Source organism: Variovorax atrisoli (assembly GCF_014195185.1).
GTDB classification, from domain to species: Bacteria; Pseudomonadota; Gammaproteobacteria; order Burkholderiales; family Burkholderiaceae_C; genus Variovorax; species Variovorax atrisoli.
Genome location: NZ_JACIBG010000006.1, coordinates 220,233 through 333,453 on the forward strand (window position 1 = coordinate 220,233; position 113,221 = coordinate 333,453).

A 113,221-nucleotide genomic window follows, 5' to 3' on the forward strand; every position below is an offset into this window, starting at 1 on the left:
GCGGCGCGCAGGCCGCGGCGCAATGCGGGTCGGGTCATGGGGCGGGATGTTGCTGCTGCTGGCGCGGCGGCTGCGCCTTGCCGGTGAGCGATTCGCGCAGCTTGCGGGCGAAGAGTTCGACGGGCGTCGCGATGCCCGCGGGCAACGAGGCCGTCGCGCTGCCTTGGGGCTGCGCCTGTGCCTGGGCCGGCAGCGTGTGCAGGGTGTTGACCTGGTGCGGCGTGACGCCCAGCACCAGCCAGGTGTCGGCCACCTCGACCACCACCACGCGCTCGCGCTGGCCCACGGCCGCGCTCGACACCACCTTCACGAGGTGGCCGCCGCCCAGCCGCTGCAGGCCGAAGCGGCGCGCGAGCCAGGCGCACAGGAAGATCAGGCCCACCACCATCGCCATGCCGAAGCCCGCCTGCAGCAGGCCCGAGGCGCCGACGGCGGCCGGCGCCACCTCGTGGACCGGCGTGGACACGGTGGGAAGGCTCATGCGCGTGCGAGCTTCTGCATGCGCTCGGAGGGGGTGACGATGTCGGTCAGGCGGATGCCGTACTTCTCGTTCACCACCACCACCTCGCCCTGCGCGATGAGATAGCCGTTGATCAGCACGTCCAGCGGCTGTCCGGCCAGCCCGTCGAGCTCCACCACCGAGCCCTGCGAGAGCTGCAGCAGGTTCTTGATGGTGATGCGCGTGCGGCCGATCTCGGCGGTGAGCTGCACCGGCACGTCGAGCACGCGCGCGATGTCCACCGCGTTGGCGCCGCTGCCGGCCGCGAGAGGCGCCGCGGCGGGCGCGTCCTGGATCGGCTGGAAGACCTGCGCGGCGGCGGGGGCCACGGCAGGGGCTGCTGCTGCGGTGGCGGCCGTCTGCTCGGCCAGCGCGCTGGCCCAGTCGTCCGCGTCGCTGCCGGCGGAGGAGGTGTTGTCAGTCATGTTCGTTCTTCAGGTCGCTGTCTTGATGGGTGATCATGTTCTGCACGCGCAGTGCATAGCGTTCGTTGGAGATGCCGTAGCCGCACTCCATCACCGGCACGCCGCCCACCTTGGCGACGACCGTCTCCGGCAGCTCGATGGGGATCACGTCGCCGGCGCGCAGCTTCATCACCTCGCCGATGGTCGAGGGCATGCTCACGAAGTCGGCCACCAGCTCCACGTCGGCGGCCTGCATCTGGCGCGACATCTGCGTGACCCAGCGCTTGTCGACCTCGACTTCGTCCTGGATCGGGTTGGACAGCAGGTCGCGGATCGGCTCGATCATCGAGTAGGGCAGGCACACGTGCAGGAATCCGCCCACGGGGCCGAACTCGATCTGCAGCGTGGTGTTGATCACTACCTCGTTGGGCGCCACGATGTTGGCGAGCTTACCGTGCATCTCGGCGCGCACGTAGTCGAAGTTCAGCGGGAACACCGGCTGCCAGGCGTCGCCGTAGCACTGCAGCGACAGGTCGAGCAGCCGCTTGATGATGCGCTGCTCGGTGCGGGTGAAGTCGCGGCCTTCCACGCGCACGTGGTAGCGTCCGTCGCTGCCGAAGAGGTTGTCCACCACGAGGAACACCAGCTTCGGGTCGAACACGAAGAGGGCCGTGCCGCGCAGCGGCTTCATGTGGATCATGTTGATGTTCGCCGGCACCGGCAGGTGCCGCACGAACTCGCCGAACTGCTGGATCTGCACCGGCCCCACCGAGATATCGGGGCTGCGCCGCATGAAGTTCAGCAGCGCGCTGCGCAGGCCGCGCGCGAAGCGGTCGTTGATGACCTCCAGCGTGTGCATGCGGTTGCGCACCACGCGGTCGGGCGCGCCGAGGTCGTAGGCGGGCAGCCCGTCCTTCGGCGGTGGAGGAGGGGGCGCCTGGTCGACGTCGCCGGTGACGCCTTGCAGAAGCGCATCGACCTCGTCCTGCGAGAGCACCTGTTCATACGCCATGGATCGCTTGCCGTCCGGAGGATGGTGTCGTGGTGCTCACTGCACGACGAAGATGTTGAACGAGACGCTGGAGACGCCCAGCTCGGGCGTCTGGGGCGTCAGCGGGGCGTTCAGCGCGCTGCGGATCTCCTCCGCCAGCTTGGCTTTCTGCTCCGGGGTGACCAGCGACTCGGGCGCGCGGTTCGACAGCTGCACCAGCAGCCGGCTGCGCAGCTCGGGCATGAACTCGACGATCCGCGCCTTCGCCTGCTCGTCGCGCACGCGCAGCGCCATGCCGATCTGCAGGAAGCGGCTGCGGCCCTCGGACTGCAGGTTCACCGTCAGCGGGTCCAGCATGACGAAGATGGGTTTCTCGGGAACCGGCGGCTTGGCCGTTTCCGTGGCGGCGGCGCCGGTGAAGCGTGGCAGCAGGAAATACGCGGCGGCGCCGGCCGCTGCGAGAACGCCGACGGCCAGCACGAGTCCGATCAGCAGCTTCGACGAGCGGCGCGGGGCCGGCAGCGTGGCGGTGGCCGGTGCGGCATTTGCGACAGATGTTGGGGGAGCCATGGTGAAACGGTTTTTCTTGTCCGGTCTATTCTTTTCGAAGTCCCTCGCTGACGAACGGCCGAACAAGCGCACAAAGGCGTTTCATATCCGTTCATTGCGATGCGCCGTTCGAGGCGGCGGCATCGCCGGGCGGGGCGTAGATGTGTTGCTGCGTGCCTTGCTGCCTCAGGCGAAGGTGTCCACGCCGGAGCGTGAGGCGGCAGCGGCGGTGGCGCGCGCGGCGGCGATGGGGGCGGCCTGCGCATCGGCTGCAGGGCGGCCGGCGCCGGGGTAGGTGGAGCCGGCCTGCTGCCGCGCCGCGTTCTGCTGCTGGCCTTGCTGCTGCGCGAAGGCGGCGTCGTTGCCGTTGGGCTGGCGCGCTTCCGCACCCACCGAAGCCTGGCCGAGCGTGATGCCCTGCTCCGATAGCGAATTGCGCAGCTGCGGCAGCGCGGCCTCCACGGCCTTGCGCACGCTTTCATGCGCCGAGACGAACATCGCCTGCGCCTGGTTATCGCCCATCGACAGCGTGACCTTCAGCGGGCCGAGGCCGGCCGGGTTCAGGTTGAGCTCGGCCGTGTGATGCCCGCTGGCGCTCATGTGCAGCAGCTGCTGGCCCAGGGCCGGCGCCCATTTGTCGCTGCCGACTTCGGGTGCGATGGTGTGGGTCGGGGGGCGTGCGGCTGCCGCGGCGTCGTCCGCGCGCTCCGATGAGTAGGCGGCTGCCAGCGCGACCGGCTGCTGCAACGCGACCGGATCGACGGCAGCCTGGGTGTCCACGCCATCGACCGGCGCGGCCGACGGGCTTGCGGCGACGGCGGACTGGGCGGCCTGCGCACCGGCTGCTGCCGCGGGCTGGGCCGCTGCGGCCAACTGCTCGGCGGTGGCGGAACCCGCCGGGGCGCGCGATGCGGCGCCGCGGCCGGCCGCGGCGGTGCCCACCGGCGGTCCCGCAGGAGCGGAAACCGGCTTCGCGAACCCGACCGACATCGTCTGCACGGCGATGGCGGCGCGGGCGGTCTCGTGCAGGGATGCGGCGGGCTCGGCGTCCGCCGGCATCGGCGCAGCAGCCTGCGCGGCAGCCGCGGAAGGCTTCTGCGCCGCGGCTTCCTTCGCGGCCTTGGCTGCCGCGGCTGCAGCTGCTTCGGTGGGGTCCTTTGCATCGGCGGCAGTGGCGGTGGCGGCCGTGGTCGCTCCGGCCTTGGCCGAAAGCGCCTGCAAGGCCGGGTCCAGCGCGACATCGACCGCGGCGGCGTCGGCTGCAGCTGTCTTCGCGAGCCCGTCCGCCGTACCGTCGCCTGCAGCCTGCGCCGCCGAGCGGCCCGCCAGCGTCAGCGCGTGCAGCGGCGAATTCGGCTGGCCGAGGAAGGCGAGGTTCGGGTCGGCGAGCGTGGCGTCTTCCTTCTTCGTGTCGTCGTCCGCGCCGGGTTTGCGCCCCGCCTTGCGGTCTGCGGCGGCCACGGCCGTGGAGCCGTCCTTCGCGGCCGCGTCGGCACGGGTTTCGCCGTTCGAGCGCGAGCGCTCCAGCGCCGCGCCGAAGCTGAGTCCCTGCGCATCGTCGGTGCCGCGACCGCGCGAGGCGGTCGGCGCGGCTGCCGGCTGTGCGGCGGCATTCGTCGTGACGGGGGGCATGATCATGGAAGGCATGTCGGTTCCTGCGTGCGGGCTGTTTTTCTCAAAGGGTCGGGTGCGAGGCGCGGTCGAAGAACTTGCGCGCCGCGCGTTCGTCGCTGTCGCGTTGCTCGCGCTTGGCCTCCGCCATCATTTCCTGCATGCGCACGCGCTCGGCCAGCGTGTCGAAGGAGCTCAGGCGGCGGCGCTGCTGCTGCCAGTCGTCGCGGCCGTGGTCCAGCCGGGTGCCGGTCTGGGCGGCGATGGCGCGCTGCTGCTCGATGGCGTTGTCCAGCGTGCCGAGGAAGTTGCGGTAGTTGCGCCACTGCGAGGAGGGCAGGCCGTCGCGCATCAGGGCGTCGAGCTGCTCGTGGTAGTCCTGCCGGTACTGCAGCAGCAGGTCGAGCTTCTGGCTGGCGTCGAGGTGCGCGTTCTGCAGCGCGCCGAGGCGCCGCGCGGCGTCGTCGGTCTGCGTGTGCGCCAGGTCGATCAGCATGCCGAGGGGGAGCTTGCGTGTCATCTTGTGCTTCTTTGCGGAGTGGTTGTGCGCGGCTCGCCCTCGAAGAGGCTTTCCAGGCGGGCGATGGATTCGGCGTAGTCCGTGCGCTCGTCCATCGACTGCTGCAGGAAGCCTTCGATGCGCGGGTACATCGCGATCGCCTGGTCCAGCTGCAGGTCGTGGCCCGGCGCGTAGGCGCCCACGCTGATGAGGTCGCGGTTGCGCTGGTAGCGGGAGAGCATCTGCTTGAAGCGGCGCACCGTGTCGAACTGCGACGAGGGGATCAGCGCCGTCATCGCGCGGCTGATCGAGGCCTCGATGTCGATGGCGGGGTAGTGCCCGGCCTCGGCCAGCGTGCGCGAGAGCACCACGTGGCCATCGAGGATCGCGCGCGCCGAGTCGGCGATCGGGTCCTGCTGGTCGTCGCCCTCGGAGAGCACGGTGTAGAAGGCGGTGATGGAGCCGCCGCGCCCGTTCGCGTCGCGCGCGCCGTTGCCCGCGCGCTCCACCAGCGCCGGCAGCTTGGCGAACACCGAGGGCGGATAGCCCTTGGTGGCGGGCGGCTCGCCCACGGCCAGCGCGATCTCGCGCTGCGCCATCGCATAGCGGGTGAGCGAGTCCATGATGAGCAGCACGTCCTTGCCGCGGTCGCGGAAGTACTCGGCCAGGCAGGTCGCGTAGGCCGCGCCCTGCAGGCGCAGCAGCGGCGAGTTGTCGGCCGGCGCCGCCACCACCACCGCACGGGCCAGGCCCTCTTCGCCCAGCGTGTTCTCGATGAAGTCCTTCACCTCGCGGCCGCGTTCGCCGATCAGGCCGACCACGATGACCTCCGCGCTCGTGTAGCGCGCCATCATGCCCAGCAGCACGCTCTTGCCCACGCCCGATCCGGCGAACAGGCCCATGCGCTGGCCGCGGCCCACGGTGAGCATGCCGTTGATGGCGCGCACGCCCACGTCGAGCACCGAGTCGATGGGCGCGCGCGTCAGCGGGTTCACGGGCGGCGAGCTCAGCGGCACCTTGCGGGCCATGTCGAGCGGGCCCAGCCCGTCGAGCGGCCGGCCGGCCGCATCGACCACGCGGCCGAGCATGCCCTCGCCGACGGGCAGGCGCTTGGTGTGGACGTTGCCGCCGCCGACGGTTCCGGCCGCATCGGGCTCCGGCGCGCCGGGCCGCGCGTAGACGCGCGCACCGGGCAGCAGGCCCGCTACTTCGGTCTGCGACATGAGGAAGAGCCGGTCGCCCGCGAAGCCGACCACTTCGGCTTCGGCATGGCGCTGCGGATGGCCCGGCGGCAGCTCGATCAGGCAGTCGCTGCCCACGGGCAGCTGCAGGCCCACGGCCTCGAGCACCAGGCCCACGGCGCGCGTGAGCCGGCCCGAGGCGATGGTGGTCTCGCAGCCGGCGACCTTGGCGCGCGCCTTCTCGAGCGCGGCGCGCACCGACTGCAGGTGGGGGTTGGGGGCGGCGGCCTGCATGGCGGCGTTCACCGGACTTCGGGCCTGCCGTCGGCTTCGCCGTCGAGGGCGGCCGCTACGCGCTTCCAGCGCGTCTCGAGCGTGCCGTCGAGCTCGCCGGTGGCCGATTGCACACGGCAGCCGCCGCGGGTGATGGTGTCGTCCGCGCGCACCTGCCAGCCGGCGGCCTCGATCTCTTCGCCGAGGCTGCTTCTGACCAGCGCCACGTCGTCGGGGTGCAGCAGAAGGCGCGGCTCGCCGCGCAGGGCCGGCTCGGTGTTGAGCAGGTCGCGCACCACGGGCAGCACCCATTCGGGCTCGGCCTTGAGGGTGCGATGCACCACCTGGCGCGCCACGTCGAGCGCAAGCGCGAGCACCGTCTGCGAAAGCTCCTCTTCCGCGCGGCGCAGCGCATCGGGCAGCGAGCGGGCCAGCGCGCGCAGGCGCTCGGCATGTGCAGTCGCAGCCGCGAGACCCGTGGCCAGGCCTTCGGTGTGGCCAACCTTGCGGCCTTCGGCAAGACCAGCGGCGCGGCCCTCGGCCTCGCCGTCCATGCGCGCTTCCCTGCGGATGCGCGCGAGGTCGGCCAGGTCGACCTTGGGGGCGGGCGGCGGCGACGGTGGCGGCGCGGTGTTGCGGCGCTCGGCGTTCCTGCGGGCCGCGGGCGTCGACATGGAGGCACGCGGGCTGCCGTCGATGGTGCCCATCTCCCAGCGCTCCCACGCCGACAGCGCGGGTGGAGCCGGAGGTGTGCGCCCGGTGCGCGGCCCGCCGGCTGCCTGGCGCGCGGCGGCGTGGATGGCGGCGAGCCGCTCGCGCGAGTCGCCGAACTCGGCGGAGCCGCCGAAATTGCCGTTGGAATCAGACGAACTCATCGGTGCCAGGCGTCGCTATCACGATTTCGCCGGCCTCAGCCAGGCGGCGGGCGACCTGCAGGATGGCCTTCTGCTCGGTCTCGACCTGCGACACGCGCACAGGTCCGCGCAGCTCCATGTCCTCGCGCAGCGTCTCGGCGGCGCGCTGCGACATGTTGTTGAGGAACTTGTCGCGCAGCTCCATCGGCGCGCCCTTGAGCGCGATGATGAGCGAATCGCTCTCGATGTCCTTGAGCAGGCGCTGGATGCTGCGGTCTTCCAGGCCCAGCAGGTTCTCGAACACGAACATCTCGTCGACGATGCGCTGCGCCAGCGCCTCGTCCTGCTCTCGCACGTGGGCGATGGCTTCTTCCTCCACGCTGGTGCTCATGAGGTTGACGATCTCGGCCGCGGTGCGCACGCCGCCCAGGCGGCTGCGGCGCAGGCCCTGGCCGGCGAGCATCTCGGTGAGCACGTCAGTCAGTTCGTTGAGCGCCGAAGGCTGCACGCCGCCGAAGGTGGCCACGCGCATGATCACGTCGTGGCGCAGGCGCGCGGGCAGCTTCTCGAGCACCTCGGAGGCCTTCATGCGGTCCAGGTGCACCAGCAGCGTCGCGAGGATCTGCGGGTGCTCGTCGCGGATGAGCTCGGCCACCTCGCCTGCCTCGAGCTCGTTGAGGCGCTCGATGCCGCCGCGCGGCTCGTCGGGCTGCAGGATGTCTTCGAGCAGGTTGCTTGCGCGGTCCTCGCCCAGCGCCTTGCGCAGCACCGCGCGGATGTAGCTGGTCGAGCCCAGGTGCAGCGCCGAGAGCTGCTCGGTCTCCTGGCGGAACTCGGACAGCACCTCGGCCAGCTCCTCCTTGGAGACGGAGGTGAGCTTCGACATCGCGAGGCCGAGCGCCTGCACCTCGGAGGTGGGCAGCTGGTGCAGCGCGGCCGCGGCGCGGTCCTCGCCCAGCGCCATCAGCAGGATGGCGCTCTTGCGGATTCCCTGTTCGCTACTCATCGTTGTTCATCCAGTGCTGGATCAGCGCCGCGACCACCTTCGGGTCCTTGTCGGCGATCTGGTGGGCGTATTCCATGTCGGCCTTGCGGCGGTTGGCCTCGCGTTCGCGCAGGCTCTCCTCGGCGGCCGCGGCGCTCTCGTTCGGCTCTGCCGCGGCCACCGGGGCATCGGCCAGCGGCGCGACGGGGACGGGTGCCGGCGCAGGCGCCAGGTGCTTGCGCATCAGCGGACGCAGCACCGCGAACCAGGCGAAGAGTGCGAGCAGCGCGTACAGCAGGTACTGGCCGGCGGTCTTGGCGAGCTCGATGTTCTCGCGGTCGCGCCAGTACGGCACCTCGGGCGCGGGGGCGCTGTCGGCGTCGCGGGCGAAGGCGCTGTTCACCACGTTGAGCGAGTCGCCGCGGTCCTGGCTGAAGCCCATCGCTTCCTTCGCGAGGTTGCGGATCTGCTCCAGCTCGGCCGGCGTCAATGCGCGGCTCGTCGCCTTGCCGCCCGCGTCGACGGCGTCGCGGTTGTTCACCACGACGGCGACCGACAGCCGCTTCACGCCGCCGGCAGCCTGCTGCACGTGGCGGATGGTGCGGTCGAGCTCGTAGTTGGTGGTGGTGTCCTTGCGCGTGCTGCTCGGGCCGGTGGAGGCCGTCGAGGCGGTCGAGGCGGTGGACGTACCTGGGGCTCCCGGTGCGCCGGGCGTTCCCGGCGCCGGCGGCGTGCCGGGGGCGTTGGGCGCCCTGGGGCCGGTGATCGGCGCGGTCGGGTTCACCGGCGGCTGGTTCGACAGCGCGCCGGGCACGCCGCCGGGCTGCCCGCCGCCGTTCTGTGCCGACTCGCTGCTCTGCTGGCTGCGCACGGCGGCCTGCGAGGGGTCCTGGTTGGGCTTGAATTTCTCGTCGGTGTGCTCGACCACCGAGAAGTCGATGTCCGCCGCCACCTGCGCGCGCACGTTGTTCGCGCCCACGATCGGCTGCAGGATCGCCTCGATGCGGCGGATGTAGCCCTGTTCGATCTCCTGCGCGTACTTGAGCTGGCTCACGTCCAGCCCGCGGTCGGTGCCGCGCGCGGAGGAAAGCAGGTTGCCGCGCTGGTCGACCACGGTCACGCTCTTGGCGTCGAGGTCGGGCACGCTGCTGGAGACCATGTGGACGATGGCGCTGACCTGGCCTTCGTCGATGCTGCGCCCGCGCGCCAGCGCGAGCACCACCGAGGCCGAGGGCTTCTTCTGGTCGCGCACGAAGAGAGAGGGCTTGGGCAGCGCCAGGTGGACCCGGGCCGACTCGATGGCGCCGATGGATTCGATAGAGCGCGCCAGCTCGCCCTCGAGCCCGCGCTGGTAGTTGACCTGCTCGGCGAACTGGCTGGTGCCGAACTTCTGGTTGTCCATCAGTTCGAAGCCCACGCCGCCGGCCTTGGGCAGGCCCTGGGCCGCGAGCTTCAGGCGCGTCTCGGCCACCTTGTCCCCCGCGATCAGGATCGCGCCGCCGCCGTCTGCGAACTTGTAGGGCACGTTCATCTGCTGCAGCGACGCGATGATCGCGCCGCCGTCGCGGTCCGACACGTTGGTGTAGAGCACCTTGTATTCGGGGCCGCGGCTCCACAGCATGAAGGCCGCCGCGGCGGCCACCAGGGCCGCGCCGCCGATGATCAGCGGCAGCCTCGGCTGTGCGCGAAGGCGTTCGAGCAGGGGCGGCTGGCCGTCGCCGGCCTGGGGCAGCGCACCCGCGGGCGCAGCCGTGCTCATGGATGCACCCTCGTCGCGGCCATCGCCATGGTGAGAGAGGAATTTCGGTTTAGAGATTTCATTCCGGGTGGCCGGTGATGTCGTCCGCGGCCTGTTCGTTTCGCGGACGATTGTCAGCAGTCACCCGGAATTCGAATGGCCGAACAGCCGGGGTTTTTGCCCTCAGTTGCGCGCTTGAATCGGGGTCTTCCCTTGATACGCTGCGAGCCAGCCGGAGGGCCTTGCACCCTCCATGTCAAGTCACCCGTAAGTGTTCGGGCCAAGCCCGGGCAGAGACAGATCCAGGAAGAGGGAATCCCATGTCTATCAGTGCCATCGAGTCCGTCCTGCAGCAGATGCGCGCGACCGCGATCCAGACCGGCATCGCGCCGGCCGCGAGCGCCCCCGCCGAGGCCGGCGGCTTCGCCGCCGAACTCAAGCGCTCGCTCGCGAACATCAGCGGCGCCCAGCAGCAGGCCTATGCCCAGGCCGAGTCGTTCGAGCTCGGCAAGCCCGGCGTCGCGCTGAACGACGTGATGGTCGACATGCAGAAGGCCAACGTCGCTTTCCAGACCGGTCTGCAGGTGCGCAACCGGCTCGTGACCGCCTACCAGGAAGTGATGAACCTGCAGGCTTGATCGATGAAAGGGTGATGTGGCGGGGGCCATGCAACTTTTTCGTGCATGCCCCTAAAGGTTCTCGGGGGTCCGCCGATAACCAAGTCAACGATGGCTTGAGTCTCTAAGTGGAAGCGGGTCCAGCGTTACGGCCGAAAGCCGGAGTCCACAACCTTTTTTCATCAATCAGGAGTCGAACATGGCGCAAGTCATCAATACGAACAGCCTCTCCCTGCTCACGCAGAACAACCTGAACAAGTCGCAGTCGGCGCTGAACAGCGCCATCGAGCGACTGTCTTCGGGCATGCGCATCAACAGCGCCAAGGACGATGCCGCCGGCCAGGCCATCGCCAACCGCTTCACGGCCAACATCAAGGGCCTGACGCAAGCCACCCGCAACGCCAACGACGGCATCTCGATCGCCCAGACGACGGAAGGCGCCCTGACCGAAGTCAACAACAACCTGCAGCGCATCCGCGAACTGTCGGTGCAGGCCGCCACGGGCACGAACTCGGCCAGCGACCTGGACTCGATCCAGGCTGAAATCGGCCAGCGCCTGGACGAAATCAACCGCGTGTCGGAGCAGACCCAGTTCAACGGCGTGAAGGTCCTGTCGGCCGATGCCGGCAAGCTGACCGTGCAAGTCGGCGCGAACGATGGCGAAACCATCGACATCGACCTGCAGGAAATCAGCGCCAAGACCCTGGGTCTGGACGGCTTCAACATCAACAACGCCGGCTCCAAGAACAAGACCGCCACGGCTTCCGACCTGCTGATCGCCGGTTTCGCCGCAGGCGCGACCACCAACGGCAGCACGACCTACACCCGCACGCTGACCGCTGCCGCCAACGGCGCAACGGCCAACGACGTGCTGGCCAAGATGCAGGATGGCGGCACCGTCTCCATCACCGGCGCCGCGACCTACACGTACAGCGCCGCGACGAAGAGCTACACCGCTGCCGAAGCCGCCCGCACGCAAGCCAACACGCTCGCCTCGCTGACCCCGGCCGCCGGCACCAGCGTGACCGCCACGGTTCAGCTGGGTTCGCGTTCGACGACCGTCAAGATCGACAGCAACGGCACCCTGACCGACGCTGCTGACGGCTCGGCGCTGTTCCTGGACAGCAGCAACAACCTGACCAAGACCGGCTCGGGCACGACGGTCGCCGCCACGCTGACGAACCTGCTCGACTCGACGAACGGCATGACGACCGCCGGCGACTCGATCACGATCGCCTCGACCGGTGCCAAGTACACCGTCAACGCCACCGGCGCTGCTGCTGGTGCCAACGCCTTCACGGTGGCCAACGAAGCAGCTTCGGCCGACGCCGTTGCCGCCAAGATCAACGCGGGTGCGGGTTCCATCGACATCGACGGCGCTGGCGCGACCGTTGCCTACGCAGTGGCAGCCGCCGGCGGTGCCGTGACCGGCGCATACATGGGTGCGAGCGGCCTGACGACCACGGCTCTGGAAACGGTGCGACTGAACTCCAACGGCGTCGTGACCGATTCGCAAGGCAGCACCGTCTACGCCGACTCCACCAAGCCCGGCAAGCTGACGACCAACGCCGTGAGCGACGCCAAGTCGACGGTCGATCCCCTGAAGGCGCTGGACGCCGCACTGTCGAAGGTCGACAAGCTGCGCAGCTCGCTGGGTGCGGTGCAGAACCGTTTCGACTCGGTGATCGCCAACCTCGGCACCACGGTGACCAACCTGTCCTCGTCGCGCTCGCGCATCCAGGACGCCGACTACGCGGTCGAAGTGTCGAACATGACGCGCGCCCAGATCCTGCAGCAAGCCGGTACCTCGGTGCTGTCGCAGGCCAACCAGACCACGCAAGGCGTTCTGTCGCTCCTGCGTTGATCGAAAGGAACTGAGCAGACGGAGAAAAGCCGGGCCCCTCCCCTGGGGTGGGGTCCGGCCAACGCAGGCCCCGGCGCGAGCCGGGAGCCTGCGCTGCTCCCTGCGGCCATGCCCGTGCGGGCGAGGCCGCAGAGAACAGCGAAACCAGCACAGCAAGGTGGAAATGATGTTGAACCCCGTGTCGGCGAACCCCGTGAAGGACAACCAGTGGACGCAGCTTCTCGTCGGCGGCGCCGCGGGCGCGGCCTCTGCCGTCGCCGCCACGGCCGAGAAGGACGACGCGAAGGAGGCCGCGACGCCGGTTCAGGTCGAGCAGGCGGTGCGCCAGGTGAACGAGTCGCTCGCGCTGCGCGAGGTGGGCCTGCAGTTCGAGGTCGACAAGGAGACCGACATGGTCATCGTCAAGGTGGTGGACCGCGCCAGCGGCGAGGTCATCCGCCAGATTCCCAACGAGGAAGTCGTTCGCATCGCGAAGCTGATGAACGGCGGCCACGGACTGCTCGTGGACCACGCGGCCTGAGGCCGCATCGGGCTCGAATCCAGCAACCACATCGATACGAATTCAAGAAGGCATAGAAATGGCAACGATCAGCAGCCTGGGCGTCGGCTCCAACCTGAACCTCGCGGACCTGCTCTCGAAGCTCCAGGACGCCGAGAGCCAGCCCCTGGTGGCGCTGCAGAACAAGGCCAAGAGCTACACGAGCAAACTGTCGGCGTACGGCACGATCCAGAGCGCGCTCGCGACGCTGCAGGCTGCCGCCAAGAAGCTGGGAGACCCGACGCTGTTCCAGAGCGTGACCGGCACGCCCACGGTCAGCGGCATACTTTCCGCGTCCGCCACCGACGCCAGCGCGGCCGGCAACTACACCATCGACGTGTCGCAGCTCGCGCAGGCGCAGACGGTTGTCAGCGCAGGCCAGGTCGATTCAAAGACGGCTATCGGCAACGGCAAGATCACCATCGACTTCGGCGCCGTCACGGGCGGAACCTTCGACGCCGCGACGGGCAAGTACAGCGGCTCCACCTTCACCGCGGATGCGAGCCAGCCCACCAAGTCGATCACCATCGACCCGACCAACAATACGCTGGAAGGCATCCGCAACGCGATCAATGGAGCGAACGCGGGCGTCACGGCCAGCATCGTGAACGACGGCAGCGGCACGCCCAATCGCCTGGTGCTGACTTCCACGCAGACCGGCGAGAAGTCGAGCATGCGGATCTCGGTCGATGGCGACGCGTCGCTGCAGAACCTGTTGAACAACGATCCGGCGGGCACGCAGAACCTGAAGCAGACGGCGGCGGCGCAGAACGCGAAGCTCAACGTGAACGGCATCGACATCACGAGCGCCACCAACACCGTGAAGGAAGCCATCCAGGGCGCCACGCTGACGCTGGTGAGCACCGGCAAGACGGGCCTGTCGATGAAGGAGAACACGGCCAGCGCGAAGACGGCGATCAACGATTTCGTGAAGGCCTACAACAGCCTGCAGAGCACCGCCAAGACGCTGACTGCCTACGACGCCGACACCAAGACCGCCGCCGCGCTGGTGGGGGACAACACGCTGCGTACCCTGCAGACGCGCATCCGCCAGGCGATCATCACGCCGCAGGCCGGCGGAGCGAACGACATGAAGGTGCTCACCGAGATCGGGGTGTCCTTCCAGAGGGACGGCACCCTGGCCGTGGATTCCGACAAGCTCGACAAGGCGCTCGCCAACAATCTGAAGGGCGTGGCGAACCTCTTCTCCAGCGCCACCGGCAGCACGGCCGGCTACGGCAAGCAGATCGACGCGCTGGTGGACGACGTGACCAAGGGCGCCCTGAAGGTGGCCAGCGACGGCGTGACCGCCACCATCAAGGAACTCGATACGCAGTACGACGCGATGCAGGTGCGCGTGGACGCCACGGTCGACCGCTATCGCAAGCAGTTCAACCAGCTCGACGTGCTGATCAACACACTGAACAACACCAAGACATACCTCACGCAGCAGTTCGACGCGATGTCGAAGCAGTCCAAGTAGGACGCACGACACGCAGAACCTGGAGTAGCAGCCGATGTACACCCCTCACAACATGCGCACCGGTGCCGGCGCCTATGCACGCCTCGGCGTGGAAACCAGCGTGATGAGCGCGTCGCCGCACCAGCTCATCACGATGCTGTTCGACGGCGCGAAGACGGCGATCGGCATGGCGCGCCACCACATGGCAGCCGGCGAGACGCAAGCCAAGGGCAATGCGATCTCCAAGGCCATCGGCATCGTGGACAACGGCCTGAAGGCCGCGCTCGACGCCGATGCGGCCGGCGAGGCCGGGGCCGAGCTGGTGGGCAACCTGTCGGCGCTGTACGACTACGTCGTGCAGCAGCTGTTCCGCGCCAACCTGCACAACGACGTGCGGGCCCTGGACGAGGCCGACCGGCTCCTCGAGAACATCGCTTCCGCCTGGCGGGAGATCGACGACCGGGCTCGTGGCTGAAATGCAACCACAAGAGAAACAGGACAACATGGCATTCCGGAGTGAGGTCGTTCATTGCTACGAAGAGCTGGCCAACGGCATCGCCTCGATGCTGGTGCTGGCGCGAGCCAAGGAGTGGGGCCAGCTCCCGGCGCTCGAAGAGCGCTGCTCGGCGATGGTGGAGCGCCTGCGGGCTATCGAGCCGCACGAACTGCTCGACGCGACGCAGGTGGAGCATGTTCTGCGCCTGCTGGAGCGCATCCGCAGCGACCAGGCGGAGGTGTCGGGCCTCATCAAGCCGCAGCTCGAAGAGCTGATGAGCCGAATGGGGCACCTCACGCAGCAGAAGAACCTCGGCAGGGCCTACGGACCGCCGCACTGAGCGCGTCGCCGGCCACCGACCGATCGATCGAACTCCACCCGCTGAACAAGCCCGACCATGACTGCACTCGCCGGACTGCTCGACGCGCTGCTCGCCGCAAGGCTCGCGCCGCGGCTGGACGTGCTCGGCATCAAGCCCGAGGCCACCATCGGCGCGCCCGGGCCGGCGGTGGCGGTGGGCAAGGTCGAGAACGACGTCCGGCTGCCATCCAATGCGGCGCTCGACAGGCAGATCCCGGGTGCGGCTGCCGGCGGCACCCTGCACGCAGGAACGGGTGCGCAGCCCTCGATGGCGACGCGGCTGTCGGTGGCCGCGCGGGTCATCGGCGCCGTGTTGGCCGATCTGCAGGCGCAGCCGGGACCGGTGCGCGGTGCCGTGCCCCTGCTGCCCGCGCGCGCGCAGCCGGTGAACGCCGCCGCGCTGGCAGGCACACTGGCGCAGACGGTGTCGGACAGCGGCCTCTTCTATGAATCGCACCTGGCTTCGTTCGCGGCGGGAACGCGCACGCTCGCGCAGATGAAGCAGGAGCCGCAGGCACAGTGGGCGGCGCCCGTTGCGGTGAAGGCGCCGGCGAATGCGGCGGTGTCGCTGCCGGCGGCGATCGCGGATCTGCCTGACGCGCTGCCTTCCCTCGTTGCGCAGGTGCAGGTGCCTGTGCCGCAGGGCGACGAAGCTCCCACGGCGCAGGTGACCGCGCCTCAGGCGTCGTCCGCCGAAGCGCAGCAACAGCACGCCGATGGCGCCAGCCCTCAAGGCAAACCGCAGGCTCTGGAATGGCAGCCCGCCGCGAGCGACGCGGCGCGGGTGCAGGCGGCGTACCGCCAACCCGAGAGCGCCACGACCCGCGGCGTGCTCGATTCGATGCCCGCGCACCGCGCGAGCGAATCCGCACGGCATGCCGACGCCGCCGCGGTGCAGCCCGCATCGCGCGCAGCCGAAGTGATCCATCCGCAGGCCGTCTCGCTGGTGCACCAGCAGCTCGACCTGCTGGCCAGTTCCGTCTTCCGCTGGAATGGCCATGCCTGGCCCGACGTGCCGATGAGCTGGAGCGTCGAGGAAGAACAGCAGGCACGGTCCGACGCACGCGAGGGCTCGGCGGCAGAAGAAGAGGGCGCGCGCCGCTGGTCGACAACCGTGTCGCTCGCATTTCCGAAGCTCGGCGAAGTCGACCTGCGGCTGAGCCTCGACGGCCCGGCGGTGCAGGCGCAACTTTTCGCGCGCGAGGCGTCCACCGTGGCGCGCCTGCGCGGAGACACCGCCCGGCTCGCGAAGCGCTTCGACGCTGCGGGGCTGCAGCTGCAGCAGGTGCTGGTCTCCGAGAAGGAGGCCGCATGAGCGAAGTGCTCGACAACCGCAGCAGCGCGGTCGCGCTGTCTTACGCCGACAAGACGCGTGCGCCGGTGGTCGTCGCCAAGGGTTACGGCGTGGTCGCCGAATCGATCATGCGCGAGGCGCGCGAGCACGGCCTCTACGTGCACTCGTCTGCCGACCTGGTGAAGCTGCTGATGCAGGTCGACCTGGACCGGCAGATCCCGCCGCAGCTGTACCTCGCGGTGGCCGAGGTGATGGCCTGGATCCACCAGCTGGAGGGTCGCGCAGGCGACTAATTGACCAGATGGACCAATGTGAAATCATGAGCCTCGGAATTCAGGAAAAAACCCTTCCGTCGTCTCGAAATAAATCCATAGGATTTATCAATTCATCCTTGTTCAAGAATAACTTCGGGCATTTTTTCGTTCTTCTTGCAACATTTGTTACCGAAAGGTTTGACACTTGTAAACCTGGCACCTCCATTGGAGAGTGAGGGCGTTCTTGTCAGACCCTTCCTACCTTTTTTGTCCTGCTGTCATACAAAACACTTCAACATGTAAAACTTTGTGTATATAATGTATACACGATTGTTAGGAGCACGAAGTGAGCTTTGAATCGGAAATGGGATCAGACATGGAAAACGTCAACATCACCGCCAACGGCGTGATTTCGAGGGAAATCGGCGAGATAAATCTGGCCTACATGCTGCTGGCGCAGAAGCTGGTGAAGCAGGACCGGGCCGAGGCCATGTTCCGCCTCGGCGTGGGCCGTGAGCTGGCCGATCTGCTGGCGAACATGTCGCTCAGCCAGATCGTGAAGCTGGCCGCGTCCAACTTCCTGCTGTGCAGCTTCCGGCTGGACGACCGCCCGATGTTCGCGGTGGTCGGCGAGGGCAAGGAGCCCGCGCTGCAGCAGGCACACATGTCGATACTGATGGCCGCGCGCCAGGCGCAGGGCCAGTCCGAAGCGCCGATGCGCGGAGCGGGCGCAGCGTGACCAGCAAGAGCGTCCTCGGCGAGGTCCGGCAGGTCCAGCTCGCGATCGAGCTGATCGGCCTCGGTGCGCGCCTGCAGTTCCTGGAGGCCGCAGTCACGCTCAGCCGCGAGCGGCTGATCCGCCTCTACAAGGAGCTCAAGGGCGTGTCTCCGCCCAAGGGCCTTCTGCCGTTCTCCACCGACTGGTACATGACGTGGCTGGCCAACATCCACTCGTCGATGTTCTACAACATCTACCGCTTCATGCTCGACGAGGCGGACGAGAACGAACTGCCCGCGCTCATCAAGGCGTATCGCCTCTATGCGCAGCAGGTCGAGGCCAACGGCGGCGAGGTGGTGCTCGACTTCACCCGCGCCGAGACCATGGTGCGCTTCTTCGACAGCGACATGCTGCAGCTGAGCACCTGCTGCCGCTGCGGCGGGCATTTCGTGGCCCATGCGCACGACAACAAGAACGGGTACGTGTGCGTGCTGTGCAGGCCGCCTTCGCGGGCGGGCAAGGCACGCAAGCCCAAGGCGACGGAGCGCCGGCGCGGCGGCCTGGTCGCGGTGGGGCCCGTGATGGACATCGGCGGCGCCGTCTAGGAAAAGTGCCCGCGCGCGGCCACGGCCGCCGGGGCTTTGTTGATTCGACGCCCGAGGGCGAGAGGGGAAGCGCGTGCTGGTTCTGGTTGGATACATCGTGGTGATCGGTGCCGTCTTCGGTGGCTACGGCCTCATGGGCGGGCACTTCGGCGTCCTGTTCCAGCCGGTCGAACTGCTCATGATCGGCGGCTCCGCCCTGGGCGCCTTCATCGCCGGCAACAACGGCAAGACCATCCGGGCCACCATCAAGGAACTGCCCCTGCTGCTGCGCACCTCCAAGCACAACCGCCAGCTCTACATGGACCTGCTCGCGCTGCTTTACGAGCTGCTCGCCAAGGCCCGCAAGGAAGGCATGATGAAGCTGGAGACCGACGTCGAGGACCCGTCCCAGAGCGAGGTCTTCATGCGCTATCCGGGCATCCTGGCGCACGAGGGCATCACCGTCTTCCTTTGCGACTACCTGCGCCTGGTCATCAGCGGCAACACCGACGCCCACGAGATCGAGGCGCTGATGGACCACGAGATCGAGACCATCCGCCACGAGGCCGAAGTGCCCGGCCACAGCCTCTCGCGCGTGAGCGATGCACTGCCCGCGCTGGGCATCGTCGCCGCCGTGATGGGCGTGGTGCACGCCCTCGGCTCTGCCGACCTGCCGCCTTCGGAGATGGGCGCGCTGATCGCGCACGCGATGGTGGGCACCTTCCTCGGCGTGCTGCTGGCCTACGGCTTCGTCTCGCCGCTGGCCTCGCTGATCGAGCAGAAGGTGGAAGAGGGCATGAAGATCTACCAGTGCGCCAAGGTCACGCTGCTGGCCAACCTCAACGGCTACGCGCCGCAGCTCGCGGTCGAGTTCGGCCGCAAGGTGCTGTTCTCGACCGAGCGCCCCTCCTTCACCGAGCTGGACGACCACGTCCGCGAGGTCAAGGCCCGCTGAGGCGGGCGCCTCAGGAAGCAGCGATCGATCATCATGAGCGACGACAAGCCCAGGGTCATCTTCAAGCACGTCCACAAGGGCAAGCACGGCGGTGCCCATGGCGGCGGCTGGAAGATCGCCTACGCCGACTTCATGACGGCCATGATGGCTTTCTTCCTCGTGATGTGGCTGCTCTCCATCTCCAGCACCAAGCAGCGCGAAGGCATCGCCGAGCACTTCCGCATGCCGCTGCGCGTGGCGCTGACCGGCGGCGACAAGTCCAGCCTCAGCACCAGCATGATCCCCGGCGGGGGCGCCGACCCGGTCCACGCCGAGGGCGAGGTCAGGCTCACAGAGACATCGAGCGAGGACGAGGCCGATGCGAGCCGCCTGGTCGAGATGAAGAAGAAGCTCGATGCGCTGCTCGAGAAGAGTCCGGTCTTCCAGCAGTTCCGCTCGCAGATCCTCATCGACATCACCACCGAGGGCCTGCGGCTGCAGATCGTCGACACCGAGAACCGCCCCATGTTCGAGCTGGCCAGCGCGCGCGTGGTGCCGCACATGCGCGCCATCCTGCGCGAGCTCGCTCCCGCGCTGAACGGCCTGCCCAACAAGATCACGCTGTCTGGCCACACCGACGCGATCGTCTACACCAACGACCGCTCCTACGGCAACTGGGAGCTGTCTTCCGACCGCGCCAACGCATCGCGGCGCGAGCTCGTGGCCGGCGGCATGACCGAGGGCAAGGTGCTGCGCGTGATCGGCCTGGCCGACAGCATGCACCTGGACAAGGCCGATCCGCGCAACCCGATCAACCGGCGCATCAGCATCATCCTGCTGAACCACCGCACCCAGGAACGCATCGAGCGCGAGAACAGCGCGGAGCCCGTCGGCGGGCTGCGCATCGGCAAGCCGACCGCGAAGGCGGGCTGAGCGCGCGCACGGCGGCGGACCGCAAAACAACAAGAAACACCCTCAAGACAAGCGATGGACCTCAGTCAATTCACCCAAGCCTTCTTCGTCGAAGCCATCGAACTGCTTGCCGAGATGGAGCAGCTGCTGCTCGAGCTCGACGTCGACGCACCCGACAGCGAGCAGCTCAACGCCATATTCCGCGCGGCGCATTCCATCAAGGGCGGCGCAGCGACTTTCGGTTTCACCGCCCTGACCAACACCACGCACGTACTCGAGTCGCTGCTGGACCGCGCCCGCCATGGGCAGCTGCGTCTGACGGGCCGGATGATCGATGCATTCCTGGAAACGAAGGACGCCTTGCAAGAACAACTCACCGCCTACCAGGCCGGCAATGAGCCTGATCCCGACATGGTCGCGCACATCTGCGGCGTGCTTCAGCAACTCGCGCTCGAAAGCGGTGACGCAAGCGCCGTGGCCCCGACCCCTGCGCCGGCCCCGGCCCCTGTTGCCGTGGCCCCTGCTCCCGCACCGGTGGCCGCTCCCGAGCCTGCAGCGGCCCCGGCCGATGCCGCAGCCGGCAGCGGTGCGCTGCGCGTACGCTTCGCCCGGCTGTCGGAGAGCGAATGCGAACTCCTGACAGGCGAGCTGGCCAACCTCGGCAAGGTGCTGTCGCGCACCCGCAGCAACGACCAGCTCACCGTGCTGCTCGAAACCACATGCGCGCCCGACGACATCGTGGCGGTCTGCTGCTTCGTCATCGACGAATCGCAGATCGACATCACGCAGGAAGCCGTTTCCGCGGCTGCCGTCGACGCTCCGGCGCCGGCCGCTGCACCCGCAGCCGTTGCCGCCCCCACCGCCGAAGCCTCCAGGCCGCAGGCCGCGCCTTCTCCTGCCGCGGCACCCGCCGCGCCCGCTGCACCTTCCGCGGCCGCCGCTTCCTCTGCCGCGGGCAAGGAATCGAGCTCCATCCGCGTCGACGTCGAGAAGGTCGACCAGCTCATCAACCTCGTGGGCGAGCTCGTCATCACCCAGTCGATGCTCACGCAGGCCGCGACCATGCTCGACCCGGTGGCCTACGAGCGCTTCCTCAGCGGCCTGGGCCACTTGGAACGCAATGCGCGCGACCTGCAGGAGTCGGTCATGTCCATCCGCATGATGCCGATGGACTACGTGTTCAGCCGCTTCCCGCGCGTTATCCGCGACGTGAGCGCCAAGCTGGGCAAGCAGGTGCGCCTGGACACCTACGGCAAGGAAACCGAACTCGACAAGGGCTTGATCGAGCGCATCGTCGATCCGCTCACGCACCTGGTGCGCAACAGCCTGGACCATGGCATCGAGACGCCGGACGTGCGCACCGCCAAGGGCAAGGACGCCACCGGCCAGCTGCTGCTGTCGGCGCAGCACCACGGCGGCAACATCGTGATCGAGGTGAGCGATGACGGCGCGGGCCTCAACCGCGAGCGCATCCTGGCCAAGGCCATGCAGCAGGGGCTGCCGGTGAGCGAATCGATGCCCGACGAGGAGGTGTGGCAGCTCATCTTCGCGCCGGGTTTCTCCACCGCAGAGCAGGTCACCGACATCTCGGGCCGCGGCGTGGGCATGGACGTGGTCAAGCGCAACATCCAGGAGATGGGCGGCCACGTGGAGATCCACTCGCGCGGCGGACAGGGCACCACCACCCGCATCGTGCTGCCGCTGACGCTGGCCATCCTGAACGGCATGTCGGTCAAGGTGGGCAGCGAGGCCTACATCCTGCCGCTGAGCTATGTCATCGAGTCGCTGCAGCCGCTGCCCGAGCACCTGCATTCCATCACCGCCGACGGCCACGTGATCCGCGTGCGCGGTGAATACCTGCCGCTGATCGAGCTGCACCGCGTGTTCGACGTGGCGGGTGCGCAGACGCATCCCACGCAGGGCATCCTGGTGATCGTGCAGGCCGACGACAGCCGCTTCGCGCTGCTGGTGGACGAGCTGCTCGGCCAGCACCAGGTGGTGGTGAAGAACCTCGAGACCAACTATCGCAAGGTACCCGGCATCTCCGCCGCGACCATCCTCGGCGACGGCAGCGTGGCCTTCATCATCGACGTGGGCGCCATGCCGCGCATCCAGCGCGCGCAGGCCGCGAGCGCGGCCGCGCTCGCGGGCGCGGCCCGAAGGACGGACGCCATTGCGCTGTGACACCCGACGGAGACAGCTGAATGCGCTTTGATTTCTTCCGTCGTTCTTCCGAAGGGGAAGGAGCCGGCGCCGATGCGGGCGCTTCCGCGCAGCCGGAAGCCGGCTGCGAAGGCCACCTGACCTATTCGATGCTGCTCGACGCGCAGCGTCGCGTGATCGGCTATCGCATGGCCTGGCGCGCCGCGGGCGCTGCGCCTGCCGAATCGGCTGTGTCCGGCGCGTCCGGTGCCGCGGGCGTCAAGGCGCTCATGGACACGCTCGCCATGCACCTCAATCCCGAGGGAGAAGGCTGGCTGCTGGGTTCGCAGCTGCTCTTCGTCGACGTGACGGTCGATGCGCTCTTCCAGAGCGAGCTGCAGTCGCTGCCGCCGCAGCAGGTCGTGCTGTGCATGCGCGCCGAAGAGCTGATGGATGCCGATCTGCGCTCCATCCTGCTGTTCCTGCGCGAGCAGGGCTTCGGATTCATGCAGTGCGGCGGCACCGAGCTGCCCGAGGACCCGGAGCTGCGCTCCATCGTCACGCACCTCGAGGTCGGCGCCAACGCCGCCGACACCGTCGCGCGGCTGCGTCGCGACGAGCAGCTGGGCCATCGGCCGGTCGAGCTCGTCGCCTCGCGCGTCGAGGACTGGAAGCAGTTCGACGCCTGCGCCGCGCTGCGCGTGAACGTGTTCGTCGACGGCGCCTTCCGCAACCCGCCGGTGCTCGAGACCGAAGACGCGCTGCAGCCCGAATCGCTGCTGATCGTGCAGCTGATGCAGATGCTCCAGCGCAACGAAGACCTGCGAGTCATCGAGGCCGCCCTCAAGCACGACGCCGCGCTCACCTACCGGCTGCTGCGCTACATCAACTCGCCCGCTGTGGGCATGGCGGTGGAGATCCATTCCCTGCGCCACGCGGTGGCCATGCTGGGCTACTCGCCGCTGTACCGCTGGCTATCGCTGCTACTGGCCACCAGCAATAAGGCGGGTTCGCCCTACATGATGAAGAAGGCGATCCTGCGCGGCCGCTTCGTCGAACTGGTGGGGCAGGGCATGCTGCCGGCCAGCGAGGCCGACAACCTGTTCGTGGCCGGCATGTTCTCGCTGCTCGACCAGTTGCTGGGCGTCTCGATGGAAGGCGTGCTGCGCAAGGTGCAGCTCACCGAGGCGGTGCAGCAGGCCATTCTGTCGCGCGGGGGGCTGTACGGCCCCTTCGTGGCGCTGGCCGAGAGCTGCGAGCTCGACGACGGACAGGCCGCGCGCCTGTCGGAGGCGTTGTTCCTGAGCCCGGCGCAGGTCAATGCCGCCCAGCTCTCCGCGCTCGTGTGGGCGCAGGAGGCGAGCCCGGCTGCGGCTGGACCATGACGCAAAGGCAGCCCGAAGTGCGGGGCATTCGCGCGTCTGATCGACCCATTGGAAACGGTGGGCGCTATGTACATTGAAAGCCAAGCTTCCAGGCTGGCCGTGACGACCGAGTTCCATTTCACCGACCACGATTTCTCGCGCATACGGACGCTGATCCACCGTCGCGCGGGCATCGCGCTGGGCGAACAGAAGCGGCAGATGGTCTACAGCCGGCTCTCGCGCCGGCTGAGGGAGCTGCAGGTGCCCGACTTCGCCTCATACCTCGACTGGCTCGAACAGCGCCAGGACGGCGACGAGTGGCAGCTCTTCATCAATTCGCTGACTACCAACCTCACCTCGTTCTTTCGCGAGGCGCACCACTTCCCGACGCTGGCCGAGCACGTGCGCAAGGCGAAGCAGCCCGTCACCGTGTGGTGCGCGGCGGCATCGACCGGCGAGGAGCCCTATTCGATCGCCATCACGCTGATGGAGGCCCTGGGCGACAAGGCGGCCGCCTCGCGCGTGATCGCCACCGACATCGACACCGCGGTACTGGCCAAGGCCGCCACCGGCGTCTTCACTACCGAGCAGGTGCGAAGGCTTGCGCCCGAGCGGCTGCGGCGCTTCTTCAACAAGGGCACCGGCTCGAACGCGGGCAAGGTGCGCGTGCGTCCCGAAGTGGCGGCGATCGTGAAGTTCTCGCGGCTGAACCTGCTCGACAGCGCCTGGTCGGTGAAGGAGCCTGTGGACGCGATCTTCTGCCGCAACGTGATGATCTATTTCGACAAGCCGACGCAGAAGAAGGTGCTCGACCGCTTCGCGCCGCTGCTCAAGCCCGACGGGCTGCTGTTCGCCGGACATTCGGAGAACGCCTCGCTCGTCAACCAGGCCTTCCGGCCGCTGGGGCAGACCGTGTACGAACTGGCGCGCCCGCGTGCGGCGGGTGCTTCCTCATGAGCACGGCCTCCAGCGCGGCGGCCCCGGGTTCGGTGGCCAGCCATCACTACTTCGACCGCGACGTCGGCATGATGGCCGTGAAGCTGCTGCCCTCGGAGTACTACGTGACTTCGAGCAACACCGCGCTCAGCACGGTGCTTGGCTCGTGCGTGGCGGCATGCCTGCACGACCGCGAGGCCGGCGTGGCCGGCATGAACCACTTCATGCTGCCTGACGATGGCGAGGCGGGCGCTGCCGCCGGCACGCGCGATGCGACCGAGTCGATGCGCTACGGCACCTACGCCATGGACGTGCTGATCCGGGAGCTGGTGCGCGCCGGCGCGCGCCGCGACCGGCTCAAGGCCAAGGTGTTCGGCGGCGGCGCGGTGCTGGCCAACATGACCACGCTCAACATCGGCGACCGCAATGCCGACTTCGTGCTGCGCTACCTGGGCAACGAGCGCATCGAGGTCGCCGCGCAGGACCTGCGCGGGCCGCATGCGCGCCGCGTGTGCTTCGTGCCGGCGACAGGAAAGGCCATCGTGCGCAAGCTGCGCGCGCAGACCGAGGTGAGTCAGGTGCAGCGCGAGGAGGGCGAGCTGCTGCGCAGGCTCTCCGGCCAGCGCACCGTGCACGCCCCCGAATACAACAACAAGGGCAAACAGTGAGCAGCAAGAAAATCAAGGTGCTGTGCGTCGACGACTCGGCGCTCATCCGCAGCGTGATGACGGAGATCATCAACAGCCAGTCCGACATGACGGTGGTGGGCACGGCCGCCGATCCGCTGGTGGCGCGCGACCTCATCAAGGTCACCAACCCCGACGTGCTCACGCTCGACGTGGAAATGCCGCGCATGGACGGGCTGGAGTTCCTCGAAAAACTCATGCGGCTTCGGCCCATGCCGGTGGTCATGGTGTCGTCGCTGACCGAGCGCGGCTCCGAGATCGCGCTGCGCGCGCTCGAGCTGGGCGCCATCGACTTCGTGACCAAGCCGCGCCTGGGCGTGCGCGACGGCCTGCTCAACTACACCGAGCTGATCACCGGCAAGATCCGCACCGCCGCCAGCGCGCGCCTGCTGCCCGCGAGGAGCGCCGCCGCGGCGCGGCCGGGCGGCGAGGCGCCGCAGGAGTCGCTGCTGCGCAGCCCGCTGCTGAGTACCGAGAAGCTCATCATCATCGGCGCCTCCACCGGCGGCACCGAGGCCATCCGCGAGGTGCTGCAGCCGCTGCCGCCCGATTCGCCCGCCGTGATGATCGCGCAGCACATGCCCGCGGGCTTCACGCGCTCGTTCGCGCAGCGCCTGGACGGCCTGTGCCGCATCAACGTGAAGGAAGCCGAGCACGGCGAACGCGTGCTGCCGGGCTATGCCTACATCGCGCCGGGCGGCTTCCACCTTTCGCTCGCGCGCAGCGGTGCCAACTACGTGGCGCACCTCGACCAGGAGCCGCCGGTGAACCGCCACCGTCCGTCCATCGACGTGCTGTTCGATTCGGCCGCGAAGCACGCGGGCAAGAACGCCATCGGGATCATCCTCACCGGCATGGGCAAGGACGGTGCCGAGGGCCTGCTTCGCATGCGTCGCGCCGGCGCCCACACGCTGGCGCAGGACGAAGCCAGCTGCGTGGTCTTCGGCATGCCGCGCGAGGCCATCGCGCTGGGCGCGGTGGACGACGTGTCGCCCCTGTCGGAAGTCAGCCGCCGCGTGCTGGCGCACCTTCGCACGTTCGGTGAACGTACGAACCGAGTTTGAGAGAAAAGAAAACGACCTTGGAGTTGGAAATATCGTGATCGACAAGAGCATCAAAATCCTGGTTGTGGACGACTTCCCGACCATGCGCCGCATCGTGCGCAACCTGCTGAAGGAGCTGGAGTTCCACAACGTGGACGAGGCCGAGGACGGCGCCGCCGGCATCGAGAAGCTGCGCGGAGGCAACTTCGGCTTCGTGGTTTCGGACTGGAACATGCCCAACATGGACGGCCTGACCATGCTGCAGACCATCCGCGCCGACCCCGAGCTCAAGAAGCTGCCGGTGCTGATGGTCACGGCCGAGGCCAAGAAGGAGAACATCGTCGCGGCGGCGCAGGCCGGCGCGAACGGCTACGTGGTCAAGCCCTTCACCGCCGCCACGCTCGAGGAAAAGATCACCAAGATCTTCGAAAAGCTCGCAAAGGAAGCGGCGTGACATGAGCCAGAACACTTCTTTGGCCGCAGAGCCGGTCAACAACACCACCGAAGAGATCCTGGGCCGCATCGGCCAGCTCACGCGCCAGCTGCGCGAAGGCCTGCGCGAGCTGGGCCTCGACAAGCAGGTGGCCAGGGCGGCGCAGGCCATTCCGGATGCGCGCGACCGCCTGAGCTACGTGGCCGAGACCACCGAGCGCGCGGCGCACCGCGCGCTCAACGCGATCGACGTGGCGCAGCCGCTGCAGGAGGCGCTGGCCACCGACGCCAAGGGCCTGAGCAAGCGCTGGGACGAGTGGTTCAAGAACCCCATCGAGCTCGACCATGCGCGTGAGCTCGTGCTCGACACCCGCGGCTATCTCGACGGCGTGCCCGAGCGCGCGAGTGCGATCAACACGCAGCTCATGGAGATCCTGATGGCGCAGGACTTCCAGGACCTCACCGGCCAGGTCATCAAGAAGATGATGGAAGTGGTCAACGACGTCGAGACGCAGCTGCTGCAGGTGCTGATCGACAACTCCGCTCCCGAGAAGCGCCACGAGGCCACGCAGAGCCTGCAGAACGGCCCGCAGATCAAGCCCGGCAACCCCGATGCCGTGACCAACCAGGCACAGGTCGACGACCTGCTGGAGAGCCTCGGCTTCTGATCCCGCGACCGGGGAGGGCCCGTCGGGCCCTCTGCCTCGTTCTCATCCCTCTCCCTTCCTCCTTTCCTCCTTAGTTCTATTGTCCGAACTGCAGGGCTATCAGGGTCCTGATCGACAGATTGTTCCGAGGGGCCGAATCCAATAATTTGGCCATGAGCAAGGCGTACTTCGCCAGTGCTGGTTCGGAGCATGAATGGCTGAGGAAAGCGATCTCGAAAAAACGGAACCCGCCTCCGAGCGGCGCCTCGAAAAGGCCCGCGAGGAAGGCAACGTAGCCCGTTCGCGCGAACTCACCACCTTCGTGATGCTGGGCACGGCCTGCGCCGGCCTGTGGCTCGCGTCGGAGTCGCTCGGCACGAGCATGAACGGCGCGCTGCGAATGGGCCTGCAGTTCGATCGCGCCAGCGCCTTCGATCCCCACTACATGCTGGCCCGCACCGGGCTGATGTCCATGCAGGCGCTGGGCGCCATCGGCCCGATGTTCGCGATGATGATCGTCGCCGCCGTGGTCGCGCCGATGATGCTCGGCGGATGGCTCTTCTCCACCAAGTCGGTGGCGCCGAACTTCGGCAAGCTCAATCCGCTGGCCGGCATCGGCCGCATGTTCTCCTCACAGTCGCTCGCCGAGCTGCTCAAGGCGCTGGCCAAGTCGACGCTCATCGGCGGCGTGGCCTGGTGGGTGGTGTCGCGCGACATCGGCACGCTGATGGCCCTGATGGCGCAGCCCGCCGAGTACGCGCTGCCGCATGCGCTGGTGCTGGTGGCCAAGCACTGCGTGCTGATCGCGGCCACGCTCTTCCTGGTGGCGCTGATCGACGTGCCCTTCCAGCTCTGGAGCTACTACCGCAAGCTGCGGATGTCGCGCGAGGACGTGCGCCAGGAGCACAAGGAAAGCGAAGGCGATCCGCACATCAAGGCCGCGATCCGCCGCCAGCAGCAGCAGATGGCGCGCCGCCGGATGATGTCCGAGGTGCCCAAGGCGGACATCGTGCTGACCAACCCGACGCACTTCGCCGTCGCGCTCAAGTACCAGGAAGGCGGCATGCGCGCGCCGCGCGTGGTGGCCAAGGGCACCGAACTCGTGGCCGCGCGCATCCGCGAGCTGGCCAAGGAGCACAAGGTGGTGATCCTCGAGGCGCCGCCGCTCGCGCGCTCGCTCTACAGGCACACGAAGCTGGGCGACGAGATTCCCGCCGGCCTCTACACCGCCGTGGCCGAAGTGCTGGCCTGGGTCTACCAGCTTCGGCGCTGGAAGGCCGAAGGCGGCGAAGCGCCGCGCACGCCCACCGATCTCCCGGTTCCCGCAGACCTTCAATACAGCGCCGCCGATGCGGCTGAGCAAGCCGCATGAACGCGATGACAAACCTGATGCGCTTGCCCGCGCGCTTCTTCCCGGGCTCGCAGCTCAAGGGGCTGGCGGGGCCGATCCTCATCATCATGATCCTGAGCATGATGGTGCTGCCGCTGCCGCCATTCCTGCTCGACCTGCTGTTCACCTTCAACATCGCCATGTCGGTGATGGTTCTGCTGGTGAGCATGTACACGATGAAGGCGCTGGACTTCGCGGCCTTCCCGGCGGTGCTGCTGTTCTCCACGCTGCTGCGCCTGTCGCTGAACGTGGCCTCCACGCGCGTGGTGCTGATGAACGGCCACACCGGCGCCGACGCTGCGGGCAAGGTGATCGAGGCCTTCGGGCACTTCCTCGTGGGCGGCAACTTCGCGGTGGGCGTGATGGTGTTCATCATCCTCGTGCTCATCAACTTCATGGTGATCACCAAGGGCGCGGGGCGCATCGCCGAGGTGGGCGCGCGCTTCATGCTCGACGCGATGCCGGGCAAGCAGATGGCCATCGACGCCGACCTCAACGCAGGCCTGATCGGCGAGGACGTCGCCCGCAAGCGCCGCCAGGAAGTGGCGCAGGAGGCCGACTTCTACGGCTCGATGGACGGTGCCAGCAAGTTCGTGCGCGGCGACGCCATCGCGGGCCTGCTGATCATGGTGATCAACATCATCGGCGGCCTGGTGGTGGGCATGGTGCAGCACGGGCTGGACTTCTCCACCGCGGGCAAGACCTACACGCTGCTGGCCATCGGCGACGGCCTGGTCGCGCAGATCCCGGCGCTGGTGATCTCCACCGCCGCCGGCGTGATCGTCTCGCGCGTGACCACCGACGAGGACGTGGGCAGCCAGCTCACAGGCCAGCTCTTCTCCAACCCGCAGGTGCTGTTCCTCACGGCCGGCATCGTCGGCCTGCTGGGCATGATCCCGGGCATGCCGAACCTGGCCTTCCTGCTGATCGCGGGCGGCCTGGTGTGGCTGGGCCGCGGGCTGCTGCAGCGCAAGCCGAAGCAGCAGGCCGCGCAGGAAGCCGCAGCCGCGCAGGCCGCGAACATCGCCGCGTCTTCCGCCGAGACGGCCGAGGCGACGTGGGACGACGTGGCCATGGTCGACCCGCTGGGCATGCAGGTCGGCTACCGGCTCATTCCGCTGGTGGACCAGTCGCAGCAGGGTGAGCTGCTGGGCCGCATCAAGAGCATCCGCAAGAAGATCGCGCAGGAAGTGGGCTTCCTGGTGCCGGTGGTGCACATCCGCGACAACCTGGAGATCAAGCCCAACACCTACGTCATCACGCTGAAGGACGTGGAGATCGGCCGCGGCGAGGCCTACCCCAACCAGTGGATGGCCATCAACCCGGGGCAGGTCAGCGGCACGCTGCCCGGCACGCCCACGCGCGATCCGGCCTTCGGCCTTCCCGCGACCTGGATCGACGCGAGCCTGCGGCAGCAGGCGCAGGTTTACGGCTACACGGTGGTCGATGCCTGCACCGTGATGGCCACGCACCTGAACCACCTCATCCAGACCCACGCCGCGGAGCTGCTGGGCCGCCAGGAGGTGCAGCAGCTGCTCGACCAGATCGCCAAGACCGCGCCCAAGCTCACCGAAGACCTGGTGCCGAAGGTGCTGTCGCTCAGCACGCTGCACAAGGTGCTGCAGAACCTGCTCGACGAGGAAGTGCCGATCCGCGACATGCGCACCATCCTCGACGTGATGGCCGAGCACGCGCCGACCGTCAAGGACCCCACCGAACTCACCACACTCACGCGCCTGGCCCTGGGCCGTGCGATCACGCAGCAGCTCTTCCCCGGCGACAGCGAGATGCAGGTCATCGGCCTGGACGGCTCGCTCGACGCCGTGCTCCAGCAGGCGCTGACCAACAGCAGCGGCATCGAGCCCGGCATCGCCGACAACCTGCTGCGCCAGGCACAGGCCGCCATCACCCGCCAGGAGCAGATGGGCCTCGCGCCCGTGCTGGTCGTGCAGCACTCGCTGCGGGTGCTGCTGTCGCGCTTCCTGCGGCGCAGCCTGCCGCAGCTCAAGGTGCTTTCGCACGCAGAGATTCCTGATTCCCGAACCATCAAGGTCACCACCGCCATCGGAGGACGAGGTTGAATTCCCACCAACAGACAGACGTGCGCACCACTGCGCGCAAATTCGTCGCGGCCACCAGCCGCGAAACCCTGCGACTGGTGAGGGAGGCGCTGGGCGCCGACGCCATCGTGCTCTCGCACCGCGTCACGGCGCAAGGCGTGGAGATCGTCGCGATGGTCGAGGGCGAGGTGCAGGGCGTGGTGCAGCAGGGCAGTGCGCCTGCGCAGCCCGTGGCGGCGCCTGTGGCAGCGGTTGCTGCACCAGTCCCGGCACCCGTCCCGGTACAGGCACCGGTCGCGCGTGCGATGCCGATGCCTTCGGCGCCGGCACCCGTCGCGTCCGCGGTTCCGGTCGCACCGGTCCCTCCCATCACGGCAGTCGCAGCACCCGCTGCGGCACCTGCCGACACGGTGCTCGAAGAGCTGCACTCCATGCGCGGCATGATCGAGGAGCAACTCGCCAGCGTGGTGTGGAACGACAGGCAGCGCCGCGACCCGGTGCGCGGCCGCCTGCTGCGCACGCTGCTGGGTGCGGGCTTCAGCGCGCGCCTGTCGAAGGCCATGCTCGAGAAGCTGCCCACCGGCCGCACCTATGCCGAAGGCATGGCCTACGTGCGATCGGAACTCATCCGCGCGGTGCCCGTGCATGAGGACGAGGACGCCCTGTTCGCCGAGGGCGGCGTCTATGCGCTGATGGGCCCCACCGGCGTGGGCAAGACCACCACCACCGCCAAGCTGGCCGCGCGCTGCGTGATGCGCTTCGGTGCCGACAAGCTCGCGCTGGTGACCACCGACAGCTACCGGATCGGCGCCTACGAGCAGCTGCGCATCTACGGCCAGATCCTCAATGTGCCGGTGTACGCGGTGAAGGACGCCGCGGACCTGCACCTCGTGCTGCGCGACCTGCGCGAGAAGCACATGGTGCTGATCGACACCGTCGGCATGAGCCAGCGCGACCGCGCCGTGCCCGAGCAGATCGCCATGCTGGGCCAGAGCCCGCGGCCGGTGAAGAAGCTGCTGCTGCTCAATGCCACCAGCCACGGCGACACGCTCAACGAGGTGGTGCACGCCTACCGCCACGGCAACGAACTCGCCGGCTGCATCTTCACCAAGGTGGACGAGGCCACGCACCCGGGCGCGCTGATCGACACCGTGATCCGCCACCGCCTGCCGGTGCACTACATCTCCAGCGGCCAGAAGGTGCCCGAGAACCTGATGCAGGCCGACCGCGCGCAGCTGGTGGACAGCGTCTTCCAGCCGCGCCAGCACAGCCCGCTTTTCGTGCCCGCCGAGAGCGACCTGCAGGAAGAAGCCGCTTCGGGCGCCGCCTCGCAGCACGCGGTGCAGAAGGCCCAGGGCGAGACCGACCTGCTGCGCCTGAAGTACCAGAACCTGATCCGCGCGATGGCGCACGACGCGCAGGAGCTCGCCACCACCGCGAGCGCCCTGGCCGACGCACAGATCGGCTTCGAGCGGGCGCGTTCGTTGTGGCGCCAGGCCACCGACGAGGAGGCGGGCCAGAAGGTGGTGCTGCAAGACCTGCTGGTGCACGCGCGCAGCGAGGTGGCCGCCGGCTGCGAGAACTACGTGCTCGCGCTGTGCGGGCAGGTGGGCCTGCGCTCGAACGAAGGCGGCGATGCCTACGAATGCCACGGCAGCCTGCTGCTGTCGGACCGCACCGGCCTGCCGATGGCGGCGCCCAACCAGTGGCTCTCGACGGCGGCCACGCGCGGCGCGAAGGATGCGGCGCGCAAGCCCGGCGCACGCCAGGTGCCCTGGCTGCGCCAGCAGGACCTGGGCCATCGCCCGATGGTCCACCTGCTGACGCGGCTGCCCGGCATCGAGGCCATGGTGCAGTGGCAGGCCGCGGGCCAGCGCTGGCTGGCGCGCGCGCCGGGCTCCACGGCCGTGATCGACTCGCGCACCGGCTCGCCCGACACGCTCGCGCGCATGGACTTCGAGTTCGGCGAGGGCCGGCCCGTGCACTTCCGCGGGAAGGCCGCACTGCTCGCAGAAGCGCAGGTCGACGTGGTGCTGCGCTTCAACGCCGCGGCCATGGCCGCGGGCATCGCGCGCGACGAGATGCCTGCGCTGCGCTGCATCGCCACGCGGATCGTCGATGCGCGCAGCGGCAACCTGCTGGCGCTGAGCCATGCGCTCTCGAACATCGGCACGGAGGTCCCCGCGCAGCAGCTGGCCCGATGGATGGGCTGGGCGCTGGACGCCGAGCCCTGCTTCCGCCTGTTGCGCGACGGCGTGCAGCTGGTGGGCGGCATCGGCGAGCTCGGCGACCCCGACATCATGAAGCGGCTGCTGATCGCCGGCCAGATGACCACCACCGTGTGGCGCCTGCTGCAGGCCGAAGGCGAATGGGCCGACCGTGCGCGCGCGCTCATGGGCCAGCTCACCGGCCGCCCGGCGCGCAACGGCCGCGCCATGAGCGGCAGTGCGCTCAGCGCGGGCATGGGCAAGCTCTTCCTGCTGCTGGACGCGCTCGGCACCGAATCGACCGCGCCGGTGCAGCCGCCCCGCGCGCTGGAGCAGCCGCAGAAGCTGGAGCGGCAGGATTGAGGGTGCAGCGATGAACAAGCTGGTTGCGGATCAGGCGGACGGCCTCCGGCGCCTGCTCGCGCCGACGCAGGCGCGCGTGGTCGCGGTGGCCGGCATGGGCCCCGGTGCCGGCGGCACCACCGCCGCGATGAACTTCGCGGTAGCGCTCGCGGGGCAGGGCCGCAACGTCCTGCTGCTGGACGAGCATCGCCGTGCCGACGGTTCGGCGTGCGAGGTGTGGGACATCGATCCGCCCGGCAGCCTGGCCGACGTGGCGCGCGGGCGTCTGGCGCTGGACGGCGCCGAGGTGCGCGTGGCCTGCGGCGTGCACGTGCTGACGGCGGTGCGCAGCGCGTCGCATGAAGCGGCGAATGAGGCCGGCGGCAGCGCGATCGATCCGCGCAGGTTCTGGCACGACGGCGTGGTCGTCATCGACGCCGCCTTCGATGCCGAAGGCCGGCTGTCGCCGCTCGCGCTCGGCGCCGACGACCTGCTGCTGGTGCTGCAGCCGCACCCCGCCTCGGTCACCTCGGCCTACGCAGGCATCAAGCGCCTGCACCACACCCACGGCCTGCAACAGATGCGCTTCCTGCTCAACAACGTGGTGGACGCGCAGGCCGCTCGCCAGATCATGAACAACCTCGCCCAGGCGGGCAGCCGTTACCTGGCGTTGTCGCTGCAGCCTGCGGGCTCGGTGCGTTTCGACCCGCTCGTGGCGGACGCATGGCGGCTGAAGAAGACCATCGCCGAGGCCTTTCCCGCGAGCGACGCGGCGGTCGACTTCCGCCGCGCCGCCGGCGAGATGGACCGGTGGCCGTGGCCCGAGCCGGCACCGCTGCAGGCCGCGGCATGAGCCGCCCGCGCCCCACCGAGGAATGAAGGACGCACGCACGGCCATGTACACCGCACAAGGAACCATCGAGAAATCGCACCTGCTCGCGCAGCACCAGCCGCTGGTGCGCCGCATCGCGCTGCAGATGATGGCGAAGCTGCCGGCCAGCGTGGAGCTGGACGACCTGATCCAGGCCGGCATGCTCGGCCTGCTGGACGCATCGGCGCGCTACCAGGACAACCGGGGCGCGCAGTTCGAGACTTTCGTCAGCCAGCGCATACGCGGCGCCATGCTCGACGAGCTGCGCGCCGCCGACTGGGGCTCGCGCGGCCTGCGCCAGTCGGCGCGCGGCATCGAGAAGGCGATGCAGGCGCTGGGCCACAAGCTCGGGCGAGCTCCCACCGAGGGGGAGATCGCCAAGGAGCTGAAGATGGACATCGAGGCCTACCAGTCGCTGCTGCAGGAGATCCAGGGCTGCCAGCTGCTGTACGTCGAGGACTTCTCCAAGGACGACGCCGACAACGGCTTCCTCGACAGCCACTCGCAGGACGCTCGCAAGGACCGCCGCAGCAGCGACGACCCGCTGGAGCAGCTGCTCGAAAGCGGCTTTCGCCACCAGCTGGTGGACGCCATCGCGGCGCTGCCCGAGCGCGACCAGCTGCTGCTGAACCTCTACTACGAGGAGGAGCTGAACCTGCGCGAGATCGGCGCCATTCTCGAGGTGAGCCAGTCCCGCGTGTGCCAGCTGCACAGCCAGGCGATCAGCAGGCTGCGCGCGAAGCTCAAGGACGTGCTCTAGGGCCTGCCGCACCCACCCCGTGCGGGGGCGTCGGCGCCCGCGATCAGGTTTTGTCCGTCAGCAAGGCGCGCCATCATCTGGCGAAAGCCGCTCGCGCGGGTGGGCACTCTCGCAGGCTTGGCAAAGAACCGAAAGCAACACTCTCGATCCACCTCCAGGCTGCAGGCGAGCCGCCCCATCGGCGAGTACGCGCTCATCGGCTCGACCCACAGTTCCGCGCTGGTGCACCGCGGCGGCGACATCGAATGGCTGTGCCTGCCGCGCTTCGACTCGGCAGCGATGTTCGCCAGCCTGCTGGGCGACGAGCGCAACGGCCACTGGAGCATGCGCGCACGCGACCGCAAGGCGCGGATCTCGCGGCGCTACCTGCCCGGCACCGTGGTGCTGGAGACGACGATACGCACCGCCACCGGCGTTGCGCTCGTCACCGACTTCATGCCTAGGCCTGCGATCGACGGCACCCACGAGGTGGTGCGCATCGTGCGCGGCCTGCGCGGCACGGTCGGCATGCACACCGAGTTCCGCATCCGTTTCAACTACGGCGAATGGTGTCCGTGGATGGAGCGGCGCGACGGCGCGGTGTTCGCCACCGCCGGCCCGGACTCGGTGCGCATCAGCTCCGGCGTGCCGCTGGTCAACGAGAACTTCGCGAGCTTCGCCGACTTCGATGTGTCGGCGGGACAGTCCATCGCGTTCAGCCTCGACTGGTTTCCCTCGCACCTGAAGCCGCCGGTGACGCGCGACGCCAATGCGCTGCTGGCGCGCACGGTCGCCGAATGGAGCGCCTGGACCGAGCGCTGCGGCTACTTCGGCGAGTTCCGCGAACCGGTGATGCGCTCGCTGCTCACCCTCAAGGCGCTGACCTACGAACCCACCGGCGGCATCGTCGCGGCGCCGACCACGTCGCTGCCCGAGCTGCCCGGCGGCGAGCGCAACTGGGACTACCGCTTCTGCTGGCTGCGCGATGCGGCGCTCACGCTGTATGCGCTTATCGGCTCCGGCTACGTGGAGGAGGCCAGCGCATGGCGCTGGTGGCTGATGCGCGCGGTGGGCGGCTCGCCCGAGGAACTGCAGGTGATGTACGGCCTGCACGGCGAACGCTCGCTCACAGAGCTGGAGCTGGGCTGGCTGCGCGGCTACGAGGACAGCCGCCCGGTGCGCATCGGCAACGGCGCGCACGACCAGCGCCAGCTCGACGTCTACGGATCGGTCATCGCGGCCTTCCACGCGGCGCGCAAGGCGGGGCTGGCCGACATGGACAAGCTGTGGCCGCTGGAGCGCGCGATCGCGAAGCAGCTGCTGGAGCTCTGGCGCGAGCCCGACTGCAGCCTGTGGGAGGTGCGCGGCGAGCCGCGGCACTTCGTGCATTCCAAGATCATGTGCTGGCTGGCTTTCGACCGCGTGATCGCGAGCGCGACCGAGTTCGGGCTCGAAGGCCCCATCGACCTCTGGCGCGCGGCGCGCGACGAGATCCATGCCGAGGTCTGCGCGCGCGGCTACGACGCGGCGAGCAATTCCTTCGTGCAGTTCTACGGCGCCGACACCGTCGACGCTGCGCTGCTGTGGATGCCGCTGATCGGCTTCCTGCCGATCCACGACAAGCGCGTGCAGGGTACGGTCGCGCGCGTGGAGAAGGAGCTTGTCTTCCACGGGCTGGTGTACCGCTATCGCACCGAGACGGGCGTCGATGGCCTCGGCGGCGGCGAGGGCGCGTTCCTGGCGTGCAGCTTCTGGCTGGCGAACGTCTACGTGGCCATGGGCAAGGTGCGCAAGGCGCGCGCGCTCTTTCGGCGCCTGCTCGCGCTGGGCAACGACCTGGGCCTCTTCGCCGAGGAATACGACCCGGTCGCGCAGCGGCAGCTGGGCAACTTTCCGCAGGCCTTCTCGCACATCGGGCTGATCAACAGCGCGCACGCGCTGGCGTCGGCCGCCGGCGGCGTGTGGGAGCTGGCGGACCTCGACGGCAAGGCGTCAGTGGTGAAGAAGAAGAGGAAGACAGCGCCGAAGCGCGCAGGGAAGGCCGAAGGCAGGCCCGGACCTGAGCCCGAGGAGAAGGCCCCCGTCAGGAAGCGTTCGCGAGCGCGAACTCCTGCGCGCTGAACACGGTGTGGAAGACCGTGCCGTCGAACATCTCGAAGAGCTTCTTCGAGACCTCGCGGCTTTCGTGGCGCACCGGCGATTCGAGCGCGCGGGCGATGTCCCCGCGGCTTGCATAGCGGATCGACAGCACCATTGCGAGCTCGGGGTCGCTCACGTCGCTTTCGAGCTGACGAAGCACGCGCACTTCGAGCGCGCCGGGAAAGCGGGTCCACAGCGGCACCAGCTTGTCGTGCACGTGGCGGTCGAAGGCTTCTTCCATGCCGGCCTTGACCCGGCCCCTGAAGAACGCGCAGCGGATGAACATGGCTTCTCTTCCTTCCTGTGTCGTGTCCTTGTGATGGCGAGGCGAGGGCAATTCAGCCGCGCTCGTAGCCGCTGAACTGCCGCATCATCTCGGCCGTGTCCCGCGCGCCGAGTCCGGCCGCGACGAAGGTGCGGTGCAGTTCCGAGACGGCGCCCGCCAGCGGCAGCGGCAGGCGCTGGTCCTGCGAGAAGGCCTGCACCGCCTCCAGATCCTTGAGCATGTTGTCGATGCGGCCGGTGGGCGTGTAGTCGCGCGCGGCCATCCTGGGGCCGAACTCGCGCAGGATCTGGCTGTCGGCGCGCCCGCCGGCCAGCGCGGCGGGCAGCTTCGACGCATCGACGCCGCCAGCCTCGGCCAGCCGCACCGCTTCCGCCACGGCCTGGAAGCCGATGGCGCACAGCAGCTGGTTGACCAGCTTGGTCGTCTGGCCTGCGCCGCTCGCGCCCATGTGCGTGTAGTTGGCGCACAGGCTGTCCATCACCGCGCGTGCGCGCTGCACGTCTTCGGCGCTGCCGCCGGCCATCACCGTGAGCTGGCCGAGCAGCGCCTTGGGCGCGCCGCCGGAAAGCGGCGCATCGACGAAGCCCATGCCCGTGCGCTCGCGCAGCGACTGCGCGAGCCGGCGGGTGGAAGGCGGGTCGATGGACGACATGTCGATCAGCAGCCGCTGCGGGTCCGCAGGCGTGGCGGCAGCGATGCCGTCCTCGCCGAAGATGGCGCGCTCCACCACCGCGGCCGAGTTGAGGCTGGTGATGACGAAGTCGCTCGCGGCCGCTGCCTCGCGTGCCGTGGCGGCCGCCGCCGCGCCGTGCTCGGCGAGCGCCGCGACCTTGGCGGCGTCGAGGTCGAACACGCTCACGCGATGGCCGCATTCGAGCAGCCGGCGCGAGATGGCCGAGCCCATGATGCCGACGCCGATCACGGCCACGCGCGTCGCCGGGGCGGAGGTCTTCGTCATGCGAAGGCTTTCATGGCTGGGCGGTGCGGGTGCGCGGCACGGTGCTACAGGCTCGCGGTGATGCCGCCATCCACGTACAGGATGTGGCCGTTGACGAAGCTCGATGCGTCGGAGGCGAGGAAGATGGCCGCGCCGCCCAGCTCTTCCACGTCGCCCCATCTGCCTGCGGGCGTGCGGCCCGAGAGCCATGCGGTGAAGGCCTCGTCGGCCACCAGCGCCTGCGTGAGTTCGGTCTTGAAGTAGCCCGGTCCCAGGCCGTTGACCTGGATGCCGTGCTTGCCGAGGTCGATCGCCATGCCCTTGGTGAGCATCTTCACCGCGCCCTTGGTGGCGGCGTAGGGCGCGATGCCCGGGCGGCCCAACTCGCTCTGCACCGAGCACACGTTGATGATCTTGCCGCGCCTGCGTTCGATCATGCGCTGCGCGACCGCGCGTCCCACCAGGAACACGCTGTCGATGTTGGTGGTGGTGATCTTGTGCCATGCATCCACCGGAAACTCGGCGAAGGGCCCGCGATGCTGCATGCCGGCGTTGTTGACGAGGATGTCGATCGGCCCGACCTCGGCTTCGATGCCGGCCACGCCGGCTTCCACGGCCTCGGCGTCGGTCACGTCGAAGGCCCTGGCCTCGGCCGCGATGCCCCTGGCGCGCAGCGCATCCCGCGCTGCGGCGAGCGAGGCGGCGTCACGCGCATTGAGCACGACGCGGGCGCCCGCATTGCCGAGCGCGCCGGCCAGCGCGAAGCCGATGCCCTTGCTGGAGCCGGTGACGAGGGCGGTGCGCCCGGAGAGGTCGAACAGTTTCAAGGCAATTTCCTGGTGCGTGACAGACTTTGAGGATAAGTTACCGGTATCTTTTGCTTGCGTCAACGGGTAAAACCTGAGTTCTCCCAGCTCTCTGTCATGGTTAAAGTTACCGGTATCTTCGAAGACCATGAAGGACCGCGATTGACCACCACCCCCGCATCCCCGCACGTCCTGATGCCGGGCACCTATCCTGAATGGGACATGGCGCCCATGCGCGAGGCCTACACGATCCATCGGCTCTGGGAGGCGGCCGACCGGCAGGCCTTCATCGCCGAACACGCGGCCGACATCCGCGCGATCGCCACACGCGGCGAACTGGGCGCGGGCGCCGAGCTCATCGCGGCGCTGCCGAAGCTGGAGCTGGTCGCCTGCTACGGCGTGGGCACAGACGCCATCGACCTCGCCGCCTGCCGCGCGCGCGGCATCCGCGTGACCAACACGCCCGACGTGCTCAACGGCGACGTGGCCGATCTCGCGGTGGGCCTGATGCTCGCGGTGCAGCGGCGCATATCGGAAGGCGACCGCTTCGTGCGAAGCGGCGCATGGGCCGATGCCGCCATGCCCCTGGCCACGCGCGTCTTCGGCCAGCGCATCGGCATCGCGGGTTTCGGCCGCATCGGCAGCACCATCGCGCGGCGGCTCTCGGGCTTCGACGTCGAAGTGGGCTACTTCAGCCGCACGCCGAAGGCGGATAGCCCGCACCGCCACTTCGCCAGCCTGGCCGCGATGGCCGAATGGTGCGACGTGCTCGTCGTCATCCTGCCCGGCGGCGAGGCCACGCGAGGCATCGTCGATGCCGGGGTGCTGCATGCGCTGGGGCCCAGGGGCTGGCTGGTGAACGTGTCGCGCGGCACCACTGTCGACGAAGGCGCGCTGCTGCAGGCGCTGCAGACGCGCACCATCGCTGGCGCCGGGCTCGACGTGTTCCTCAACGAGCCGCGCATCGACCCGCGCTTTGCGGCGCTCGACAACGTGGTGCTCACGCCGCACCATGGCAGCGGCACCGAGCAGACGCGCCGCGCCATGGGCGAACTGGTGCGCCGCAACCTAGAGGCCCACTTCGCGGGCCGTCCCCTGATCACCCCCGTCGCCTGACACCTGACACTGACAGAGAGAGAAGGAAGAAGAACCATGCGCCTGCGTTGCATGTGCCTCGTGATCCACGCCCCCGACGACCTGCGCCTGGACGAGCAGGACGCCGGCGAGATCGGCCCCGGCCAGGTGCTGGTGAAGGTCGCAATGGGCGGCATCTGCGGCTCAGACCTGCACTACTTCCACAACGGCGGCTTCGGCACCGTGCGCATCAAGGAGCCGATGGTGCTGGGCCACGAGGTGGCCGGCACCGTGGTGGCGGTGGCGCCCGGCGTGGAGAGCGTGCGCATCGGCGACAAGGTGGCCGTCAACCCGAGCCGACCCTGCGGCGCCTGCAAGTTCTGCCTGGAGGGCCTGCCCAACCAGTGCCTGGACATGCGCTTCTACGGCAGCGCGATGCGCACGCCGCACGTGCAGGGCGCGTTCCGCAACATGCTGCTGTGCGAGGCCACGCAATGCGTGAAGGTGGCCGACCACGTGCCGCTGCGGCTGGCCGCGCTGGCCGAGCCGTTCTCGGTGGGGCTGCATGGCGTGTCTCGCGCGGGGCCGCTGCTGGGCAGGCGCGTTCTGGTGTCGGGCTGCGGGCCGATCGGCGTGCTTGCCATCGCGGCGGCGCGCGCGCACGGCGCGGCCGAGATCACGGCCACCGACGTGGTCGACGAGCCGTTGGCCATCGCCCGCGCGATGGGCGCCGACAACGCGATCAATGTCGCGCAGGACAAGGGCTGGGTCTCGCGCTACTCGGCCGACAAGGGAACCTTCGACGTGATGCTCGAATGCTCCGGCAACGAGCGCGCGCTGCGCGACGGCCTGGAGGTGATGCGCCCGCGCGGCGTGGTCGTGCAGCTCGGCCTGGGCGGCGACGTGAGCATTCCGCAGAACATGGTGGTGGCGAAGGAGCTCAGCATCTGCGGCTCGTTCCGCTTCCATGCCGAGTTCGCGCTGGCGGTGAAGCTCATCAACGAAGGGCGCGTCGACCTTTCCCCGGTGGTGTCGCACACATTCCCGATGCTGCAGGCGCGCCAGGCCTTCGAGTTGGCGAGCGACAGGCGCAAGGCGATGAAGGTGCTGATCGACTTCGCGGGAGATGCGGCGCAGGCGGAAGCCGTTGCCTGATTCGTCGAGAAAAAGGCCTCGATCATGCTGGGCAAAGCGACCCCGCCCGGTTCATCGAATCGCCCTCAGCCTTGCACGTGCGACCGGTTGTGCGCTTCCTCGAAGATCTGATGGATCAGCTCCCTGAACCATTTGTGGCCGGGGTCGTGGTCGTTGCGAGGATGCCAGACGGCATCGATGGATAGAGCCAGCTCGGGCAGCGGGAGCGGAAAGGCGACGCAGTTCGAGCCTGAGAGCACGCTTCCCATCCAGTGAGCCGGCATGGCGGCAACCAGATCCGTGGATTCGATCACCGGCATCATGCCTTGCCAGGTAGGCACCTGGATCATGACCTGGCGGGCCAGCCCACGCTCGGCCAGCAGTTCATCGAGGATGCTGCTGCCCACGCCCGAGACCTTCAGGTGACCGAGTTCGAGGTACCTGTCCAGGGTTAGTGGAGAGGATGCCGCAGGGTGGCCCCTTCTCATCAACACCATCCATCGGTCGTCCAGTATGCGCCTGGAGGCGGAAAGAACGGAGTGCCCCCTGGAGACGGAGAGCCTGATCTCCACTCCTTCGTATTCGACGCGGTCTGAGGGCTGGCGCATCTCGAAAGACTGGACCAGGAGGCTGACACCCGGCGCCACGGTCCGAAGTTCGACGCAAAGGCGCGGCAGCAAGAGGATGCCGACATAGTCGGACACGCGCAGAAGAAAAGTTCTTCTCGCGGTGGCAGGGTCGAACTCACCTGCAACCCCTATGGCGTTCTCGATTTCGCTGAAGGCCTTTCGGAAACTCTTCGCCAGGCGAACGGCCTCTGGGGTCGGAACCATGCCTTCCGCGGTTCGCAGCATCAGGGGATCCTTGAATTGCTCCCTCAGACGGCGCAACGCGTGGCTCACTGCCGAAGAAGTCAGGTTAAGCCTGGCTGCCGCCTTGCTGACGCTTCGCTCTTCGACGAGCGCTTCGAACATCACCAGAAGGTTGAGGTCGACTCGGCGGAGGTTGATTGCTGCGCGATCCTGGTTGGCGGATGGCTGAATTTCATTCATCTCAATGATGATTGTAATGAATTTGACTGACAGCGGGTCGAGCCAAAACAATCCGGCCTGCATCTCAACCAGACAGTACGGAATCCATGGCAATCACAGGCCGCCAAGGCGCAGCCCCCCAAGCGCTTCCTGGTGAAAAGCAAAGAATCTTTCCCGAGGGCGCATGCGACACGCACCTGCATGTTTTCGGATCTTCGGAGGAATTCCCGTTCATCGCGGAGCGCTCGTATACCCCGCCGCCGGCCACCATCGAACAGTATTGGTCTGCCTATGCGCCCTTGGGCATGGATCGCTGCGTTCTCGTCCAGCCGAGCGTGTATGGCCGCGATCACTCGCTGCTGAAACGCACACTGGTCGAGGCTGTTCCCGGCAGCATGCGCGGCGTGGCCGTGATCTTCGAAGACACGCCGGATGCTGAGATAGAGGAACTCCATCGAATCGGAGTCAGGGGCGCCAGATGCAATGCGCTGTTCAGCGGAGGTGTTTCCGCCGCCGGCCTGCAATCCATTGCGGATCGAGTGAAGGGCCTTGGATGGCATATCCAACTGCTCGTGAACATCGATTCTGATTTCGACCTCGTCCAGCGCATGACCGAAAAGGGCATGAGCGTCGTGGTGGACCACTTCGGCCATCCATCGAACTGCGGTGACCTCGACAGCAGGGGCGTCGGAGGCCTTCGAAGCCTGCTTCAAGAGGGATGCGCCTGGGTCAAGTTCTCGGGCGCGTACCGGATATCCGCGACTGGCTCGGGCGTCGATCCCTCCGTGCTGCCGCTCGCGCACAGCCTGGCGCGAGCGAATCCTGATCGCGTCGTCTGGGGCTCGGACTGGCCCCATCCCGGCATCGACGCGACGTCGACCGCCAGCATCGAGTTGGCAAACCTGATCACTCACTGGTTTCCCGAGGAAATCAGGCGCAAGGCCCTGGTAGACAACCCGACCCGGCTTTATTGGAACGACTGAATTTTTCAAAAAGGGACGTTCATGTTCACTCATAAAAGCAGCCGCAGGATTTTCCTGCAAGGTGCCGCATCGCTCGCTGCCTGCGCCGCATTTCAGCCCGCCAATGCGCAGGGCCGCTTTCCTTCGAAGCCGATCACCTTGGTGGTTCCTTTCGCACCGGGAGGGAACGTGGACATCGTCGCGCGCTCGCTGAGCGTGCCGCTGGCCAAGCTGGTGGGGCAGTCCGTGGTCATCGACAACCGAGCTGGCGGCGGCGGCGCCGTAGGAACAGGCACGGTTGCGAGGGCCGAGCCCGACGGGCATACCTTGTTGGTAGCGACCCCCGGACAATTGGGAACCCTCCCGGAGATCATCAAGCTGCCCTACAAGGCCGACAGCCTGACGCCCGTTGCAGTGCTCAGCCGTACGCCGGTCGTCGTGGTCGTGCGCGCCAACGACGCGCGATTCAAGACCGCGGCGGACTTCCTCAAGGCCGCCAAGGCTGCCAGCCAGAGCGTGACGGTCGGCCATGCAGGACCCGGGTCTCCCAACCACCTGGCGCTGCTCCAGTTTGAGGACTCCGCCAAGGCCCAGGTCAATGCCGTGCCCTACAAGGGATCGGGTCCCGCTCTGGTCGATCTGATGGGCGGCCAGATCGACGCCGTGGTCGACCAGATCACGAGCTCCACCCCGCACATCAAGATTGGCGCGTTGCGTGCTCTCGTCGTGCTGGGCCCTCAGGCCGGCGGGCTTCTTGCGAACGTGCCGACACTTGCTCAACTGGGCTTGCCTTCGTTCGATGCAACCACCTTCGTCGGATTGTTCGTGCCCCGGGGCGCGCCTGCTGCCAGCGTTGCCAGCCTGCAGGATTGGGCCACCAAGGCCGTGGCCCAGCCGGAGTTTTCCAACGTGATAAGAGATTTGGGCAGCGAGCCCGTGGGAGGCTCCGGCGCCGCGCTCCAGAAGCTGGTCACCGCCGAGGCAGCGTTGGCTGCGCAGATGGTCAAGCAGGGGCGTCTGAAGTCCGATTGATCGGATTCGAAACGCGTGGCGAGAGGATCGCGATGCGCGTGGCTTCTCTGAAGGCGCGGCTGTGCAGGCGCTGTCTGTTGGGGGAAGCGCTACAGGCTCTCCCGCCCACGCGCTTGCAGCCACGGCAGGCAGGTCGACTGCTCCTTGCAATAGTGGAACCCCGAAATTGATCGAGATCATTCCAGCCCCTGTCGCGCTGCAAAGCGGCTACCGGCGTTTTCTACATGCATTGGCCGCCGCCGGCTTTCGGGGCGAGATCTCGCCGCGATACGCCGACCGCACCGTCCTCTCCACGGACAATTCGATCTATCAGCGCCTGCCCCAGGCCGTGGTCTTTCCGCTGGATGCGGCCGACGTCGAGATACTCGCAAGGCTGCTCGGGGCGCCGGAGCATCGGCAAGTGGTTGTCTCTGCGCGAGGCGGGGGGACGGGCACCAACGGGCAGTCGCTGACGGACGGCATCGCGGTCGACCTGTCCCGGCATCTCAATCGGATCCTCTGGATCGATCCGATCCGGCGGGTGGCCAGGGTGCAGGCGGGCGTGGTCAAGGACCAACTGAACACTGCGCTGCAAGAGCACGGACTCTTCTTCGCCCCGGAGCTGTCGACCTCCAACCGCGCCACGATCGGCGGGATGATCAACACGGACGCGAGCGGCCAGGGAAGCTGCACCTACGGCAAGACGCGCGACCATGTGCTGGAACTGGACATGGTCATGCTGGGCGGCAATCGCTTCTCGAGCAGGTCTGTCGATGCCGATGAACTACGGGTGCTGCTGCAGGAAGACGGGCCGGTGGGCGCCGTGTGGCGCTGCGCACACCGGATCGCCACCCAGCACGCCGACCTGATCGCCGCGCGTTTTCCTCCGCTGAATCGCTGCCTCACCGGCTACGACCTGGCGCACCTCAGGGAACCCGGCGATCGCTTCAATCTCAACAGCGTCCTGTGCGGTGCCGAGGGTTCGCTGGGATTCGTGGTCGAGGCCGAGATCGGGCTGCTGCCCATTCCCCGATATTCGGTGCTGGTCAATGTTCGGTACGCCAGCTTCATGGATGCTCTGCGGGACGCACGATTCCTGATGCAGCATCGCCCGCTGTCGATCGAGACGGTCGATTCGCAGGTATTGAACCTGGCGATGGGCGACATCGTCTGGCAAGACGTGGCCGAGTATTTCCCCGTCGATGCCGACAGGCTGCCGACTCGCGGCATCAACCTGATCGAATTCTGCGCAGACTCGCAGGAGGAGCTGCGCGAGCGTTTGGCGGCCTTCGTCGGTCATCTCGATGACGATGCAACTGCGGCTCGCATCGGCCACACGGTCGCCTGGGGGAAGGCTTGCGTGGACAAGGTCTACGCCATGCGCAAGCGCGCTGTCGGATTGCTGGGCAACGTGCCGGGCGAGGCCCGGCCCCAGCCTTTCGTCGAAGACACTGCAGTGCCGCCCGAGAAGCTCGCCGAGTACATCGAGGAATTCAGGGCGCTGCTCGATGGCCACGGGCTGCGCTATGGCATGTTCGGCCATGTGGATGCGGGCGTGCTTCATGTCCGGCCGGCGCTGGATCTGAGAAACGCAGGCCACGCGGCTTTGATCCGCACGATCTCCGATGAGGTCGCCAGCTTGACGCTGAAGTACGGCGGCGTGCTGTGGGGCGAGCACGGGAAGGGCGTTCGATCCGAGTACGCGCCCAAGTTCTTCGGTCCGTTGTTTCCGGCACTGCAGGAACTCAAGGCTGCGTTCGACCCATACAACCAGCTGAATCCGGGAAAGATCGCCACTCCCGCGGGCCAGCCTGCAGAGTTGCTGCGTATCGACGAAGTCCCTTTGCGCGCCGACGCCGATCGCCAGATCGACGAGCGTGTCTGGCAAAGCCATGCAAGTGCGGTTCGCTGCAACGGCAACGGCGCCTGCTACAACTTCGACCCTGACGATGCGATGTGCCCCTCATGGAAGGCCACGCGTGAACGCAGGCATTCCCCTAAGGGCCGCGCCGCTCTGATGCGAGAGTGGCTGCGCCTGCAGGGCAACGCTGGGGTCGACGTACTCGGGGTGGCGGCGCAGCAGCCTTCGTTCGTCGTCGGATTCGTCAGGCGCTGGAAGACCGGCCGTCGTCGCGTGGCGGCCGGCAACGGTGGTTCCGATGACTTTTCCCATGAAGTCTACGAAGCGATGAGCGGTTGCCTCGCCTGCAAGTCGTGCGCGGGGCAGTGCCCTGTCAAGGTCAATGTCCCGGATTTTCGCTCGCGCTTCCTGGAGCTGTATCACTCCCGCTACCCGCGGCCCATCAAGGACTATCTGATCGGCTCGCTCGAATACAGCGTGCCGTTCTTCGCGCGAGTTCCGTGGCTCTACAACGCCGCAATGTCCTCCAACCTCTTGCGCCGCATGCTTGAGCGACATGCGGGCATGGTCGATAGTCCGTTGCTCAGCCGCTTCGACTTCCAGGCCACGCTGCGTCGCTGGGGCGTACGCACTGCCACTACGCGCTCACTGATGGCTCTGACGGATGCGCAGCGGGCCCGGTCCGTCGTTCTCGTTCAAGATGCCTTTACGCGCTATTTCGATACGCACGTTTTCTCCGCATTCATCGAACTTGCCTCACGACTCGGCTACACGGTGTGGCTGGCGCCTTTCATGCCCAACGGCAAGCCGCTTCATGTCCTCGGCTTTCTGCAGGGGTTCGGCCGTGCGGCGCTCAAGAACGTGGCAATGCTCGACGAACTGGGGTCATGCGGCGTTCCCCTCGTCGGCCTCGACCCCGCCATGACACTCGTGTATCGCCAGGAATACGCGAAGCTTGCCTCGCTGGAAATGCCTCCCGCCGTGCAGCTTCCGCAGGAGTGGCTGCTGGATGCTCTGCCTCCGATAAAGCCGCAACCCGCAGCGGGGGACTTCCGGCTTCTGGGCCACTGCACCGAAAGGACGAACGCGCCTGCGGCCGCAGCCCTGTGGCCCGATGTATTCGCCCGCGCCGGATTGAAGCTCCAGCAGCAAGCCAGCGGCTGTTGCGGCATGTCGGGGACCTATGGCCATGAGAGCGTGAACGTCGAGACTTCCCGCCATATCTATTCGCTGTCTTGGGCGCCGATACTGAAGGACGGGGAGACGCAGAAGACGGAGTTCCTCGCGACGGGCTACTCCTGCCGCAGCCAAGCCAAGCGAATGGAGGGCCGGCATCTCCGGCATCCTGTGGAGGTATTGCTCCAGTTCCATACCCAGACTGCGTCACCTGCGACAGGCCAACGGCAATGACCTGTGGTAAGCGATGAGGAACTGACTCGGCAACTGCATTCGCGAGTACTCGTGCCATGCTCGAGCCGCCAAGCAAAGCTCATGCACTCTCGTCGTTCAATCGATGCAGCTCCACGCCCGGCGCGTCGAGCTCGGCCTTCAGCACGTTGCCGTGCGTCGAATCGGTGACGAACAGCGTGGAGCGGTCCGGCCCGCCGAAGGCGATGTTGGTTGTCGAGGCTCCGACCGGGCCGCGCAGCACCACGACCGGTTCCGCGCGCGCATTGAGCACCCAGACGACGCCGAGGCCCGGGTTGGCGATCAGCAGACGCCCCAGCGCGTCGACCGCGAGGCCGTCGGGGCCGCTCGGGCCGTAGGAGGTGAAGAACTGGCCCACCTTGGCGACGCTGCCGTCCGCGAGCAGCGGCACGCGCCAGATGCAGTTGCCGCGGGTCACGGCGAGGTAGAGCACCTTGCCGTCGGGCGAGAGCGCCACGCCGTTGGGGCTGGGCACGTTCGACAGCAGCAGTTCGAGCTGTCCGTCGGGCCGCAGGCGATACAGGCGTCCCGACGGGTCGTGCAGCCCGCTCTGGCCCTGGTCGGTGAAGTAGACGTTGCCCCGCGCATCCAGCACCAGGTCGTTCACGCCCTTGAAGCTCTCGGTGTTGCGCCGCCGCAGATGCGGCGCGACGCTGCCGGTGCGCACGTCCACGCGCATCAGGCCGTTCTTGTAGTCGGTGACGAGCAGCGTGTTCGCGTCGATGAACTTCATGCCGTTCGGTTCGCCGTCGTACTCGGCGACCAGCGTCCATTCGCCCGAGGCGTCGATGCGGAAGATGCGGCCGAAGGGAATGTCCGAGACATAGAGGTTGCCGGCGTCGTCGAACACCGGCCCTTCGAGGAAGGAGTCGGTCGGCTGGCCGCCGCGGTTGGCCTCGGCCCACACGCTCGGCTCGCGGCGCCGGAAATGCTCGGGCATGCTGGTGAAGGTCTGGAGCTCCAGCACCTGGGGCGCTTGCAGGAAGTACATATAGGGGTCCTAGGGTCTGTTCACACTATTTTCGGGGTCGCGTTGGTGCTCCAAGGGGCCGTCTGCGGCGTTGCCCGCACTTGCAAGGCGAAAGCCTTGCTGCGCGCGGGCGCCTTGCATCCAGCCCCTTGGAGCACCAACCCTGCGGGAAGGGCAGCCAGGGCGGGCCACTCGGCGTTGCACTTCTAGCGTGTGCGCATGCACACGCGTCGTCGCGCGCCTTGATTGGCCCGCACTGGCTGCCCTTCGCGACCCCGGAAATGGTGTGGACAGACCCTGGTCGGCGCGGATCAGGCGGCCGCGAATCCATAGAGTTTCGCCGGGTTGTCGACGAGGATGCGCCTGCGCACGGCCTCGTCGCCGCACCAGGCTGCGAGCACGTCGGCGAGCGCGGCGTCGTCCACCGTTCCCGGCGCCTCGGTCGTGTGCGGCCAGTCGCTGCCCCACACCAGCCGCTCGGGCGCGGCCTCGACCAGTGCCCTGCCCAGCGCGAAGGCATCGCGGTAGGCGGGCGCGCCGTCGCGCGAGCGCATGTAGACGCCGGAGAGCTTCATCCATGTGTTGCCGCCGTCGAGCAGCCGACGCGCCACGGCGAATGCCGCCGCGTCTGCACCTTCGGCCGGATCGATGCGCGCCATGTGGTCGATGACCAGCGGCACCGGCAGCGCGGCGAGCACCGGCTCGAGTTCCACCAGCTGCTCCGGATGCACGAATATCTGGATGTGCCAGCCCAGCCGCGCCACCTTGCGCGCCAGCGTCGTCAGCATCCGCGGCGTGGTGGTGCCCCAGGATTGCGGCGTCACGAAGTTCACGCGCAGGCCGCACACGCGCTGCGCCGCGAGGCGGTCGAGTTCATCGTCGGCCACGTCCTCGGCGACGACCGCGACGCCGCGCGCCTGTTCGCCCAGCTGCGCGAGCGCATCGAGGGTGCAGGCGTTGTCGGTGCCGTAGGTCGAAGGGTTGACGACCACCGTGCGCGAGGTGCCCAGCCTTTGCTGCAGCAGCCGATAGGCCGCCACCTCGGCGCGCGGCGGCTGGCGCTTCCAGTGCGGCGAGGCGGGGAAGCGCGGGTTGAAGATGTGCATGTGGCTGTCGCACGAGCCCGCGGGCAGTGCGGGCGCGGGGCGGTCCAGGCCCACCGAGTGGGGAACCGGCTGCGCGATGGAGGTGGCGTTCATTCGTGCGATGTCTTCAGTCGAGCTTGATGTTGCCCTTGCGAATCACGTCCGCCCACTTCGCATCTTCCTTCTTCAGGAAATCGGCGAACTCCGCAGGGGTGGAGCCGACCGGCTGCACGCCGACGTCGACGAATCGCTTCTTCACTTCCTCTTCCTTCAGCGCCTCGACCATGGCCTTGTGCAGCTTCTCCGCGATGGGTGCCGGCGTGCCGGCCGGCAGGAAGACGCCGTTCCATTCGTAGGCCTCGTAGCCGGGCACCACGGTCTCGGCGATGGTCGGCACCTCGGGCAGGCGCGGCGAACGCTGCGGGGACGACACCGCCAGCGCGCGCAGCTTGCCGGAGGACACGAGCGGATACGAGGCCGCGATGGTGCTGAACATGAAGTCGACCTGCCCGCCCATCACGTCGGTGATGGCGGGGCCGCCGCTCTTGTAGCCCACATGCACCATGTCGAGCCCGAGCCGCTGGCGCAGCAGTTCCGCCGCGAGCCGCTGCACGGTGCCGCTGCCGCCCGATGCGAAGTTGATCTTTCCCGGCTCGGCCTTCGCCTTGTCCGCGAGATCCTTGATGCTCTTCAATGGCGATTCGGCGCGCACGATCACGATGTTGGGCGCCAGCGCGACGAGCGCGAGCGGCTGCAGCGCATTGGCGGCATAGGGCATGCGCGCGAAGAGATGCGGGTTGATCGAGTAGGGCGTGGCGTCGTAGAGCACGGTGTAGCCGTCGGGCGCGGCCTTGGCCACGAAGCCCGCGCCGATGGTGCCGCTGGCGCCGGGCCGGTTGTCGACGATCACGCTGGTGCCCAGCTTCACCCCCACGCGCACGGCCAGCACGCGCGCGAGCGCATCCGCCGAGCCGCCGGGTGCATAGGGCACGACCAGCGTGATGGGGCGCTCCGGATAGGCGGCCTGCGCGGAAGTCGCTGCTGCAGCGATGAGGATGCATGCGGCGAGCATGCGTCGGATGGATTTCATGATGTTCCTTCTGTATGCGTTCATTCCGTCTTGAGGTCGAGCGATCGGGCCAGATCGCCGTACAGCCTGACCTCGCCCGCGAGCTGCGCACCGAATGCGTCGCCGCAGCTGTTGCGGGACTCCATGCCGAGCGAGCGCAGCTTTTCCTGCGTGGCCGGCGCCTGGGAGAACTCGGTCGCCACGCGGCGCAGCGTGGCCAGCACATCGGGCGGTGTCTTCGCCGGCGCGAGCAGGCCGTACCAGGCGTCGGCCGTGTAGCCCTTGACGCCGGCCTCCTCGAAGGTTGGCACGCCTGGCAGCAGCGCCGAGCGCTTCGGCGCGGCCACCGCCAGTGCGGTCAGCTTGCCGCTGTGTACCTGCGCGAGCACCGAGCCCAGCGTGGCGAAGGAGCTGTCGACCTGCCCGCCGATGAGATCGGTCACGGCCTGCGCCGCGCCCTTGTAGGGGATGTGGTTCATCGAGGTGCCCGTGAGCTGCGTGAACTGCGCGCTCGCGAAGTGGCCCGAGCTGCCGGCTCCCGGCGTGGCATAGGTGCGCTTGCCCGGATCGGCCTTCACGGCCTGCAGGAAGGCGCCGAAGGTCTTCACCGGCATCGACGGCCCCACCACCAGCACCGTGGGGCTCACGGCCAGCGAGCACACCGGCGCGAAGGAGCGCACCGCATCGAACTTCACGCGCTGGCTGTAGAGCGCCGGGATCATCGTGTGGTTCGTCGCGCCCAGCAGCAGCGTGTAGCCGTCAGCCGGCGCCGCGGCGACCGCCTCGGCCGCGAGGATCGTGTTGGCGCCGGGCTTGTTGTCCACGACGAATGGCTGGCCCAGCGCACGCGATGCGTGGTCTGCGAATGCGCGCGCCACCACGTCGGTGGGGCCGCCCGCGGAGAAGCCGACGAGCACGCGCACCGGCCTGGCCGGCCAGGCCTGGGCATGCGCCTGCATGTGGACCGCCAGTGCGACCGGCAGGCCGAGCGCGAGCGTGAGCGCGGCCCGGCGGGCCTTCTTGCCGCTCTTCATTGTCTTGTCTCCTTGTTATGGGTCTGGATGGCGGCGATGCCTTCAGCTGCTCGCCGCCGTCTGTCGCTCGAGCACCTGCAGCAGGTTCTTCGCGGCGCCCACGCCCATGTTGACGTAGGCGTCGCTGGTCACGCCGCCGATGTGCGGGCTCAGCACGATGTTCTTCTCGCCCTGGAAGGGGTGGCCCGCGGTCATCGGCTCCACCGCGAAGCTGTCCAGCCCGGCCATGAAGACCTGGCCCGAGCGCACGGCCGCCAGCAGGGCCTCTTCGTCGATCAGCCCGCCGCGCGCGGTGTTGACCACGATCACGCCGCGCTTGCAGCGCGCCAGCGTGTCCGCATTCAGCAATCCCCGGTTCTCGTCGGTCAACGGGCAGTGCAGCGAGACGACGTCGGACTCGGCCCAGATGGTCGCGAGGTCCGCGGCCTGTACGTGGGCCGGCAGGTTCTTCGCGTACGGATCGAAGCCGAGCACGCGCATGCCCAGCGCATCGACCATGCGCGCGAAGCGCAGCCCGATGGCGCCGAGCCCGATCAGGCCGATGGTACGGCCGCCGAGTTCGAGGCTCTTGTGCGTCGCCTTGTCCCAGTGGCCCGCGTGCATGCGTGCATCCAGCGGCACCACCGACTTCGCGCAGGCCAGCAGCAGCGCGAGCGCCTGCTCGGCCACCGCCGCCGCGTTCGCGCCCACGGCCGCCACCACCTCGATGCCGCGCGCCCGCGCCGCCACCTTGTCGATGGTGTCCGTGCCGCTGCCGTGCTTGGAGATCACCTTCAGGGAAGGCGCGGCGTCCATGACGGCCGCGCCCACCTTGCCGTAGCGCACGATGATGGCCACCGGGTCGTGCGCGCGGCACAGCGCGACGAGGTCGTCCTCGGTCGGCGTCTTGCCCGCATAGACGAGCTCGTGGCCTTCGAGCAGCTTCACCGCCTGGGGCGCGAGGTCGGCGCCCGTCACCAGAATGGCCGTCACAGCGTTTCACCTTCCTTCAGGACGCCGGCCGCACGCAGTGCGGAATCGAGCCACTTGGCGGCCGTGTCGCCTTGCTTGATGGCGGCGATGCGTGCGGCTTCGTCCTTCACCTTCTTCGCGGCCAGCGGCAGCAGCGATTCGATCTTCTCGCGCTCCACCACCACCACGCCGTCGGCGTCGCCGATGACGAAGTCGCCCGGACGCACCGTCACGCCGCCGAGCGACACCGGATGCCCGATGCGCCCGCCGACGCTCTTGGTCGGGCCGTTCGGATTGGTGCCCGTGCAGAAGACCGGGAAGTCCATCTCGTCGATCTCGATGCTGTCGCGGCAGGCGCCGTCCATCACCACGCCGGCGATGCCGAGCTGGCGGCAGGCGGTCATCATGATCGTGCCCATGAGCGCGGAGCTGAGGTCGCCCTTGCCGTCGATGACGAGCACGTCGCCGGGCTTCGCCATGGCGATGGCGGCATGGATCATCAGGTTGTCGCCAGGGCGCACTTCCACGGTGATCGCGGTGCCCGCGAGCTTCATGCGGGGGCGCAGCGCCTTGATGCGGCCGTCCAGCGCGCCGCGGCGGCCGGCCACGTCGGCCAGGATGGCGGGCTGGAACTCGGCCGCCTGCGCCACGATGTTCGCGGGCACGCGCTCGAAGTCGCGAATGACGTCGGGAAGAGGAGATGACATGGGGAAACCTTCTTGGGTGGTGGATTGGGAGTAGATGGAAAAGGCGGGGCTCATTCGGGCTTGATGCCCGCGTCCTTGATGACCTTGGCCCACTTGGCCAGGTCCGCTTTCTGGGTGTCGGCGAGCTGCTGCGGCGTGCTGCCCACGAGGGTGACGCCGAGCTTGTCGGCCATCGCGGCGATCTCGGGGTCCTTCAGATGGCGCACCACCTCGGCGTTGAGCTTCTGGACCACGGCGGCGGGCGTGCCCGCCGGCGCGTAGAGCGCCTGCCACTGCTCGACCACGAAATCCTTGAAGCCGGCCTGGCCCATGGTGGGCACATCCGGCAGTGCCTTCAGGCGCGCGGCCGAGGTGACGGCCAGCGCCCTCAGCTGGCCGCCCTGGATGTGCGGCAGCGCCGCGGCCACCGGCGCGAACATGAAGCTGGTGTGGCCGGCCAGCACGTCCTGGATGGCCGGCGTGTCGCCCTTGTACGGTACGTGCGTCATGCGCGTGCCGGTCTGCAGGCGCAGCAATTCGCCCTGCATCTGCAGGATGGTGCCGCTGCCGCCGGACGCGAACGACAGTTCCTCGGGCCTCGCCTTCGCCTGAGCGACGAGGTCTGCCACGGTGCGCATCGGCTGCGCGGCGCCGACGACCAGCACGTGCGGAATGGTCCCGATCAGGGTCACAGGTGCGAAGGCGCCGACGGGGTCGTACTGCATCTTCTGCAGCAGGTTCGGCACGATGGCCTGCGGGCCGATCGAGGTGCCCAGCAGCGTGTAGCCGTCGGGTGCCGACCGTGCGACGAACCCGGAGCCGATGGTGCCGGTGGCGCCGGCCTTGTTGTCGACGATCACCGTCGTGCCCAGCGATGCGCCCAGGCGCTGCGCGATGGCGCGGCCCAGGATGTCGGTGGTGCCGCCCGGCGGGTAGGGCACGACCCAGGTGATGGGCCTGCCTGTGGGCCACTGGCCCTGTGCGAGTGCGGGCATCGACGCCGCGGCGAGCGCGGCCAGGCCCAATGCGCCGAAGCGGCGCCTGTGCATGCGGGTCATGTCGTCTCCGTGGAAGAATCGTTCTGTTCGTCGAAGCCGTAGAGCGCGGCCGGGTTGTCGACCAGCACGCGGTGCAGGGCGTCCGCTGTTGCGGTCCAGCCGGCGAGCAATGCCATCTGCTGCGCGTCGTCGGGCATGGCCTGGTGGCCGGCACTGGCGCTGGCGTGCGGCCAGTCGCTGCCCCACAGCACGCGCTGCGGCGCGGCCTGCAGGAAGCTCCTTGCCAGCGGTGCCACGTCCGCGAAGTGCGGCGGGCCTTCCTCGCTCACGATGTAACCGCCCGAGAGCTTGATCCACGCGCGGCCCGATGCGAGCAGGCGCAGCACCAGCGCATGCGCCGCGTGCCTGCCGGCCATCGACGGTGCGAGCCGCCCGAAGTGGTCGAACACGATGGGCACGGGCAGGTCCTCCAGCACATCGGCGAGCTGCGCCAGCAGGGGTGCTGGCGCGAGCAGCTGCAGGTGCCAGCCCAGCGGCGCGATGCGCCTTGCCAGCGGTGCGATCTGCGCGGCGGTATTCGCGACGCCGAGCGAGAGATTGAGCCGGATGCCGCGCACGCCGCAGTCGTGCAGCGAGCGCAGTTCGTCGTCGCCGATGTTCTCGTCGATGACCGCCACGCCGCGCGCCCGTGCGCCGAAGGCGGCGAGCGCATCGCGCAGGGGGCGGTTGTCGGTGCCGTAGGTGGAGGGCGTCACGAACACCACGCGCTCGGTGCCGGTGCGCTGCTGCAGTTGGCGGTAGTCGTGCGCGGTGGCGTCCGGCGGCGTCAGCTTCGCGCCCGGTGCCGGCGGATAGCGCGAGTCGTACAGGTGAACATGGCAGTCGCAGGCGCCCGGCGGAACCTCGACCGGCGCGCGTCCGTGCCCGGCAGAGAAGGGCGCGGTGGGCATGGCGGGCGAACCGGTGCCCGCGACGACGGAGCCGGACATCGGAATCAGTCCAGTCGGACGCCCGAGGCCTTCACGATCGCGCCCCAGCGCACGCCGTCGGTGCGGATCAGCGAGGCGAACTTCTCCGGCGGGCCAGACAGCACCTCCGCGCCCTGCGCCGCGAGCTTCTTCTGCACGTCGGGCGTGGCGAGGGCCTTGTTGAAGGCCGCGTTGAGCTTCGCGATCGCGTCCTTCGGCATGGCCGCGGGGCCCGCCACGCCGAACCAGGTGACGGCCTCGAAGTCCTTGTAGCCGGCCTCGACCATGGTGGGCACGTCGGGCAGGTCGCGGTTGCGCTGCAGCGAGGTCACGGCCAGCGCGCGCAGCTGTCCGCTCTTGATCTGCGCGATGAGCGTCGGCACCGACGACACGTACAGCTGGATCTGCCCGCCGACCAGGTCGGTCATGCCCTGCGACGCGCCCTTGTACGGCACGTGCGTGAGCTGGATGCCTGCGATCTTCTGGAACTGCTCGGTCGCGAGATGGGCCACGGTGCCGTTGCCCGAGCTCGCGTAGTTGAGCGCGGTGGGCTTGGCCTTCGCTGCGGCGACCACGTCGGCCAGCTTCTTGTAGGGTGAGGCGGAGGACACGACCACCACCAGCGGCGCCGATGCGACCAGGCCGACTGCCGCGAGATCCTTCACCGGGTCGTAGGGCAGCTTGGTGTAGAGCGACGGATTGATCGCGAGGTTGCTGGTCTGGCCCAGCACCAGCGTGTAGCCGTCGGGGCTGGCCTTGGCTGCCGCGTCGACGCCGATGTTCCCGCCCGAGCCGGGCTTGTTGTCGATCACGATGGTCCAGCCTTCGGAGGTCGCGACCTTGTTCGCCACCTCGCGGGCGATGATGTCCGTGCCGCCGCCCGGCGGGAACGGCACGATGAGCTTGATCGGGCGCGCCGGATAGGCCTGCGCCGCCGCAATGCCCGAGGCGAGAAGAAGGGCGAGGCCGAGGGCCGCGCTGCGGGGAATGGAGCCGAGGCTCGAGGTACGCATGGGTGTGTCTCCTTATCGTTCGTTGCCCACCTGCAGGCCGTGCTGCGAGGCGTGGAGCGACTTTAGGTTTGCGTTCCATTCCATACAATGGTGGTCCACTGAACGGACCTTGAACCACTGTGTGAAACAGAATTCGAAAGCCGCATCCGTGCGCAAGGAAGTGATCGAGATGCCCCGCGAGGCGGATGCCGAGGCCTCGGGCGGAGTCACCGCCGTCATCCGTGCGCTGCAGTTGCTCGACACCTTCGGCATGCAGGACGAGCACCTCTCGCTCGCGGAACTCACGCGTCGCAGCCAGATGCACAAGACGACCGCGCTGCGCCTGCTGCGCACGCTGGCGCTCGCCGGCTACGTGGTTCAGCGCGAGGACGGCGGCTGGCGGCTCGGCCCCGCGGCCGGCTGGCTCGGCGCCCGCTACCAGGCCAGCTTCGATGCCAACGGCGTGGTCGAGCCGATGCTGCTCGCGCTGTCGCAGGCAACGGGCGAGAGCGCCGCCTTCTACGTGCGCGAAGGAAATTCCAGGACCTGCCTTGCGCGCGTCGAAGGGCCGCAGCCCATCAGACACCACGCGCGCATGGGCGCGATGCTCCCGCTGGACCTCGGCTCACCGGGACGCGTGATCCTCGCGTTCTCGGGCGAGCCCGGAAAGCTCTACGAGGACATCCGCAAGAAGGGCTACCACTACTCCATCGGCGAGCGCGAGAAGAACGTGGCCACGGTGTCGGCGCCGGTCTTCGGGCTGCGCTGGGCGCTGCTGGGCTCGGTGTGCATCTCGGGACCGGCAGACCGGCTGCCCAAGCCCAAGCTGATCGGCCATGCCAAGACCATCATGAAGGCTGCGAACGAACTCTCCTACGCGCTCGCGGGCCGGCCCACGGCGCAGACGCCCGCGGTGGTGTCGACCTGGCATCCCTGAAGGGAGGGCTCAGGAACTCTCGCGCTGCTCGATGTGGAACGGAATCAGCACCGTCTCCGCAGGCGGCCGGTGCCCTTCGCGCGTGCCGTCCATCACGCGCAGCAGCAGTTCTCCCGCCGCCTTGCCGATGCCCACGCAATCCACCGCGACCGTGGTGATGCGCGGATGGCAGGCGCGTGCGACCTCGAAGTCGCCGAAGCCGGCGATCGCGATGCGCCCGGGCACTTCCCAGCCGCGACGCTGGCATTCCATCAGCGCGCCGAAGGCCGAGAGGTCGGAGACGCAGATCACCGCATCCACGTCCGGCCACTGGCGGATCAGTTGCGCCACGGCCTCGCCGCCCTGCGCCATCGAGATCGGCGGCTGGCCGAAGCTGATGACGCGGCCGTCGGGCAGGCCCAGTTCGCGGATCGCATCGGCATAGCCGCGCTGGCGGTCGGCGCCGCGCGTGTCGCGGTTCGAGGTGCCGCCGATGAAGGCGATGCGCCGGTAGCCCTTGGCGTGCAGGTGGCGCACCATCGCGGCGGCGGCCTCGGCGTTCGAGAAGCCCACGGTGTGCCCGATGGGCGCGGCCGGCAGGTCCCAGGTCTCGACCACCGGCACGCCCGCTGCCTGCAGCATGGCGCGCGCGGCCGGCGTGTGCGAGCCGCCGGTGAGGATCACGCCCTCGGGCCGGCGCGCGAGCATGGCGCGCAGCAGGCGCTCCTCGGTCTCCACGCGGTAGTCGGTGTAGCCCAGCAGCACCTGCAGCCCGCGCGCCTCCACGGCGGCGGTGATGCCCTGCGCGGTCTCCGAGAAGTTGGAGTTGTTGAGCGAGGGGATCAGCACCGCGACGAAGCCCGACCGCTTGCTGGAGAAGGTGCGCGCCGTCTGGTCGATGACGTAGCCCATCTCCTCGCAGGCCTGCAGGATGCGCTGGCGCAGCGCCTCGGAGGTCACGCGGTCGCTGCTCGCGCTGCGGTTGAGCGCGCGCGACACGGTCATCTTCGACACGCCGACGCGCGCGGCCACGTCGGCCATCGTCGCGGGGCGGGTGAGGGCTGGGGCAGGGGCTTTGGTCGGTGGCAAGGCGCTTATTTCTTTCTCTCTCGGAAGGCGGGAAAGGCGGGTTCGAGGATATGCGACGAGGAGCGGACGACGTGAGATACCGATAACCATATCGAAGCCGGCATCGACGAGCGAAGAATACCGCCAATGGCGTTGAAAGAAGAATGAAATGGTGACCTCGCCGCATACGGGTAAAGCCTGAGTTACCGGTATCTTTTTGATGCCACACTGCGAGCCCAAGTTCAGGGAAACCAGCGCCGTGGCCATGACCATCGAAGTCTTCGACTCCCGTTTCGCTCCCGTCGCCCAGGGCGCAGGCCCGCTCGAACGCCTGTGCACCGGCGCCGTCTGGAGCGAAGGGCCGGTGTGGATGCGCGAGGACGGCTCGGTGCTGTGGAGCGACATTCCCAACAACCGCATGCTGCGTTGGCACGCCGAAGACGGCATGAGCGTGTGGCGCGAGGGCGTGGAGTTCACCAACGGCCACACGCGCGAGGCCGACGGGGCGCTGCTGCATTGCTCGCACGGGCTGCGTGCCATCGTGCGCACGCGCTTCGCGGGTTCCGGTGAGGGCCTGCAGCCGCTGCCCGACGAAGTGGTGGTCGACCGCTACCAGGGCCGCCGCCTCAACTCGCCCAACGACATCGTCGTGAAGCGCGACGGCAGCATCTGGTTCACCGATCCGCCCTACGGCATCGTCTCCGACCGCGAGGGGCACAAGGCGCAGAGCGAGCTGGGCCGCAACCACGTGTTCCGCTTCGACCCCGCAAGCGGCGCGCTGCGCTCGGTGAGCGACTTCGTGGAGGAGCCCAACGGCCTGGCCTTCTCGCCCGACGAGCGCATCCTCTATGTGAGCGATACCTCGGCCGCGCTGCGCACCGACGGCTCGGGGCACCACCACATCGTCGCGTTCGACGTGATCGGCGGGCAGGACCTCGCGAACCCGCGTGTGTTCGCGGTGGTAGACCCGGGGCTGGCCGACGGCTTCCGCGTCGACGTGCACGGCTTCGTCTACACCAGCAGCGCCGACAGCGTGCAGGTCTACCACCCCGACGGCACGCGCCTTGGGCGCATCGCGGTGCCGGAGAAGGTGGGCAACCTCACCTTCGGCGGGTCCGACGGCGACGAGTTGTTCGTATGCGCCTCGGCCTCGCTCTACCGCATCCGGCTGAACACGAGCGGGGCGGTGCGCGCATGAACACGCCGCTGCTGCAGTTCCGGGCCGTGAGCAAGCGCTTCGGCGGCACGCAGGCGGTCGACAAGGTCACGCTGGACGTGCGTTCCGGAGAGATCCTCGCGCTGCTGGGCGAGAACGGCGCGGGCAAGTCCACGCTCATCAAGCTGCTCGCGGGCATCCACGCGGTGGACGACGGAGAGATTCTTTTCGACGGCCGGCCGCAGGCCGAGTGGCGGCGCGGCGACCGGCGCGAGCAGCCGGTGGCCTTCATCCACCAGGACCTGGGCCTCGTCGAGTGGATGACCGTGGCCGAGAACGTGGGCCTGGGCACCGGCTACCCGCGCCGCTTCGGCCTCATCGACTGGAAGTCGGCGAACGACGCGGCGCGCCGCGTGATGGCGCGCGTGGGCTGCGACATCGACCCCGGACGCCGCGTGTTCTCGCTCACGCGCGCCGAGAAATCGCTGCTCGCCATCGGCCGTGCGCTCGAAGTGAAGGCGCGGCTGCTGGTGCTCGACGAGCCCTCGGCCAGCCTGCCGATGAGCGACGTGGAACGCATGTTCGCCGTGCTGCGCGAGCTGCGCCGGCAGGGCATGGCGATGATGTACGTGTCGCACCGGCTCGACGAGGTGATGGCCATTTCGGACCGCGCGGCCGTGATGCGCGACGGCAGGCTGGTCGCGGTGAAGACCACGGCGCAGACCAGCGAGGGCGAACTGGTGGGGCTGATCGTGGGCAAAGCGCTCTCGGCCTCGGTGCAGAAGGCGAGGGCGCCTGCGCGCAGCGAACCCGTGCTCGAGCTCGAGGGCGCCGCCAGCGGCAACGCCGGCCCGCTGAGCCTGTCCGTGCACCGCGGCGAGGTGCTCGGGCTCGTGGGCCTGCGCGGCGCGGGACACGAGGCCATCAGCCGCGCGATCTTCGGGCGCGAGCCGCTGTCGGCCGGGCGCATGCAACTGCTGGGCAAGGGCTGCGGCTTCAGTTGCCCGGCCGATGCGATCCGCGCGGGCGTGGCCTACGTGGCCGGCGAGCGCCTCGAGGAGAACCTGGCCGGCTCGATGAGCGTGCTGGAGAACCTCTTTCCCAATTCGACGCTGCATGGCGACCGCGGCCTGGCCTTCGACCGGCCGCGCCGCGAGAACGAGGGCGCGCTCGCGCTCATCCGCCGCTTCGACATCAACCCGCCCGCGCCCTCGGCCGAAGTGCAGCAGCTCTCGGGCGGCAATCAGCAGAAGGTGGTGCTGGCGCGCTGGTTCCACCTCGACAAGCCGCTGGTAGTGCTCGAGGAGCCGACCGCGGGCGTCGACGTGGGCGCCAAGCGGCAGATCTACAGCGTGCTGCGCGAGCGCGCCGAGGCCGGCACGGCGCTGGTCGTCGTCTCCACCGACTTCGAGGAGATCGCGACCGTGTGCACGCGCGTGCTCGTCTTCCGCGACGGGCTGATCGCGGCCGAGCTCACGGGCGAGGCGATCACCGTCGAAAGACTCCTGGCATTGGCAGCAGGCGCGGCGACGCGCGAGGAAGTTCCCGCATGAGCAGCTCGATCAAGTCCACGGCGCTGGAGCCCGACAAGTCCCTCGACGGCGAGGCCGTCTCGCTCGCGCAGAGCCTCGGGCGCGCGATGCCGGTCTACGGCCTCGTCGTGCTCACGGTTGCGCTCGCGCTGCTGTTCTCGGTGCTGCTGCCCGAGACCTTTCCGACGCTCTTCAACCTGCGCGCGATCCTGGCCGACAAGTCGGTGATCGCACTGTTGGCGCTGGCCGCAACGATCCCGATGATCACCGGCAAGATCGACCTCACCGTGGGCTACGGCATCGTGCTGTGGCACATCCTCGCGATCAGCCTGCAGACGCAGCTGGGCCTGCCGTGGCCGGCGGCGGTGCTGGTGGTGCTGCTGTGCGCGGCGCTGTTCGGCGTGCTCAACGGGCTGCTGGTCGAGCTCGCGCAGATCGACTCCTTCATCGCCACGCTGGGCACGGGCACGGTGATCTACGCCATGGCCATGTGGCACAGCGGTGGGCGGCAGGTGGTGGGCGAGCTGCCCGATGGCTTCGTGGGCATCGCGGGCGGCAGCCTGCTGGGGCTGCCGGTGGGCGCGTTCTACGTGCTCGCGGTGAGCCTCACGCTGTGGGTGGTGACCGAGTTCACGCCGCTGGGCCGCGCGCTGTACGTGATCGGCGCCAACCCGAAGGCGGCGCAGCTCAACGGCATCTCGGTGCGCAGGCACGTGATGGGCGCCTTCGTCGCCTCGGGGCTGCTGTCGGGCTTCGCGGGCGTGCTGCTGGCCTCGCGCCTGCAGATCGGGCAGGCGAGCGTGGGGCTCGAATTCCTGCTGCCGGCGCTGGTGGGCGCGTTCCTCGGCTCCACCACCATCCGGCCCGGCCGCGTGAACGTGTGGGGCACGCTGGTGGGCGTGGCCATCCTCGCCATCGGCATCTCGGGCATCCAGCAGTTCGGCGGTGCCTTCTACGTGGAGCCGCTCTTCAACGGCCTGACGCTGCTGGTGTCCATCGGCATCGCGGGCTGGGCGCAGCAGCGGCGCAACCGCTCGATCAAGCGGCGCATCGCCGAGCGGCAGCTCGATCAAGCGCAACCGGTTACCCCAACGCCGTCGGAATGACGGCCCACTACGACGACTGGAGACAAGCATGAAGAAGAGTGTTCCCGCGCGCACCGTCGCTGCCGCGGTGCTGGCGCTGTGCGCAGCCGCACTGGCGCCGAAGGCCATGGCCGACGACTTTCTCGATGCCGCGAAGAAGAAGGTCGAGGTCGCGACCATGACCAAGGAGAAGTGGGACGGTCCCACCGCCGGCCCGAAGGCCGCGGCCGGCAAGACCATCGTCTTCGTCGCGGGCGACATGAAGAACGGCGGCATCGTCGGCGTCAGCAAGGGCGTGGAAGAGGCTGCCCGCGCCATCGGCTGGACGGTGCGCGTGATCGACGGGCAGGGCACGGTGAGCGGGCGCACGGCCGCGCTCAACCAGGCGCTGGCCGTCAAGCCCGCGGGCATCGTGGTCGGCGGCTTCGACACCACCGAGCAGAAGGCCGCGTTCGCGGGCGCGGCCAAGTCGGGCATTCCGCTGGTCGGCTGGCACTCGGGCGAGCAGCCCGGCCCGAACGAGAAGGCGGGCCTCTTCGCCAACGTGACCACCGTGACCGACGACGTGGCCGATGTCGCCGCCTCGTGGGTGGTGGCCGATTCCAACGGCAAGGCCGGCGTGGTGATCTTCACCGACTCGCAGTACGCCATCGCTCTCTACAAGGCGCGCGCGATGGAAGCCGTCATCAAGAAGTGCGGCGGCTGCACCGTGCTGAGCTTCGAGGACAGCCCCATCGCCGAGAGCTCCACCCGCATGCCGCAGCTCACCACCGCGCTGCTGCAGCGCTTCGGCGACAAGTGGACGCACTCGCTGGCCATCAACGACCTGTACTTCGACTTCATGGGCCCCTCGCTCACGGCGGCCGGCAAGAAGGGCGACGGCGCGCCCAAGGCGGTGTCGGCCGGCGACGGCTCGGAGGCGGCCTACCAGCGCATCCGCACGCAGCGCTTCCAGGCCGGTACCGTGCCCGAGCCGCTGAACATGCAGGGCTGGCAGATCGTCGACGAACTCAACCGCGCCTTCGCCAAGGAGAAATGGTCGGGCTACGTGCCCAAGGTGCACCTGGTGACCGTGGGCAACGTCGGCAAGGACGGCGGGCCGAGGAACGTGTTCGACCCGGACAACGGCTACCGCAACCAGTACAAGGCGATCTGGGGCAAGTAGGGCGGGGCCGCGGGGAGGCCATGAGGGCCTTCAGCGGATCTCCCGGTGCATGAAGGTCGCGTTGTCGATGACGTTGTGCATCTCCAGCCCGCGCTTGTCGAACAGCTTGATGTCGGTGCTCGCAGGCGTGTATTCGAGGATGCCGAAGTTCTCGCGCTCGCCCGTGAGGTAGTACTTGGTGACGAAGGCGCCCGAGGACACCACCTCGAACATCTTCGTCTCGCCGGCCGGCGGCAGGAAGGCGTTCTCGTGGATGTCGCCGGTCAGGAAGATCGACTTGCGACCCTGGATGATCGCGCGGAACCTGGCGTAGTCGTCGCGGTAGCGCATCCAGCCGTTGCCGGTCGCGCGGATCGGGGTGCCGGCGCAGATCAGCACGTAGCCCTGCTCGCCGGCCAGCTCCTGCTTCAGGTAGTCGAGCTGCTTCTGGCCGAGCAGGGGCTTGGCGTCGCCGGGGACGGTGCTGTACCAGCGGGTGTCGAGGAAGATGGCCTTGCCGATACGCTGCTGCTCGTGAATCAGCGGAATGGAGTAGTAGATGCCGTCGACGGCCGGGTCGAGGTGCGCCGGGTTGTTCAGCTGCCCGATCTGCATGTACTGCGTGAAGAGCCGCCTGGTCTGCTGCTTCACCGCTGCGCTGACGTCCGAGCCGTGGGCGTTGTTCCAGGCGAAGTCGTGGTCGTCCCAGGTGCCGTACACGCCGCCGCCGTTGTCCTGCTTCTGGCGCAGCGCGTCGCGCAGGGCCTTGAAGTTCGCGACGTTCCACTGCGCTTCGTACTTGCCCTGCATTACGTCGGCGAACTTCGCCGCGTCCCACTTCGATGGCTCGCCCAGTCTGGGAAAGTAGTCCATGTAGATCTGGTCGCCCAGGAGGAACAGGTAGTCGGGCTGCTCCTGCGCGATGCGGTCCCAGACGTGCTGGTAGCCGTCGGGGCCGGGCTTGAAGTTCATGCACGACGTGAAGGCGATCTTCATGGGGGGCTCCTCTTCCGCCGGTCTGGGCGCCGGGGTGAGGCGGATCATAGGCAGCGGCCGCGCGCTGTCCCTCCGCAGAATATGGGATGGCGCCGCGCCCTCAGGCGCGCTCTTTCTTGAGCTGGCGCAGCGCCGACTGGGCGTGGGCGACGAAGCGGTTCGCCAGCTGCGAAGCCGCGAAGTTCTCGTTGGTCACCGCGAAGATGTCGAAGGAAGGCGCGTTGCGGATCGGCCGGAAGCTGAGCCTGTCGGTCATGCAGCCGCGCGCGGTGAGGTCGTCCACGATGGCCACGCCCGCGCCTGCCGCGGCCAGGGCGCATGCGCTCTGGCCAGCGCGCACCTCGATGCGGGCATCGGGCTGCAGCCGGTGCCGCAAGCACCAGTCGGCAATGATGCGGCCCTGCGGCGTGTCGGGGCTGAAGGAGATCATGCGTTCCTTCAGGATGTCTGCCGGTGACAGCGTGCGCCGCGTCTCCAGCGCATGGCCGCGCGGGAACACGCCGGCCAGCGTCCACTGGCCTATGGGGCGGGAGCTGAGCAGCGGATCGTCGATGGCCAGCGTGGAGATCGCCACGTCGGCCTCGTGCGCGGCGAGGCGCTTCACCATCTCCCTCGCGAGCAGCACCTCGAAGTAGATGCGCGCCGACGGGAACTCCTCGCCCAGCGCGGTGAGCGCGCGCGGCACCATGTCCAGGCCCGTGCTGGGGCTGCACAGCACGCGCAGCGTGAGCATCTTGCCGTCCTTCAAGGCCTGCGCGCAGTCGTCGATGCGGGCCACGCCGCGATACACCTGCTCGACTTCGGCGAAGAGCGCCTGCGCTTCCGGCGTGGCCAGCAGCCTGCCCTTGCGCCGCTCGAAGAGGCGCAGCCCCAGCTGCAGTTCGATGTGCGAGAGCATGCGGCTGATGCCCGGCTGCGAGACATGCAGCGAGCGTGCGGCATCGGTGACGGAGCCGGCCAGCATGACGGCGCGGAAGACTTCGATCTGTCGGAGGTTCATGACATCGCCCATCCCATCGGCGTGATTCGATAACGCGATGTTATGGCGTTGCCACGTGTTGGTATTTGCCGGGAGCACGGCCGCTTCCTAGCATCGGACCTTCTTTTCCAGAACAACCAGATCAAGAGGCAAACAGGACATGGCCAAAGCCACAGCCGCCGCGCGCGGCATCACCCGCAGGCATGCGATCTCCGCGCTCTCGGCAGCGACGCTCTCCCTGGCCCTCGGCCGCAGCGTGCATGCCGCCGACGCCTGGCCCACGAAGCCGGTGCGCATCATCGTGCCCTTCGCACCCGGCGGCGGTGCCGACGGCTCGGCGCGCGTGCTGGCCGAGGTGCTGGCGCCGCAGCTCGGGCAGCCGGTGATCGTGGAGAACAAGCCCGGCGCGGGCAGCGCCATCGGCGTGATGGCGGCGCTGCAGAGCCGGGACGGGCACACGCTGCTGATGGGCAGCAACAGCATGGTGATCAACCCCTCGCTCAACCCCAGGCTGAGCTACGACGTGGCGCGCGACTTCGACGCCATCGGCATGGTCTCGCAGCAGCCGCTGGTGCTGGTGGTGCCGGCCGACTCGAAGGCGAAGACGCTGGCCGAACTCGTCGCGCTGGCCAAGGCGCAGCCGGGCAAGCTCAGCGCGGGCAACAGCGGCACCGGCACGCTGGCGCACCTGACGGCGGAACTCTTCGCGCAGGAGACCGGCACCTCGCTGGTCAGCGTGCCCTACAAGGGCGAGAGCGCGCTGATGCCCGACCTGATCTCGGGGCTGGTGTCGATGGGCTTCCTGAACCTGCCGAGCGTGATCGTGCACATCCGCTCGGGCCGGCTGCGCGCGCTGGCGGTGTCGTCGGCGCAGCCGGTGGCCGAACTGAACGATGTGCCCACGCTGCGCAGCCTGAGGCTGCAGAGCCTGGAGGTCGAGGGCTGGGCCACGCTGGTGGCGCCCAAGGGCAGCATTCCGGCCGAAGGACTGGCGCGGCTCGAGAAGCTGCTGGCCTCGGCGCAGCAATCGGAAGTGGTGAAGAAGCGCTTCGACGCGCTGAGCCTCGAGACCTTCATCCGTGGCCGCGAGGCCACCGCGCAATACCTCAAGGCCGAAGGCGCCCGCTGGGGACAGGTGGTGAAGAGCCGTGGCATCCAGGTCGAGAACTAGCATGGGCAGCGAGAACATCGGAACAAGCCACGCGGTCGAGGCCGACGTGGTGGTGTGCGGCGGCGGCGTCGCGGGCACCATGGCCGCAGTGGCTGCGGCGCGGCAGGGCGCCTCGGTCGTGCTGGTCGAGCGCTACGGCTTCCTCGGCGGCAACGCCACGGCCGGCGCGGTCGCGCAGTTCAACAGCTGGCAGACCGGCAACGGTCGCACGGTGGTGGCGGGGCTGGCCGACGAGGTGGTCCGGCGGCTGCGCGCCTACGGCGGCGCCCGCGAGCACGACCGCTTCGTGATGTCCACCGGCCATCACATGGACCGCGTCGAGTACGAGCCCGAGGTGCTCAAGCTGGTGCTCGACGACATGGTGGCCGAGGCCGGCGTGCGGCCGCTGCTGCACGCGAGCCTGCTCGACGTGCAGTGCGAAGGCCGGCGCATCACCGGCCTGCGCGTGCTGACCAAGGGCGGCGTGCTGTCCTTGCGGCTGGGCGTGCTCGTCGATGCATCGGGCGACATGGACGCGCTGAAGCAGGCGGGCGCGCGCTTCCTCGAACTCGGCGGCGGCGAGGCGCTGCAGCCGGCGACGATGATGTTCCGCTTCGGCCCCATCGACTTCGAGCGCTTCGGCGCACTCTCGAAGGCCGAGCTCGCCGAAATGGCCGCAAGGGGCTACGCGCAGGGCGGGCTCGCGCGGGCCGCGCTGCATTCGAGCCGCGTTCCTCATTCGGACGATGCCTGGTTCAACATCAGCCGCCTGGCGATCGATGCCACCGACCCGATGGCGCTCGGCGGCGCGGAGATCGAAGGCCGGCGCCAGGCGTGGAAGGCGGCCGGGTTCATCGCGGCCCATGTGCCCGGCTGCGGCAACGGTCGGCTGCGCGCCTTCGCCACGCAGGTGGGCGTGCGCGAGACGCGCCGAGTGGAGGGCGACCATGTGCTCACCGCCGCCGAACTGCTGCAGCCTGTCGAGTTCGCCGACGCGGTCGCGGCGGGCGCCTATCCGATCGACATCCATCCGGCCAAGGGCGGCTCGCTGCACTACGTGCCGATGGGCGACGACCACGCCTACCAGATCCCGTACCGCAGCCTGATCCCGACCACGCTCGACAACGCGCTGGGCGTGGGGCGGGGCATCTCGGCCAGCCACGAGGCGCTGGCGGCGATCCGGGTCATGACGATATCGATGGCGGTGGGGCATGCCGCGGGCATAGCGGCGGCCATGGCGGCGCGCTCTGCCGGCGAGGGCATGGGCGCGCAGGTGCGTTCCGTCGCGGTGCCTGCCCTGCGCGAGGCGCTGCTGCGCGGCGGCGCCGTGCTCGCCTAGGGCCTGCGAGCAGGCCCCGGCTGGTCAGAGCCAGTTGCCGGTCTGCGGCATCTGCACCTTCTCGGCAGGGTCGCTGCCGGTCACGAAGGAGCCGATGACCACGCTCAGCAGCGAGATGAAGATGCTCGCGAAGAGCGCGGTCCAGAAGCCCGACACCCTGAAGCCCTTCACCAGCGCAGCCACCAGCAGGATCATCAGTGCGTTGATGACCAGCAGGAACAGCCCGAAGGTCACCAGCGTCAGCGGCAGCGTCAGCACGATCAGCAGCGGCTTGACGATGGCGTTGGCCAGGCCCAGCAGCAGCGCCGAGACCACCAGCGCACCGGTGCTGTCGAACTTGAGTCCGCGAAAGAGATGGCTCGCCACCCACAGAGAGACGGCGGTGATGGCCCAGTGGACGAGGAAGGGAGTCAGGTTGTTCAGCATGGATTCGGTGGCGTGTGGCAGCAGACGCAGAGCTTGTTGCCTTCGGGGTCGCGGAAATAGGCTCCATAGTAGTCCGCGTGGTAGTGCGGCCTGAGGCCGGGCGGGCCTTCGCAGGCGCCGCCCTGCGCCAGCGCCGTGGCATGGGCGCGGTCCACCGCAGCGCGATCCGCGGCCAGCAGGGCCACCATCTGGCCGTTGCCGGGCGAGGCCGCTCGCTCGTCGTAGGGCGTGCCCACCAGGAACAGGGGGCGCGGCGCGTCTGGGCTCTGCCAGCCGGCCCAGGGCCTGGCGTCGTCCCTGAACCTCAGCTTCAGCCCGAGTTCGCGCATCAGCGCGGAATAGAAGGAGAAGGTGCGCTCGAAGTCGTTCACACCGATGTAGACGTGGGACAACATGCGATTAATTCTTCCGGGTTATCGCCGTCATTGTGGATGCAACGATCGACTGTTACCCGATGAAACATTGCCGGGGGCACCGTTAAGATCGTCGGCTTATGGCCAATGCGTCGATCGCCAGCATGACCCCCGCACCCGCTTCGGCCGACGAGGCCGAATCGTGGGTACGCGGCGAACTCATCCGCAGCCTGATGCGCTCCGCGCGCGGCTCCTACCTGGTTTCGGCGGCACTGATGCCGGCGATGGTCGGCCTCAACTGGGGCTATGTGCCGCGCTGGGAGCTGCTCCTCTGGCTCTTGGCCGGCGTCATCGCCACAGCCTGCCGCGCGTGGGGTGCGCGGGTCTATGCGGTGCGCTATGCAGGGCGCAGCGCCGCCGCACAGCAGCAGTTCACCGAGCGCTACGGCTTCGTCTGGAGCACCAGCGCGGTGGTGTGGGGCCTGTCGGTGCTGCTCTTCTTCGAGCGCACGCCGCAGGTCAACCAGTTCATGAGCTGGCTCATCGTGGCCGGCGTGGGCACCTTTCCTCTCAACGGGCTCGCGCTGCATCCGCCGCTGCTCAAGCGCTACGTCAACACGCTGTTCATCACGATGCTGGCGGCGGTGCTGCTGCGGCTGGTGTCCATCACGCTGCATCATCCGCAGTTCCAGTACGGCTACCTGATGCCCATCCTGCCGATCCTCCACTGGTTCCTGCTGCTGCGGGCCGGGCGGCACATCTACGAGACGGCGCGCAACAGCCTGGAGCTGCTGTTCCACAACCACATCCTCATCAAGTCGCTGACCCAGCAACGCCAGGCGGCGGTGTCGGCCGTGGCCATGAAGAACCGCTTCCTGGCCAGCGCCGCGCACGACATGCGCCAGCCAGTGCTGGCACTTTCGTTGTACGCCGACTGGCTGCGCAACGAGCCCGAACTGGTGCTGGAGCTCGCACCGAAGATCGTGCGGGCCACCCATGCGGTGAATGCGCTCTTCGACTCCATGTTCGACCTGGCGCGCATCGACTCGGGCCAGGTGCGCCTGCACGTCGAGCGGGTCGACGTGCCCGAACTGCTGCACGACCTCGAACTGCAGTACCGCCCCGTGGCCGAGAGCCGCGGGCTGGATTTCCGCGTGCGCATGTGCGAGGGCTCGTTCCTCACCGATCCCATCCGCGTGCGCCGCATGATCGGCAACCTGCTGGCCAACGCGATCAAGTACACGACCGAAGGCGGCGTGCTGCTCGCCGCCCGCCAGACCCGCGACGGCCTGCGCGTGGAAGTGTGGGACACCGGCATCGGCATCGCCCCCGAGCACCTGCGCGACGTGTTCCTGGAGTTCTACAAGGTGGCCGACCACGCCGGCACCTCCGACGGCTTCGGCCTCGGCCTGGCCATCGTCGCGCGCCTTTCGCACGTGCTGGGTCACCCGGTCAGCGTGCGCTCGCGCCTGGGCAGCGGCAGCGTGTTCCGCGTCGCGCTGCACGATGCCGACGAGGCGGTGGCGCAGGCGAGGGTGACGGCCTCTGGCGGCTGAAAACCCACACCGACCCGCTCCAAAAAAAACCGCGCCTGAGCGCGGTTTTTTTCAATTCGGGAACACCGAGGATCCGGCTGTGCCGGTCCTCAGGTGTTGCCCCCTGCAAGGGGGTTGGCGCAGCGACACGAAGTGCGCGAAGCCTGGGGGTTAGCCCAATTCAACCGGACAACAACCCGTTCGTCCGCGCGTAATGCAGCGCCTGCGTCCGGCTCTTCACGCCCAGCCTGCGGAACAGGCGCCACAGGTGGACCTTCACCGTGTGTTCGCTGATCTCCAGGTCGGTCGCGATGTCGCGGTTGCTCATGCCCTTGTCGAGCATGGCGATCAGCTGCGTCTGGCGCTTGGAGAGCTTGCCGCTATTGGCGGCGGGCAGCTCGTCGGCCTCGTCCTCCGAGCCGGCCATCAGCAGGCCGCGCAGGGCGGCTGCCAGCTCGTTGGAGCTGGCCGACTTCTCGATATAGGTGTCGGCCCCAGCCTCGATGCAGGCGTCTTCCATGTCGGCGGACGGCGCCGCCGAGTACACGGCAATGGGCACGTTCGGATAGACCTGCTTGACCGCGATCACGCCCGAGACGCCGTTGGTGTCCGGCAGCTTCAGGTCCAGGCAGAAGAGCGTGGGCGCGCCACGCTGCTGCACGGAGCTTGCGAGCTTGTCGAGGCGTTCGAGCTCGACGATGTTCTCGGCCGGGCGCAAGCGCCGCAAGACCATCACGATCGCGTCGCGCATCAGGGGGTGGTCGTCGATGACATAAATGCTCATGTTTTCTTCCTTTGTGATCGCACCGTCTTCTCTCGTCGTGCTCACCGGCCGATAAGCCGATGGGCGTTGCCGGATCAACTCCCGCTGGTTGTGCCGGGCGTCGTTTCCGTCAGTGCCTCCAGCGCCTCTTCGACGGCGCGTATTTTTTCCGTACCGATGGGCTCCATCTGGCCAGCCAGCGCGGCCAATGCTTCGCCGCGCTGCGCCTGCAGGATTGCGATGGTACGGCCCGCCTCCTGCGGCGAGGCGAATCCACGGCTTTGCAGCAGGGTTTCGCCGCGCGCATCCAACAGCTTGAAATAGAAAAGCCCGTCCGCCTTCTCGCGGTATTGCTTGAAGCTGGGCTTGGCGACCTTGGCCGTCTTGGCTTGCACCTTGTCCTTGCCCGCCGCGAGGTTGCGCAGGCCGACCGCGTGGCGGAGGCAGGTCATGAAGGGCTTCGAAAGCGCCTGAGCCTTCTCGGCGCCCAACAACAGCGTGCGCTCGATCTGGGCCGGGTCGTTCATGAGCGCCTCGTAGCGCTCGCGCAGCGGAGCCACCTCGAGGTCGATGCGCTCGAACAGCATCTGCTTGGCGTCGCCCCAGCCGATGCCGTCGGCATATGCCTTGCGCAGCGTCTCGGTTTCCTCGGCGCTCGCGAAGGCCTGGTAGATCTGGAAGAGCGCGGAGCCCTCGGTGTCCTTGGGTTCGCCGGGCGCGCGCGAATCGGTCACGATGCTGGAGATCTGCTTGTGCAGCTGGGCGCGCGGCGCGAACAGCGGGATCGTGTTGCCGTAGCTCTTGCTCATCTTGCGGCCGTCGAGGCCGGGCAGGGTGGCGACCGCGTCGTCGATCTCGGCCTCGGGCAGCGTGAAGTGATCGCCGTAGAGGTGGTTGAAGCGCTGCGCCATGTCGCGCGCCATCTCGATGTGCTGCACCTGGTCGCGGCCCACGGGCACCTTGTGGGCGTTGAACATCAGGATGTCGGCACCCATGAGCACCGGGTACATGAAGAGGCCGGCGGTCACGTCGGCGTCGGGGTCCTCGCCCTTGGCGACGTTCTTGTCGAGCTGCGCCTTGTAGGCGTGCGCGCGGTTGAGCACGCCCTTGCCGGTCACGCAGGTGAGGAACCAGGTCAGCTCGGGAATCTCGACGATGTCCGACTGGCGATAGAAGGTGACGCGCTCGGGGTCAAGCCCGCAGGCCAGCCAGCTGGCGGCGATCTCGAGCGTGGAGCGCTGGATCAGCGCCGGATCCTGCACCTTGATGAGCGCGTGGTAGTCGGCCAGGAAGAAGAAGCTCTGCACGCCGGGCGCGACGCTTTGCCGCACCGAGTGGCGGATCGAGCCGACATAGTTGCCGAGGTGCGGCGTGCCCGAAGGCGTGATGCCGGTCAGGACGCGCAGGGGAGCTTTGGAAGACGAAGCCATGGGACGGACAGACGAAGAATTTCTTGAAGCGATCTAGAGCAGGAGTGCCTTGAGCGGAGTGATCAGCAGGTTGATGACGAAGTAGCCCACGTCCATCAGCGGCCGCAGCCAGTATGTGCTGACGATGCCCGCGAGGACGAGGCCCATCACGACGAAAAAGCCGTATGGCTCGATGCGTGCGAGGAACATCTGCGCCTGGCCGCTCGGAAGGAGCCCGGCCAGCACGCGCCCGCCGTCGAGCGGCGGCAGCGGGAACAGGTTGAAGGCCCACATCACGAGGTTGACCAGGATGCCGCCTTGCGCCATCTTGATGAAAAAGGTTTCAGTGACGCCTGCCCCGACCATCGCCACCAGCAGGGGCGCCCACAGGATCGCCTGGACGAAGTTGGAAACAGGGCCTGCCAGAGCCACCCAGATCATGTCGCGCTTCGGATGGCGCAGCCGCCCGAAGTTGACCGGCACCGGTTTGGCATAGCCGAAGAGGAAGGCGCCCGAGGTCGCGAAGTACAGCATCAGCGGCATCAGGATGGTCCCGATGGGATCGATGTGCTTGACGGGATTGAGCGTGACGCGCCCCATGACCTCGGCCGTGTTGTCGCCGAAGTGGCGAGCCACGTAGCCGTGCGCCGCTTCGTGCACGGTGATCGCGAAGATCACGGGCAGCGCGTAGATCAGTACTGTCTGTATGAGGTTGGAGATATCCACTGGGCGATTGTGTCAGACGGGAGTGGTTCTCAGCCCCGATTTCAGAGGCCCAGCACGGCCAGCGCGCCGCGTCCCTGACGCACCACGACGGGGTCGTCGCCGGTGCCCATGGGCGTCAGGTCGACCACCGTGGTCGGCTGCGATGGGCATGCGCCGGCGTCGATGACCGCGGCGATCTGCTTCTCGAAGCGCTCGCGGATGGTCTGCGCGTCGTTCAGCGCCTCGGTCTCGCCGGGGGCGATCAGCGTGGTGGCCAGCAGCGGCGCGCCGTGCAGCGACAGCAGCTCCAGCAGCACCTTGTGGTCGGGCACGCGCAGGCCGATGGTCTTGCGCTGCGGATGGCTCACGCGCCGCGGCACTTCCTTGGTGGCTTCGAGCAGGAAGGTGTAGGGGCCGGGCGTGGCTGCCTTGAGCAGGCGGTACTGCTTGTTGTCGACGCGCGCGTAGTTGGCCAGCTCGCTCAGGTCGCGGCACAGCAGCGTGAGGTGGTGCTTCTCGTCGACCTGGCGGATGCGGCGCAGCTGGTCGACCGCGTCCTTGTCGTCGAGGTGGCAGGCCAGCGCGTAGCTGGAGTCGGTGGGCACGGCCACGATCTCGCCGCGCTCCAGCAGCGTGACGGCCTGCTTCAGCAGACGCTGCTGCGGGTTCTCTGGATGGACTTCGAAATACTGGGCCATGGTGAAGAGTTCTCCGTTCAGGATTCGGCAGGCTCGATGGGCACCCGGCGCTCGCGCACCGTGAGCCACGCGCCGGCCGCGCCGCAGACCGCGATCATCGCCATGCCGACGAGCGAGAAGCGGTCCGGCACATGGGAGAAGACGACCCAGCCGCCGAGCATGGCGAACGCGATCTGCGCGTACAGGTAGGGCGTGAGCGTGGAAGCCGGCGCGCGCTGGTAGGCCAGGATCAGCATGAAGTGCCCCACCGTGCCCATGAAGCCCATGAGGCACAGCAGCGCCCACCACTCCCACGAAGGCAGCGAGGTCCACACGAAGGGCACCGCGAGCGAGACGATCAGCGTGCCCACCCAGCCGGTGTAGAAGTGCATGGTCAGCGGGTTCTCGGTCTGCGCAAGCTTGCTCGTGAGCACCTGGAACCAGGCGTTGCTCAGCACCAGCCCCAGCGGCAGGAAGATGGCCCAGCTGAACGCGCTGCCGCCCGGGCGCAGGATGACCAGCGTGCCGATGAAGCCGCCCGCCACCAGCGCCCAGCGCAGCGGCGACACGTGTTCCTTGAGCGTGGTGGCCGCCAGCAGCGTGATGACCAGCGGCGCGATCAGCACGATCGAGGTGAACTCCGCCAGCGGCATGTAGCGCAGGCTCAGGAAGGCGAAGATGCTCGATGCCAGCAGCAGCGCCCCGCGCAGCGCCTGGTAGCGGGGATGCTTCGTGTGCAGCAGCGCCGTGCCGCGCAGCGGCAGCAGCACCAGCGTGGTCGCCACTGCCTGGAACGCATAGCGGAACCACACGCCCATGAGGATCGGCACGCCCAGCGTGGAGTACTTGGTGGCGGTGTCGAGCGTCGCGAAGCAGGCCACGGCCAGTATCACGAGGCCGATGCCGGCGAGGATGCGTTCGGATTCCTTGGCGCGGCTTCGCTGCTGCGCCAAGCGTGCGGCGGCCAGCGCAACGGTCGCTGCGCTGTCGGTGCTGGTCCCGGGGCTTGGGCTCACTGCTGGATGCGATCGCCGAGCAGTTCCCACACGGGAGTGAGCGCGCCGGGCAGTGGCGGCAGCTTGCCGAGATCGCAGTGGCTCTCGTCGGGGCTGTGGAAATCGCTGCCGCGCGAGGCGGCGAAGTCGAACTCGAGCGCCTTGTCGGCGTATTCGACGAACTCGGCCGGCGTGTGGCTGCCTGTGACGACCTCGATCGCCTTGCCGCCATGCGCCTTGAATTCGAGGAACAGCGCGTATTCCTCGTTGGCGGTGAACTTGTAGCGACCGGGGTGCGCGATCACCGCCAGGCCCTTGGCGGCGGTGATCCAGTGCACGGCATCCTTCAGCGTGGCCCAGCGGTGCGGCACGTAGCCCGGCTTGCCCTCGGTGAGGAACTTGCGGAACACCTCGGGCGTGTCGCGGCAGTGGCCCTGCTCGACGAGGAAGCGAGCGAAGTGCGTGCGCGAGATGAGTTCGGGATTGCCGACGAACTTGAGCGCGCCTTCATAGGCGCCGTGGATGCCGACCTTGGCCAGCCCCTCGGACATTTCCTGCGCCCGCTTGCCGCGGCCGCCGCGCGTGTCGTAGAGGCCCTGCGAAATGGCGGCGTCGTCAGGGTCGAAGCCCAGGCCGACGATGTGCACCGTCTCGCCAGCGAAGGTCACGGAAATCTCGGTGCCGGTGAGGTAGCGCATGCCGTTGGCACGTGCCGCCGCGGCGGCGCGGTGCTGGCCGCCGATCTCGTCGTGGTCGGTGAGCGCCCAGAGTTCCACTCCGTTGGCGGCGGCGCGCGCTGCCAGTTCTTCGGGCGTCAGCGTGCCGTCGGAGACCACGGAGTGGCAGTGGAGATCGGCATTGAGAATGGAGGACACCCCCGCATTCTATGGGGTCTGGAACGGCGATGCGGGCGCATGGATACTGTGGAAGATGCTATTAAATAAATAGCATTAATGCGCCATTGCATGCGCCTCAGCGCTGCTTGCGGAAAGCCGCCCAGGCCGCCACCGCGGTGAACGTGGCCACGATCGCCACCACGATCCAGAAACCGTGCTTGTGGTCCGCTAGCGGAATGCCGCCCACGTTCATGCCGAACAGGCCGGCCAGGATGTTGATCGGCAGCGCCAGCACCGTGACGACCGTCAGCACGAACAGGCTGCGGTTGTTGTCCTCGTTGACGTTGGCGGCGATCTCTTCCTGCAGCAGCTTGATGCGTTCCTGCAGCGCCTGCATGTCGCGCAGCACGACCGAGAACTCCTCGGTCGAGCCGCGCAGCGCCTGCGAGTCGGGCTCCGACATCCATCCCGGCGGCCCCTGCAGCAGCCGGAACAGCGCCGCCGGCTCCGGTGCCAGCAGCCGCTGCAGCCGCACCAGCAGCCGGCGCAGCACGCCCAGGCGCGCGCGCTTGTGGTCGAGGCGGCCGGCGAGCAGTTCGTCCTCGATGCGGTCGATGCGGGAGGTGACGCCGCGCACGATCTTCACCAGCACGTCCGCCTGCGCGCGCAGCAGGTGCTCGAGCAGTTCCGTGCTGGAACGCGGCGCGTCGCCCGCCTTCACCGCGGTGCGCAGCGCATCGACCGAACGCAGCGGCTTGGTGCGGGCCGTGACGACCAGGCGCGGGCCGACGCTGATCCACAGCGTGGAGATGTCGGAGGGCTCGAAGCTGAATTCGAAGTGCACGTCGTTGATGACGGCGATCAGCGAATCGTCGTCGCGCTCGATGCGCGTGGAGGGCAGGCCCTCGTGCAGCGTCTCGTAGAAGGTGTCCGAGAGACTCGCGTGCCGCACCAGCCAGCGCTCGGCGTGCGCGTGGCTCAGGTTGAAGTGCAGCCAGACGTAGGGCGGGTTTTCCTGCGCGTCCTCGCCTTCGCAGCCTGCCAGGGCTTCATGGGTTTCGACGTCGCGCCGTTCGGCCAGCCAGGCCGCGGCCTGCGCCGAGTCGATGGCCCGTGCAGGCTCGGCCGCACGGGCGTCGAAGAGGTAGCCGCAGATCAGCCCGGCTTCGTCGCCCCCGTACGACTGGGCTGCGAGATCATGGAATGCCGACAAGATGCTGGGTGCGCGAGTTCAGAAGAGGCGGGTGAAGAGCCAGTAGAGCGAGCCCGACAGCAGCATCGCCACCGGCAGCGTCAGCACCCAGGCCAGCGCGAGGTTGCGCAGCGTCGACAGCTGCAGGCCCGAGCCGCTGGCCGTCATCGTGCCGGCCACGCCCGAAGACAGCACGTGCGTGGTCGATACCGGCAGCCCGTACATGTCGGCCGCGCCGATGGTGACCATGGCCACCACCTCGGCCGAGGCGCCCTGTGCGTAGCTCAGGTGCGTCTTGCCGATCTTCTCGCCCACCGTGACCACGATGCGCTTCCAGCCGATCATGGTGCCCAGGCCCAGCGCGATGGCCACCGCCACCTTGACCCACAGCGGGATGAAGCGCGTCGCGCTGTCGAGCTCCTGGCGGAAGGTGTTCACGCGCAGCTTCGTCTCGTCGTCGAACCTGGCCGCGCCGCTCTTGTCGAGGTGACGGATGGCCTCGGAGGCCAGGTACATGTCGTTGCGCACGTTGGCGACGGCCTCCGCCGGAACGCCGGCCAGCGAGCCGTGCTGGCGCACCTGCGTGCCGATGCTGCCGGCCGTCGCGGCAAGTGCCGGCACCACGGCCGGGGTGAACTCGCGGGTGCGCACGTAGGTCGAGAGCGTGTCGCGCGCAGCCGCCGGCGCCATGGCTGGCAGCGAAGTCGGCGCGCTGCGGTTCAGCGCGTTCTGCGCCATCTCGGCGACGGCCACGAACTTGACGTTCTCGTCGGCGGGCATCGCGCGGTTCAGCGCGTAGGCCATCGGCACCGTGCCCACCAGGATCAGCATGATCAGCCCCATGCCCTTCTGGCCGTCGTTGGAGCCATGCGCGAACGACACGCCCGTGCAGGTGAGGATCAGCAGGCCGCGGATCCACCACGGCGGCGGCTCGCTGCCCTTGGGCTCTTCATAGAGCGCGCGGTTCTTCACGAAGGCGCGCAGCGCCAGCAGCAGCAGGGCGGCGCAGCCGAAGCCGACCATCGGTGACAGCAGCAGCGAATAGCCCACCTTGGTGGCCTGAGCCCAGTCGACGCCGCTGGTGCCGTCGCGCCCGTGCATCAGCGCGTTGGCCACGCCCACGCCGATGATCGAGCCGATCAGCGTGTGCGACGACGAGGCCGGCAGCCCCAGCCACCAGGTGCCCAGGTTCCAGATGATGGCGGCGATCAGCAGCGCGAAAACCATCGCGAAGCCTGCGCCGGAGCCCACCTGCAGGATCAGCTCCACCGGCAGCAGCGCGATGATGCCGAAGGCCACCGCGCCGCTGGACACCATCACGCCCAGGAAGTTGAAGACCCCCGACCACACCACCGCAAAGTTGGGCGGCAGCGAGTGGGTGTAGATCACGGTCGCGACCGCATTGGCCGTGTCGTGGAAGCCGTTGACGAACTCGAAGCCCAGTGCGATCAGCAGCGCCACGCCGAGAAGTATGTAGGGCACCCAGGTGGTGACGGGCGCTCCCGAGGCGGTGACGTCGCCGACCAGGCTCCATGCGGTGAAGAGCAGGCCGGCGGCCAGCAGTCCCACGAAGGTGATCAGCGTGAGCGGACCGGGCTTGGCGTCGAGCTTCGGCCGCTGCGAGGCGGACGCGGACGGCACCTCTGCATGCGGGGCAGCGAGCGTGTTCATGGGGGATTCTGGGGTGTTGGAATGGCTCCAGATGGTGTTCGCCGCGTGTGACAACTACATGTCAACGGCGTCAAATCCGTCACGTGGCCGTCATGGAGGGCGAGCAGCATGCTTTTTCCGCTTCCCTTTTCAAACTTTTCTCTCCTGCCGCCCCATCATGCTGACGAGCGCACTTCCCGACCACGAAGACCTGATGCAACGCATCGCCCGCGACCTGATCGACAGCTACGACGAGGAGCTCGAGCTGGAGATCGAGGACCGCAACATCGACGGCCTCGACCCCGCCTCGGTGAGCGCGGCATCCTCCACCGACAAGGCCGCGCGCCAGGCCTACTTCAAGGAGCTGTTCCGCCTGCAGGGCGAGCTGGTCAAGCTGCAGGACTGGGTACAGCACAGCAAGCAGAAGGTCGTCATCCTGTTCGAAGGCCGCGACGCGGCGGGCAAGGGCGGCGTCATCAAGCGCATCACCCAGCGGCTGAACCCGCGCGTGGCCCGCGTGGCCGCGCTGCCGGCACCCAACGACCGCGAACGCACCCAGTGGTACTTCCAGCGCTACGTGGCGCACCTGCCGGCCGCCGGCGAGATGGTGCTGTTCGACCGCAGCTGGTACAACCGCGCCGGCGTCGAGCGCGTGATGGGCTTCTGCACCGACGACGAGTACGAGGAGTTCTTCCGCACCGTGCCCGAGTTCGAGAAGATGCTCGTGCGCTCGGGCATCAAGCTCATCAAGTACTGGTTCTCCATCACGGACGACGAGCAGCACATGCGCTTCCTCGGCCGCATCCACGATCCGCTCAAGCAGTGGAAGCTGAGCCCCATGGACCTCGAAAGCCGTCGCCGCTGGGAGGAATACACCAAGGCGAAGGAAATCATGCTGGAGCGCACTCACATCCCCGAGGCGCCGTGGTGGGTGGTGCAGGCGGTCGACAAGAAGAAGGCGCGCCTGAACTGCATCAGCCACCTGCTGGGGCAGCTGCCCTACCAGGAAGTGCCGCATCCGCCGGTCGAGCTGCCCGAGCGCGTGCGCCATGCCGACTATCTGCGCCAGCCCGTGCCGGCGAACATGATCGTTCCCGAGATCTACTGAGGAAAGCCCGGTTTCCGAAGCCGGCCCAGGGTAGGCCGGCCGGCGCTTTGCGGTCACACTGCGCGCCATGGCCCGCCGTTCCACAGCTTCAGTCTTTGCCCGCGCCTATGAGCGCAACCTGCGTGCGCTCACCAAGGCCACCCTGAGCAACAGCAAGCGCATCGCGGGGCAGGTCCAGCGCGCCACCGCCAAGCGGCTCAAGCCGCCGCCGGGCAAGGGCGACTGGCTCGCCGGCGTCGCGATGGGCCCGGGCGGTGCGCGCGGCTATCACCTGTTCCGCCCGGCAGGCCTGGAGCTGCAGCCGGGCGAGCGCCTGCCCCTCATGGTCATGCTGCACGGCTGCGGCCAGACCGGACGCGACTTCGCCGCGAGCACTCGCATGAACGCGCTGGCCGTGCGCCAGCGCTTCCTGGTGCTCTACCCTGAACAGGACCGGATCGCCCATCCCCAGGGCTGCTGGAACTGGTACGAGCGCCGCTCCGGCAAGGCCGACGCCGAGGCCGCCACGCTGATGGCCGCCATCGATCAGGCCTGCATGCTCTACCCCGTCGACCGTGACCGCATGGCGCTGGCCGGCCTTTCCGCCGGTGCGAGCATGGCGGCGCTGCTCGCGACGCGCTATCCGAACCGCTTCCGCGCCGTCGTGATGCATTCGGGCGTGGCACCCGGCGCGGCGAAGTCGTCCGCCACGGCGCTGGGCGCGATGCGCGGCGAGCACGTGCCGCCCATGCCGACAACGGCCGTCGGCAAGGCGATGGGCGCGGCGGCCGTCTTCACCACCCTGCCGCCGATGCTGGTGCTGCATGGCGACGCCGATGCGGTGGTCGCGCCGAGCAACGCCGTCAGCAGCGCCGCGGTGTGGGCGACCGCCGTGGGCGCGCGGCCCGGGTTGACACGCGAGGTGCAGCGCGGCAAGCGCCGCCCGATGCGGGTGACCGACTTCAGGCGCAAGGGGCGCACGTTGGTCACGCTGTGCGAGATCGCGGGGCTCGGCCATTCGTGGAGCGGCGGCGCGCCGAAGCTGCTGTTCAGCGACCCCGAGGGGCCCGATGCGACGCGCATGACCTGGGCTTTTGCTGCTGCGCAGTTCAAGGCAGCTGGAGGCGCGAAGAAGGGTTGAAGAAAGCGAGGGGCAGGGCGGCTATGCGGCCACCGCTCCTTCGCGCGCCGCCGCCCGCCACGCACTGGGCGCCATCCCCTTGCTGCGCTTGAAGGCCTTGCTGAAGGCCGCCTCCGACTCGTAGCCCACCGCAGCGGCGATCGCTCCCAGGCCAGCGTTGCCTTGCCCCAGCATGTTGCCGGCCTTGAACATGCGCCATTGCGTGAGGTACTCCAGCGGCGCCTGTCCCACCCGCTCGCGAAAACGCTGCGCGAAGGCGGAGCGCGAAAGGTTCGCGACGGCGGCGAGCGCCTCCACCGTCCAGTCGCGCGCGATCTCCTTGTGCATCGCGCGCAGTGCGGGGCCGATGCGCGCATCGGCCAGCGCGGCAAGCCAGCCCGTCTGCGATTCGGCGCTGGCCGCGACGTGCGCGCGCACCGCCTGAACGAACACGATGTCGGCCAGCCGGCTCACGAGCAGGCTGGACCCCAGGCCCGGCTCGCCGGTCTCCATGGCCAGCAACTGCAGCGTGCCTTGCAGCGCGAGGGCGCGGGCCTGCTCCATCTTCACATGGAGCAGCACCGGCAGCAGATCGAGCAGCGGCCGCGCAGCGCGCTGGTCGAAGTGGAACCAGCCGCAGATCACCGAGGCCGCCGTGCCCGTGCCGCCGAGCTCCACCAGCCCGCCGATGCGGTCGCGCACGACGGAGGCGCAGCTCACCGTCGGCGTGTTCGGATGGTCGCGCAGGACGTAAGGCGTGCCATGCGCCAGCACATAGCAGTCGCCCGCCGCCAGCGCCACCGGCTGCGCCATGCCATGGACCTCCAGCAGGCAGCCGCCGCGCACCACGAGCCCGAAGCGCGCGCTCTCGCCGCCCGCCAGGCTCACGCCCCAGGGCGCGCCGGCCTCGAGGCGGGCATACAGGGCGCTCTGCACCCTCATGGCGGCAAAGATGTCATCGAGCGGGTCCATCGAAGGCTCCTCGTGCGGTGGACGAATGGACAAGATTTTCGGCCCCTTGAGCATTCACTGTCCAGCGATGGCGCCAGAAACTGCGGTCTTACTCTTTCCCAATGCAACCGGCAGCAGGAGCAGGCCATGAACACCAGAACCGCTTTCAACGATTTCACCGAACTCGCCGACCGCTATGTCGCCGTCTGGAACGAACCCGACGCCGAGGCGCGACGCGCCGCCATCGCCAGCCTCTGGGTGCCCGACGGCGAGCACTACGTGCGCACGCTGCAGGCCAGGGGCCACGAGGCGCTGCAGCAGCGCGTCACCGGCTCGCACGAGAAGAACGTGCGCGACGCCGGCTTTCGCTTCGTCCGCGCGGGCGACGCCCAGTTCCTGCACGACGCGGTGATGTTCCATTGGCACATGGTCCCGGCCGCGGGCGGCCCGGTGGCCGCGCTCGGGCTGGAGTTCCTGGTGCTCGCCGAAGACGGCCGCATCGCCACGGACTACCAGTTCATCCTGCCGACGCCGGCCGCCTGAGCCCGGCCGATGACCTCCGAGGTCATTGCCGCCGTGCCTGTTCCTTCCAACACTCGAATCCATCATGACGCAGTCAAACATCGCTTCGGCAGCATCGCTCTCTTCCACCGGCAGCCAGAGTCCGCACGCGACAAGACCCGGCCGGCTCGGCCTGTGGGTCATGCTCAGCGGCACCTTCCTGGTGGTGCTGGATTTCTTCATCGTCAACGTCGCGCTGCCCTCGATGCAGCGCGAGCTGCAGGCGAGCGCGGGAACCCTGCAGCTGGTGGTGGCCGGCTACGGCCTCGCCACTGCCGCAGGGCTGATCACCGGCGGCCGGCTCGGCGACCTGTTCGGGCGACGCCGCATGTTCATGCTGGGCCTGCTGCTGTTCACGCTCGCTTCGGCCGCCTGCGGCCTGGCGCCGAACGCCGAACTTCTGGTGGCGGCACGCGTGCTGCAGGGGCTGGCCGGCGCGCTGCTGCAGCCGCAGGTGCTGGCGATGATCGGCCTGGCCTACACCGGCGAAGACCGGGCGCGTGCCTTCGCGGCCTATGGACTCACCCTGGGGCTGGGAGCCACGCTCGGGCAGCTGGTCGGCGGCCTGCTGATCCATGCCGATCTGGCGGGCCTGGGCTGGCGCAGCTGCTTTCTCATCAACGTGCCGATCGGCCTGCTGGCGCTGATGCTCGCACCGCGCGTCATTCCGCCGCTGGCGAACAACGGCAACAGCCGCCTCGACCTCATCGGCATGCTGCTCGTGGCCGCGGGCTCGGCGGCAGTGGTGCTGCCGCTGGTGGAAGGCCGCGAGCAGGGCTGGCCGCTGTGGAGCTGGCTGTGCCTTGCGGCGGCGCTGCCGCTGCTCGCAGCCTTTGCGTACCAGCAGCGCCGGCTCGCCGCGCGCGGCGGCACGCCGCTCGTGGCTCCGGTGCTGCTCGCCGATGCCCGCTTCGGCATGGGCCTGCTCACGACGCTGGCCTTCTACGTGGGCAACGCCTCGCTGTACTTCGTGCTGGCGCTGTATCTACAGCAGGGCCTCGCACTCGATCCGCTCAGCTCTGGCGTCGTCTTCACGTCGCTGGCGGCCGGTTTCTTCGCTACGTCGATGGCGGGAGCGCGCCTCGCACGCCGCTTCGGCGGCAAGCCGCCCATCGCGCTCGGTGCCCTTGTGCTCGCCGCGGGACACGCACTGCAGTTCGCCAACGTGGCCGGATGGCCCGGACACCCGCACGTCGTGGCGTGGATGGTGCCGTTGCTGCTGGTGCAGGGCGCGGGGCTCGGCATGGTCATGGCGCCCCTGGTCTCCACCGTTCTGGCCGGCCTGCCGCCTCAGCATGCGGGCGTGGCCTCGGGCGTGATATCGATGGTGCAGCAGGCGAGCAACGCGCTGGGCGTGGCGCTGATCGGCATCCTCTTCTACGGGCGGCTCGGGCATGCGCCGGATGCGGGGGCGTACGCCAGTGCCTTCGGGGTGGCGCTGCTTTACCTGACGGGGTCGGCGTTGCTGGTGGCTGTATTGCACCGGCGCGGCAGCCGGCAGGCCTGAAATCGAAGCGCCGAGCGCTGCAGGCGGCCGTGCCAAACTCTCCTGTTCGCAAGACATGACAGACATGGCCACCGACCTGCAGCAACTGACCCAGGCCCTACGCGACTTCGCACAGGCCCGCGACTGGGAGCAGTTCCACTCTCCCAAGAACCTCGCCTCCGCGCTTTCCGTCGAGGCGGCCGAACTGCTCGAACACTTTCAGTGGCTCACGGAGGCCCAGAGCCGCGATCTTCCAGCCGACAAGCGCGCCGAGATCGGCACCGAGATCGCCGACGTCTTCCTCTACCTGCTGCAGCTCGCCGACAAGCTCGGCATCGATATGGTCGAAGCGGCGCGAAGCAAGATGCTTCTCAACGCGAAGAAGTATCCCGTCCCGCTATAGCGTCTCGTCTGGATGTTCCTCGGGTATCGAGCAACGATGCTTTCCTGATTCATCGGCCCGCGCCGAGGGGGCGTTCCCTAGCCTCAACGTTCTTCCATCAAGGACTTCAGGGAACTCCGAATGAAACGACTCCGCGCTCTGGTGACTTTGCTGCTGCTCACCGCCATCGCAGCCTTTGCCGATCCGCTTCCGATGAACCAGCTGCCGATGTACGGTGGCCGCGCGAAGACAGAAGAGATGAAGAACGCCGACGTCGACTTCATCGCATCGATCGAGACGCAGGGCCTCTCTCGAGCGGAGGGCGCGAAACAGATGCTGAGGCAGGGCTGGGCCGCCTGGGGCAGGAGAGACATGGCGACGGCCATGGCGCGCTTCAACCAGGCGTGGTTGCTGGACCCGGACAACGGCAACGTCTATCACGGCTTCGCACTGGTGCTGGCGCTTCGCGACGGTCCATCGTCCGAGGTAGAGGACATGTTCCGGTTGGCTGTCTCGAAGTCGACGGTCGATGCCGCGGTCTTCGTGGACTACGGCCACTTTCTCATGACGCAGAAGCGGCTCGATGCCAGCCAGGTCCAGCTGAAAAAGGCGCTCCAGATCTCGCCGGCGGCGCGCAACGCGAGTTCCAACTTGGCCTTCACGTACTACCTGAAGAACGATTTCATCAATGCCTGTGCCTGGGCGCGAAAGGCCGAGTCCAATCGCGACCGGCTGGAGCCGGGCTTTCTTGAGGAAATGTGCACTCGCGCCGCCGAGCCGGCGAAGGGGAAGCCGGCTTCCGGCAGCCGCCCGCCGGCCTGAATACCTTCCGTGTACGCCACCCGGCGTATTTCCCCTTTGTGGTGCATTCCGCAGACTCCCTCCCACGCCAGCCAAGGCTGTCGAAAAGGTTCAACCACCCCGGAGCAGGAGTCAACATGCAACGTCGTTTCACCCTCAAGGCGCTCACCGCCGCCGTCGCGCTGGCCAGCATTTCTGCTGCGCCCGCATTCGCAGCCGACACCATCAAGGTCGGCGTGCTGCACTCGCTGTCGGGCACGATGGCCATCTCGGAAACCGTGTTGAAGGACACGGTGCTGATGGCGATCGACGACATCAACAAGAAGGGCGGCGTGCTGGGCAAGCAGCTCGAGCCCGTGGTGGTCGACCCGGCCTCCAACTGGCCGCTGTTCGCCGAGAAGACCAAGCAGCTGCTCGGCCAGGACAAGGTTTCGGTCATCTTCGGCTGCTGGACTTCGGTGTCGCGCAAGTCGGTGCTGCCGGTGGTCGAGGAAATGAACGGCCTGCTGTTCTACCCCGTGCAGTACGAGGGTGAAGAGCTCTCGAAGAACGTGTTCTACACGGGCGCGGCGCCCAACCAGCAGGCCATTCCGGCCGTCGACTACCTGATGAGCAAGGAAGGCGGCGGCGCCAAGCGCTGGGTGCTGCTGGGCACCGACTACGTCTATCCCCGCACCACCAACAAGATCCTGCGCGCCTACCTCAAGAGCAAGGGCGTGAAGGAATCGGACATCGACGAGAAGTACACCCCCTTCGGCCACAGCGACTACCAGACCATCGTCGCCGACATCAAGAAGTTCTCCGCCGGCGGCAAGACCGCGGTGGTGTCGACCATCAACGGCGACTCCAACGTGCCCTTCTACAAGGAACTCGGCAACGCCGGCCTGAAGGCCAAGGACGTGCCGGTGGTTGCCTTCTCGGTGGGCGAGGAAGAACTGCGCGGCGTCGACACCAAGCCGCTGGTGGGCCATCTGGCCGCATGGAACTACTTCATGTCGATCAAGAACCCGACCAACACCGCCTTCATCAAGCAGTGGAGCGAGTACGCCAAGGCCAAGAACATCGCCGGCCACAAGGACAAGCCGCTCACCAACGACCCGATGGAAGCCACCTGGATCGGCATCCACATGTGGAAGCAGGCGGTCGAGAAGGCCAAGAGCACGGACACCGACAAGGTGATCGCCGCCATGGCCGGCCAGACCTTCACTGCTCCCTCGGGCATCGTCTCGAAGATGGACGAGAAGAACCACCACCTGCACAAGAGCGTGTTCATCGGCGAGATCAAGGCCGACGGCCAGTTCAACGTGGTGTGGAAGACGCCGGGCCCGGTCAAGGCCAAGCCGTGGAGCCCGTACATCGAAGGCAACGACAAGAAGCCGGACTACCCCGCTGGCAAGTCGATGTAATTCATCGGCAAGCCCCTTGCCTTGCTCCCTCTCCCCCCGGGGAGAGGGTAGGGGTGAGGGCAACGGCGGTCGATCCGGCCGCCGCGCTTGTTTGAAGGCCGCAAGCCCTCACCCCAACCCTCTCCCCCAGGGGAGAGGGGGCAACACGAATCTCATGATGCTTCGACGAACCCTTCAATGCGCACTGGCCGCCATGCTGCTGATGGCATCGGCCGCCCACGCGCTGACCGCCGACGAAGCCCGGGCCATCGCCTCCGGCGATTCCGAAGCCCGCATCGCCGCGCTCAACAAGGCCGTGCTCACGGCCGACGAGAAGACCGCTGCCTTCATCCAGGCCATGTCGGACGACGCGGTCAAGCACACCGAAGACCAGGTCTTCGTGATGAAGGACGACAAGGGCTACGACCCTGTGACCGGCGCCGAGCTGAAGGTGCCCGACACCGCCGAGGACGTCGTCAACAACAACCTCATGCGCGGCGCGCTCGATGCCGCGCAGGCCGCGCTCAAGCTCACGAGCAAGGACGACGCGGTGCGCGCCGAGGCCGCGCAGGCGCTCTTCAAGGAGCCCGACGAGTCGCGCCTGCCCATGGTCGAGAAGGCGCTGGCCGCCGAGACCAACCCGAAGATCAAGTCACAGCTCGAGCTGGTGCGCGCCGCCAGCATGCTCGGCAGCGCCGACAAGGCCAAGCGCCTTGCCGCGGCCAAGGAGCTGGGCAACAACCGCAACCCCGACACCAAGCTGCTGCTCAACCAGCGCCTGTCCGACGAGACCGAGGCCGACGTCAAGGCCGCCATCGTCGCGTCCATCGCGAGCATCGACGGCGCGCTGGTCTGGGGCGACCGCATCAACGCCGTGTTCAGCGGCATCAGCCTGGGCTCGGTGCTGCTGCTGGCCGCGCTGGGCCTGGCCATCACCTACGGGCTGATGGGCGTGATCAACATGGCGCACGGCGAGCTGATGATGATCGGCGCCTACGCCACCTACGTGATGCAGGGCATCTTCCAGAAGTACTTGCCCGAGGCGGCGTTCGGCTGGTACCTGGTGGCCGCCATTCCGGTGTCTTTCCTCGCATCGGCACTCGTGGGCGCGGTGCTGGAGCGCGGCGTGATCCGCTTCCTGTACGGCCGCCCGCTCGAGACGCTGCTCGCCACCTGGGGCATCAGCCTGATGCTGCAGCAACTGGTGCGCTCGCTGTTCGGCGCGCAGAACGTCGGCGTCGAGAACCCCGGCTGGATGAGCGGCGGCTTCACCATGCTGAGCAACGTCACGCTGCCGTGGAACCGCATCTGCATCATCATCTTCGCCGCCCTGGTGTTGCTGGCGATGGGCTGGCTCATCGGCAAGACGCGCCTGGGGCTGTTCGTGCGCGGCGTCACGCAGAACCGTCCGATCGCCTCGTGCATGGGCGTGAACACCGCGCGCATCGACACCTACGCCTTCGCGCTCGGCTCGGGCATCGCCGGTCTGGCGGGCTGCGCGCTGAGCCAGATCGGCAACGTCGGCCCCGACCTGGGCCAGAGCTACATCGTCGACAGCTTCATGGTGGTCGTGATGGGCGGCGTCGGCCAGCTGGCAGGCACCGTGTACGCGGCGCTGGGGCTGGGCATTCTCAACAAGTTCATCGAGGGCTGGGCGGGCGCGGTGCTCGCGAAGATCGCGGTGCTTGTCTTCATCATCATCTTCATCCAGAAGCGGCCCCAAGGCATCTTCGCAATGAAAGGCCGGAGCGCAGAGGCATGAGCAAGGTCGTACTTCCAACCAAGGGGCCGCTGCTGAGCGGCAAGGGCTGGACGGCCTTCTTCGTCGCGCTCATCGTGGTGTGCGCAGTGGCGCCGGTGCTCAACATGTGGGTGCCGGCGGACAGCCCGCTGCACATGAGCGACTACGCGGTGGCGCTGGTCGGCAAGATCATGTGCTACGCGATCTGCGCGCTGGCCATGGACCTGATCTGGGGCTACACCGGCATCCTCTCGCTGGGCCACGGCCTGTTCTTCGCGCTGGGCGGCTACATGATGGGCATGTACCTCATGCGCCAGATCGGCCGCGACGGCAACTACAAGAGCGACCTGCCCGACTTCATGGTGTTCCTCGACTGGAAGACGCTGCCCTGGCACTGGACCTTCAGCGACAGCTTCATCGCCACGCTGGTGTTGATCGTCGCGGTGCCTGGGCTGATCGCTTTCGTGTTCGGCTTCTTCGCCTTCCGCTCGCGCATCAAGGGCGTGTACTTCTCGATCATCACGCAGGCGATGACCTTCGCGGCCATGCTGCTCTTCTTCCGCAACGAGACGGGCTTCGGCGGCAACAACGGCTTCACCGACTTCAAGCGCATCCTGGGCATCCCGATCGCCACGCAGGAGATGCGCATGACGCTCTTCGCGCTCACGGGCGCCACGCTGCTGGGCTTCTTCCTGTTCGCGAAGTGGCTCATCGGCAGCAAGTTCGGCCGCGTGCTGCAGGCCATCCGCGACGCCGAGACGCGCGTGATGTTCTCGGGCTACAACCCGCTGCCCTACAAGCTCACGATCTGGGTGATCTCGGCCGTCATGTGCGGCGTGGCCGGCGCGCTGTACGTGCCGCAGGTCGGCATCATCAACCCGGGCGAGATGAGCGCTGCCAACTCCATCGAGATCGCCATCTGGGCGGCGGTGGGCGGCCGCGCCACGCTCATCGGGCCGATCATCGGCGCCTTCATCGTCAACGGCGCGAAGAGCTGGCTCACGGTGGCCTATCCGGAATACTGGCTGTACTTCCTGGGGGCGTTGTTCATTGCTGTCACGCTGTTCCTGCCGAACGGCATCGTGGGGCTGGTTCGCAAGTGGCTTTCCAGGGAGAAGAAGGAAGAAGAGAAGCCGCAGCCCGAACCGGTGCAGGAGGCACGCCGCGCCGTCGCGGCGGAGCAGGGCGTCGAGCCCGATGCGCTGGCCTCGCTGCCGGTGGATGCGAAGGGAGCGCGCGCATGACACCCGACCTCATGGAAGCAGGCGCCGAGCGCGCCGCGCGAGCAAGCGGCATCCACTACGTGAGCGGCAGCACCGAATCGGGTGGCCGCGCCGCCGACTTCGGCCGCCACGTCACGCCGGGCGAGGTCGACGTCACGCACGGCCGCATCCTCTACCTGGAAGACGTCAGCGTGAGCTTCGACGGCTTCAAGGCCATCAACAAGCTGTCGCTCGACATCGCACCGGGCGAGCTGCGCTGCATCATCGGGCCGAACGGCGCCGGCAAGACGACGATGATGGACATCATCACCGGCAAGACCCGGCCCGACGAGGGCACCGTGTTCTTCGGCAGCACCATCGACCTGCTGCGCCACCGCGAGGCCGAGATCGCTCAGCTGGGCATCGGCCGCAAGTTCCAGAAGCCGACGGTGTTCGAGCACCTCACGGTGTTCGAGAACCTCGAACTCGCGCTGAAGACCGACAAGGGCGTGCGCTCTTCGATGCTCTTCAGGCTCGATTCCGCGCAGAGCGACCGCCTGGCCGAGGTGCTCGAGACCATCCACCTCGCCGACAGCGTCTCGCGCCTGGCCGGCAACCTGAGCCACGGCCAGAAGCAGTGGCTGGAGATCGGCATGCTGCTGATGCAGGACCCGAAGCTGCTGCTGCTCGACGAGCCCGTGGCCGGCATGACCGACGAAGAGACCGCGCGCACCGCCGAGCTGTTCCTCACCCTCAAGGGCAAGCATTCGCTGATGGTGGTGGAGCACGACATGAGCTTCATCCGCACCATCTCCGAGATCGTCACCGTGCTGTGCGACGGTTCCGTGCTCGCACAGGGCACGCTGGACGAAGTGCAGGCCGACGAGCGCGTGATCGAGGTCTACCTGGGCCGCTGAGGAAGAACGAAAGATGCTGACAGTCAAGAACATCCATCAGTACTACGGCGGCTCCCACATCCTGCGCGACGTGAGCTTCGAGGCGAAGCTAGGCAAGGTCACCGTGCTGCTGGGCCGCAACGGCGTGGGCAAGACCACGCTGCTGAAGTCGCTGATGGGCCTGGTGCCCATCAAGAGCGGCAGCATCGAGCTCGAAGGCAAGCCGATCCACAAGGCCACGCCCTATGAGCGGGCCAGGGCCGGCATCGGCTTCGTGCCGCAGGGCCGCGAGATCTTCGCTCGGCTCACCGTCGAGGAGAACCTGCGCATGGGGCTGGCCTACAAGAGCGGCGGCACGCCCATCCCGGCGGAGCTGTACGAGCTGTTCCCCGTGCTCAAGCAGATGATGAACAGGAGGGGCGGCGACCTTTCCGGCGGCCAGCAGCAGCAGCTGGCGATTGCCCGGGCGCTGGCGCCCAAGCCGCGCCTGCTGATCCTCGACGAGCCCACCGAAGGCATCCAGCCCAGCATCATCAAGGACATCGGCCGCGTCATCCGCATGCTGGCCGACCGGGGCGACATGGCCATCGTGCTGTGCGAGCAGTACTACGACTTCGCCCAGGAACTGGCGGACGACTACCTCGTGATGGAGCGCGGCGAGGTCATCGCGCGCGGCCTCGGCAAGGACATGGAAGCGCAGGGCGTGCGGCAGCTGGTGGCCATCTGAGCCCACGGGCGAGGCCTTCGCGGCCCTGCCAGTACAAGGTCTTCGGCATCTGCGTATCGGTGCGGATTCAGGGTTTACCCTAAAATCGTGCCTTGCCCGCTGCCGCCGGGCACCCCCTCCAGGAGCCTGGCCTTGAACGCCTCCCCACCCGCGCAGGACAGCGCGGCCACCGACATTTCTTCCTTCACCCTGCCTTCGGGCGCGCCCGCCAACTTCCTGCGCGCGGTGCTCGCGCTCGGCGTCGGCGGCTTCGCCATCGGCACCGGCGAGTTCGTCATCATGGGCCTGCTGCCCGAGGTCGCACGCGACATCGGCGTGAGCATCCCGCAGGCCGGCCACGTCATCAGCGCCTATGCGATCGGCGTGGTCATCGGCGCCCCCGTTCTCGCGGTGCTCGCAGCCGGCTGGCGCCGACGCGCGCTGCTGATCGCGCTCATGGCCGTGTTCGCGGCCGGCAACTTCGCCAGCGCCGCCGCTCCCAACTACCTGCTGCTCAACCTGCTGCGCTTCGCCGCTGGGCTGCCGCACGGCACCTACTTCGGCGTGGCCGCGCTGGTGGCCGCCACGCTGGCGCCGCCGGGCCGCCGCGCGCGGGCCGTGGGGCTCGTGATGCTGGGGCTGACCGGCGCCACGCTGGTGGGCGTGCCCATCGCGGCGTGGCTGGGCCAGTTCTTCGGCTGGCGCGCGGCCTTCGTGTTCGTGGGCCTCATCGCGCTGGTGGCCATCGTGCTGCTTCGCCGCGACATCCCCGACATGGCGCCCGCCGCTGGCGCCAGCCCCTGGCGCGAACTCGGCGCGCTCAAGCGCAAGCAGGTGTGGTTCACGCTGGGCATCGCCGCCATCGGCTTCGGCGGCATGTTCTCGGTGTTCAGCTACATCAAGCCCACGCTGATCGAGGTGGCCGGCATGCCGGTGGGCGGCGTGCCCATCGTGCTCGCGCTCTTCGGCCTCGGCATGGTGGTGGGCAACCTCGTGGGCTCGCGGCTGGCCGACAAGTCGGTGATGCGCACCATCGGCGGCGTGATGGTCTACGCGGCGCTGGTGCTCGCGGTGTTCACCTTCGCGGCCCACAACGTGGTCGCGGCCGCCGTCAACGTGTTCCTCATCGGTTCGACCGTGGCCATCGGCCCGGCACTGCAGATCCGTCTCATGGACGTGGCCGGCGACGCGCAGACGCTCGCGGCCGCGCTCAACCACTCGGCCTTCAACATGGCCAATGCGCTGGGCGCATGGCTCGGCGGCGTGGCAATTTCCGCGGGGCTGGGCTGGACTTCCACCGGCTGGGTCGGCGCGCTGCTGGCGCTGGCCGGCCTGGGCATCTTCGGCTGGGCGGTGGCGAGCGCCCGTGCCGCCGCACGCAGGCCGGCAGCCGTCGCCTGCTGAACAGGGCTGCTACTTCGGCGAAGGTGCCGGCGCGGTTCGCTCGCGCAGCAGCACCGCGAAGTTCTGCAGCTCCGTCGCATTGAGATCCGACACCGCCCAGGCCTGCATGCCGCCCTGGGTCCAGTGCACGAGCTGGTAGCCCTGCCGGGCCGAAGCCACCGGCCCTTGCGCCTGCGCCTTCTTTCCATCCGGCGCCGGCCACACGAACAGGTTGATCACGTGCGGCCCCGAGCGGTAGACCAGCGCCGCCACGGTGCGCCCGTCCAGGTAGTCGAGCCGTCCGCCCGCAAGCGCAAAGCCCTCCGCCGCGAGGTCGACCACCGGCGGTGAGAAGTCGAGCTTGCCGGCGAACCAGGGCTTGACCGTGTGATGGTCGGACGAGGCCACGTCCGCCAGGTGCGAGGCCATCAGCGAGCGCACGTGGTTCGCCGTGACGCCTTCGGCGAGCGCGTCGGCAGGCGGCATCGGCGTCGCCAGCAGCACGAGCGCCAGGCCCCAGGCCGTGGCGGCACCGGTGCCGAACCATGCCAGCCCCTGCCACAGCCTGCGGCCTTGTCGCGCGGGAGCGGGCTTCGGCGCCGGCGCGGCGGCTTCATCCGTGCGGACCGCGTTCGCGATGCGCGCGGCCAGGCCCTCGGGCGGCATGTGCCGCACGGCGTGGCGCCGGATCAGCGTTCCCAGTTCCTCGTCAGACATTGACATGGCGTGTCCTTCCTCCCGCATCGCCGGGACGTTCGTCGCGCAGGCTCTCTCGCAGCATCGAGCGCGCACGCGACAGCCGCGACATGACGGTGCCCAGCGGTATGCCCGCGATGCGCGCGATGTCCTCGTAGCGCAGTTCCTCCAGTTCGCGCAGCACGATCACCTCGCGATACACCGGCGGCAGCGCGTCGATGGCCGCGTTGACTCGCTCGCCCTGCACGCGCTGCTCCCACTGCCGCGCCGGATCGCCGTCGGCGGAGGAGGAGAAGGGCGCCGACACCGCCTCGCTGTCGCGCAGCTCGTCGAACTCCAGCTGGTCGGCCAGCTGCCGGTTCTGCCGCATCCAGTCGTAGCAGGCGTTGCGCACGATGCCCAGCAGCCACGGCCGTGCGCTCTCTCCGCGCAAACCCTCGAAGAAGCGGAATGCGCGCAGGCAGGCCTCCTGCACCGCGTCGTCGGCCAGCTGGTCGTCGCGCAGCAGCCAGCGCGCAAGGTTCCATGCCGCATCGAGATGCGGCAGCGCGGCGGCTTCGAACTGGCGTGTGCGGTCGGTCGACAGGCTCAAGTGCTCCTTCTTCCTGCATGACGTGACAGTCCGGCGTTTTATTCCAGCTTTTTTTCGGCCCCCGCTGGAATAGGCAGGGCATGCCATGCGTCATGCCCTTTGCGGATTCTCGGATTCTGCTTCTTCCGTCTTCCTCTTCCGCTTTCCATGAGGGTCTTCACCATGATCGCCATGCCCGGCTTCGCACGCATCCTCGTCATCTTCGCGGCCCTGGCGGCCTCGGCCGGCTCCGCGCTTGCCGCGGGTCCCAAGGCCTATGTCGGCAATTTCAAGGACAGCACCGTCAGCGTGATCGACACCGGCACCGAGCGCGTCGTGGCCACGCTGCCGGTGGCGGCGGGGCCCGACGGCATCATCGTTGCGCCCGATGGGCGCAGCGTGTTCGTCAGCGGCTCCGGCGCCGCCGCCGTGAGCGAGATCGATGCCGCGAGCGACCGCGTGACCCGCGCCATCGACGTGGGCAAGGGCCCCCAGGGGCTGGCCATGACTGCCGACGGCAAGTGGTTGCTGGCGGCCGTCAACGGCGACGACCGCGTGGCCTTCGTCGACACCACGGCGCATGGCGTGAGCGCCACCGTGCCGGTGCCCAAGCCGCACACCATCGCCATCCGGCCCGACGGGCGGCAGGCGTACGTCGCATCGCAGGAGCCGGGGCACTTCGCGCTGGTGGTCATCGACATGGCGACGCGCGCCGTGGTCACGCAGATCCCGCTCGACAAGCCGCCGCGCGACCTCGAGTTCAGCCACGACGGCAAGTCGCTCTACCTCACGCTGGCCGGCGTTGCGGCCGTGCAGGTGCTCGATCCGGCCAACAACCAGTGGGGCGCGCCGGTGCCCACGGGCGTGTCCCCGCACATCGCACAGCACTTCGCGGGCATGGCCAGCGGCGTGGTGGTGGTGCAGGGGCCCGGCGAAGTCATGCTGTTCGACCCTGCAGCGCACACGGCCGTGCGCAGCATTCCCGTGGGCAAGCAGCCGCACTGGCTCGAGCTGTCGGCCGACGGCAGGAAGCTCTGGGTGAGCAACGAGGGCTCCAACGACGTCAGCGTGGTCGACCTCGCGGGCGGGCCGATGCACACGGTGCAGGTGGGCAATGCGCCGCGCAAGATCGCGCTGCAGCGCACGGCGGCTGCCGCTTCGCCTGCAGCGGCTGCGGACGGCGCGCACGCCGGCGGGTCGGCGCACGTGACCATCCGCAACTTCGCCTTCGAGCCCGCGCAGATCACCGTCAAGACCGGCCAGCGCGTGAGCTGGCAGAACGACGACGGCGCGCCGCACGGCCTGGCCTTCAAGGACGGCGCGGCCGGCATCGATCTGCTGCTGCCCGGCAAGGCCTTCGCCCGCGTCTTCGACAAGCCGGGGGTGTACGACTACGTCTGCTCGGTCCATCCGTACATGACGGCGCGGGTCACCGTGGTGGGGCCGTAGCCGGGTCCGCGCCATCGGCCCATGCGCCGCCCGATTGACAGGAGCGAGCGAAGCGCACGACATTGCACTGGATGAAGGAAGAAAGACTCTCGCGCCGACGCCTGCTGTGCGGCGGGCTCGCGGCCGCTTCGCTGGGCCATCCGTTCCTGCTGCTGAAGGCGCAGCCAGCGACGACGACAGGCACGGCGGCGACATCGGGCGATCGCTATCCGTTCACGCTGGGCGTGGCCTCTGGCGTGCCGCGCGCCGACGGCTTCGTGCTCTGGACGCGGCTCGCGCCCGATCCGCTGCAGGGCGGCGGCATGGGCGATGCGCCCGTCGATGTGAACTGGGAGGTGGCCGACGACGAGGGTTTCAGGCGCATCGTGGCGAAGGGCCGCGCCGTCGCGACAGCCGGGCTCGCGCACTCGGTGCACGTCGAGGTGCAGGGCCTGTCGCCGGCGCGCTGGTACTGGTACCGCTTCACCGCCGGCGGCGCGCGCAGCCCCGCCGGCCGCACGCGCACCACGCCAGCCGACAACGACGAGGCCCTGCAACAGCTGCGCTTCGCCTTCGCCTCCTGCCAGCACTACGAGCAGGGCTACTACGCCGCCTACCGAGACATGGCCGCGCAGCCGCTCGACTTCGTCGTGCATCTGGGCGACTACATCTACGAAAGCTCCCGCAAATCGCACCAGGTGCGCCGGCACGAGGGCGGCATTCCGACGCAGCTCGCCGAGTTCCGCGACCGCTACGCGCTCTACAAGGCCGATGCGCAGCTGCAGGCCGCTCACGCGGCCTTCCCATGGCTCGTGACCTGGGACGACCACGAGGTGGCCAACGACTACACGAACGACGAGTCGCCGCGCACGGCCGACCCTGCGCAGTTCCTCGCGATCCGCGCAGCCGCCTATCAGGCGTGGTACGAGCACATGCCCGTGCCCGCCAGCATGCGTCCACGTGGCCCCGATGCGCTCATCTACGGCCGACACCGCTTCGGCCGCATGCTCGACCTGCTGCTGACCGACGGGCGCCAGTACCGCTCGCACCATGTCTGCCTTTCCGGCCGCAGTGCCTCGCCGCTGGCCGATTGCCCCGACCGGCTCGCGCCCGAGCGCAGCCTCTTCGGGGCGCAGCAGGAGGCCTGGCTCGCCCGCGAACTCGCCGCGCCGCCCGCGCGATGGACCGTGCTCGCCCAGCCCACGCTCCTGGCCGAGGCCGACCGCAAGCGCGGACCAGAGCACGGCTACTGGATGGACGGCTGGGACGGCTATGCCGCGGCCCGCTCGCGCCTGCTCGACGCGCTGGCCGAACACAAGTCGCGCGGCGGCAATGCGCTGGTCGCCAGCGGCGACGTGCACGCCTTCTGGGCCGCCGACCTGCGGCGCGGCGATGCGCAGCAGGGGCCGCTGGTCGCGACCGAGTTCGTCGGCGGCGCCATCACCTCCGAAGGACCGAGCGCCGCCAGCGTGGCGAACATGCTCTCGAAGAATCCGCAGCTGCGCTACGGGCGGGCCGACAGGCGCGGCTATGCGATCGCCACGCTCGATGCGCGCGGAGCCACGGTCGATTTCCGCGCCGTGGAGGACGAGAAGACGGCCGATTCGCCGGTCGGCACCATGGCCCGCTTCTCGGTCGAGCGCGGTGCGCCTGGCGTGCACGCCGAAGGCAGCTAAACCTCGCCCGCCTGCAGGATTGCGCGGCCGTGCCTATGATGGCCGCCGCTCCCTTCCTTCCATCTCATCTCCTTCCCTCCCGAGCGAGAACCGAACACCATGAGCATTCCCTCCACCCGTCTCGGCCGCACCGGCCTCACCGTCTCCCGCCTCGCCCTCGGCACCATGACCTTCGGCCTGCAGACCGACGAGGCCGTATCGCACCAGATCCTCGACAAGGCGGCCGAAGGCGGCATCAACTTCCTCGACACGGCCGACGTCTACCCGCTCGGCGGCACCATCGAGACGGCAGGCCGCACCGAGGAGATCATCGGCAACTGGCTGGAGAAGCAGGGCCCCGCGGGCCGCCGCCGCTTCGTGCTGGCGACCAAGGCCGTCAACAAGGTCGGCCCCAACAGCTGGGACCAGGGCGCGTCGCGCAAGCACCTGCTGGACGCCATCGACGCCTCGCTCAAGCGGCTGAAGACCGACCACGTCGACCTCTACCAGCTGCACATGGACGACCGCGAGACGCCGCTCGAAGAGAGCCTGGAGGCTCTCGACACCATCGTGAAGTCGGGCCGCGCGCGCTACATCGGCGTGTCGAACTTCCTGGCATACCGCCTGGCCCGCGCGCTGGGCAAGTCAGACCTGCTGAGGCTCACGCGCTACGTGTCGGTTCAGCCGCGCTACAGCCTGCTGTTCCGCGAGATCGAGCGCGAGCTGCTGCCGCTCGCGGCGGAAGAGGGCCTGGGCGTGATTCCGTACAACCCGCTGGCCGGCGGCCTGCTCACCGGCAAGTACAAGCCCGGCAGCAAGCCCGAGGAGAACACCCGCTTCACCCTCGGCACCGCAGGCGGCATGTATCAAGACCGCTACTGGAACGAGCGCAGCTTCAACACCGTCACGCAACTGCACAAGCTCGCCGACGAAGCCGGCGTACCGCTGGCCACCCTGGCCGTGGCCTGGGTGATGGCGAACCCGCTCATCACCGCGCCGCTGCTCGGCGCAAGCCGCCCCGACCAGCTCGAAGCGACCATCGCGGCGGCGGAATACAAGCTCGACCCGGCGCTCAAGCAGAAGCTGGACGAGCTGACCGCCGAGTACCGCAAGGGCGACGCCCCTCGCTGAGCGGTTTGTCTCCTTCCTCCTCCGGGGGAAGGCCGGGATGGGGGCAGGCCTTTGAAAAGGCTCCGCGCTTCCTTGAGCGCCGTCGTGCCCCCACCCCGACCCTCCCCCAGCGGGGGAGGGAGAAGAGATAACCGCCGAGTAGTGCAAGGGTGACGCGCCACGCAGAGAGGTTTTCCCCCTTCCCCCTCTGGGGGAAGGCCGGGATGGGGGCAGGCCTTTGAAAAGGCTCCGCGCTTCCTTGAACTCCGTCGTGCCCCCACCCCAACCCCCCCCCAGTGGGGGAGGGAGAAGAGATAACCGCCGAGTAGTGCAAGGGCGACGCGCCACGGTGAGAGGTTTTCCTCCTTCCCCCTCTGGGGGAAGGTCGGGATGGGGGCAGGCCCTTGAACAGGCGCCGCGTTCCATGAGCGCCGTCGTGCCCCCACCCCAACCCTCCCCCAGCGGGGGAGGGAGGAAGCCCAGGAACACCGCGGAACCGGCTCTGCCGGGCCGCTGGTGTTGCCCCCGGAGGGGGTTGGCAAAGCGACACGAAGTGCGCGCAGCCTGGGGGAGAGCCATTTCCCCCGGGGGGAGGGCCATTTCTTTCAGAACTGTCAGTTAGTCGACAGCGAGGGGTTTGACGGGGGTACCTAGAGTGCCCTCATCATGGTTTTCTCCGACGTACCTCCCCTCCCGCGCGCGGCCCTCGCGCTGGCCGCCTTGCTCCTCGCGGGCTGCGCCGTCGGCCCCGACTACGTCCGCCCGCAACTGGACGTACCCGCCGCCTTCAAGGAAACCGGCGGCCCCTGGAAGACCGCCGCCCCGCAGACCATCGACGCTGACCATCCCTGGTGGGACGCCTTCGGCGACAGCACGCTCAGCGCGCTGATCGTGCAGGCCAACGCGGCCAACCAGAACATCCGCGTGGCCGAGGCGCAGTACCGCCAGGCGCAGGCGCTGGCCGCCGCGGCGCGGGCGGGCTTCTTCCCCACGGTGGGCCTCAACGCCGGCGCCACGCGCTCGCAGACCAACAACACCGGCACCGTCAAGCTCGGCACCACCGACACCCTGGGCCTCGCCGCGAGCTGGGAGCCCGACATCTGGGGCGCGGTGCGCCGCTCGGTGGAGGCCGGCAATGCCGGCGTGCAGGCCAGCGCCGACGACCTGGCCGGCGCGCGGCTCAGCATCCAGACCACGCTGGCGCAGGACTACCTGCAGATCCGCGTGATCGACCTGCAGCGCAACCTTTACGCCAGCACCACCGCCGCCTACGCCAAGGCGCTCGAGCTCACGCAGCACCAGTACGCCGCAGGCACCGTGCTGCGCTCCGACGTTGCGCTGGCCGAGAGCCAGCTCAAGACCGCGCAGGCGCAGGCCGTCGACCTCGAAGCCCAGCGCAGCCAGCTCGAACACGCCATCGCCGTGCTGACCGGACAGGCGCCTGCGTCGTTCTCGCTGGCGCCGCTCGAAAGCTCGTCGAACCCGCCGACCGCCGAGTCGCTTTCGTCGGCCGCCGCGCTGCACCTGCAACTGCCGGTGACGCCCGCAGGCCTGCCTTCGGAACTGCTGGAGCGCCGCCCCGACATCGCCGGCGCAGAGCGCCGCGTGCAGGCCGCCAACGCCAACATCGGCGTGGCCAAGGCCGCCTACTACCCGCAGATCGTGCTCAGTGCCAGCGGCGGCTTCAGCGCGGCCACGCTGGGCACGCTGTTCAACACGCCCAGCCGCGTGTGGTCGCTGGGCGCGGCACTGGCGCAGACGGTGTTCGATGGCGGCCTGCGCAAGGCCCACACCGACCAGGCCGTGGCCGCCTACGACGCCTCTGTCGCGCAATACAAGCAGACCGTGCTCGCGGGCTTCCAGCAGGTGGAAGACAACCTCGCCACCCTGCGCGTGCTCGACAACGAATCCGCGCTGCAGGCCGACGCCGTGCGCGCCGCCCAGCTCGCAGAGCGCATGGCACTGAGCCAGTACCGCGCGGGCACCGCCACCTACCTCAGCGTGGTCACTGCGCAGACGCTCTCGCTCACCAACCAGCGCACGGCCGCGCAGGTGCTCGGCCGCCAGCTGGCCGCCAGGGTCTCGCTGATCGCGGCCACGGGCGGCGGCTGGAGTGCCGCCGCCGCTGCCAACACCGCTGCAGACGCCGCACCGAAGACTTCCGGGAATTGATGCCATGACGACGAACGCAGAAACCACCACGCCTTCCTTGTTCCAGAGACGCTCCACCTGGCTCGCGACCGCCACCCTGGTGCTCGTGCTCGGCGGCGGCGCATGGGCGCTGACCCACCACGCCGCCAACGCAGCCAAGCCCGATGCGCCGAAGAGCCCGCCCGTACAGGTGACCACCGCGCGCGTCACGCCGCAGACCGTGCAGGTCTATCGCTCGGGCATCGGCACCGTCGCCTCGATGGCCACCGTGACCGTCAAGGCGCGCATCGACGGCCAGCTCGACAAGGTCGGCTTCGTCGAAGGGCAGGACGTGAAGGCCGGCCAGCTGCTCGCCCAGCTCGACCCGCGCACGCTGCAGGCCCAGCTCGCGCAGGCGCAGGCGACGCGGGCGAAGGACCAGGCCACGCTGACCAACGCCCGCGCCGACCTCAAGCGCTACACAACGCTGCTCTCGCAGGACGCCGCCACGCAGCAGCAGGTCGATACGCAGAAGGCCCTGGTCAACCAGCTCGAAGCCGCCGTGCAGAACGACGCGGCCCAGGTGCAGTACGCCGAGGTGCAGCTGAGCTTCACGCGCATCACCTCGCCCATGAACGGCCGGGTGGGGGCGCGGCTGGTGGACCCGGGCAACATCGTGCACGCCACCGATGCCAACGGCCTGGTCGTCATCAACCAGATCGACCCGATCGCCGTGCAGTTCACCCTGCCCGAAGAGGCCGTGCAGGACATCAACCGCGTGCAGCAGCAGAGCAGCCAGCCGCTCTCGGTGGTGGCCTACGACCGCAGCGGCACGCAGATGCTGGGCACCGGCAAGCTGATATTGCTGAACAACCAGATCGACACCACCAGCGGCACCGTGCAGCTCAAGGGCAGCTTCGCCAACCCGCAGCACACGCTGTGGCCGGGCCAGTTCGTCAACGTGCGGCTGCAGCTCGACCGCCGGGCCGACTCGCTCACGCTGCCCGCTGCAGCGGTGCAGCGCGGCCAGGACAGCACCTACGTCTGGGCCGTCGATGCAGAGAACAAGGTCGCCAATGTGCCGGTCCACGTGGTGCAGATCGCCGACGGCACCGCCGTGATCGACAAGGGCCTGGAGGCCGGCCAGCGCGTGGTGATCGACGGCCAGTACAAGCTCAAGCCCGGTGCCACCATCGTCGAGCCGCCACCCGCCGCCAAGAGCGCGGTGAAGGATGCGGTGAAGGACGCAGCCAAGGTCGCCAGCAGCAGCGGGAGCAGCAATTGAGCATCTCCGCCGCATTCATCAAGCGCCCCATCGGCACCACGCTGCTGGCGCTGGCCATCCTGCTGGTCGGCGCGGCGGTGTTTCCGCTCCTGCCGGTGGCGCCGCTGCCGCAGGTCGACTTTCCGACCATCCAGGTCTCGGCCAACCTGCCGGGCGCCAGTCCGGAGACCATGGCGTCCAACGTGGCGCAGCCGCTGGAGCGGCAGTTCTCGCTGATCGCGGGGTTGTCGCAGATGACCTCGACCAGCGGCCTGGGCTCCACGCAGATCACGCTGCAGTTCGACCTCGACCGCAACATCGACGCCGCCGCGCTCGACGTGCAGGCCGCCATCAATGCATCGACCGGCCAGCTGCCGGCCAACCTGCCGAGCCCGCCGACCTTCCGCAAGGTGAACCCGGCCGACTCGCCCATCCTCATCCTCTCGGTGCAGTCGAAGACGCTGCCGCTGACCGAGGTGAACGACTACGCCGACAACATCCTCGCGCAGCAGATCTCCCAGATATCGGGCGTGGGCCTGGTCAATATCGGCGGCGTGCAGAAGCCGGCGGTGCGGGTGCAGGTCGATCCGGCCAAGCTCGCGGCGCTGGGCCTGAGCCTGGAAGACGTGCGCACCGTGCTCGCATCGGCCACCGTCAATGCGCCCAAGGGCACCATCGACGGGCCCAACCAGAGCTTCACCGTCTACACGAACGACCAGCTGCTGAAGGCCAAGCCGTGGAACGACGTGGTGCTGGCCTACCGCAACGGCGCGCCCATCCGCGTGAGCGACCTGGGCGTGGCGGTGGACGGCCCCGAGAACGCCAAGATCGCCGGGTGGGCCTATGCCGGCGCCGCCGCGCCCGAGGGCAGCAGCGTGCAGAACGGCCGCTCCATCGTGCTGGCCATCACCAAGCAGCCGGGCGCCAACGTCATCGAGACGGTGGACCGCATCAACGCCGCGCTGCCCAGGCTGAAGGCATCGATCCCGCCGACGGTGGAGGTCAACGCCATCATCGACCGCACCCAGACCATCCGCGCCTCGGTGAAGGACGTGGAGTTCACGCTGCTGCTGACCATCGCGCTGGTGGTGGCCGTGATCTTCGTGTTCCTGCGCAACGTGCCGGCCACGCTCATCCCCAGCGTGACGGTGCCGCTCGCGCTGCTGGGCACGGTGGCGGTGATGTACCTGCTGGGCTACAGCCTCGACAACCTCTCGCTCATGGCGCTGACCATCGCTGTCGGCTTCGTGGTGGACGACGCCATCGTGATGCTGGAGAACATCTACCGCTACGTGGAAGAGGGCATGTCGGCGGTCGAGGCCGCGTACAAGGGCGCGGGCGAGATCGGCTTCACCATCATCTCCATCTCGGTGTCGCTGGTGGCGGTGTTCATTCCGCTGCTGCTCATGGGCGGCATCGTGGGGCGCCTGTTCCGCGAGTTCGCGGTGACGGTCACGCTCACCATCGTGGTGAGCGTGGTGATCTCGCTCACGCTCACGCCCATGCTGTGCTCGCGCTTCCTGAAGAACGAGCACGGCAGCAAGCACGGGCGGCTCTACCAGCTGTTCGAGCGCGGCTTCGACGCCATGCTCGGCGCCTACAAGCGCGGGCTGCACGTGGTGCTCGACCACCAGTTCATCACGCTCATGACCTTCATCGCCACGGTGGCGGCCACGGGCGTGCTGTTCGTGTTCATTCCCAAGGGCTTCTTCCCGCAGCAGGACACGGGCTTCATCTCGGGCTTCGCCGAATCGGCGCAGGACGCTTCCTTCGCGTCGATGAACGCCCGCATGGTCGAGCTGGCCGACGTGGTGCGCAAGGACCCGGACGTGACCGGCTTCGGCATGAACGGAAGCTCCTCCACCTACAACACCGGCAACTTCTACATCAGCCTGAAGCCCAAGGACGAGGGCCGCACCGCCACCGCCGACGAGATCATCGCGCGGCTGCGCCCGCAGCTGGCCAAGGTGCAGGGCGTGAACCTGTTCCTGCAGGCCGGGCAGGACATCCGCGTGGGCGGTCGCGCATCGCGCACGCAGTACCAGTACACGGTGACCGACGCCAACCTCGACGAGCTCAACACCTGGGCGCCGAAGCTGCTGGAGCGCTTCAGGCAGCTGCCCGAGATCACCGACCTGGCCACCGACCAGCAGAACGCCGCCGCTTCGGCCGTGCTCACCATCGACCGCGACCGCGCATCGAGCTTCGGCATCTCGCCGGCCACCATCGACGCCACGCTGTACGACGCCATCGGCCAGCGCCAGGTGGCGCAGTACTTCACCCAGCTCAACAGCTACCACGTGGTGCTGGAGGTCACGCCCGCGCTGCAGCAGGACCCGGCGCTCTTCAGCAAGCTGTACCTGAACTCGCCCATCACTGGCCAGCAGGTGCCGCTGTCGACCTTCGTGAAGGTGGACACCAGCAAGACCGCCTACCTCTCGATCAGCCACCAGGGCCAGTTCCCGGCCGTGACCATCTCGTTCAACCTCGCGCCGGGCCATGCGCTGGGCGACGCGGTGAACGCCATCAACAAGGCGCAGGCCGACATGGGGCTGCCGCAGTCGCTCACCGGCTCGTTCCAGGGCACGGCGCAGGCCTTCCAGGATTCGCTGGCCACCCAGCCCTACCTGATCGCGGCGGCTCTGGTGGCGGTGTACATCGTGCTGGGCCTGCTGTATGAGAGCTACATCCACCCGCTGACGATTCTCTCGACGCTGCCCTCGGCCGGTGTGGGCGCGCTGCTCATCCTGATGGCGGGAGGCTACGACCTGAGCGTGATCGCGCTCATCGGCATCATCCTGCTCATCGGCATCGTGAAGAAGAACGGCATCATGATGATCGACTTCGCGCTCAAGGCCGAGCGCGAGCAGGGCATGACGCCGCACGACGCCATCTACCAGGCCTGCCTGCTGCGCTTCCGCCCGATCATGATGACCACCATGTGCGCGCTGCTATCGGGCCTGCCGCTGATGCTGGGCCACGGCTCCGGCTCCGAGCTGCGCCGGCCGCTGGGCTACGCGATGGTCGGCGGGCTGATACTCTCGCAGGCGCTCACCCTCTTCACGACCCCGGTGGTCTACCTGTACCTCGACCGCGCCCACTACTGGTACCTGCGCCGCAAGGAAGCGCGCAAGGCCCGCAAGGCAGCGAAGCAAGGCAAGGCCCCCGTGCCCGCCGAGGTGCACGGATGAACACCGGCTGAGATCGCGGGGGTGGAGACAAAGACAAGAGGGCAGAAAGCGCCATGAAGATCCTGATAGTCGAAGACGAACTGAGAACCGCGGACTACCTCTCCAAGGGGCTGACCGAGCAGGGCTGCACCGTCGACATGGCACACAACGGCATCGACGGCCAGCATCTCGCGCTCACGCACGAGTACGACGTGATCGTGCTCGACGTGATGCTGCCGGGGCAGGACGGCTTCTCGGTGCTGCGCGCGCTGCGTGCCGTGAAGCAGACGCCTGTCATCATGCTCACCGCGCGCGACCGCGTCGAAGACCGCATCAAGGGCCTGCACGAAGGGGCAGACGACTACCTCGTCAAGCCCTTCTCCTTTCTCGAGCTGCTGGCGCGGCTGCAGGCGCTCAACCGCCGCGGCCGCAAGCAGGAGCCGATGCAGCTGCGCATCGCCGACCTGCAGATCGACCTGCTGGCGCGAAAAGCCTTCAGGGGCAGCACCCGCATCGACCTCACCGCCAAGGAGTTCGCGCTGCTGGCCGTGCTGGCGCGCCGCCAGGGCGAGATCCTCTCGAAGACCGCCATCGCCGAACTGGTGTGGGACATGAACTTCGACAGCAACACCAACGTGGTCGAGGTGGCCATCAAGCGGCTGCGCGACAAGATCGACGCGCCCTTCAGCCCGAAGCTGCTGCACACCATCCGGGGCATGGGCTACGTGATGGAGCTGCGTGAGGGAGCAGGGGAGGGCGCGGCCCCGTGAAGCGCTCCATCACCGCGCGGCTGGTGCTGATGTTCGCGGCGGTGGCGCTCGCGACCTTCGCGCTGGCCGGCTTCGCGCTGCACAGCGTGCTGGCGCGCGAGCTGGAGCGGCATCAGTACGAGGAGCTCGACACCACCCTCAAGAGCCTGCAGTTCTGGATCAAGGCCATCGGCCGCCCCGAGCGCTGGCCGCGCGTGCAGGCACGCATGGACGCGCTCACGCCAGAGGACGGCAGCGTGCGCTTCTGGGTGCTCAGCGACGACCCGCGCTTCCAGTACGGCAAGGGCCTGGCCGAGATCGACGGCCTCACGCGCCAGGCCGACGGCCACACCAGCGTGATCGAGCTGCCGGGGCAGGAGCGGCCCTTCCGTACCCTGTCGGTGCACATCGACCCCTTCGAGCAGCGTCCGGCCGTGCGGCTCATCGTCGGGCGCAACACCGAGCCCTATGCGCGCACGCGCCAGAACTTTTTGACTGCGCTGGTCGGGCTTGGGCTGTGCGCGGTGCTGGTGGTGGCCGCGGCGGGCTACTGGATCGCGCAGCTGGGGCTGCGGCCGCTTGAGCGGCTGTCGAGGGAGGCACAGGCGCTGCGGCCCAAGACGCTGTCGCAGCGGCTGCAGGTGGAGCGGCTGCCGGTCGAACTCTCGGCGCTGGCCGAAGCGTTCAACGGCGCGCTGAGCCGGCTGGAGGAGGCCTACGGCCAGCTCGAAGCCTTCAACGCCGACGTGGCGCACGAGCTGCGCACGCCGCTGGCCAACCTCATCGGCAGCACGCAGGTGGCGCTGTCGCGCCAGCGCAGCGCGGTCGAGTTCCAGGAGGTGCTGCAGGCCAACCTCGAAGACCTGGAGCGGGTGCGCTCCATCGTCAACGACATGCTCTTCCTCGCGCGCGCCGACCGCGGCGAGGTGGCGACCGGGCTGGTGCTCACGCCCGTGGCGCTGGAGGTGCGCAAGACCATCGAGTTCTTCGAGTTCGTGCTCGACGAGACGCGCGCCCAGGTCGTCATCGAGGGCGACGTGCAGGCCGAGGCCCGGCTGGAGAGCGCGCTCTTCCGTCGCGCGATGTCGAACCTGCTGCAGAACGCCATCGAGCATTCGCAGCCCGGCGCGCAGATCGCCGTGAGGCTGCGCGAGGAGGCTGCTGCCACCTGGATCACCGTGTCGAACCCCGGCGAGCCCATCGACGCACAGCACCTGCAGCACCTGTTCGACCGGTTCTATCGCGTCGACGAGGCCCGCAACGACGGCGGCGAGCACCATGGCCATGGGCTGGGGCTTGCCATCGTGAAGGCGGTGGCGAGCATGCATGGAGGGCAGGTCTCCGCGTCGAGCGAAGAGGGTTGGAATACCTTCGGCTTCAGCGTATCGCGCTCCCCCGAGAAAACGGCCGGCTGACGATGGCTGAAGGCGCCAGGCAATGGCCTGTGCCCGGTACGTTCTTGGGCCATGCCGGAGAATCGCTGCCGGCATGAACAGCACGCAATCACCGCAATTTCCGCCCGCATCCGGGCCAAGACAGGGGCAGCCATGGCACAGCTGATGTCCCTGCTCGTGCAGAACGCGATCCTGGTGGTTTTTGCCGCCAGCTTCGCCGCGCGGCTCGGTCTGCCGGTGCCGGCCGCGGCGGTGCTGGTGCTCACTGGCGCGCTGCTCGCTGCGGGCGATGTCTCCGTGGCCGGCGTCGTGGTGGCGGCCGTCATCGCCAACCTGCTGGGCGACGGGGCTTGGTTCTATGCCGGGCGGCGCTTCGGCTACCGCTTCATGCGCCTGCTGTGCCGCATCTCCCTTTCGCCCGACTCCTGCGTGCGGCGCGGTGAATCGCTCATTTCCGACTGGGGTGGCCTCTCGCTGGTGGCCGCCAAGTTCGTGCCGGGCGTGTCGGTGGTGGCGCCGCCGATGGCCGGGGCGCTGGGCATGTCGGTGCGGCGTTTCATCGGCTTCGACGTGGGCGCGGCGCTGGTGTGGACCGGGCTCTTCCTCGGGCTGGGCTGGGTGTTCCGCAACCAGATCCAGGAGGTGCTGGCCATCATGGCGCAGGCCGGCGGCGTGGCCACCGCCGCGCTGGGCGTGGTGCTGCTGGTGATCCTGGCGGTGCGCTACTGGCGCCGTCGCGCCTTCATGCGGCTCACGGGCATGCCCCGCATCTCGGTGGAAGAGCTGCACGAACTGCTCAGCGGCGAAGAGCCCCCGCTGGTGATCGACGTGCGCGGCAAGGCCGGCGTGCAGGTCGATCCGCGCCGCATTCCGGGCGCGCAGTCGTACACGCTCAAGGCGCTGCAGCAGCGCAGCCTCGACCTGTCGCACGCGGCGGGGCGCGACGTGGTGCTGTACTGCAACTGCCCCAACGAGGTGTCGGCCGCGCAGGCCGCGCGCGTGCTGCTGGCGCGCGGTGCGCGCCGGGCCCTGCCGCTGACCGGTGGGCTCGATGCCTGGGTGGCCTCGGGCCGGCCGACCACGCTCGACTGAAGGCGGCGACATCGTTCCGAGGGCCTGCACAAGGCCCACGCCTGCAGAAACCTGCCCCGCGTGCTATGGTGCCCGGCCCTCGGGTTAACCCGAGGGCAGACCTCTCGCAACCGGGATCCCTCCGTGTCCTCTCCTTCCTCCGCGCCACGCGCCGCCCACCCCGGCCATTCCGCCCAATCCGCAGCCTCGGGCCTCAGCCCGGCCCTCACGCTGGTCTTCGCCGTCGCCTGCGGCCTGTGCGTAGCCAACATCTACTACGCCCAGCCGCTCATCGGCCCCATCTCCGACACGCTGCAGCTGCACGCCGGACTGGCCGGGCTCATCATGACGCTCACCCAGCTCGGCTACGGCGCGGGCCTGCTGCTGCTGGTGCCGCTGGCCGACGTGGTCGAGAACCGCAGGCTCATCGTCGGTGCGCTCTTCGGCGCGGTGATCGGGCTGGTGGGCATCGCGCTGTCGAACTCGGCCGTCACCTTCCTGGCCGCTTCCTTCGTGGTCGGCACCTGTGCGGTCGCGGCCCAGGTGCTGCTGCCCTTCGCCTCGCACCTCGCGCCCGAGGCCACGCGGGGCAAGGTGGTCGGCAACATCATGGCCGGCCTGCTGGGCGGGATCATGCTGGCGCGGCCCTTCGCCAGCATGGTGGCCTCGGCGCTGGGCTGGCGCGCGGTGTTCTGGGTGTCGGCCGTGCTCATGGCCACGCTCATCGCCGTGCTGTGGCGCGCGCTGCCGCAGCGCCACCCGCATGCGTCGATGGGCTATGCGCGCACCATGGCCTCGCTGCCGGGCATCGTGTGGACCACGCCCGTGCTGCGCCGGCGCGGGCTGTACCAGGGAATGATGTTCTCGGGCTTCCAGGCCTTCTGGACGGCCGTGCCGCTGGCGCTGGCGCATGAGTTCGGCATGGGCCAGGGCGGCATCGCGGCCTTTGCGCTGGCCGGTGCCGCCGGTGCGCTGATGGCGCCCATCGCCGGCCGGCTGGCCGACCGCGGGCTGACCCGGCCGGCCACCGGCGTCGCCATTGCGGTGGCGCTGTTCTCCTTCGTGCTGGGCGCGGTGGCCATGCACTACCGCTCGCTGGCCGGCCTGGTCGCGGCGGGCATCCTGCTCGACGGCGCGGTGCAGCTGTGCCAGGTGCTCAACTTTCGCAGCCTCTTCATGCTCGCCCCCGAGCTGCGCGGCCGGCTCAACGGCCTGTTCATGACCTTCATCTTCATCTGCGCGGCCGTGGCCTCGGGTATCGCGGCTGCGGTGTATGCCTTCCACGGGTGGAGCGGGCTGTGCCTGCTGGGTGGCGGTTATGTGCTGGTGGCGCTGCTGTACTACGCGACGGAATTCAGGCGAAGCGCGGCCCCCGCGGCGGTCGGCGGCTAGCCGGGGCCCGCGGCCAGGGTGGTAGCCTTGCCACCCGATGAACCTCCGCACCAAGATCGTTGCGCTCGCCGTCGCACCGCTGCTCGTGGCGCTGGTGCTGGTGGCCCTTGCGGTGCGCCACCAGGAGAACGACCTCGCCCAGCGCGAGCGCGCCCTCATCGAGAACAGCTACATGGCCCAGCGCCGCAGCGAGCTGCGCAGCTACGTGGACCTGGCCGTGAGCAACCTGCTGCCGCTGTACGAATCGGGCCAGGACGACGAGGCCACCCGTGCCGAGGCACTGCGCCGGCTGGCCGCGCTCAACTACGGCGACGACGGCTACTTCTTCGTGTACGACCTGGAGGGCAAGTCCCTCATGCACTCGCGCCAGCCCGAGCTGGTGGGGCAGAACCTCTGGGAGCTGCGCGACTCGCACGGCCGCTACACCATCCAGGAACTCATCAAGGGCGCGAAGGAGAACGGCGGCGGCTACGTCGAGTACGAATGGCGCAAGCCCTCGAGCGCCCAGCTGGCGCCCAAGCTCGGCTACGTGACCGCGCTGCCCCGATGGAACTGGATGGTCGGCACCGGCCTGTACCTCGACGACATCCAGTCGACCATGGACACCCTCGACCGGCAGGTGAACGCCAACGTCACCGCCACGCTGCTGTGGATAGCGGGCATCGCCGCGCTGTGCCTCGGCGTGGTCAGCGCCGCGGGCCTGCTGCTCAACCTCAGCGAACATCGCACGGCCGAAGCCAAGCTGCGCCTGCTCGCGCGCCGCGTGGTGCAGTCGCAGGAAGAAGAGCGCGGCCACCTCGCGCGCGAGCTGCACGACGGCACCAGCCAGACGCTGGTGTCGGCCAAGCTGCTGATCGAATCGGCCGTCGAATCGCTCGACCGCCAGCAGCAGCCCACGCCGCCCGCGCTGGTGAAGGCGCTGCAGCGGCTCAACGATTCGCTGATAGAAGTGCGCCGCATCTCGCACCGGCTGCGCCCCGCATTGCTCGACACCCTGGGCCTGCCCGCCGCGCTGGAGCGGCTGGTCGACGAGTTTAGGGAAGAGGGCGGCGGCGTCGATGCCTCGATCATGATCGGCGGCGAATCCTTCGAGCTGCAGCCCGAGGTGAAGACCGCGCTCTTCCGCCTCACGCAGGAGGCGCTGACCAACGTGCGCAAGCACGCCAACGCGCAGCACGTGCACATTGCGCTGAACTTCGACGAAGAAGATGGCGTGCGGCTCGAAGTGAGCGACGACGGCACCGGCTTCGACATCCAGGCCGTGCAGCTCGACCCCCGGCGCGGCATCGGTCTGCGCAACATGCGCGAGCGCATGGAAGCCATCGGCGGGCGCCTCACCATGTGCAGCAACGCCGGGCGCACCTCCATCGAGGCCGAGGTGCCCGCCCGCAGCGCGAGGGCCGCAGCGGCCGAACAGAAACAGCAGGCCCACGCACCCACGGCAGGCGCCAAAGCATGACCACCGCCAAGACCATCCGGCTCTTTCTTGTCGACGACCACCCGCTGGTGCGCGACGGCCTGCGCGCGCGGCTCGGCTCCATGCCCAACCTGGAGATCGTCGGCGAGGCCGGCAGCGCCGCCGAAGCACTGGAGCTGGTCGACAGCGTGCGGCCCGACCTCATGCTGATGGACGTCGGCATGAAGGACATGAACGGCATCGAGCTCGCGCAGGTGCTGCTGCAGCGCCAGAGCGCGACGCACATCGTCATGCTCAGCATGTACGACAACCCGGAGTACGTGCAGAAGGCCCTGCAGGTGGGCGCGCGCGGCTACGTGCTGAAAGACGCGCCCGCGGCCGAGATCGTCGCGGCCATCGAGGCCGTGTCGGCCGGCGGCACATTCCTGAGCCCCGCCGTGTCGAAAAAACTCTTCCGCACGCAGGAGCCCAGGCCCTTGCTCACCCCGCGCGAGAGCGAGATTCTTTCGGCGCTGGGCCGAGGCGAATCAAGCAAGCAGATCGCGCGCGACCTGGGCCTGAGCGTGCGCACGGTGGAGGCGCACCGGCAGAGCATCAAGCGCCGCCTGGGCATCGAGGGGCAGGCCGAGCTCATCAAGTACGCGGTGGAACATGCGCGCGAATTCCGGCGCGATTCCTGAGTAGACGCAGCCGCTTCTGCAGCCTCTTTTTCGCTGATCGACCCCGCGACTGTCAGCGCTTTGTGGACTGGCGCCGTCGCCTCGCGATCAAGCGAAGGAATCGGCAGGTTCTGGGCAGAAAGTCACTTCTGCGCAGCCTGGTCTTCTATACAGTGAATGCCCCTGTGGTTGAACGACCCACCAAGTGGGCATGGAGGGCAGAGCACACGAAGACTTCTCTTGAGTGAAACCGCATTGCCTTGCGGCGGGCTGTTGGTGCGACTGCATCGACGCGAACGTGAGGCGCAAAAGGCGACGGCCAAGGTGCGCGAACACCTCAGCCGTCTAACCACATGACGTGCACAACTTTGACAAGGAGCACACCAAATGGCTAAACGAATTATGGCCGGCGCAGCAAAGCCGGCATCCGCGGACGCGACGACCACCACGACACGGGACCCGGCCGGTCTTCTGGAGAACAAGCTGGAGCAGCTGAACTCGCTGCTCTGGTGCTTCTACGGCGCCGGCGACGGATGGTTCCAGGATGCGGGGGAGGCGCATCGGGAGAATCTGCTTTGGATTGCTTCGGATTTGGCGCGGGAGGCGGTGGCGCTTTATCAGGAGATTAGTCCGGCTGGGTAAGGGGCTTGGGCGCCAAGTCTCCGAAGGCGGCTTGGCTCTCCCTATGGCTGTTCGATTCCCCTCGCGGGTTTCCGCTTTGCAGCGTAAGAGATCGTTGCGTTGAAGTGTATATGCCGGGTATCAGCCATACACTGGCCATTCGGAGATCGGCATCTCTAGCGATGTCGTACAGGGAAGCAATTAAGATTCCTCAACTTCTCTTCTTCGATTGCATTGCTAACGTCTGTACATGGAGGCAGCGATCAACGCTCACGAAGAAGCAGGCCAATGGATTTAAGCGATCAACTGCCAATCAGCGCATGAAGTTCAAGCCTCGAAATCTTAGAGCCCTGGCCGACTGCGTCATTGGTGACGCAAATCACTTTCCATACAGGACCAGCTCCCGCATCACCCAGTTCTTCGAAGAGTGCGATCTCGACTTCGTCCATGACGGCTCGACTCGGTGGTATTGGACATCTGAGCGCCTCGCCGAGCTTCTTGCCGAGCCGCAGGCTGCCCCGCATGTGTTGCCAGATCGCTTTATGAACCTTCTCCGCGTCCTGATGCACAAGTCTGACGCCGAGGATGACGACCCAGGCAGGGTCAAGGCGCTATTGCTCATTAACCAGCCGTTGGGCCGCGAGGGTTTTGAGGGTTTCTACGGTGAGGACGACCTGCTGTACGTTCGGCACGTCGGTACGAAAACAATTTCCGCGCTTGAAAATAACCCGCACCGCCCGTTTACGCCGGAGGAGTTGAAGCGCCGTGATCAGCTAGGCGCGTACCTCAACGTCTGCTCAGAGGACGACCTCATCAATGAAGTGCTGCTTCCGCTCTTCCGGCAGCTCAACTTCCGTCGCATTACTTCAGCCGGTCACAAAGACAAGGCTCTTGAATATGGCAAGGACGTGTGGATGAGATTCGTGCTGCCGACACAGCACGTGCTGTATTTTGGACTGCAAGCGAAGAAGGGCAAGCTCGACGCCGCTGGCATGACCACCGGTTCCAATGCGAACATTGCCGAGATTCACAATCAGGCGCTAATGATGCTGGGGCACGAGATATTCGATCCAGAAACCAGCAGGAGGGTGCTCGTCGATCATGCGCTCATTGTGGCCGGCGGCGAAATCACCAAAGCCGCCCGTAACTGGCTTGGCGGTAAGCTTGATCAGTCGAAGCGGAGCCAAATTCTGTTCATGGACCGTGAGGACATTCTGAACCTACATATCGTGAACCAGCTGCCGTTGCCGGAGGCCGCAATCACGAATCCGAAGAGCCCTTTCGACGACATCGACGACGACATTCCCTTTTGAAGCACAGTTACGGTCTCATAAGACTCAGTAGGGCATACCGCGCGGCGACTTCATCGATCCGGGCTTTGATAATCTTGTCGAGAGCCGAGCCATCGGTATAGTTCGCAGCCACGACAGAATGAACCCGGCCGTCGTCCAAGTACTTCGCGGCCTTCGTTTTTCCGCCATGTTTGTTCGGCGTATAAACCGCGACAGATAGGCCGCCTTGTTCCTTCACCAGCCGAAAGCAGGGTATATCGGTCGCGCCATCGCCGATAAAGACGATGTTCTCGAACGGCACCGCGCGCTCGGCTTTGGGGATGAACTTGTTGACTGCGGCGTTGTCGCTGATATCCGTGACACCCTTGTTGATGCGAAACAGATACTGCGTTTTCGTCGTGTAGTTGATCGCCAACGCGGGCCATTGTGCGACGCCATTCGCGTCGAAGAGGTATTTGGAAGCAAACACTGCCTCAAAGCGCTTTGCAATCGGCGTGCCGGCAAAAATCTCCGCGTTGCCGGACGATATGAGATAGTGCTTGACGTCCACACCTTTCGACTTGGCATAGGTGCTGATTCGCGTAAACCAGTCGATCACTCCCTCGAACAGCTTAATCGACTTACCGCGGCTCTTGAAGTCGTCTCGCCTTACCGGCACGTTATGCGCACTAGCTTTGCGTAACATGAGATTCATATAAACCAGCACTTCGTCAGCTTGGCATTGCTTGGCCGTCTCGTGCACCTCTCTCCAGAACGCAGTGGGCGTCATACCGATGTCGGGCAGGAATTGGTGCTCCTGCATGTTGCCTGGCGCCAAGGTGCCATCGAAGTCGTAAGCAATGGCCATGGTGGTCTTCTTCCGGTTCATGCTGTCTCCTGTGTCGCTCGTTGAATATCACTCAACCGTGATCATTGAATCCCATACAGGCGACTCTGCATCAACGTATTTTCGTGAGCGTTACTGACTGCGCCCGTACGAATTGGATCGAGGTAGGTGTTCCTGTCCTTTAAGACGTCACGAGTCAACAAACCTCGGTTGTGAAGTGCCACATTCAGAGTTGCCGCGTAGGCTTGGCAGTTGATAGAGTGCTCGGGGT

Annotated in this window: 106 protein-coding genes (2 of these 106 only partly in view); 64 read left to right on the forward strand and 42 right to left on the reverse strand. The window is 68.1% G+C overall.

Translation table 11 applies throughout. The annotated features are described in order from the left end of the window. From fliP to fliF, 11 genes are all read right to left on the reverse strand, one after another. Window positions 1-38: the beginning of a flagellar type III secretion system pore protein FliP gene (gene fliP / locus FHY06_RS21635; RefSeq protein WP_026346773.1), read on the reverse strand. Its footprint begins 724 nt before the window's first position; the window shows 38 of its 762 coding nt (coding positions 1-38); its start codon is at window positions 36-38; its stop codon lies off the left edge, out of view. Next, window positions 35-481 (reverse strand): flagellar biosynthetic protein FliO, encoded by a 447-nt coding sequence (fliO, locus tag FHY06_RS21640; RefSeq protein ID WP_019657919.1) that lies wholly within the window; start codon window positions 479-481, stop codon window positions 35-37. Before fliO ends, fliP begins: the two co-directional genes overlap by 4 nt. Beyond that, the gene (gene fliN, locus FHY06_RS21645; protein WP_019657918.1) at window positions 478-924 is read right to left on the reverse strand and encodes a flagellar motor switch protein FliN; all 447 of its coding nucleotides are present in this window, start codon (window positions 922-924) and stop codon (window positions 478-480) included. The genes fliO and fliN overlap by 4 nt, the downstream gene beginning before the upstream one ends. Continuing rightward, window positions 917-1,915 carry a flagellar motor switch protein FliM gene (fliM, locus tag FHY06_RS21650; protein ID WP_019657917.1) on the reverse strand — a complete coding sequence of 333 codons (999 nt, stop codon included), beginning with the start codon at window positions 1,913-1,915 and terminating at the stop codon, window positions 917-919. Before fliM ends, fliN begins: the two co-directional genes overlap by 8 nt. Window positions 1,916-1,951: 36 nt before the next feature. Then, window positions 1,952-2,464, reverse strand: coding sequence for a flagellar basal body-associated protein FliL (fliL, locus tag FHY06_RS21655; protein WP_019657916.1), 513 nt, complete (start codon window positions 2,462-2,464; stop codon window positions 1,952-1,954). A gap of 165 nt (window positions 2,465-2,629) precedes the next feature. Further along, the gene (locus FHY06_RS21660) at window positions 2,630-4,090 is read right to left on the reverse strand and encodes a flagellar hook-length control protein FliK (protein WP_184606262.1); all 1,461 of its coding nucleotides are present in this window, start codon (window positions 4,088-4,090) and stop codon (window positions 2,630-2,632) included. Between the two features lie 28 nt (window positions 4,091-4,118). Continuing rightward, a complete protein-coding gene (gene fliJ, locus FHY06_RS21665; RefSeq protein WP_019657914.1) occupies window positions 4,119-4,574 on the reverse strand; it encodes a flagellar export protein FliJ in 456 nt (151 codons plus the stop codon). Beyond that, a complete protein-coding gene (fliI, locus tag FHY06_RS21670; protein WP_038116407.1) occupies window positions 4,571-6,028 on the reverse strand; it encodes a flagellar protein export ATPase FliI in 1,458 nt (485 codons plus the stop codon). Before fliI ends, fliJ begins: the two co-directional genes overlap by 4 nt. Before the next feature lie 8 nt (window positions 6,029-6,036). Beyond that, on the reverse strand, window positions 6,037-6,882 hold the full coding sequence (gene fliH, locus FHY06_RS21675) for a flagellar assembly protein FliH (protein WP_184606263.1): 846 nt from the start codon (window positions 6,880-6,882) through the stop codon (window positions 6,037-6,039). Further along, a complete protein-coding gene (gene fliG, locus FHY06_RS21680) occupies window positions 6,869-7,867 on the reverse strand; it encodes a flagellar motor switch protein FliG (protein WP_019657911.1) in 999 nt (332 codons plus the stop codon). Before fliG ends, fliH begins: the two co-directional genes overlap by 14 nt. Then, entirely contained in the window at window positions 7,860-9,605 is a 1,746-nt protein-coding gene (gene fliF, locus FHY06_RS21685) for a flagellar basal-body MS-ring/collar protein FliF (RefSeq protein ID WP_126183180.1), read from the reverse strand. The genes fliG and fliF overlap by 8 nt, the downstream gene beginning before the upstream one ends. Before the next feature lie 299 nt (window positions 9,606-9,904). On the opposite strand from fliF, the gene fliE reads away from it, so the two are divergent. The 25 genes from fliE (at window position 9,905) to FHY06_RS21810 (ending at window position 36,597) form a co-directional block, all read left to right on the forward strand. Continuing rightward, window positions 9,905-10,222, forward strand: a complete 318-nt coding sequence (gene fliE, locus FHY06_RS21690) for a flagellar hook-basal body complex protein FliE (RefSeq protein ID WP_019657909.1) — start codon at window positions 9,905-9,907, stop codon at window positions 10,220-10,222. Between the two features lie 178 nt (window positions 10,223-10,400). Next, a complete protein-coding gene (locus FHY06_RS21695) occupies window positions 10,401-12,065 on the forward strand; it encodes a flagellin (protein ID WP_019657908.1) in 1,665 nt (554 codons plus the stop codon). Between the two features lie 163 nt (window positions 12,066-12,228). Next, window positions 12,229-12,585: a flagellar protein FlaG gene (locus FHY06_RS21700; protein ID WP_019657907.1), complete on the forward strand. Its 357-nt coding sequence runs from the start codon at window positions 12,229-12,231 to the stop codon at window positions 12,583-12,585. A 58-nt stretch (window positions 12,586-12,643) separates the two neighbouring features. Continuing rightward, entirely contained in the window at window positions 12,644-14,086 is a 1,443-nt protein-coding gene (gene fliD / locus FHY06_RS21705; protein WP_184606264.1) for a flagellar filament capping protein FliD, read from the forward strand. Between the two features lie 34 nt (window positions 14,087-14,120). Beyond that, a complete protein-coding gene (gene fliS / locus FHY06_RS21710; protein WP_019657905.1) occupies window positions 14,121-14,540 on the forward strand; it encodes a flagellar export chaperone FliS in 420 nt (139 codons plus the stop codon). A 28-nt stretch (window positions 14,541-14,568) separates the two neighbouring features. After that, window positions 14,569-14,901 carry a flagellar protein FliT gene (locus FHY06_RS21715; protein ID WP_019657904.1) on the forward strand — a complete coding sequence of 111 codons (333 nt, stop codon included), beginning with the start codon at window positions 14,569-14,571 and terminating at the stop codon, window positions 14,899-14,901. 57 nt (window positions 14,902-14,958) lie between these two features. Then, entirely contained in the window at window positions 14,959-16,236 is a 1,278-nt protein-coding gene (locus tag FHY06_RS21720) for a flagellar hook-length control protein FliK (protein WP_184606265.1), read from the forward strand. Further along, window positions 16,233-16,508, forward strand: coding sequence for an EscU/YscU/HrcU family type III secretion system export apparatus switch protein (locus tag FHY06_RS21725; RefSeq protein WP_019657902.1), 276 nt, complete (start codon window positions 16,233-16,235; stop codon window positions 16,506-16,508). Before FHY06_RS21720 ends, FHY06_RS21725 begins: the two co-directional genes overlap by 4 nt. Window positions 16,509-16,845: 337 nt before the next feature. Next, window positions 16,846-17,208: a flagellar transcriptional regulator FlhD gene (flhD, locus tag FHY06_RS21730; protein WP_019657901.1), complete on the forward strand. Its 363-nt coding sequence runs from the start codon at window positions 16,846-16,848 to the stop codon at window positions 17,206-17,208. Next, a complete protein-coding gene (flhC, locus tag FHY06_RS21735; RefSeq protein WP_019657900.1) occupies window positions 17,205-17,792 on the forward strand; it encodes a flagellar transcriptional regulator FlhC in 588 nt (195 codons plus the stop codon). Before flhD ends, flhC begins: the two co-directional genes overlap by 4 nt. A gap of 73 nt (window positions 17,793-17,865) precedes the next feature. Beyond that, window positions 17,866-18,726: a flagellar motor stator protein MotA gene (gene motA, locus FHY06_RS21740; protein ID WP_019657899.1), complete on the forward strand. Its 861-nt coding sequence runs from the start codon at window positions 17,866-17,868 to the stop codon at window positions 18,724-18,726. A 33-nt stretch (window positions 18,727-18,759) separates the two neighbouring features. After that, window positions 18,760-19,638 carry a flagellar motor protein MotB gene (gene motB, locus FHY06_RS21745; RefSeq protein WP_019657898.1) on the forward strand — a complete coding sequence of 293 codons (879 nt, stop codon included), beginning with the start codon at window positions 18,760-18,762 and terminating at the stop codon, window positions 19,636-19,638. Between the two features lie 54 nt (window positions 19,639-19,692). Next, entirely contained in the window at window positions 19,693-21,801 is a 2,109-nt protein-coding gene (gene cheA / locus FHY06_RS21750) for a chemotaxis protein CheA (protein WP_184606266.1), read from the forward strand. A gap of 20 nt (window positions 21,802-21,821) precedes the next feature. Then, window positions 21,822-23,144, forward strand: a complete 1,323-nt coding sequence (locus FHY06_RS21755) for an EAL and HDOD domain-containing protein (protein ID WP_132753817.1) — start codon at window positions 21,822-21,824, stop codon at window positions 23,142-23,144. Window positions 23,145-23,210: 66 nt separating this feature from the next. Then, window positions 23,211-24,080: a CheR family methyltransferase gene (locus tag FHY06_RS21760; RefSeq protein WP_126183187.1), complete on the forward strand. Its 870-nt coding sequence runs from the start codon at window positions 23,211-23,213 to the stop codon at window positions 24,078-24,080. After that, complete coding sequence (gene cheD / locus FHY06_RS21765; RefSeq protein WP_126183188.1) at window positions 24,077-24,727, forward strand: chemoreceptor glutamine deamidase CheD; 651 nt, start codon at window positions 24,077-24,079, stop codon at window positions 24,725-24,727. Before FHY06_RS21760 ends, cheD begins: the two co-directional genes overlap by 4 nt. Then, window positions 24,724-25,809, forward strand: coding sequence for a protein-glutamate methylesterase/protein-glutamine glutaminase (locus tag FHY06_RS21770; RefSeq protein ID WP_126183189.1), 1,086 nt, complete (start codon window positions 24,724-24,726; stop codon window positions 25,807-25,809). Before cheD ends, FHY06_RS21770 begins: the two co-directional genes overlap by 4 nt. 34 nt (window positions 25,810-25,843) lie before the next feature. Beyond that, window positions 25,844-26,242: a chemotaxis response regulator CheY gene (gene cheY / locus FHY06_RS21775; protein WP_019657892.1), complete on the forward strand. Its 399-nt coding sequence runs from the start codon at window positions 25,844-25,846 to the stop codon at window positions 26,240-26,242. 1 nt (window position 26,243) lies between these two features. Beyond that, window positions 26,244-26,888 carry a protein phosphatase CheZ gene (cheZ, locus tag FHY06_RS21780; protein WP_019657891.1) on the forward strand — a complete coding sequence of 215 codons (645 nt, stop codon included), beginning with the start codon at window positions 26,244-26,246 and terminating at the stop codon, window positions 26,886-26,888. A 193-nt stretch (window positions 26,889-27,081) separates the two neighbouring features. After that, on the forward strand, window positions 27,082-28,239 hold the full coding sequence (flhB, locus tag FHY06_RS21785) for a flagellar biosynthesis protein FlhB (protein ID WP_184606268.1): 1,158 nt from the start codon (window positions 27,082-27,084) through the stop codon (window positions 28,237-28,239). Further along, entirely contained in the window at window positions 28,236-30,338 is a 2,103-nt protein-coding gene (flhA, locus tag FHY06_RS21790) for a flagellar biosynthesis protein FlhA (protein ID WP_019657889.1), read from the forward strand. The genes flhB and flhA overlap by 4 nt, the downstream gene beginning before the upstream one ends. A gap of 20 nt (window positions 30,339-30,358) precedes the next feature. Next, window positions 30,359-32,887: a flagellar biosynthesis GTPase FlhF gene (flhF, locus tag FHY06_RS21795; RefSeq protein ID WP_311733713.1), complete on the forward strand. Its 2,529-nt coding sequence runs from the start codon at window positions 30,359-30,361 to the stop codon at window positions 32,885-32,887. A 10-nt stretch (window positions 32,888-32,897) separates the two neighbouring features. Continuing rightward, window positions 32,898-33,719 (forward strand): MinD/ParA family ATP-binding protein, encoded by an 822-nt coding sequence (locus FHY06_RS21800; RefSeq protein ID WP_019657887.1) that lies wholly within the window; start codon window positions 32,898-32,900, stop codon window positions 33,717-33,719. Window positions 33,720-33,762: 43 nt separating this feature from the next. Further along, window positions 33,763-34,497, forward strand: a complete 735-nt coding sequence (locus tag FHY06_RS21805; RefSeq protein WP_026346769.1) for an RNA polymerase sigma factor FliA — start codon at window positions 33,763-33,765, stop codon at window positions 34,495-34,497. A 117-nt stretch (window positions 34,498-34,614) separates the two neighbouring features. Further along, window positions 34,615-36,597, forward strand: a complete 1,983-nt coding sequence (locus FHY06_RS21810; RefSeq protein ID WP_184606270.1) for a glycoside hydrolase family 15 protein — start codon at window positions 34,615-34,617, stop codon at window positions 36,595-36,597. Here the strand turns inward: FHY06_RS21810 and FHY06_RS21815 are convergent. From FHY06_RS21815 to FHY06_RS21825, 3 genes are read right to left on the reverse strand one after another with little or no spacing between them, the layout of a single operon-like run. Then, window positions 36,560-36,901 (reverse strand): putative antibiotic biosynthesis monooxygenase, encoded by a 342-nt coding sequence (locus tag FHY06_RS21815; protein WP_184606271.1) that lies wholly within the window; start codon window positions 36,899-36,901, stop codon window positions 36,560-36,562. The genes FHY06_RS21810 and FHY06_RS21815 overlap by 38 nt on opposite strands. Before the next feature lie 52 nt (window positions 36,902-36,953). Continuing rightward, window positions 36,954-37,859 carry an NAD(P)-dependent oxidoreductase gene (locus FHY06_RS21820; protein WP_184606272.1) on the reverse strand — a complete coding sequence of 302 codons (906 nt, stop codon included), beginning with the start codon at window positions 37,857-37,859 and terminating at the stop codon, window positions 36,954-36,956. A 44-nt stretch (window positions 37,860-37,903) separates the two neighbouring features. Then, window positions 37,904-38,665, reverse strand: a complete 762-nt coding sequence (locus tag FHY06_RS21825; RefSeq protein WP_019657882.1) for an SDR family oxidoreductase — start codon at window positions 38,663-38,665, stop codon at window positions 37,904-37,906. 141 nt (window positions 38,666-38,806) lie between these two features. Between FHY06_RS21825 and FHY06_RS21830 the strand changes: the two genes are divergently transcribed. Continuing rightward, complete coding sequence (locus tag FHY06_RS21830; RefSeq protein ID WP_221404333.1) at window positions 38,807-39,760, forward strand: 2-hydroxyacid dehydrogenase; 954 nt, start codon at window positions 38,807-38,809, stop codon at window positions 39,758-39,760. 36 nt (window positions 39,761-39,796) lie between these two features. Further along, window positions 39,797-40,873 (forward strand): L-idonate 5-dehydrogenase, encoded by a 1,077-nt coding sequence (locus FHY06_RS21835; RefSeq protein WP_184606273.1) that lies wholly within the window; start codon window positions 39,797-39,799, stop codon window positions 40,871-40,873. A gap of 65 nt (window positions 40,874-40,938) precedes the next feature. Here the strand turns inward: FHY06_RS21835 and FHY06_RS21840 are convergent, their stop codons facing one another. Continuing rightward, window positions 40,939-41,904, reverse strand: coding sequence for a LysR family transcriptional regulator (locus FHY06_RS21840; RefSeq protein ID WP_026346768.1), 966 nt, complete (start codon window positions 41,902-41,904; stop codon window positions 40,939-40,941). A gap of 86 nt (window positions 41,905-41,990) precedes the next feature. Between FHY06_RS21840 and FHY06_RS21845 the strand changes: the two genes are divergently transcribed. The 3 genes from FHY06_RS21845 to ydiJ all read left to right on the forward strand — a co-directional run bounded on the left by FHY06_RS21845 (window position 41,991) and on the right by ydiJ (window position 47,127). Next, complete coding sequence (locus FHY06_RS21845; RefSeq protein ID WP_184606274.1) at window positions 41,991-42,866, forward strand: amidohydrolase family protein; 876 nt, start codon at window positions 41,991-41,993, stop codon at window positions 42,864-42,866. A 21-nt stretch (window positions 42,867-42,887) separates the two neighbouring features. Further along, window positions 42,888-43,877: a Bug family tripartite tricarboxylate transporter substrate binding protein gene (locus FHY06_RS21850; RefSeq protein WP_184606275.1), complete on the forward strand. Its 990-nt coding sequence runs from the start codon at window positions 42,888-42,890 to the stop codon at window positions 43,875-43,877. 169 nt (window positions 43,878-44,046) lie between these two features. After that, the gene (gene ydiJ / locus FHY06_RS21855) at window positions 44,047-47,127 is read left to right on the forward strand and encodes a D-2-hydroxyglutarate dehydrogenase YdiJ (protein ID WP_132754138.1); all 3,081 of its coding nucleotides are present in this window, start codon (window positions 44,047-44,049) and stop codon (window positions 47,125-47,127) included. A 79-nt stretch (window positions 47,128-47,206) separates the two neighbouring features. Here the strand turns inward: ydiJ and FHY06_RS21860 are convergent, their stop codons facing one another. The 9 genes from FHY06_RS21860 to FHY06_RS21900 form a co-directional block, all read right to left on the reverse strand. Beyond that, window positions 47,207-48,136, reverse strand: coding sequence for an SMP-30/gluconolactonase/LRE family protein (locus tag FHY06_RS21860; protein WP_184606276.1), 930 nt, complete (start codon window positions 48,134-48,136; stop codon window positions 47,207-47,209). 290 nt (window positions 48,137-48,426) lie between these two features. Further along, window positions 48,427-49,314 (reverse strand): amidohydrolase family protein, encoded by an 888-nt coding sequence (locus FHY06_RS21865; RefSeq protein ID WP_184606277.1) that lies wholly within the window; start codon window positions 49,312-49,314, stop codon window positions 48,427-48,429. 13 nt (window positions 49,315-49,327) lie between these two features. Beyond that, a complete protein-coding gene (locus FHY06_RS21870; protein WP_184606278.1) occupies window positions 49,328-50,290 on the reverse strand; it encodes a tripartite tricarboxylate transporter substrate binding protein in 963 nt (320 codons plus the stop codon). Window positions 50,291-50,310: 20 nt separating this feature from the next. After that, entirely contained in the window at window positions 50,311-51,303 is a 993-nt protein-coding gene (locus tag FHY06_RS21875) for a Bug family tripartite tricarboxylate transporter substrate binding protein (protein ID WP_184606279.1), read from the reverse strand. Window positions 51,304-51,345: 42 nt separating this feature from the next. After that, window positions 51,346-52,275 (reverse strand): NAD(P)-dependent oxidoreductase, encoded by a 930-nt coding sequence (locus FHY06_RS21880; RefSeq protein WP_184606280.1) that lies wholly within the window; start codon window positions 52,273-52,275, stop codon window positions 51,346-51,348. Next, the gene (locus FHY06_RS21885; RefSeq protein ID WP_019657870.1) at window positions 52,272-52,961 is read right to left on the reverse strand and encodes an RraA family protein; all 690 of its coding nucleotides are present in this window, start codon (window positions 52,959-52,961) and stop codon (window positions 52,272-52,274) included. Before FHY06_RS21885 ends, FHY06_RS21880 begins: the two co-directional genes overlap by 4 nt. A gap of 50 nt (window positions 52,962-53,011) precedes the next feature. Beyond that, window positions 53,012-53,998 (reverse strand): Bug family tripartite tricarboxylate transporter substrate binding protein, encoded by a 987-nt coding sequence (locus tag FHY06_RS21890; RefSeq protein ID WP_019657869.1) that lies wholly within the window; start codon window positions 53,996-53,998, stop codon window positions 53,012-53,014. Further along, window positions 53,995-54,927 (reverse strand): amidohydrolase family protein, encoded by a 933-nt coding sequence (locus FHY06_RS21895; RefSeq protein ID WP_184606281.1) that lies wholly within the window; start codon window positions 54,925-54,927, stop codon window positions 53,995-53,997. The genes FHY06_RS21890 and FHY06_RS21895 overlap by 4 nt, the downstream gene beginning before the upstream one ends. 5 nt (window positions 54,928-54,932) lie before the next feature. Next, window positions 54,933-55,919 carry a Bug family tripartite tricarboxylate transporter substrate binding protein gene (locus tag FHY06_RS21900; RefSeq protein ID WP_184606282.1) on the reverse strand — a complete coding sequence of 329 codons (987 nt, stop codon included), beginning with the start codon at window positions 55,917-55,919 and terminating at the stop codon, window positions 54,933-54,935. 169 nt (window positions 55,920-56,088) lie between these two features. Between FHY06_RS21900 and FHY06_RS21905 the strand changes: the two genes are divergently transcribed. After that, window positions 56,089-56,835, forward strand: coding sequence for an IclR family transcriptional regulator (locus FHY06_RS21905; protein ID WP_051127677.1), 747 nt, complete (start codon window positions 56,089-56,091; stop codon window positions 56,833-56,835). 9 nt (window positions 56,836-56,844) lie between these two features. Here FHY06_RS21905 and FHY06_RS21910 read toward each other — a convergent pair whose 3' ends face one another. Continuing rightward, entirely contained in the window at window positions 56,845-57,855 is a 1,011-nt protein-coding gene (locus tag FHY06_RS21910) for a LacI family DNA-binding transcriptional regulator (protein ID WP_126183441.1), read from the reverse strand. Window positions 57,856-58,147: 292 nt separating this feature from the next. On the opposite strand from FHY06_RS21910, the gene FHY06_RS21915 reads away from it, so the two are divergent. The 4 genes from FHY06_RS21915 to FHY06_RS21930 are packed head-to-tail and all read left to right on the forward strand — an operon-like array spanning window position 58,148 to window position 62,820. Next, window positions 58,148-59,080: an SMP-30/gluconolactonase/LRE family protein gene (locus FHY06_RS21915; protein WP_184606283.1), complete on the forward strand. Its 933-nt coding sequence runs from the start codon at window positions 58,148-58,150 to the stop codon at window positions 59,078-59,080. Next, entirely contained in the window at window positions 59,077-60,591 is a 1,515-nt protein-coding gene (locus FHY06_RS21920) for a sugar ABC transporter ATP-binding protein (RefSeq protein WP_184606284.1), read from the forward strand. Before FHY06_RS21915 ends, FHY06_RS21920 begins: the two co-directional genes overlap by 4 nt. Further along, window positions 60,588-61,676, forward strand: a complete 1,089-nt coding sequence (locus FHY06_RS21925) for an ABC transporter permease (protein ID WP_126183207.1) — start codon at window positions 60,588-60,590, stop codon at window positions 61,674-61,676. Before FHY06_RS21920 ends, FHY06_RS21925 begins: the two co-directional genes overlap by 4 nt. A 28-nt stretch (window positions 61,677-61,704) precedes the next feature. Further along, entirely contained in the window at window positions 61,705-62,820 is a 1,116-nt protein-coding gene (locus tag FHY06_RS21930) for an ABC transporter substrate-binding protein (protein ID WP_019657861.1), read from the forward strand. 30 nt (window positions 62,821-62,850) lie between these two features. On the opposite strand, the gene FHY06_RS21935 is transcribed toward FHY06_RS21930, so the two are convergent. Both FHY06_RS21935 and FHY06_RS21940 read right to left on the reverse strand, forming a co-directional pair. Then, window positions 62,851-63,795 carry an alkaline phosphatase D family protein gene (locus tag FHY06_RS21935; protein ID WP_184606285.1) on the reverse strand — a complete coding sequence of 315 codons (945 nt, stop codon included), beginning with the start codon at window positions 63,793-63,795 and terminating at the stop codon, window positions 62,851-62,853. A gap of 100 nt (window positions 63,796-63,895) precedes the next feature. Further along, window positions 63,896-64,795: a LysR family transcriptional regulator gene (locus FHY06_RS21940; protein WP_184606286.1), complete on the reverse strand. Its 900-nt coding sequence runs from the start codon at window positions 64,793-64,795 to the stop codon at window positions 63,896-63,898. 139 nt (window positions 64,796-64,934) lie between these two features. Here FHY06_RS21940 and FHY06_RS21945 point away from each other — a divergent pair, with 139 nt between their 5' ends. Next, complete coding sequence (locus FHY06_RS21945; RefSeq protein WP_126183210.1) at window positions 64,935-65,945, forward strand: Bug family tripartite tricarboxylate transporter substrate binding protein; 1,011 nt, start codon at window positions 64,935-64,937, stop codon at window positions 65,943-65,945. Window position 65,946: 1 nt separating this feature from the next. Continuing rightward, window positions 65,947-67,263: an FAD-dependent oxidoreductase gene (locus FHY06_RS21950; RefSeq protein ID WP_184606287.1), complete on the forward strand. Its 1,317-nt coding sequence runs from the start codon at window positions 65,947-65,949 to the stop codon at window positions 67,261-67,263. Window positions 67,264-67,287: 24 nt separating this feature from the next. On the opposite strand, the gene FHY06_RS21955 is transcribed toward FHY06_RS21950, so the two are convergent. Beyond that, complete coding sequence (locus FHY06_RS21955) at window positions 67,288-67,689, reverse strand: phage holin family protein (protein ID WP_019657856.1); 402 nt, start codon at window positions 67,687-67,689, stop codon at window positions 67,288-67,290. Further along, window positions 67,683-68,084, reverse strand: coding sequence for a VOC family protein (locus tag FHY06_RS21960; RefSeq protein WP_184606288.1), 402 nt, complete (start codon window positions 68,082-68,084; stop codon window positions 67,683-67,685). The genes FHY06_RS21955 and FHY06_RS21960 overlap by 7 nt, the downstream gene beginning before the upstream one ends. Window positions 68,085-68,182: 98 nt before the next feature. On the opposite strand from FHY06_RS21960, the gene shkS reads away from it, so the two are divergent. Beyond that, window positions 68,183-69,598, forward strand: coding sequence for a surface-behavior sensor histidine kinase ShkS (shkS, locus tag FHY06_RS21965; protein WP_019657854.1), 1,416 nt, complete (start codon window positions 68,183-68,185; stop codon window positions 69,596-69,598). Between the two features lie 160 nt (window positions 69,599-69,758). Here the strand turns inward: shkS and FHY06_RS21970 are convergent, their stop codons facing one another. The 8 genes from FHY06_RS21970 to FHY06_RS22005 form a co-directional block, all read right to left on the reverse strand. Further along, window positions 69,759-70,361: a LuxR C-terminal-related transcriptional regulator gene (locus FHY06_RS21970; RefSeq protein WP_019657853.1), complete on the reverse strand. Its 603-nt coding sequence runs from the start codon at window positions 70,359-70,361 to the stop codon at window positions 69,759-69,761. Window positions 70,362-70,435: 74 nt separating this feature from the next. Further along, window positions 70,436-71,770: a tryptophan--tRNA ligase gene (locus FHY06_RS21975; RefSeq protein WP_184606289.1), complete on the reverse strand. Its 1,335-nt coding sequence runs from the start codon at window positions 71,768-71,770 to the stop codon at window positions 70,436-70,438. Between the two features lie 33 nt (window positions 71,771-71,803). Then, on the reverse strand, window positions 71,804-72,475 hold the full coding sequence (locus tag FHY06_RS21980) for a site-2 protease family protein (RefSeq protein ID WP_184606290.1): 672 nt from the start codon (window positions 72,473-72,475) through the stop codon (window positions 71,804-71,806). Between the two features lie 41 nt (window positions 72,476-72,516). Beyond that, the gene (locus tag FHY06_RS21985) at window positions 72,517-73,152 is read right to left on the reverse strand and encodes an L-threonylcarbamoyladenylate synthase (protein ID WP_019657850.1); all 636 of its coding nucleotides are present in this window, start codon (window positions 73,150-73,152) and stop codon (window positions 72,517-72,519) included. Window positions 73,153-73,169: 17 nt separating this feature from the next. Further along, window positions 73,170-74,147, reverse strand: coding sequence for a DMT family transporter (locus tag FHY06_RS21990; protein WP_184606291.1), 978 nt, complete (start codon window positions 74,145-74,147; stop codon window positions 73,170-73,172). Beyond that, the gene (locus FHY06_RS21995) at window positions 74,144-75,001 is read right to left on the reverse strand and encodes a 3',5'-nucleoside bisphosphate phosphatase (RefSeq protein ID WP_019657848.1); all 858 of its coding nucleotides are present in this window, start codon (window positions 74,999-75,001) and stop codon (window positions 74,144-74,146) included. Before FHY06_RS21995 ends, FHY06_RS21990 begins: the two co-directional genes overlap by 4 nt. A gap of 97 nt (window positions 75,002-75,098) precedes the next feature. Further along, complete coding sequence (locus FHY06_RS22000; RefSeq protein ID WP_132753761.1) at window positions 75,099-76,175, reverse strand: transporter; 1,077 nt, start codon at window positions 76,173-76,175, stop codon at window positions 75,099-75,101. 18 nt (window positions 76,176-76,193) lie between these two features. After that, the gene (locus FHY06_RS22005; protein ID WP_026346760.1) at window positions 76,194-77,825 is read right to left on the reverse strand and encodes an inorganic phosphate transporter; all 1,632 of its coding nucleotides are present in this window, start codon (window positions 77,823-77,825) and stop codon (window positions 76,194-76,196) included. 157 nt (window positions 77,826-77,982) lie between these two features. On the opposite strand from FHY06_RS22005, the gene ppk2 reads away from it, so the two are divergent. Both ppk2 and FHY06_RS22015 read left to right on the forward strand, forming a co-directional pair. Then, complete coding sequence (ppk2, locus tag FHY06_RS22010; RefSeq protein ID WP_184606292.1) at window positions 77,983-78,912, forward strand: polyphosphate kinase 2; 930 nt, start codon at window positions 77,983-77,985, stop codon at window positions 78,910-78,912. 67 nt (window positions 78,913-78,979) lie between these two features. Next, window positions 78,980-80,032 (forward strand): extracellular catalytic domain type 1 short-chain-length polyhydroxyalkanoate depolymerase, encoded by a 1,053-nt coding sequence (locus FHY06_RS22015; RefSeq protein ID WP_184606293.1) that lies wholly within the window; start codon window positions 78,980-78,982, stop codon window positions 80,030-80,032. A gap of 21 nt (window positions 80,033-80,053) precedes the next feature. Here FHY06_RS22015 and FHY06_RS22020 read toward each other — a convergent pair whose 3' ends face one another. Continuing rightward, window positions 80,054-80,983: an AraC family transcriptional regulator gene (locus FHY06_RS22020; RefSeq protein ID WP_184606294.1), complete on the reverse strand. Its 930-nt coding sequence runs from the start codon at window positions 80,981-80,983 to the stop codon at window positions 80,054-80,056. Between the two features lie 126 nt (window positions 80,984-81,109). Here FHY06_RS22020 and FHY06_RS22025 point away from each other — a divergent pair, with 126 nt between their 5' ends. The 10 genes from FHY06_RS22025 (at window position 81,110) to FHY06_RS22070 (ending at window position 91,526) form a co-directional block, all read left to right on the forward strand. Next, window positions 81,110-81,505: a nuclear transport factor 2 family protein gene (locus tag FHY06_RS22025; RefSeq protein ID WP_126183219.1), complete on the forward strand. Its 396-nt coding sequence runs from the start codon at window positions 81,110-81,112 to the stop codon at window positions 81,503-81,505. A 64-nt stretch (window positions 81,506-81,569) separates the two neighbouring features. Then, window positions 81,570-83,030 carry an MFS transporter gene (locus tag FHY06_RS22030; RefSeq protein ID WP_184606295.1) on the forward strand — a complete coding sequence of 487 codons (1,461 nt, stop codon included), beginning with the start codon at window positions 81,570-81,572 and terminating at the stop codon, window positions 83,028-83,030. Between the two features lie 64 nt (window positions 83,031-83,094). Continuing rightward, complete coding sequence (locus tag FHY06_RS22035) at window positions 83,095-83,412, forward strand: nucleotide pyrophosphohydrolase (RefSeq protein WP_184606296.1); 318 nt, start codon at window positions 83,095-83,097, stop codon at window positions 83,410-83,412. Between the two features lie 141 nt (window positions 83,413-83,553). Continuing rightward, complete coding sequence (locus tag FHY06_RS22040) at window positions 83,554-84,213, forward strand: tetratricopeptide repeat protein (protein WP_311733714.1); 660 nt, start codon at window positions 83,554-83,556, stop codon at window positions 84,211-84,213. 116 nt (window positions 84,214-84,329) lie between these two features. Next, the gene (gene urtA / locus FHY06_RS22045; protein WP_019657838.1) at window positions 84,330-85,598 is read left to right on the forward strand and encodes an urea ABC transporter substrate-binding protein; all 1,269 of its coding nucleotides are present in this window, start codon (window positions 84,330-84,332) and stop codon (window positions 85,596-85,598) included. A 193-nt stretch (window positions 85,599-85,791) separates the two neighbouring features. After that, window positions 85,792-87,339, forward strand: a complete 1,548-nt coding sequence (gene urtB / locus FHY06_RS22050; protein ID WP_184606396.1) for an urea ABC transporter permease subunit UrtB — start codon at window positions 85,792-85,794, stop codon at window positions 87,337-87,339. Further along, window positions 87,336-88,562, forward strand: a complete 1,227-nt coding sequence (gene urtC, locus FHY06_RS22055; protein ID WP_132800936.1) for an urea ABC transporter permease subunit UrtC — start codon at window positions 87,336-87,338, stop codon at window positions 88,560-88,562. The genes urtB and urtC overlap by 4 nt, the downstream gene beginning before the upstream one ends. After that, window positions 88,559-89,437 (forward strand): urea ABC transporter ATP-binding protein UrtD, encoded by an 879-nt coding sequence (gene urtD, locus FHY06_RS22060; protein ID WP_019657835.1) that lies wholly within the window; start codon window positions 88,559-88,561, stop codon window positions 89,435-89,437. The genes urtC and urtD overlap by 4 nt, the downstream gene beginning before the upstream one ends. Window positions 89,438-89,450: 13 nt before the next feature. Next, a complete protein-coding gene (urtE, locus tag FHY06_RS22065; protein WP_019657834.1) occupies window positions 89,451-90,143 on the forward strand; it encodes an urea ABC transporter ATP-binding subunit UrtE in 693 nt (230 codons plus the stop codon). 132 nt (window positions 90,144-90,275) lie between these two features. Then, the gene (locus tag FHY06_RS22070; RefSeq protein WP_184606297.1) at window positions 90,276-91,526 is read left to right on the forward strand and encodes an MFS transporter; all 1,251 of its coding nucleotides are present in this window, start codon (window positions 90,276-90,278) and stop codon (window positions 91,524-91,526) included. A gap of 9 nt (window positions 91,527-91,535) precedes the next feature. Here FHY06_RS22070 and FHY06_RS22075 read toward each other — a convergent pair whose 3' ends face one another. Continuing rightward, window positions 91,536-92,228, reverse strand: a complete 693-nt coding sequence (locus FHY06_RS22075; RefSeq protein ID WP_184606298.1) for an anti-sigma factor family protein — start codon at window positions 92,226-92,228, stop codon at window positions 91,536-91,538. Beyond that, window positions 92,215-92,793: a sigma-70 family RNA polymerase sigma factor gene (locus FHY06_RS22080; protein WP_126183226.1), complete on the reverse strand. Its 579-nt coding sequence runs from the start codon at window positions 92,791-92,793 to the stop codon at window positions 92,215-92,217. The genes FHY06_RS22075 and FHY06_RS22080 overlap by 14 nt, the downstream gene beginning before the upstream one ends. A 162-nt stretch (window positions 92,794-92,955) precedes the next feature. Here FHY06_RS22080 and FHY06_RS22085 point away from each other — a divergent pair, with 162 nt between their 5' ends. The 14 genes from FHY06_RS22085 (at window position 92,956) to FHY06_RS22150 (ending at window position 112,145) form a co-directional block, all read left to right on the forward strand. Next, on the forward strand, window positions 92,956-94,221 hold the full coding sequence (locus tag FHY06_RS22085) for a YVTN family beta-propeller repeat protein (RefSeq protein WP_184606299.1): 1,266 nt from the start codon (window positions 92,956-92,958) through the stop codon (window positions 94,219-94,221). A gap of 71 nt (window positions 94,222-94,292) precedes the next feature. Then, entirely contained in the window at window positions 94,293-95,876 is a 1,584-nt protein-coding gene (locus FHY06_RS22090; RefSeq protein WP_184606300.1) for an alkaline phosphatase D family protein, read from the forward strand. Window positions 95,877-95,975: 99 nt separating this feature from the next. After that, a complete protein-coding gene (locus FHY06_RS22095; protein WP_019657828.1) occupies window positions 95,976-96,986 on the forward strand; it encodes an aldo/keto reductase in 1,011 nt (336 codons plus the stop codon). Between the two features lie 645 nt (window positions 96,987-97,631). Then, the gene (locus tag FHY06_RS22100) at window positions 97,632-99,137 is read left to right on the forward strand and encodes an efflux transporter outer membrane subunit (RefSeq protein ID WP_184606301.1); all 1,506 of its coding nucleotides are present in this window, start codon (window positions 97,632-97,634) and stop codon (window positions 99,135-99,137) included. A gap of 4 nt (window positions 99,138-99,141) precedes the next feature. Beyond that, on the forward strand, window positions 99,142-100,380 hold the full coding sequence (locus FHY06_RS22105) for an efflux RND transporter periplasmic adaptor subunit (protein WP_019657826.1): 1,239 nt from the start codon (window positions 99,142-99,144) through the stop codon (window positions 100,378-100,380). After that, the gene (locus tag FHY06_RS22110; RefSeq protein WP_019657825.1) at window positions 100,377-103,550 is read left to right on the forward strand and encodes an efflux RND transporter permease subunit; all 3,174 of its coding nucleotides are present in this window, start codon (window positions 100,377-100,379) and stop codon (window positions 103,548-103,550) included. Before FHY06_RS22105 ends, FHY06_RS22110 begins: the two co-directional genes overlap by 4 nt. 53 nt (window positions 103,551-103,603) lie before the next feature. Next, window positions 103,604-104,299 carry a heavy metal response regulator transcription factor gene (locus FHY06_RS22115; RefSeq protein ID WP_019657824.1) on the forward strand — a complete coding sequence of 232 codons (696 nt, stop codon included), beginning with the start codon at window positions 103,604-103,606 and terminating at the stop codon, window positions 104,297-104,299. Then, window positions 104,296-105,693 (forward strand): heavy metal sensor histidine kinase, encoded by a 1,398-nt coding sequence (locus FHY06_RS22120; protein WP_184606302.1) that lies wholly within the window; start codon window positions 104,296-104,298, stop codon window positions 105,691-105,693. The genes FHY06_RS22115 and FHY06_RS22120 overlap by 4 nt, the downstream gene beginning before the upstream one ends. A gap of 132 nt (window positions 105,694-105,825) precedes the next feature. Continuing rightward, window positions 105,826-106,764: a DedA family protein/thiosulfate sulfurtransferase GlpE gene (locus FHY06_RS22125; RefSeq protein WP_126183231.1), complete on the forward strand. Its 939-nt coding sequence runs from the start codon at window positions 105,826-105,828 to the stop codon at window positions 106,762-106,764. Between the two features lie 123 nt (window positions 106,765-106,887). After that, window positions 106,888-108,135 carry an MFS transporter gene (locus FHY06_RS22130; protein ID WP_184606303.1) on the forward strand — a complete coding sequence of 416 codons (1,248 nt, stop codon included), beginning with the start codon at window positions 106,888-106,890 and terminating at the stop codon, window positions 108,133-108,135. 37 nt (window positions 108,136-108,172) lie between these two features. Then, the gene (locus tag FHY06_RS22135; protein ID WP_184606304.1) at window positions 108,173-109,594 is read left to right on the forward strand and encodes a cache domain-containing protein; all 1,422 of its coding nucleotides are present in this window, start codon (window positions 108,173-108,175) and stop codon (window positions 109,592-109,594) included. Beyond that, window positions 109,591-110,232 (forward strand): response regulator, encoded by a 642-nt coding sequence (locus tag FHY06_RS22140; RefSeq protein ID WP_184606305.1) that lies wholly within the window; start codon window positions 109,591-109,593, stop codon window positions 110,230-110,232. The genes FHY06_RS22135 and FHY06_RS22140 overlap by 4 nt, the downstream gene beginning before the upstream one ends. Window positions 110,233-110,598: 366 nt before the next feature. After that, entirely contained in the window at window positions 110,599-110,853 is a 255-nt protein-coding gene (locus tag FHY06_RS22145) for a hypothetical protein (RefSeq protein WP_240649949.1), read from the forward strand. 299 nt (window positions 110,854-111,152) lie between these two features. Continuing rightward, window positions 111,153-112,145, forward strand: a complete 993-nt coding sequence (locus FHY06_RS22150; protein ID WP_184606306.1) for a hypothetical protein — start codon at window positions 111,153-111,155, stop codon at window positions 112,143-112,145. A 7-nt stretch (window positions 112,146-112,152) separates the two neighbouring features. On the opposite strand, the gene FHY06_RS22155 is transcribed toward FHY06_RS22150, so the two are convergent. Both FHY06_RS22155 and FHY06_RS22160 read right to left on the reverse strand, forming a co-directional pair. After that, the gene (locus FHY06_RS22155) at window positions 112,153-112,992 is read right to left on the reverse strand and encodes a haloacid dehalogenase-like hydrolase (RefSeq protein WP_184606307.1); all 840 of its coding nucleotides are present in this window, start codon (window positions 112,990-112,992) and stop codon (window positions 112,153-112,155) included. A gap of 41 nt (window positions 112,993-113,033) precedes the next feature. Continuing rightward, window positions 113,034-113,221, reverse strand: partial view of a DarT1-associated NADAR antitoxin family protein gene (locus FHY06_RS22160; RefSeq protein WP_260310575.1) — the 3' end only. 211 nt of this gene lie beyond the right edge of the window; 188 of the gene's 399 nt are visible here — the last part of the coding sequence; the start codon falls outside the window, past its right edge — the gene reads right to left on this strand; the stop codon is at window positions 113,034-113,036.

What these genes read in the sequence shown, in the direction of transcription:
- fliO (WP_019657919.1), bottom strand. Translation starts at nt 481, where the DNA reads ATGAGCCTTCCCACCGTGTCCACGCCGGTCCACGAGGTGGCGCCGGCC.
- fliN (WP_019657918.1), bottom strand. Translation starts at nt 924, where the DNA reads ATGACTGACAACACCTCCTCCGCCGGCAGCGACGCGGACGACTGGGCC.
- fliM (WP_019657917.1), bottom strand. Translation starts at nt 1,915, where the DNA reads ATGGCGTATGAACAGGTGCTCTCGCAGGACGAGGTCGATGCGCTTCTG.
- fliL (WP_019657916.1), bottom strand. Translation starts at nt 2,464, where the DNA reads ATGGCTCCCCCAACATCTGTCGCAAATGCCGCACCGGCCACCGCCACG.
- FHY06_RS21660 (WP_184606262.1), bottom strand. Translation starts at nt 4,090, where the DNA reads ATGCCTTCCATGATCATGCCCCCCGTCACGACGAATGCCGCCGCACAG.
- fliJ (WP_019657914.1), bottom strand. Translation starts at nt 4,574, where the DNA reads ATGACACGCAAGCTCCCCCTCGGCATGCTGATCGACCTGGCGCACACG.
- fliI (WP_038116407.1), bottom strand. Translation starts at nt 6,028, where the DNA reads ATGCAGGCCGCCGCCCCCAACCCCCACCTGCAGTCGGTGCGCGCCGCG.
- fliH (WP_184606263.1), bottom strand. Translation starts at nt 6,882, where the DNA reads ATGAGTTCGTCTGATTCCAACGGCAATTTCGGCGGCTCCGCCGAGTTC.
- fliG (WP_019657911.1), bottom strand. Translation starts at nt 7,867, where the DNA reads ATGAGTAGCGAACAGGGAATCCGCAAGAGCGCCATCCTGCTGATGGCG.
- fliF (WP_126183180.1), bottom strand. Translation starts at nt 9,605, where the DNA reads ATGAGCACGGCTGCGCCCGCGGGTGCGCTGCCCCAGGCCGGCGACGGC.
- fliE (WP_019657909.1), top strand. Translation starts at nt 9,905, where the DNA reads ATGTCTATCAGTGCCATCGAGTCCGTCCTGCAGCAGATGCGCGCGACC.
- FHY06_RS21695 (WP_019657908.1), top strand. Translation starts at nt 10,401, where the DNA reads ATGGCGCAAGTCATCAATACGAACAGCCTCTCCCTGCTCACGCAGAAC.
- FHY06_RS21700 (WP_019657907.1), top strand. Translation starts at nt 12,229, where the DNA reads ATGATGTTGAACCCCGTGTCGGCGAACCCCGTGAAGGACAACCAGTGG.
- fliD (WP_184606264.1), top strand. Translation starts at nt 12,644, where the DNA reads ATGGCAACGATCAGCAGCCTGGGCGTCGGCTCCAACCTGAACCTCGCG.
- fliS (WP_019657905.1), top strand. Translation starts at nt 14,121, where the DNA reads ATGTACACCCCTCACAACATGCGCACCGGTGCCGGCGCCTATGCACGC.
- FHY06_RS21715 (WP_019657904.1), top strand. Translation starts at nt 14,569, where the DNA reads ATGGCATTCCGGAGTGAGGTCGTTCATTGCTACGAAGAGCTGGCCAAC.
- FHY06_RS21720 (WP_184606265.1), top strand. Translation starts at nt 14,959, where the DNA reads ATGACTGCACTCGCCGGACTGCTCGACGCGCTGCTCGCCGCAAGGCTC.
- FHY06_RS21725 (WP_019657902.1), top strand. Translation starts at nt 16,233, where the DNA reads ATGAGCGAAGTGCTCGACAACCGCAGCAGCGCGGTCGCGCTGTCTTAC.
- flhD (WP_019657901.1), top strand. Translation starts at nt 16,846, where the DNA reads ATGGAAAACGTCAACATCACCGCCAACGGCGTGATTTCGAGGGAAATC.
- motB (WP_019657898.1), top strand. Translation starts at nt 18,760, where the DNA reads ATGAGCGACGACAAGCCCAGGGTCATCTTCAAGCACGTCCACAAGGGC.
- cheA (WP_184606266.1), top strand. Translation starts at nt 19,693, where the DNA reads ATGGACCTCAGTCAATTCACCCAAGCCTTCTTCGTCGAAGCCATCGAA.
- FHY06_RS21755 (WP_132753817.1), top strand. Translation starts at nt 21,822, where the DNA reads ATGCGCTTTGATTTCTTCCGTCGTTCTTCCGAAGGGGAAGGAGCCGGC.
- FHY06_RS21760 (WP_126183187.1), top strand. Translation starts at nt 23,211, where the DNA reads ATGTACATTGAAAGCCAAGCTTCCAGGCTGGCCGTGACGACCGAGTTC.
- cheD (WP_126183188.1), top strand. Translation starts at nt 24,077, where the DNA reads ATGAGCACGGCCTCCAGCGCGGCGGCCCCGGGTTCGGTGGCCAGCCAT.
- cheZ (WP_019657891.1), top strand. Translation starts at nt 26,244, where the DNA reads ATGAGCCAGAACACTTCTTTGGCCGCAGAGCCGGTCAACAACACCACC.
- flhB (WP_184606268.1), top strand. Translation starts at nt 27,082, where the DNA reads ATGGCTGAGGAAAGCGATCTCGAAAAAACGGAACCCGCCTCCGAGCGG.
- flhA (WP_019657889.1), top strand. Translation starts at nt 28,236, where the DNA reads ATGAACGCGATGACAAACCTGATGCGCTTGCCCGCGCGCTTCTTCCCG.
- FHY06_RS21800 (WP_019657887.1), top strand. Translation starts at nt 32,898, where the DNA reads ATGAACAAGCTGGTTGCGGATCAGGCGGACGGCCTCCGGCGCCTGCTC.
- FHY06_RS21805 (WP_026346769.1), top strand. Translation starts at nt 33,763, where the DNA reads ATGTACACCGCACAAGGAACCATCGAGAAATCGCACCTGCTCGCGCAG.
- FHY06_RS21815 (WP_184606271.1), bottom strand. Translation starts at nt 36,901, where the DNA reads ATGTTCATCCGCTGCGCGTTCTTCAGGGGCCGGGTCAAGGCCGGCATG.
- FHY06_RS21820 (WP_184606272.1), bottom strand. Translation starts at nt 37,859, where the DNA reads ATGACGAAGACCTCCGCCCCGGCGACGCGCGTGGCCGTGATCGGCGTC.
- FHY06_RS21835 (WP_184606273.1), top strand. Translation starts at nt 39,797, where the DNA reads ATGCGCCTGCGTTGCATGTGCCTCGTGATCCACGCCCCCGACGACCTG.
- FHY06_RS21840 (WP_026346768.1), bottom strand. Translation starts at nt 41,904, where the DNA reads ATGAATGAAATTCAGCCATCCGCCAACCAGGATCGCGCAGCAATCAAC.
- FHY06_RS21845 (WP_184606274.1), top strand. Translation starts at nt 41,991, where the DNA reads ATGGCAATCACAGGCCGCCAAGGCGCAGCCCCCCAAGCGCTTCCTGGT.
- FHY06_RS21850 (WP_184606275.1), top strand. Translation starts at nt 42,888, where the DNA reads ATGTTCACTCATAAAAGCAGCCGCAGGATTTTCCTGCAAGGTGCCGCA.
- FHY06_RS21860 (WP_184606276.1), bottom strand. Translation starts at nt 48,136, where the DNA reads ATGTACTTCCTGCAAGCGCCCCAGGTGCTGGAGCTCCAGACCTTCACC.
- FHY06_RS21865 (WP_184606277.1), bottom strand. Translation starts at nt 49,314, where the DNA reads ATGAACGCCACCTCCATCGCGCAGCCGGTTCCCCACTCGGTGGGCCTG.
- FHY06_RS21870 (WP_184606278.1), bottom strand. Translation starts at nt 50,290, where the DNA reads ATGAAATCCATCCGACGCATGCTCGCCGCATGCATCCTCATCGCTGCA.
- FHY06_RS21875 (WP_184606279.1), bottom strand. Translation starts at nt 51,303, where the DNA reads ATGAAGAGCGGCAAGAAGGCCCGCCGGGCCGCGCTCACGCTCGCGCTC.
- FHY06_RS21885 (WP_019657870.1), bottom strand. Translation starts at nt 52,961, where the DNA reads ATGTCATCTCCTCTTCCCGACGTCATTCGCGACTTCGAGCGCGTGCCC.
- FHY06_RS21890 (WP_019657869.1), bottom strand. Translation starts at nt 53,998, where the DNA reads ATGACCCGCATGCACAGGCGCCGCTTCGGCGCATTGGGCCTGGCCGCG.
- FHY06_RS21895 (WP_184606281.1), bottom strand. Translation starts at nt 54,927, where the DNA reads ATGTCCGGCTCCGTCGTCGCGGGCACCGGTTCGCCCGCCATGCCCACC.
- FHY06_RS21900 (WP_184606282.1), bottom strand. Translation starts at nt 55,919, where the DNA reads ATGCGTACCTCGAGCCTCGGCTCCATTCCCCGCAGCGCGGCCCTCGGC.
- FHY06_RS21905 (WP_051127677.1), top strand. Translation starts at nt 56,089, where the DNA reads ATGCCCCGCGAGGCGGATGCCGAGGCCTCGGGCGGAGTCACCGCCGTC.
- FHY06_RS21910 (WP_126183441.1), bottom strand. Translation starts at nt 57,855, where the DNA reads ATGGCCGACGTGGCCGCGCGCGTCGGCGTGTCGAAGATGACCGTGTCG.
- FHY06_RS21915 (WP_184606283.1), top strand. Translation starts at nt 58,148, where the DNA reads ATGACCATCGAAGTCTTCGACTCCCGTTTCGCTCCCGTCGCCCAGGGC.
- FHY06_RS21920 (WP_184606284.1), top strand. Translation starts at nt 59,077, where the DNA reads ATGAACACGCCGCTGCTGCAGTTCCGGGCCGTGAGCAAGCGCTTCGGC.
- FHY06_RS21925 (WP_126183207.1), top strand. Translation starts at nt 60,588, where the DNA reads ATGAGCAGCTCGATCAAGTCCACGGCGCTGGAGCCCGACAAGTCCCTC.
- FHY06_RS21930 (WP_019657861.1), top strand. Translation starts at nt 61,705, where the DNA reads ATGAAGAAGAGTGTTCCCGCGCGCACCGTCGCTGCCGCGGTGCTGGCG.
- FHY06_RS21935 (WP_184606285.1), bottom strand. Translation starts at nt 63,795, where the DNA reads ATGAAGATCGCCTTCACGTCGTGCATGAACTTCAAGCCCGGCCCCGAC.
- FHY06_RS21940 (WP_184606286.1), bottom strand. Translation starts at nt 64,795, where the DNA reads ATGAACCTCCGACAGATCGAAGTCTTCCGCGCCGTCATGCTGGCCGGC.
- FHY06_RS21945 (WP_126183210.1), top strand. Translation starts at nt 64,935, where the DNA reads ATGGCCAAAGCCACAGCCGCCGCGCGCGGCATCACCCGCAGGCATGCG.
- FHY06_RS21950 (WP_184606287.1), top strand. Translation starts at nt 65,947, where the DNA reads ATGGGCAGCGAGAACATCGGAACAAGCCACGCGGTCGAGGCCGACGTG.
- FHY06_RS21955 (WP_019657856.1), bottom strand. Translation starts at nt 67,689, where the DNA reads ATGCTGAACAACCTGACTCCCTTCCTCGTCCACTGGGCCATCACCGCC.
- FHY06_RS21960 (WP_184606288.1), bottom strand. Translation starts at nt 68,084, where the DNA reads ATGTTGTCCCACGTCTACATCGGTGTGAACGACTTCGAGCGCACCTTC.
- shkS (WP_019657854.1), top strand. Translation starts at nt 68,183, where the DNA reads ATGGCCAATGCGTCGATCGCCAGCATGACCCCCGCACCCGCTTCGGCC.
- FHY06_RS21970 (WP_019657853.1), bottom strand. Translation starts at nt 70,361, where the DNA reads ATGAGCATTTATGTCATCGACGACCACCCCCTGATGCGCGACGCGATC.
- FHY06_RS21975 (WP_184606289.1), bottom strand. Translation starts at nt 71,770, where the DNA reads ATGGCTTCGTCTTCCAAAGCTCCCCTGCGCGTCCTGACCGGCATCACG.
- FHY06_RS21985 (WP_019657850.1), bottom strand. Translation starts at nt 73,152, where the DNA reads ATGGCCCAGTATTTCGAAGTCCATCCAGAGAACCCGCAGCAGCGTCTG.
- FHY06_RS22005 (WP_026346760.1), bottom strand. Translation starts at nt 77,825, where the DNA reads ATGAACACGCTCGCTGCCCCGCATGCAGAGGTGCCGTCCGCGTCCGCC.
- ppk2 (WP_184606292.1), top strand. Translation starts at nt 77,983, where the DNA reads ATGCTGACGAGCGCACTTCCCGACCACGAAGACCTGATGCAACGCATC.
- FHY06_RS22015 (WP_184606293.1), top strand. Translation starts at nt 78,980, where the DNA reads ATGGCCCGCCGTTCCACAGCTTCAGTCTTTGCCCGCGCCTATGAGCGC.
- FHY06_RS22020 (WP_184606294.1), bottom strand. Translation starts at nt 80,983, where the DNA reads ATGGACCCGCTCGATGACATCTTTGCCGCCATGAGGGTGCAGAGCGCC.
- FHY06_RS22025 (WP_126183219.1), top strand. Translation starts at nt 81,110, where the DNA reads ATGAACACCAGAACCGCTTTCAACGATTTCACCGAACTCGCCGACCGC.
- FHY06_RS22030 (WP_184606295.1), top strand. Translation starts at nt 81,570, where the DNA reads ATGACGCAGTCAAACATCGCTTCGGCAGCATCGCTCTCTTCCACCGGC.
- FHY06_RS22035 (WP_184606296.1), top strand. Translation starts at nt 83,095, where the DNA reads ATGGCCACCGACCTGCAGCAACTGACCCAGGCCCTACGCGACTTCGCA.
- urtA (WP_019657838.1), top strand. Translation starts at nt 84,330, where the DNA reads ATGCAACGTCGTTTCACCCTCAAGGCGCTCACCGCCGCCGTCGCGCTG.
- urtB (WP_184606396.1), top strand. Translation starts at nt 85,792, where the DNA reads ATGCTGCTGATGGCATCGGCCGCCCACGCGCTGACCGCCGACGAAGCC.
- urtC (WP_132800936.1), top strand. Translation starts at nt 87,336, where the DNA reads ATGAGCAAGGTCGTACTTCCAACCAAGGGGCCGCTGCTGAGCGGCAAG.
- urtD (WP_019657835.1), top strand. Translation starts at nt 88,559, where the DNA reads ATGACACCCGACCTCATGGAAGCAGGCGCCGAGCGCGCCGCGCGAGCA.
- urtE (WP_019657834.1), top strand. Translation starts at nt 89,451, where the DNA reads ATGCTGACAGTCAAGAACATCCATCAGTACTACGGCGGCTCCCACATC.
- FHY06_RS22075 (WP_184606298.1), bottom strand. Translation starts at nt 92,228, where the DNA reads ATGTCAATGTCTGACGAGGAACTGGGAACGCTGATCCGGCGCCACGCC.
- FHY06_RS22085 (WP_184606299.1), top strand. Translation starts at nt 92,956, where the DNA reads ATGATCGCCATGCCCGGCTTCGCACGCATCCTCGTCATCTTCGCGGCC.
- FHY06_RS22090 (WP_184606300.1), top strand. Translation starts at nt 94,293, where the DNA reads ATGAAGGAAGAAAGACTCTCGCGCCGACGCCTGCTGTGCGGCGGGCTC.
- FHY06_RS22095 (WP_019657828.1), top strand. Translation starts at nt 95,976, where the DNA reads ATGAGCATTCCCTCCACCCGTCTCGGCCGCACCGGCCTCACCGTCTCC.
- FHY06_RS22100 (WP_184606301.1), top strand. Translation starts at nt 97,632, where the DNA reads ATGGTTTTCTCCGACGTACCTCCCCTCCCGCGCGCGGCCCTCGCGCTG.
- FHY06_RS22105 (WP_019657826.1), top strand. Translation starts at nt 99,142, where the DNA reads ATGACGACGAACGCAGAAACCACCACGCCTTCCTTGTTCCAGAGACGC.
- FHY06_RS22115 (WP_019657824.1), top strand. Translation starts at nt 103,604, where the DNA reads ATGAAGATCCTGATAGTCGAAGACGAACTGAGAACCGCGGACTACCTC.
- FHY06_RS22125 (WP_126183231.1), top strand. Translation starts at nt 105,826, where the DNA reads ATGGCACAGCTGATGTCCCTGCTCGTGCAGAACGCGATCCTGGTGGTT.
- FHY06_RS22135 (WP_184606304.1), top strand. Translation starts at nt 108,173, where the DNA reads ATGAACCTCCGCACCAAGATCGTTGCGCTCGCCGTCGCACCGCTGCTC.
- FHY06_RS22140 (WP_184606305.1), top strand. Translation starts at nt 109,591, where the DNA reads ATGACCACCGCCAAGACCATCCGGCTCTTTCTTGTCGACGACCACCCG.
- FHY06_RS22145 (WP_240649949.1), top strand. Translation starts at nt 110,599, where the DNA reads ATGGCTAAACGAATTATGGCCGGCGCAGCAAAGCCGGCATCCGCGGAC.
- FHY06_RS22150 (WP_184606306.1), top strand. Translation starts at nt 111,153, where the DNA reads ATGAAGTTCAAGCCTCGAAATCTTAGAGCCCTGGCCGACTGCGTCATT.
- FHY06_RS22155 (WP_184606307.1), bottom strand. Translation starts at nt 112,992, where the DNA reads ATGAACCGGAAGAAGACCACCATGGCCATTGCTTACGACTTCGATGGC.